A 113025-nucleotide genomic window follows, 5' to 3' on the forward strand; every position below is an offset into this window, starting at 1 on the left:
GGATGTGGGCTTTTACAGCGGCGCCAAAAATCTGTGGCCGCTGCTGGAGGGATACGAGGTGGAGAGCCTCCCTGGTATCAGCTCCCTGGCCTACCTATGCACCAAGCTGAAGACATCCTGGCAGGACGCCCATGTGGCCAGCGCCCACGGACGTATACTCAATGCGGCTGGCGAGGTGCAAAGCCACGCCAAGACCTTCCTTCTCACCGGCGGAAAGACCAAGGCCCAGGATGTATGCCGGGCCATTGCCGAATGGGGCATGGACTGGGTGGAGATCTCCGTGGGGGAGAACCTCTCCTATGCGGAAGAGCGTATCGTTACCGGCACGGCCGCGGAGCTGGCGGAGCTGGAGTTCTCGGATTTGGCCGTACTGCTGTGCCGGAATCCCAGCCCTGTTTTCCGGGGCGTTTCCAACTCCGGCATTCCGGACGACGCGTTTCTCCGGGGAGATGCCCCCATGACCAAGGAGGAGGTCCGCACCATCTCCCTTTCCAAACTGAGACTATGCGCCCACCACGTCCTCTGGGATGTGGGCGCGGGCACCGGCTCGGTCTCGGTGGAGGGAGGACTTGCCCTTCCGGCCGGACGGGTGTATGCCATAGAGAAGAAAGCGGACGCGCTGGAGCTGCTCCGCAGGAACAAGGAGCAATTTGGGGTCTCCAACCTCCACGTCGTACCCGGGACAGCCCCTGAAGTCCTGGACGGACTGCCGGCACCGGACCGGGTGTTTCTGGGGGGGACCTCCGGAGATATGGAGGCGATCCTGCGCGTTGTATTCGAAAAGAACCCCGCCGCGCGGGTGGTGGTCAATGCTATCACCCTGGAGACGCTGGCCGAGGCGGTACGGTGCTTCCGGACTCTGGGCCTCTCCGGCGTCGATGTGCTCCAGGTTGCCGTCACCAAGACGCGGGAGGTGGGCCGCTACCACATGATGAACGCCCAGAATCCGGTATGGATCATCAGCGGGGAGGGGCGGCCCGGTGAGTAAGACGCCTCGGCTCCTCCTCTGTGCCCCCGCCAGCGGAGGAGGTAAGACCACGATGACCTGCGCTATTCTCCAGGCGCTGGTAGACCGCGGAATGCGGCCAGTTGCCTTTAAATGCGGACCTGACTACATCGATCCCATGTTCCATAGTGAGATCATTGGGGCAAAATCCCGGAACTTGGATCTGTTTTTCCTGGGGGCGGACACGACATGTCGACTGCTTGCGGAGAACACGGCGGGGAGCAGTCTGGCCGTGGTCGAGGGAGTCATGGGTTATTATGACGGCATCGGAATGAGCAGTGACGCAGGCACCTATGATCTGGCACGAACCACAGGGACGCCGGCGATACTGGTGGCGGACGCCAGAGGGCGGGCCCTCTCTGCGGCCGCCCTGGTAAAGGGACTGGCGGAATTCCGGCCTGACAGTGGGATTCGGGGCGTGATCCTGAATCGCTGCTCCCCCATGCTGTACCCGCGCCTCAAAGCATGTGTGGAGGAGGAGGTCGGGATCCCAGTGTTTGGGTACCTGCCCCTCATGTCGGAGTGTGCGCTGGAGAGCCGCCATCTGGGCCTGATCACGGCCGCCGAGGTGGGAGATCTGCGGGAAAAGCTGCGGAGGTTGGCGGAACAGGCGGAAAAAACGCTGGATATAGACGGCCTCCTGGCCCTTTCCGGCGCTGCGCCGGATCTCACGTATACGCCGGAAAAACCGGTGAAAATCGCGGGGACTCCTCCAGTGGTGGCTTTGGCCAGAGATAACGCGTTTTGCTTTTATTATGAGGACGGCCTGGCGGAACTGCGGCGGCAGGGCGCTGAGCTGGTGGAGTTTTCCCCCATGGAGGATACTGCGCTTCCTGCTGGGGCCTGCGGGCTTTACCTGGGGGGGGGATACCCGGAGCTGTATGCCAGACGTCTTTCAGAGAACATCGCCATGCGAAAGGCGGTGCGAAAAGCCGTGCTGGGCGGGATGCCCTGTGTGGCTGAGTGCGGCGGATTCCTCTATCTGCATCAGAGCATGGAGGGCAGCGACGGGGAGAGCTACCCTATGGCCAATGTGCTGGAGGCCCGGGCGTACCGCACCGACAGAATGGGGCGGTTTGGATATGTGACGCTGACAGCGGAGAAAGACAATCTACTCTGCCGCGCGGGAGAGACCCTGCCTGGGCATGAATTCCACTATTGGGAGAGCACAGACCCCGGGGCGGGATTTACAGCGCGAAAGCCCCAATCGGACCGCAAGTGGGACTGTGTCCACACTTCGGCCCGTCTCTACGCCGGATTCCCGCATTTCCATTTTGCATCCAGACCCGAGGCCGCCCGGCGATTTACTGCGGCCTGTGTCAGATATAGGGAGGAATTGCAATGAGATTAGAGGATATCCTCACGCAGATCGCGCCCGCAGAGCAACGAGCCATGGCGGAGGCGAAGCGCCGGTGGGATGCCGTCGCTCACCCGCTGAACAGCCTGGGCATGTTGGAGACGGATGTCATCCGGATCGCCGGAATGACAGGAAGCCCTAACATAGATATCTCCAAGCGGGCTGTGGTGGTCATGTGCGCCGACAACGGCGTGGTAGAGGAGGGCGTCACCCAGACGGGGCAGGAGGTCACGGCGATTGTCACGGAAAACATGTCCACCGGGGACACCTCCGTGTGCCGGATGTCTCACGTGGCTGGCGCCGATGTGATTCCTGTGGACATTGGTGTCGCCCGCCCGGTAAAGGGCGGGAAGATCCGCCAGAAAAATATCCGGCGGGGAACAGCCAATATGACCCAAGGTCCGGCCATGACCCGTGAAGAGGCGGAGCGGGCCATCCTGACGGGGGTGGAGTTGGTGGGCGAGCTCAAGGAACAGGGCTATCGGCTGCTGGCCACCGGAGAGATGGGCATTGGAAACACCACCACCTCCAGCGCCGTCGTCTCTGTCTTGCTGCGTCAGGAGCCGGCAGACGTGACAGGCAGGGGCGCCGGGCTCTCTACAGAGGGGCTCCGCCTGAAGATCAGGGCCATCGAGACCGCCATCGCCGTGAACCGCCCCGATCCGGCGGATGGTCTTGATGTTCTGCATAAGGTGGGCGGGTTGGATATCGCCGGGCTTGCCGGAGTATTCCTGGGGGGCGCCTATCACCATATTCCCGTGCTCGTGGACGGGTTTATTTCCTCTGCGGCTGCGCTGGTGGCGGCCAGCCTGTGTCCGGCGGTAAAGGACTACATGCTGGGCAGCCACGCATCGAATGAGCCGGCCGGAAAGCTGGTGCTGGAGGCGCTGGGGCTCACTCCGTTCCTCTACGCGGGCATGTGTCTGGGTGAGGGGACCGGGGCAGTGGCCGTTATGCCGCTGCTGGACATGGGGCTTGCGGTCTACCGGGAGATGTGTACCTTTGAGGCCACGAACATCGAGGCATATCAACCGCTGACATAAAGCGGAGACGGGGCGGAGAACGGCGATGCTTATTTTGGTCAGCGGCGGCTCGGCAAGCGGAAAATCACGGTATGCCGAGGAACTGGTGGTCCGCACCCAGGCGGGAGAGCGGATCTATGTGGCCACAATGCAGGTTTGGGATGCTGAGAGCCGGAAGCGGGTGGAGCGGCATCGGGCCATGCGGGCCGGAAAGGGATTCCGCACGGTGGAGCGGCCGGTCCGCCTCGGAGAGATGCCGGTCCCCGAAGGGGCGGTGGTGCTGCTGGAGGACCTTTCCAACCTCGCGGCCAACGAGTGGTTCGACGGCGGAGACCGGGCGGGAGTCCCTGAGAGGGTGCTCACAGGGATACGGAAGCTGCGGGACCGGTCATCCACTGCCGTGGTGGTCACCAATGAGCTTTTTTCCGACGGAGTCTGCTATGATCCGGAGACGGCGGCATACCTGGCATGTCTCGCCCAACTCAATCGGGTCATCGCGGCCCAGGCGGACAGGGTCTATGAGGTGGTCTGCGGCATACCTGTCTGCTGGAAGGGGGAGTAGGATGTGATGCGATCTCTTTGGATTGCGGTGGCGATGTACTCCAAGCTCCCAGTGCCTCAGGTGGAGTGGGATCGAAAGAGTCTCTCCTGGGCGCTGTGCTTTTTTCCAGTGGTGGGGGTGGTGATCGGTCTGCTTCTGGGGTTGTGGCTGGAGCTGTGCGCACTGTTGGATATCGGACCCTGGCTCCGGGCCGCTGGGGCGTTGCTGCTGCCCGTGGCGGTGAGCGGGGCCATCCACTTGGACGGCTTCTGTGACACGGCCGACGCGCTGGGCTCCCACCAGCCTAGAGAAAAAAAGCTGGAAATATTAAAGGACTCCCACACAGGAGCCTTTGCCATCATCTGCTGCTGCCTGTATCTCATCACCTTCTTTGCGGTATGGTGCGAAGCGGAGCCGACCGGCGGCGCGTTCTGGGTTCTGTGCCTAGGGCCGGCGCTGTCCCGCAGCCTGTCCGGCCTGGCGGCCTGCTCCTGGCCCAACGCCCGTGGGAGCGGTCTGCTGGCAACCTTTACGCAGCCCATGGACGCCAAGCGGGCGCGGGTGGTGCTGGTACTGTGGGTAATCGGCTGCTGCGCCGGAATGCTGTGGCTGGACCTGTGGGCCGGAGCATTCACGGTGGCTGGGGCGCTGCTGTCCTTTCTCTACTATAGGGTCATGTCTACACGACAGTTTGGAGGTGTCACCGGGGACCTGGCGGGATTTTTTCTCCAGATCTGTGAATGCGCTATGGTGCTCCAGGTAGTACTGGCCCAGCGGATCGAGGTGCTGTTATGATTTTGCTCATCGGCGGTACAGGCCAGGGCAAGCTGGCTTATGCCATAGAAAAGACAGGGTGCGGCCCGGAGGATGTGGCCTGTGACCCTGAGGCGGCAAGAAGGAAACCGATTTTTGTCGGCCTGGAGTCTTGGATACGGGAACATCCGGACGAAAACCTGGAGGAAAAGCTGGACACAGTCCTCGAGGATAACCCGGACGTGGTCATCCTTTGTGACGAGGTGGGCTGTGGGGTGGTGCCCATCGATCCTGGAGAGCGGAGCTGGCGAGAGGCAGTGGGACGCCTGTGCTGTGTGCTGGCCCGGCGGGCGGACCGGGTGGAGCGCATCTTCTGCGGACTGAGTATGGTGTTGAAGGGGGAAGGGGCATGGAAGTGATCCTGGTACGGCACAGTGTGACCCAGGGAAACAAGGAAAAGCGCTTTGTGGGACGGCTGGATGTACCCTTGGCGCCCGAGGGGGAGACGCTGGCCCGCGAGACCGCACCGCTGCTGCCCACGGTGGAGCATCTCTATATCAGTCCCATGCTCCGCTGCCGCAGGACGGCGGAACTGCTGTGGCCGGGGGTGGAACACACGGTTGTGGACGATCTGCGGGAGACCGACTTCGGCCCTTTTGAGGGGAAGAATCATGAGGAGCTCAAGAGCGATCCTCTCTACCAGCGATGGCTGGCGGGGGAGATGGCGGTGGGTGAGCCCGCCGAAGACTGTGCCCGCCGGGGTTCCAGGGCGCTGGGGCAGCTTGCCGACGATGCTGCCGCGCGGGGCTATGAGCGCATTGGCGTGGTGTCCCACGGAGGTCTTCTGATGGGGATGCTCACGCTCCATGGCCGGCCGAGCCGGGAGCGCTTTTACGATTGGTATCCCCAGAACTGCGGCGGCTACCGGGCCGAACTGTGCAGAGACCCTCTTCGGCTGGACATTCTGGGGACCGTCGGGAGGGTCAGGGCATGAGCCTTACCCTGCGGCTATATGCTCTTCTGTTGGGGGTCTGCCTGGACCTTCTGCTGGGAGACCCCCACTGGATGCCCCATCCGGTACGGGCCATCGGCGCGTTGATCGCCGGACTGGAAAAGCTCCTGCGGACGGTTTTTCCCAGGGGAGAGCGGGGCGAACTGGCGGCAGGCGGCGTTCTGGTGGTACTGGTGGGCGGAATATCCACCGGCGTCACCGTGCTGATCTTATGGCTGTGCGGACGGATCCATCCCTGGCTGGCGTTTGCCGCACAGACGGTACTGTGTTATCAGCTTCTGGCTGCCCGCTCCCTGCGGGACGAGAGCGTAAAGGTCTACCGGGCCCTGCGGGACGGGACCCTGGAAGAGGCCAGGCGTGCTGTCTCCATGATCGTGGGACGGGATACAGACCGGCTGGACAGGACCGGCGTTGCCAAGGCGGCGGTGGAGACCGTGGCCGAGAACGCCTCCGACGGCGTGATTGCGCCTCTTCTGTGTCTGGCCCTGGGGGGAGCGCCTCTGGGAATGCTCTACAAGTCCGTCAATACCATGGATTCTATGGTAGGGTACAAGAATGACCGGTATCTCTACTTTGGCCGGGCGGCGGCCAAGCTGGATGATGTGGTGAATTGGATCCCGGCCCGTTTGGCGGGCGTACTCATGTGTCTGGCGGCCCGTCCCGCAGGATTTGATGGAAAAAACGCGTGGCGTATCTTTAAGCGGGACCGAAAAAATCACAAGAGCCCCAACTCCGCCCATACGGAGGCGGCCTGCGCCGGGGCGCTGGATGTGGAGCTGGCCGGGAGCAATTATTATTTTGGCACGTTAGTGGAAAAGCCCTCTATCGGAGACGCCATGCGCCCGGTGGAGGCTGCGGATATTCTCCGCGCCAACCGGCTCATGTATGCCACAGCTTTCCTGGCCATGGTGCTTTTTTGCGGGATACCCCTGCTGCTGAGCCTGGCCTGAGGGCAGGAGAAAGAAAAGAACGAAAGGAGGGGGGATCGGATGAAAGCGTATACCCACGGCGGCGACATTCTCACTGCCAAGATGGGGTTTCAGGGGGAAATCGTGGACTTCTCCGCCAATCTGAATCCGCTGGGCATGCCGGAGTCCGTGCGCCGGGCGGCGGCCGCCGCAGTAAAGGGAGCCGTTCATTACCCAGACCCCCTGTGCCGCGTGCTTACCGAGGGGATCGCACGGCGGGACGGCGTGGAGCGGGAATGGGTCCTCTGCGGCAATGGAGCGGCGGATCTCATCTTCCGGCTGGCCTTTGCACTCAGGCCCAAGCGGGCCCTGGTCACGGCGCCTACCTTTTCGGAGTATCAGGAGGCCATGGAAGCTGCGGGAAGCGAAGTGGTCTACCACCGTCTGACACCTGACAACGATTTTAACTTGACAGATGCTGTGCTGGAGGATCTGGACGGACGCTTGGAGATGGCTTTCTTTTGCACGCCCAATAATCCCACCGGGCAGCCTATTGCGCGCGGACTCATGGAGCGCATTCTGGAGCGATGCGCGGGCAGGGGGATACGGCTGGTGGTAGACGAGTGCTTCCTGGCCCTATCCGACAGCGGGGAGTCGGGGGGCCTCGCCGGATACGTGAAGTCCTATCCCAATCTGCTCCTGCTGCGGGCTTTTACCAAGTGCTATGCCATGCCGGGACTGCGGCTGGGCTACTGTATCACATCGGATACGGGTCTGCTGGACCGACTCTCCCGGTGCGCTCAGCCCTGGAGCGTATCTGCTCCGGCCCAGGCAGCCGGAGTGGCGGCCTTGCAGGAGCCCCTCCATCCGCTGTTGGCCCGGCAGTTGATTGAGGTGGAGAGACGCTGGCTGACCGGCGAGTTGACCGGCTTGGGTCTGCGGGTGTTTCCCAGCGCGGCAAATTATCTCCTTTTTCAGAGGGCGGGCGTGACGGATCTGAGAGAACGGCTTCTGAAGCGGGGAATCCTCATCCGCTCCTGTGCCAACTATGTGGGGCTGACAGAGGACTACTATCGGATCGCGATCCGCCTGAGGGGAGAAAATGAACGGCTTGTCCGGGCATTGAAAGAGGTGCTGTAAATGGCAAAAGCGATCATGATCCAGGGGACTGCCTCCAATGCGGGAAAAAGTCTGCTGGCGGCGGGGCTGTGCCGTATTTTTCATCAGGACGGCTATCGAGTGGCCCCTTTTAAATCCCAAAATATGGCGCTCAATTCCTTTATCACCGCAGACGGTCTGGAGATGGGAAGGGCTCAGGTGGTCCAGGCGGAGGCTGCGGGAGTAGCCCCCGACGTGAGGATGAATCCGGTGCTCCTCAAGCCCACCAACGATACGGGAAGCCAAGTCATTGTAAACGGCGTGCCCCGGGGGACCATGGGGGCTGTGGCGTATTTCAAGTACAAAAAGGCGCTGATTCCTGAGATCATGGCGGCCTTTGAGAGCCTCTCCGCTGAGAACGACATCATCGTGATCGAGGGGGCGGGAAGCCCGGCGGAGATCAACCTCCGCCAGGATGATTTTGTCAACATGGGTATGGCTAGACTGGCAGGCGCTCCGGTGCTGTTGGCGGGAGACATCGACCGCGGCGGCGTATTTGCCTCTCTCTACGGGACGGTGAAGCTTTTGGAACCGGAGGAGCAGGCGCGGATCAAGGGCCTTCTCATCAATAAGTTTCGTGGCGATGTGGAGATTTTGCGGCCTGGACTGGTCACATTGGAGGAGCTCACCGGCAAGCCGGTATTGGGCGTAGTGCCCATGCTGGATGTGGATGTGGACGATGAGGATTCTCTCTCCTCCAAAATGAGGGGGGAGGGGCAGGTGGGACTGCTGGATATCGCGGTGATTCAACTGCCCCGCATCTCCAACTTTACGGATTTCAACCCTTTGGAGCGTCTCTCCGGAGTAACGGTGCGCTATGTGCGCACTCCGGGGAAGTTCGGAAATCCTGATTTGGTGATCCTTCCGGGCACCAAAAGCACGATGGATGACCTCAAATGGATGCGTCAAAATGGGCTGGAGGCCAAAGTGCTCCAGCATGCCAGCCGGGGCGGAGCCGTGTTGGGCGTCTGCGGCGGCTATCAGATGCTGGGGCGCACCCTTTCTGATCCCGATGGGGTGGAGAGCGGCGGAGAGCTGGCCGGTATGGGACTGCTGCCCGTTTCCACGGTGTTCCGGGGGGAAAAGACCCGGACACGGGTGAAAGGGACCTATTTCGGTGCCCAGGGAGTCTTTGCCGGCCTCAACGGTGTTCCTTTCGACGGGTATGAGATTCATATGGGAGACACGACTCTTCTGGATGAAGGAAAGCCTCTGACAGAGATTACCACGCTGGATGGGCAGACCAAGCGGGATGGCGCATCCTGTGGTAACATCTGGGGCAGCTATGTGCACGGTATTTTTGAGCGGGCAGAGAGCGCCCAGGGGCTGGTCAATGCGCTCTTTGCCACGAAGGGACTCTCCTCCACCGCCGCTGCGATAGACTATCGGAGCTATCAGGAGGAGCAGTACGACAAGCTGGCCGCCGGGGTGCGGGAAAGTTTGGATATGGAGCGGGTATACCGTATTTTGAACGGCGAGGAATAGAGATATGAAGGTAGAATTGCAGAGAGTAGCGCCTGCGGACATCGAGGCGCGGAGCATGGAGATCATTCAATCGGAACTGGGAGAGCGGAGCTTCCCGGCAGAGGTGCTGCCCGTGGTGAAGCGGGTCATCCATACCACTGCCGATTTTGATTATGCCGATCATCTGGTATTTTCCGAAGGCGCGGTACAGAGAGGCGTGGAAGCCATCCGGCAGGGCTGCACGATCGTCACCGATACCCAGATGGCACGTTCTGGGATCAATAAACGGGTATTGGAGCGGTTTGGCGGCGAGGTGCTCTGCTTTATGTCCGACGTCGACGTGGCCAATGAGGCCAAAGAGCGGGGGGTTACCCGGGCAACGGTCTCCATGGAGCGGGCCGCGCGGCTGAAGGGGCCTTTAATCCTGGCTCTGGGAAATGCGCCCACAGCGTTGGTCCGGGCCTGCGAGCTCATGGAGGCTGGAGAGCTGAGACCTGCGCTGGTCATTGGCGTGCCGGTGGGCTTTGTCAATGTGGTGGAGAGCAAGGAGCTCCTGCTCACCGAGCAGGTCCCCTATATCGTGGCTCGCGGTCGGAAGGGCGGGTCCAATGTGGCCGCCTGTATCTGCAATGCCATGCTGTACCTGGCGTCGGGAAACGCCAGAGAATAATATCGGAGGGGGTGGATACGATGGCCGGACAAGCTGTGTTGGTGGTATCCTTCGGGACCAGCCACCTGGATACGCTGGAAAAGACCATTCAGCCCATCGAGTGGGACATCGCCGGGCGTATGACGGGCAGAGTCCAGCGCCGGGCATTTACCAGCGGCATGATCCTCCGGAAGCTGGAGCGCCGGGACGGGCTGCATATCGACGATGTGCCGCAGGCCCTCTCACGCTTGGCGGCGGAGGGATTCGACGATGTGGTGCTCCAGCCCACACACATCATGAACGGAGACGAATACGATAAACTCGCGGCGCAGACAGAGCCGTTCCGGGAGAAATTTGTGCGCCTGGCCATAGGCCGCCCCTTGCTGACCACGGTACAGGATTACAAGGTCACGGCGCAGGCGCTCCTGCAGGTCCTGCCGACACGGGAGAAGGATACGGCGCTTGTCTTTATGGGGCACGGAACGGAACACTTCGCAAATCCCGCCTACTGTCAATTGGAGTATGTCTTTCACGATCTGGGGCGGACCGATGTACTTATCGGCACGGTAGAGGGATATCCCGGGGTGGAAGAGGTACTGCATCGGCTGGACGAGCGTCCGGGGGTGAAAAAGGTCGTGCTCTATCCGCTGATGGTGGTGGCGGGCGATCACGCCAAAAATGACTTGGCGGGGGATGAGCCGTACTCCTGGAAAAGCCGGATTGCGGCGCGGGGCTATGACGTGAAGTGCGTGCTTTCCGGATTGGGAGAGTATCCTGGGATTCGGGAAGTCTTTGTCCGACACGCCGAGGAGGCCGAATAAAAACGAAAAACAGGAGTGCGGCGGTGCCGCGAATTTCTGCAAGAGGAAATAAAGGAGAGCATTCTGATGAAGTATCGTGTTCCACGCAGGTTCAGGCTCTTGGCGGCGTCCATTGCCCTACTGGGCCTTATGCCGTCTGGCGCATCAGCTATGCACATCGCCGAGGGGATGCTGCCCAAGGCTTGGGCATTCGGTTGGATGGCGGTATGCGTCCCATTTGTAGTTTCCGGTTTTTTCTCTATTAAAAAGAAGGTGGACCTCAATCCCAAAGCAAAAGTGCTCCTGGCCATGTGCGGCGCCTTCGCTTTTGTCCTCTCCGCACTGAAGATTCCATCGGTCACAGGGTCCTGCTCTCATCCCACCGGAGTGGGGCTGGGCGCTATCCTGTTCGGGCCCACCGCCACCACGATCCTGGGGCTCATCGTCCTGCTTTTTCAGGCGCTGTTGTTGGCCCACGGCGGCCTGACCACTTTGGGCGCTAATGTTTTCTCTATGGCCATCGTAGGACCTTTTGTGTCCTGGGGTGTTTATACGTTACTGAAAAAAGCGAAGACCAAGCCCTCTGTGGCCGTATTCTTTGCCGCAGCCCTGGGGGACCTGCTCACCTATGTGACCACATCCGTTCAATTGGGCGTGGTCCACGGCAACTTTGGAGAGTATCTGGCTATCTTTGCCGTGACCCAGATTCCTCTGGCCATTGCCGAGGGGCTGCTGACCGTGGTGGTGTTCAACGTGCTGGAAAAATACTCTGCCGTGGAGCTCCAAGAGCTCTCTGTACTATAAAGAGGGGGGAAGAAGCATGAAAGTCTGGCAGAAAAACGTGATTCTGATTGCCTTGGTCGTCCTGTTGGCCGCCTTCCCTCTCTGGTATTGTAAGGATGCGGAGTTTGGCGGAGCCGATGGGATCGCCGGAGCGCTCATCGAGGAGACCAATCCCGACTATGAGCCTTGGTTCGAGCCCTTGTCGGAGCCTGCCAGCGGGGAGATCGAGTCCCTGCTTTTCGCGCTCCAGGCGGCGCTTGGTTCCGGTGTCGTGTGCTTTGTGCTGGGGCGCATCACGGCGAGAAAACCGGAGGAATCCAAGAGGGTGTGACCATGGGGACGGATCGGTACGCATATTCCTCACGGCTCAAGGAGGTGGACCCGATCCCCAAGCTCTGGTTCTCTCTGACTGTGCTGCTGGTGTGCCTGTTCAGCGAGAGCATTTCCGTGGGTCTTGTGACGGCGCTTGTGATGGGAGTGCTCACGGTGAGGCTTGGGGGGCAGAGACTGGAGACGGTGCTCCATTTTCTGAAGATCCCGCTGGCTTTTCTGGTCATTGGCTGCGCTACCATCGTATTGCGGCCGATTTCTGAGGAAACGGAGGCGCTGTGTGCCTTTCACCTGTTGGGACAGTTCCGGTGGGGGATCACTGTTGGTTATCTCCAGATGGGCCTGATGGTTTTTTGCAAAGCGGTGGGCGCCATCTCCGCCATGTATTTTTTGTCGCTCAATACGCCTGTGACCGATCTCACCATGGCGCTGGAGCGGCTCCATGTGCCCAGGCTGCTGGTGGAGCTTATGGAACTCATCTATCGGTTTATCTTTGTCCTGATGGACACGGCAGGGCGTATCCGCGTGGCCCAGGAGTCCAGGCTCGGCTATCAGGGGTTCCGGCAGAGTTTGGACTGTGTGGGAACAATGCTTTCGCTGGTGTTTCTCCGGGCTTGGAGGCAGGGAGACCGGGTGTACGCTGCACTGGAGGCCAGAGGATATACCGGGAGTCTTGTTACGCTGCCCATGGAGTACCAGGATGGGAAAAAACTCTATTTCTGGGGCATTGGCGTAGTAGCGCTGCAACTTCTGGTATTTTTCGCGGAAAGCGGGGTGCTGAAATGACCTATGCCATTGAGGCGAGGGACCTTTATTATACCTATGAGGACGGCACGGTGGCGCTGGACCACATCTCGTTCCGGGCGGAGCGGGGGAAAATAACTGGGATTTTGGGCGCAAACGGGGCCGGAAAGTCCACCCTGTTTTTAAATCTGAACGGAGTCCTCACCCCGGCCGGCGGGGAAGTGAGGGTGGACGGCATCCCTGTCACGTACGATCGGAAGGGGCTCATATCCGTCCGCAAGCAGGTGGGTATCGTCTTTCAGGACCCGGATGACCAGCTTTTTTCCGCCGACGTATATCGTGACATCTCATTTGGAGGCGTAAATCTGGGACTTCCTGAGGAGGAGGTGCGCCGCCGGGTGGATGAGGCGATGGAGTGGACCGGTGTGACCCATCTGAAGGGAAAACCCACCCATGCGTTGTCCTTTGGGCAAAAAAAGCGTGTGGCCATCGCCGGGGTGCTGGTGATGGAGCCCAGCGTGGTGATTCTGGATGAACCTACGGCTGGCTTGGACCCCCAGGGGGTCAGCGATATTATGCGTCTCCTCGCCGAGCTGCGCGGCAGGCTGGGGATGACGATTATCATTGCCACCCACGATATGGATATCGTACCCCTTTACTGTGACTATGCCTACCTCCTCAACGGAGGGAAGATAGTGGCGGAGGGGACCACAGAAGCGCTTTTTTCCCAGCCGGAGCTGCTGCGGGAGAATCATTTGCGCCTGCCGCGCATCGCCCATCTGATGGAGATCCTGCGGGACAGGGACGGGCTGGACGCTGACCGGTCCGCCGCCACTATCGGTGCGGCGCGGAGAGAGATCAATAGACTGCTACAGGAGACGTGACATTTATATGGATCAGGGAAAACTGTATGGGGTTGGCGTAGGGCCCGGAGATCCGGAGCTGGTGACCAGAAAGGCCGAGCGCATCCTGCGCGGGGCTGACGTGGTGGCGGTTCCGGACAAGGGGGCGGGAGAGAAAACCGCACTCCATATCGTCAGAGAGTTTGTGGAGGGGAAAGAGCTCCTTTACTGTCCCACCCCCATGGTACGGGATCGAAGCCTGTTGGACGGGTGTTATGAGAGAATCGCGGAGGATATCTGCGCACTGCTGGATCAGGGGCGGAGCGTGGCCTTTATTACACTGGGAGACCCCACAGTGTACTCTACCTATATTTACGTCCACAGGAAGGTGCTCGCCCGCGGCTATGAGGCTGAGCTGATCCCGGGCGTTCCTTCCTTCTGTGCCGTGGCCGCCCGGCTCAATATATCCCTGTGTGAAGGGGCGGAACGGCTTCTCATCGTTCCGGCTTCTCATGAGGCGGCCGACTGCCTGGACATTCCGGCCAATAAAGTGTTCATGAAGGCGGGAAAAAACATCGGAGAACTGCAGGCGCTCCTGCGGGAGAAGGGGCTTCTGGAGAGGGCCTCCATGGTGGCCAACTGCGGCATGGAGGGAGAAGCGTTATACCCCCGCTTTGCGGATATGACGGACGACACCGGTTATTTTTCAGTGGTGCTCGTTAAGGAATAGTCTGATTACCAAACTGTCTCAAGGAAGTGTTTTTCCATGGTCATTCTGATGTCCGGTCTGGACTACAGTCAGGCGCCTATTGAGCTGCGGGAGCAGCTTTCCTTTACCAAGGCGCAGGTGGGAGCGCTGGTGGGGCGGATCCGAGCCCAGAATCTACGGATTCTGGGTTGTGCGCTCATCTCCACCTGCAATCGTACGGAGCTCTATCTCTCGTGCGCCCCAGAGAGCGATCTGAAGCCGGACGAAATCCTTTGCGGCGCGGTGGGGCTGGAATATGCTCCGTTTGCCGGCGCTTTCGTGACGCGACGTGGCAGCGCGGCGGCCAGGCACCTCATGGAGGTAGCCGGGGGGCTCAAGTCTCAGATCTGGGGAGAGGATCAGATTATCTCCCAGGTGAAGGCGGCCATCGGCATAGCCAGGGAGCAGGGGGCGGCGGACCCGGTGCTGGAGACCCTGTTTCGAAACGCTGTGGCTGCGGGCAAGGAGATCAAAACAAAAGTTCGGCTTACCGGAGTCGCTACCTCCGCCGCCGCCCGGGCGGTCGATGTATTGAGACGGGATATGGGGAAGTTGGATGGGAAGCGCGCGCTGGTCATTGGCAATGGAGAGATGGGCCGACTGTCGGCATCTCTTCTCCGCGAGGCCGGCTGCTCGGTGACCGTCACACTGCGGACCTACCGCCATGGGGAGACCGTGGTACCTGCCGGTTGCGGCGTGGTTCCCTATGATGACCGGTTTTCGGCTATGGAGGGGATGGACTTGGTCCTTTCAGCCACCACCAGTCCCCATTACACGGTAACGGCAGAGCAGATGAGCATGCTCAAGAGAAGGCCCTCCTGGGTCGTGGATCTCTCTATGCCGCGGGACGTGGACGCAGGAGTAGGAGCGATTCCCGGTATCACGCTTTATAATGTGGATACGTTGGGAGCTGAACAGCACAGGGGGGAGATCCCTGTGGAGGTACTGGATATTTTGGATGATTATATGGGCCGTTTCTACGAGTGGCACAACTATCGGAAATGTCTCCCCGCGATTGAGAACCTGAAAGAGGCCATTACGGAGCGGGTGCTCACCTACCCGGAGCTGGAGGACGGATTGGAGCAGGAGGAACTGGTGGAGCTGACGGTCAGTAAAGCTGTGGATCTGCTGACCGGCGGGCTAAAGGAGCATTTTACCCCGGAGGACCTGGAGCGGGTGGTGGGGAAAATCAAAGTCCATACCGCCGTCCGGAGCCGGGAGAGGGAGAATTGCCATGGAGAAAAACGCATCCTGTTTTCCGCTATTTGTTGACTTGTATGGCAGGCGATGTGTGATCGTGGGCGGTGGGGCCATCGCCGCCCGCAGGGCAGCGGTCCTGGGCGAATTTGGCGCGGCTGTAACGGTGATCGCACCCGAATGGAAGGGCGGCGTGAGGAACATCGATTGGGTCCCACGTGTCTATGTGCCGGGAGATCTTGCGGGCGCTTTTCTGGCTGTGGCGGCCACAGATGACCGGGAGGTGAACCGGTCGGTTGGGGAAGAGGCGAGGAAACTGGGCATCCCCGTCAGCGTGGCGGATCGCCGGGAGGAGTGCACCTTCTTTTTTCCGGCTGTCTGTGAACATAGAGGCGTGACGGTGGGCCTGGTCTCCCACAGCGGCGGCGACCACCGCAGGGCCGCAGAGGCGGCAAGCGCAGTGCGAAAAGCATTGGAGGAATTGGATTGAAGAGACTCAGAGCGGGAAGCCGGGAGAGCCTTCTGGCCGTTGTTCAGACTGAGACAGTCATGGATGCTGTTCGGACATGGGACCCGACGATTCACATCGAGCTGGTCACCATGAAGACAACCGGCGACAAGATCTTGGACCGCACCCTGGATAAAGTGGGGGGCAAGGGCCTTTTTGTCAAGGAACTGGACGCTGCGCTTCTGGACGGACAGGTGGATTTTACCGTACATAGCTGTAAGGACCTGCCCATGGAGCTGGACCCCAGATTGCCTTTGGCGGGGTTTTCACACCGGGAGGACCCCAGGGACGCGCTGGTGCTGCCCCTCGGGGTGGGGGAACTGGACCCGACCAAGCCCATCGGTTGTGCCAGCGCGCGCCGGACCCTGCAGCTCAGGAGGCTGTTCCCCGGGCAGCCTGTGGCGCCCGTGCGCGGAAACGTCCAGACCCGGCTTAGAAAGCTGGACGAGGGACAATATGCCGCGCTGGTACTGGCGGCAGCCGGCCTCAGGCGCCTTGGTCTGGAGGAGCGGATCGCACGGTATTTCACAACGGAGGAGATGATCCCCGCTGCCGGACAGGGAATTCTGGCTGTCCAGGTCCGAGCAGGGGAGGACGTCTCCTGGCTGGAGCGGTTCCGGGACCGGGATGGGACCGACTGCGCCCTTGCGGAGCGGGCCTTTGTCCGCAGACTGGACGGCGGCTGCTCCTCGCCGGTGGCGGCCTTTGCCACGGTGGAAGGAGATACGCTGATCCTGCGGGGGATGGATGTGGGCCCTGACGGAGAGGCGAGGTTCGATGCGATTTCCGGTCCCCGCACCCGGGGAGAGGCCCTTGGAATTGAGTTGGCGGAGCGCATCAGGGAGGGAGACGCATGATTGGTAAGGTAACGCTGGTAGGCGCGGGGCCGGGAGATCCGGGGCTCCTCACGGTCAAGGGCCGCGAAGCTCTGCTGGAGGCACAAGTGGTTGTGTATGACCGCCTGGTGAGTCCTGCGGTTTTGTCCCTGATGCCGGAGAATGCGGAAAAGATCAATGTGGGCAAGGAGGCGTCCCACCATCTGGTTCCACAGGAGCAGATCAACCGTCTTTTGCTGAACAAGGCTCTGGAGGGCAAACGTGTGGTACGCCTGAAGGGAGGGGACCCGTTCCTGTTCGGCCGGGGCGGCGAGGAGCTGGAACTGCTCACAGAACACGGCGTGTCCTTTGAGGAGGTGCCCGGCATTACCTCGGCCATTGCGGTTCCAGCTTATGGTGGAATCCCGGTGACACACCGGGAGTTTACATCGTCCCTCCATATCATCACCGGCCACGCCCGGGCGGGAAAGCCGCTGGAAATCGACTTTGAAGCCCTGGTGAGGACACGGGGAACACTGGTCTTTCTGATGGGCGTCACCAGTCTGCCGGATATCTGCGCCGGACTCTTGGAGGCGGGGATGAATGCCGATATGCCGGCGGCCATCGTAGAGCAGGGGACAACGCCCCGGCAGCGCCGCTTCAATGCGACGGTGGGGACTCTGGCGCAGACGGCGACAGAACAGGCGGTGACAAGCCCGGCGATCAGCATTGTCGGCCCAGTGTGCGCTCTGGCGGAAAAGTTCGACTGGTTTGATGCCCTGCCGCTCAAAGGAAAGAAAATCGTGGTCACCCGCCCGCGGGAGCGGTCTGGCACACTGGCAGGGCGGCTCAGCAAGCTGGGCGCCGACGTATATGAATATCCATGTACCCGCACCGAGCCCATCATCCCCTGCCCGGAGATGGAGGCGGCGCTGAATCGGCTGGGCGATTACACGCATCTGGTTCTGACCAGCCCCGCAGGTGTAGAGGCCCTCTGGGGCATGCTGGAGCGCGAAGGAAAAGATGCGCGGGCACTCAGTGGAGTGACGCTGGCCGCCATTGGTCCGGGTACGGATCGGGAGCTCAGAAAGCATGGACTCCGGGCGGACTATATCCCGGCGGTCTATGATGCCGCCCATCTGGGCGCAGGTCTGGCCGGAATGGTGTCCGGACGGGTCCTCATCCTCAGGGCTGAACTGGGTTCTCCGGCCTTGACGGAAGCGCTGGAGCGCGGTAAGATTCCTTATGATGACATCCACTGCTACACCACAGCCTATGAAAGTGAGCATGCCGCTGCCCTTCGGGCCCTGATTCGGGAGGATAAGGTGGATATCGTCACCTTTACCAGTGCCTCCACGGTGCGGGGCTTTGCCCACTCTGTGGGAGGAGATTTGGATTTCAGCAGGGTCCTGGGAGCATGTATCGGCGAGCAGACCGCCGCCGAAGCGAGATGGTACGGTATCCGCACCAGAGTGGCGGCACAGGCCACCATGGACGCGCTGATCGATATTATCATCAAAGAAGGTAATGAGACATGGAACTGATCAATCGTCCCCGCAGACTGCGGCAGAATGAAGCCATCCGCCGGATGTGCCGAGAGACCAGGCTCTCTGTGGACAGTCTGATCTACCCCATCTTTGTGGACGAAACACTGACGGGCAAGCGCCCCATCCCCGCGCTGGATGGGCAATATCATTACGGCGTGGATGCAGTGAATGAGGCGGTGGAAGAGTGCCTTGCAGCCGGTATCCGGCGGGGGATCCTCTTCGGGCTCCCGGCAGAGAAGGATGCGCAGGGCTCTTCCGCCTGGGACAAGAAGGGTGTGATCCAGGAGGCGATTCGTGCCATCAAGGCCAAACATCCGGAGTTCTATCTCATCACCGACGTGTGTATGTGCGAGTATACCGACCACGGCCACTGCGGTATTCTCTGCGGGCATGAGGTAGACAACGACAAAACCTTGGAGGTCCTCTCGAAAACCGCCCTCTCCCACGTGGAGGCCGGAGCTGATATGGTAGCTCCCTCGGACATGATGGACGGACGCATCGCTGCGATCCGAGCGATTCTGGATCAGCACGATCATCAGAATGTGCCCATCATGGCTTACTCTGCCAAGTATGCCTCCGCGTTCTACGGGCCCTTCCGCGAGGCCGCCGGTTCGGCCCCCTCTTTTGGGGACCGGAAAAGCTATCAGATGGACCCTCACAACCGCAAGGAGGCGGTAAAGGAGTGTGCGCTGGATGTGGATGAGGGGGCCGATATCCTTATGGTAAAGCCGGCTCTCTCTTATCTGGATGTGATCCGGGAGTGCTCAGAGGCGTTTGATCTTCCCATGTGCGCCTACTCTGTCTCCGGCGAGTACGCCATGATCAAGGCGGCTGGAAACGCAGGGATGATCGATGAGTACAAGGTGATGTGCGAGAGCGCCCTTTCGGTCTTCCGTGCGGGTGCCAATATGCTGATCACATACTTTGCCAAGGAGCTGGCCGGGGCGATTCAAAAGGGGGATATCGGCTGATGGAGCGATCACAGGAACTCTTTGACCGGGCCCAAAAGGTGCTTCCGGGCGGCGTCAATTCCCCGGTGCGGGCGTTCCGAGCTGTGGAGCTGTGTCCGCGATTCATTGAGCGGGCCGACGGCGCCTATATCTACGATGCCGACGGAAAACACTATATCGATTATGTCTGTTCCTGGGGGCCCATGCTGTTGGGACACAACCATCCTGCGGTCCGGGAGGCGGTGGAGCGGGCCGTGAAGGACGGCCTTTCCTTTGGCGCGCCCACGCAGCGGGAGGTGGAGATGGCCGAGCTCATGGTGGAGATGGTCCCCAACATTGAGATGGTCCGCATGGTGAACTCCGGTACGGAGGCTGTGATGTCTGCGCTTCGCTTAGCACGGGGGGCCACCGGCCGGGACAAACTCATCAAATTTGAGGGCTGCTACCATGGACACAGTGACTGCCTGCTGGTGAATGCGGGCTCCTCCGCTCTGGCGGGAGGGCATCCCAGCTCTGCAGGGGTGCCGGAGGATATCGTGAAGCATACCTTGACGGCGCAGTATAATGACCTCGCCTCTGTGGAGGTTCTGCTGGAGGAATACCACGGACAGGTGGCTTGTGTGATTGTGGAGCCTGTGGCGGCGAACATGGGCGTGGTAGGACCGGCACCCGGTTTTCTGGAGGGACTCCGGGCCCTGTGCGACAAACACGATGCGCTTCTGATCTTTGACGAGGTCATTACCGGATTCCGGTTGGCTTCCGGCGGGGCCCAGGAATATTTCGGGGTAAGGGCTGATCTGGTCACGTTTGGTAAAATCATCGGCGGAGGTATGCCCGTTGGAGCCTACTGCGGCAGCCGGGCCCTTATGGAACAAGTGGCCCCCTGCGGGCCGGTCTATCAGGCCGGGACGCTGTCCGGCAATCCTGTGGCTATGGCCGCAGGGCTTGCCCAGCTCCGGTATATCCAGGCCCACCCTGAGGTATATGCCGCCCTCGAAAAATATGCCAAAGAGCTGGCGGAAGGGATGCGCCGCGCGGCGGCGAAACATGGGGCCGGTGTGGCGGTCAACCAGATTGGGTCCCTGGTGGCGCCGTTCTTCACGCCCAGCGCCGTGACTACCTTCCTGGATGCCAAGGGAAGCGACGTAGGCAGATATGCCAGGTATTTTAAGGGTATGCTGGAACGCGGCGTTTACCTGGCGCCGGCGCAGTTTGAGGCCATGTTCGTCTCTACAGCCCATACCAGGGAGGATCTGGAATGTACCTTGGAGGCGGTCGATGAGGTATTTGCCGAGGGATAGAGGCGAACATCCGCTTTCACATTTCAGATCCCGCCGACAGGTAAACCATCAGAGCGCTTACCCGCCCGTTCAGCGGGGCAGCAAAGAGGAAAGAACCTTTGGCATGGGGAGGACCCACAGGCTGTGATCCACGGTTTGCGGGTCCTCTCCGCTTGTTTTCTTACCCGGGCGCTGAAAAATTCTTAATACTGTTTATAGGGGAGACGGAGGGGGGGAAATTTTTTCTGTGATCGAAGTAGTATTTAGTCAAAGTGCTTGCGGCAGTCTAAAGGTGGCCCAGCGATATGGTACGGGTAAATGTCCCGACGGCGCGATCGGTTTTATCTTTGCGAAGCGGGAAGAAGGCCCAAAGCCCTCAAAAAAGGAACTGGAAGCCGCGAAGAAAGATGCGGAAGCACGCGCTCGCCAAGAATGGGAAAGGGCGATCCCGCTTGGAGGGAACCCAGCGGATGTATATGGCATCGATGTCGCATGGAGTATAGGCGATATAGCTGAAAATGGTATTGGCAGCAGCCGTCGAAAGGTGCTGGAACAATTAAGCTCCACTTGGGCCGCGGGAGATGATGCGGGGCAGCGGATGGATCAGATGATCCTGAAAAGCCGGAATTCGTTGCGGGAAGTTCTGGAGCGCGCTTCTCGCGGCGAGGCTGTACGGATCTGGTATAGTCATAATCCTGATGAGATTTGCGGCTTTTACTGGCTGCTGACGCAGCTTCAATCCGTTTCGCCCCATGGACCTATATATAGTATCAAACTGCCGGAATGGGAATATTCTGATCAAAACACGCTTTGTGCTTATATCGGATGGGGCGAAATATCTCCGGGGAAATGGGGACGGTATCTTCCCTTGCAGCAGGAAGTGAAGCCAGCCCTGCTGTCGGCCTGTGCGATGCGCTGGCGGCAGTTGCAGGAGGAAAATGATCCGCTGCGGATATTCCTAAATGGAAAACTGCAAGGCGCGCCCGAAAACATCTATGATAGTTTCATTTTGCGGGAGTTGGAAGCGCAATCGAATGAATTTCTGGAAGCCAATGTAATAGGCAATCTTTTAGGCCGATACCAACTTGGTATTGGGGATGCCTGGATTGCGCTGCGGATTGAGAAGTTCATAAAAGAAGGGTTATTCGAGCCTATATCGGCTCCTGACCCCGATAGACCGATTTACGGCCGCATGCTTCGCAAGAGCGGATAAAAAGGAATGGGCAAACCGACATAGACGGTTTGCCCATTCCTTTTTATCCGCTTCAAACGGACGGAAACCTTTGCGCAGTCCGCCTCGCCATATAGATTCAAGGGCAGGTCGTGACAGCACCCCCGGTTAGACCTTTTTTGTATGGGGAGGCTCGTATAATATAGGACAGTCTCAAAGCAAAAGAGAAGGGGGAAGGAAATGACGGTCGTCTACATAGATTCCCTTTTTCTGCTCAATTTTATTGTGGATTACCTGCTGCTGCTTGCCACTGCCAAATTGGCGGGAGAGGTCATTTGTCGGCCCAGGCTTGCGCTTGGTGCAGCGGTGGGGGCGCTGTATGCATCGGCAGTGTTTTTTCCCGGAATGGGTTTTTTGACCCATCCACTCTGCAAATTGAGCGCGGCAATCGTCATGCTGCTGGCCGGGCTGGGGGGAAGCCGCAGGCTCCTGCGGGTAACACTGGTGTTTTTGGGGCTCTCCTGTGCCTTTGGCGGTGGAATTTTTGCCATTGGACTGCTGGGGGGACGGGGACTCACTCTGCGGAACGGCATCCTTTACTCGGCTATGGATCTGAAGATCATATTGCTCTCGGCGGCTGTCTGCTATGTGGCACTTACATTGGTGTTCAGCAGGACTGCGAAACACTCCAGACGTGAACTCATACCGGCGGTCCTGAGTCTGGGGGAAAAAAGGGTGGCACTCACGGCACTGGTCGACACGGGAAACACGCTGGCCGATCCGGTCACAGGACGTCCGGTTATGGTGGCTGAGGGGGCAAAACTGGGCCCCCTTCTTCCGGAAGAGGTGGGCGAACTGGCATTAAAAGATCCCGTGGGGACAATGGAGCGGCTTTCAAAAAGCGAGACGGGAAAACGCTTCCGCCTCCTTCCGTACCAAGCGGTGGGAGTGGAGTGCGGAATGCTTCTGGCCCTGAGACTGGATCGGGCACAGGTGGGAACGGTGGACTATGGGGGGATTCTGGTGGCGCTCTCCCCCAACCAACTCTCCGATGGAGGGGGCTACAGCGCTCTCATCGGGACGCGGGAATAAAAGAGAACGAAGACAAGGGGGATCTTTTGCATGCGTGGAATCACATTGCGGCTGTATGTCCGCATCCAGCAGGTGCTCGCCAGGCTGGGCCTGAAACTGCCGGGAAAGATCATGTACATAGGAGGGAGCGACACGCTGCCTCCGCCCTTGGCCAGGGATGAGGAGGCCGAGCTGATCGCCAGAATGGACGGGGGCGACGAGTCCGTCAAATCTCAGCTCATTGAACGGAACCTACGGCTGGTGGTTTACATCGCACGGCGTTTTGAGAATACGGGTATTAACATTGAGGATCTCATCTCCATCGGCACCATTGGGCTGATCAAGGCGGTGAGCACCTATAAGCCGGCCAAAAATATCAAACTGGCCACCTATGCCTCCCGTTGCATCGAAAATGAGATCCTGATGTATCTGCGCAAGACGGCCAACCTCAAAAGTGAGGTATCCTTTGACGAGCCGCTCAATACGGATTGGGATGGCAACGAGCTCCTTCTGTCCGATATCCTCGGAACCGAAAATGACCTGGTGATGAAACCCATCGAGGATGATGTGGACCGCCAGCTCCTTACCAATGCGCTGGAGAAGCTTTCGGAACGGGAGCGGTTGATCATTACGCTCCGCTTCGGACTGGACGGCAGGCAGGAGCGGACTCAGAAGGAGGTGGCCGACCAGCTTGGTATTTCGCAGTCCTACATTTCCCGGCTGGAAAAACGCATCATCTCCCGGCTCAAGAAAGAGATCCTGAGAATGCTGTAGCCGCCCACTAAAAAAATTATCGGCAGACTGGACGTTGGGCAGCGCGCAGGTCGGGCACTAAAGAGTCTCACGAACCTTTTTTGGAAGCTTGGCCACGACCAGAGAGTAGGACATGTCACACATGTCCTGGAGGAGCGTTTCCGGCACCGTTCCGTCGAGATAAACGCTGTTCCAATTGCGCTTGTCGGAATAAAAGCCGGGGACCACGTCCGGGTATTCGGCGCGGAAGGCCTCGGCCAGGCGGGGGTCGCATTTGAGGATCACCATAGTCTGTCCGGCGTGCGGCTTGTGTTCCGGACCGGGCGTACAGACCGCAGCGAACATTTTGCCGCGTACCAGATAGCGTTCCCACTGCCATTCCACTTTGAAATCCCGCTCCGCACCAGGCTTCGACAGCAGATAGCCGTCCAGCCAGGGATAGTTTGTCATAAAAAATCCTCCCTTCGAAGTCCATCGAAAACCGTCCAACGATAAAAAATATAGCATGTCCTCCACGCGTATGGACCGCACCGCCGGGGAAATACTGATACCAGTAAACGGCGGGGAGGCATATGGGTTGCAAGGAAAAGTAGAAATCTGCGGCGTAAACACCGCCAAACTGAAAGTGCTGAAAAACGAGGAGACCACCGAACTGCTGAAGCGGACCAAACAGGGGGATATGGCGGCGAGAGAGGCACTGATTGCTGGCAATCTGCGCCTGGTGCTCTCTGTGATTCAGAAGTTTACCAATCGTGGAGAGAATGTGGACGATCTCTTTCAAGTGGGGTGTATTGGTCTCATCAAAGCCATTGATAATTTCAACGTGGACCTGGATGTTCGATTTTCCACCTACGGGGTACCGATGATCATCGGGGAGATCCGCCGCTATCTGCGGGACAACAGCGCCATGAGAGTTTCGCGCTCCATGCGGGACACCGCCTATAAGGTGCTTCAGGCCAAGGAACATTTCATGGCGGAGCATCAGCGAGAGCCGACCGTGGAGGAGATCGCGGGGATGCTGGAGATCAAGCGGGAAGATGTGGTCTTTGCCTTGGATGCCATCGTGGACCCGGTAAGCCTCTATGAGCCTGTATATTCCGACGGTGGAGATACCATTTGTGTGATGGACCAGGTGAAGGACTCTAAAAACACGGACGAAAGCTGGCTGGAACAGATCGCATTGAAGGAAGCCATCGCCCGGCTGTCCGAACGGGAGCGGCACATTTTGAATCTGCGCTTTTTTGAAGGAAAGACCCAAATGGAGGTTTCGGCTGAAGTCGGCATCTCCCAGGCGCAGGTATCCCGTCTGGAGAAAAATGCCATCAGCCAGATCAAAAAAAATTTGTGAGACACAGCCGCCTTCGGGCGGCTTTACATATATTTGGGGATATCCTTCTCCAACTCAGCCAGCATGATTGACCACTCCGGCGGCAGATCCGAAGAAAAACCAGAGTACCGCTTGAGTTCCTCGATGGCGCGGTCTCGCGAGACGGAACCGGCAGCGGAGGCCAGAGAGAGCTCTATGGCGGAAAAGGGCAACATACAGGTCTCCATATTCCGGAACCGGAAGAGCTGAGACCACTCCTTGCACCGCTCGATTTTGCAGCTGGTATGGAGTCCTTTCCCGGAATCCGGTGCGTCCACCCACCCGATTTCACGGGAGAGAAGCTCTTTTACACCGGTCCAGTCGTAGACACCACCCTCGGAAATGTCGTCAAAGTCGATATGGATCAATGCGGGGAGCCGAGCGGAACGAGCGGCTTCTCTCACGGCCTGCCGGAAAGGAGCCAAGAAGTCCGGGGCCTGGGCCAGCGCGGAAGCGGTGTTCTCCACCAGCTCGTTATGGTAAATGCGCTTTTTCCCAGAAGATTCCCCGCCAAAGGCCAGTTGGCGCACCGTCATGTAGAGCTCCATCTGACCAGGGGCGAAGGGACGGCGAAGGGTGAACACTCTGCATGTGTTCACGGCGAGCCGGGCTGCGGATTGTGCCAATGGATGATAATAAAAGGCGGGGGCCATTTGATTATAGATCAGATTTCTGCACTGGGAGGGTTCGTTTCCCAGCACCAGATAAGGAACATCCCACTGGCACAGGCGCTGGAAAAAAAGAACATAGGCCACGGAGGGGCAGATGCAGACATTTTTCTGGAGGGCATAGGCCTTCCGATAAATAGCGTTCAGCGATGGGGTGGGCGCACGCTCCACCAGAAAGTCTACTTCAGGAAGCGCCTCCCGGGCATGTGCGATGCTCTCCCTGGCCCAGTCGGATATAAAAGGGGTCTCCCATGTGAGCGAGAGGACCCGCAGCTTTTGGACCCGCGCCAGCTGGTAGAGCAGATAGGAAGAGTCCTTTCCGCCTGTATAAAAGACTGCGGCGTCGTAGCGTCGATCCGGAGAACGGGGAATGGTGCGCAGGACCGGCATGACATTTTTGGCATAGCGGTATTTTTCCTCTGTTCTGCACATCGGGCAGAGCCCATGGCTGTCCAGCTCAAGGCCGGGAATGGCATAGTCATTTGCGGCGCAGCGTACACAGTAGGCGGCATCCTCCAGGGAGGAGGGAGAGGTGCGCAGAAGGGAGCGGTCGGTCACGATTCCCTCACGGAGCAGCTTTTGAAAGCCGGGCGTACGGATATATTGGGAGATATCCCGTTTTCCGTCCAAAGAGGCCACCAGTGCGGCGGTACGCCGGTCCAGCCAGATGCGGCGATGAAACAGATGCGGAGGCTGCCGAAGCCCGTAATATACAAGAGTCTGCCCTTCCAGACGCCAGCGGGATTGCAAGACAGGGATCATAGGAATCAGCTCCATTCTCTCGGGTCCAACCCATAGATCTGCACGACCTCCAGAAGCGGTGAGTGGGCCAGATCGTTGACTGTCACCAATCGACCGCCGTCGCTGTCCAGGTCATAGCCGAAGTGCTGAAAGGCATACCAGACCAAATAGGAGCATTGGACGCCAAATGCGTCGTCTTCAGGCTCCTTCAGACCCCAAAAGCCGCTGGTCAGGCGATAGGGAACCCCATTCAGATATTCCACCGCATAGGCGGTCAATGCCTCCTGGAGCACAGGGGTCATATCCCTGAGGCGCAGGACAAGGTAGTTGGAGTAATCCAACCAGTGCTGTGTGTCCATAATGGCGGAATCTGTGCCGATCAGCACGGCCTCCAGTGTGGAGCCGCCTTCCTCTGAGACATCCAGCACTAGGCCGGCGTGACCGTGCCGCCACCCCAGTGAGTGGGTGGAGTAGGTGAGGAGGATATCCCCCGGCCGGAGATCGGCCAGCGGAGGCGCCATGATCTGGGTCCCATCCGGGATTTTAAGGTGATCCTCCTTAACAAAAGGCCCGAACAGGGGATCACAGCTTACAGTAACAGGGGCAAAAAAAGCGGATTGGGCTTCCAGAATATGGTCAATACCGGACGGACCGCTGTCCCGAAGGCGGTCGACGGCCGAAGGGCCCAGGCCGGTCTGGAGAAACAGCGTATCATAGTCTTCGGCATCAAGCCGAGGCTGTTCCCAAATAGGGGAGAGGTCTATGATAGGGTAGTCTGGAAGAAAGGGGGGCTTACGGTGCGCCACGGCGCTCTGTAAAAAAAAGATCCCGACAAAAAGGAACAGGATGGCGGCGAGGGCACAGAGGAGAAGGCGGCGCCTCCTGGACGTGGGAAACTTCAAGAAATCACCTCATAGTACAAGCGGGTTGTGGCATAGACTGATTATACACGGAAACGACCACTTTGGAAACGGGGGATTTTGAATGGAGAGCCGGATTGCAGAGCTGAGGGATAAGGAAATCATCAATATCAGCGACGGATGCCGTTTCGGATATGTGGGAGACGTAGAGGTAGACCTGGAAACTGGGAGGGTCAAGGCGCTGATTGTACCGGGGAGGCTCCGCTTTTTCGGACTTTTCGGGCGGGAGGAGGATCAGGTCTTCCCCTGGGAGTCCGTCCGGCGTTTTGGAGAGGATATCATTCTGGTGGAGGCGGAGGAGGCTCGCCGCAGCCGGAGGGAATGAAAAGGGTATGGCAAGGGCCATAAAGCACAGATTTTTAAACAAGATCCTGTAAACAGGAAAAAAGTGTTGCAATTCGGGACATACTGTGCTAAAATACCATAGCTGTGCAGAAACGCACAGTATTACACACACCATCGGGAGGGAGCGCCTTGTGCCTGAACAGGTCGGCGGGCTCCGAATGAACGGGGTGGAGGTAATAACAATAAAGGAGGAATTTTTCAATGGCAGTCGTATCAATGAAACAGCTTCTGGAGGCTGGCGTCCACTTTGGTCACCAGACCCGTCGGTGGAACCCCAAAATGTCCGCGTATATTTACACGGAGCGCAACGGCATCTATATCATCGACCTGCAGAAGACTGTAAAGAAGCTGGAAGAAGCCTACAACTTTGTCCGCGATCTGTCCGCCGGGGGCCAGACTCTGCTGTTTGTCGGCACTAAGAAGCAGGCGCAGGAGGCCATCAAGGAAGAGGCCACCCGTTGCGGCGGATATTATGTAAATGCCCGGTGGCTGGGCGGCATGCTCACCAACTTTAAGACAATGCGGGGGCGTGTGGACCGTCTGAACCAGCTCAAAAAGATGCAGGAGGACGGCACATTCGACATGTTGCCCAAGAAGGAAGTCATGAAGCATCTGGGCGAGATCGCCAAGCTGGAGAAGTACCTCGGCGGCGTCACCGAGATGAAGCGCCTCCCTGGTGCTCTCTTTGTGGTGGATCCCCGTAAGGAGCGCAATGCCATCAACGAGGCCCGCAAGCTGCACATTCCCATCGTGGCCATTGTCGATACTAACTGCGATCCGGATGAGATCGACTATGTGATTCCCGGCAATGATGACGCTATCCGCGCCATTCGCCTGATTTCCTCTGTCATGGCCAACGCCATCATGGAGGGCAAGCAGGGCGAGGACAATGTGGAGGCTGAGGCCGCCAAGGCCGGCGAGGCCACCGGCGCCTGATTTCCGACCGATACAGGGCTCTTAGCGCCCGCCGGCGCGCGGCGGGCGCTTTTTTAAAGCTTGACAAATGAGACGATAATGGAGGTTTTAATTATGGCTTTTACCGCTAAGGACGTGCAGGCCCTGCGCGAAATGACCGGCGTGGGCATGATGGACTGCAAGAAGGCCCTCACCGAGGCCGACGGCAATATGGATAAGGCTGTTGAGATCCTGCGTGAAAAGGGGCTGGCCGCCTCTCAGAAGAAGGCTGGCCGCATCGCGGCTGAGGGCATGGCCTATGCCGCTGTGGTTGACGGCGTGGGCGTGGTGGTCGAAGTGAACGCTGAGACCGACTTTGTGGGCAAGAACGAGAAGTTTGTGGACTTCGTCAAGGGCGTGGCCGCCGTGGTGGCGAAGGAGAAGCCCGCCGACCTGGACGACCTAATGGCAAAGCCCTATGGCAATGGCCGTACCGTGCAGGAGGAGCAGCAGGAGATGGTGCTCGTGATCGGCGAGAACATCAAGGTCCGCCGTTTTGCGTTCTTCACGGAGGGCGTGTCCGTACCCTACAATCATGCCGGTGGCAAGATCGGCGTGCTGGTGAACCTGGAAGTCTCTGCGGGCCTTGAGGATAAGGTGACTGAGGTCGGCAAGGATATGGCCATGCAGATTGCTGCCCTGAATCCCCGTTTCCTGGACAAGAGCCAGGTCGATCAGGCCACGCTGGATGAAGAGAAGAAGATTCTCTTGGTCCAGATGGAGAATGATCCCAAGATGGCCTCCAAGCCTGAGAAGGTGAGAGAGGGCATCGTGACCGGCAAGCTGGGCAAATTCTATAAGGAGAACTGCCTGTTGCAGCAGGAGTTCGTGAAGGACAGCTCTGTGAGCGTGGAGCAGTATATGGCCAATGCGGCGAAGGCTCTGGGCGGCACGATCACTCTGAAGAATGCGGTTCGCTTTGAGAAGGGCGAGGGCATTGAGAAGAAACAGGAGAATTTTGCCGAAGAGATCGCCAAGCAGCTGGGCAAGTAAGAATGTAGTTAAAAAGAGCCGGGAGCAGAGCTCCCGGCTCTTTTCACAGGCACCGATACTCTTCAAATGTTTCCATTTTACGCGGCTGTAGGCTGTGCCGCTCCAGGGCACCATGAGAACAAATTGTAAAAAAAGCCGTCAGACCTCTATGCAAACGGAGAAACTTATATTAAAATAGGATAGACAAATTATAAAAACAGGGAAGGGGATATTTCACTATGCCTGAACCGCAGTATAAACGAATCCTGCTGAAAATCAGCGGAGAGGCACTGGCCGGCGATGCCAGCCGCGGCCTGGACTTCGATGTGATCGGCAGAGTCTGCGATGTGATCAAGAAATGCAGTGAGGCTGGCGTCCAGGTGGGGATTGTAGTGGGCGGCGGCAACTTCTGGCGCGGCGTCAAGGATGGGGGGGACCGGATGGAGCGCACCCGGGCCGATCATATGGGGATGCTGGCCACCGCCATCAACTGCCTGGCCATTGCCGATATGCTGGAGCAAAAGGGCGTGGACGTGCGGGTCCAGACCGCTATTGAGATGCGCTCCATCGCAGAGCCCTATATCCGTTCCAAGGCCATCCGGCATATGGAGAAGGGCAGAGTCGTGGTGTTTGGCTGCGGCACCGGAAATCCCTTCTTTTCCACTGATACTGCGGCGGTGCTGCGGGCGGCGGAAATTGATGCCGACGTGATTCTTCTGGCCAAAAATATCGATGGTGTCTACAGCGCGGATCCCAACAAGGACCCAACTGCGGTCAAATATGACAGTATCACCTATGATGATGTGCTGGCGCAGCATCTCCAGGTCATGGACAGCACCGCCACATCCCTCTCCATGGATAATAAGATTCCCGTGATTCTCTTTGCCCTTAAGGACCCGGAAAACATCTATCGGGTAATTATGGGCGAAAAAATTGGAACCATCGTCAAGGAGGAGAAGTGAGATGAAAGAGATCCTGAAGGATTATGACGTGAAAATGCAGAAGACCGTAGATGTGGTCGTGTCGGACTTCGCCAGTGTCCGCGCCGGGCGGGCCAATGCGGCGGTTTTGGACAAGATCGCAGTGGACTACTATGGGAGCGCCACTCCCATCAACCAGGTGGCCGCGATCTCTTCTCCCGATCCGCGCAGCCTGCTCATCAAACCTTGGGACGGCTCACTGCTCAAAGCCATTGAAAAGGCTATCCAGACCTCAGATCTGGGGATTAACCCTCAAAATGACGGCAGCTCCATCCGGCTTTCTTTCCCACAGCTCACAGAGGAGCGCCGCAAGGAGCTCACCAAGCAGGTAAAGAAGTATGCTGAGAACGGTAAAGTGGCCATCCGCAACATCCGCCGGGATGCCATGGATAAGTTCAAGGCCATGCAGAAAAAATCGGAGATCACGGAGGACGAGTGCAAAGAGTACGAAAAGGACCTCCAGGATATGACCGATAAGCGCTGCAAGCAATTGGACGAGCTGGCGGCCAAGAAAGAGACGGAGCTGATGGCGGTGTAAGGCGGAACCGCTATACACACAATGCGGTGCGGGGCGCCTCAGCGCCCCGCACGCTTTCTGTCTTTGTATCACATCATTCAGGAGGCGTTCATGGCCTTTTTTAAACAGAAGCAGACGGTGCAGGTAGATTTTGCCCACCTACCCCGCCATGTGGCGATCATTATGGATGGAAATGGACGGTGGGCCAAAAAGCGCGGCCTTCCGCGCACCGCCGGTCACGCCGCGGGCGCAGAGAATTTCCGTACCATTGCCACGTATTGTAAGGAAATTGGGTTAGAATATCTTACAGTCTATGCCTTTTCTACAGAGAATTGGAAGCGCCCTGAGGAGGAGGTCTCCGCCATCATGGGCCTCCTTCGGAAATATTTGCTGGAGGCCATCGGCCGCATGGAGCGTGATCGGGTTAAGATGCACTTTTTCGGCGACCTCTCGCCGCTCTCGGAAGAGCTGAGGGTCCTCTGCATGGAGACGGAGGAGATTTCCAAGCGGTATGAGGGCTGTCAGGTAAACATCTGCCTGAACTATGGAGGGCGGGACGAGATTCTGCGGGCGGCGCGCGCGTTTTCCCAGGACTGCGCAGAGGGAAAGTCGGATCCGAACCATCTCACGGAGGAGCAATTTTCCCGTTATCTCTTCTCTGCTGGTGTGCCCGACCCTGATCTGGTGATCCGGCCCAGTGGAGAGGTCCGCATCTCCAATTTCCTGCTGTGGCAATCGGCCTATGCCGAGTTCTATTTTACAGACGTATTGTGGCCTGACTTTTCAAAGGAAGAGTTGCACAAGGCGCTTGCGGCCTATCAGAGCCGTTCGCGCCGCTTTGGAGGAGTGTAACCATGGGTAAACGTGTGATAGTGGCAGTGGTCCTGGTGCCGGTGCTGCTGGCAGTGCTTTTTCTGGCCCCCGACTGGGGCCTGCCCATTGCGATTTCCGTGCTGGCGATGGTTGCCCTTCACGAGGTGCTCTGGTCCACCGGATTTGTCAAGAATCCGAAGGTCTCCGGGCTCGCCATCGTTCTGGCGGGGCTTATTCCGTTCTGGGTTTTTGTGGGGGAGCGTATGCTCCCGGCGTTGGTGACACTTTTTATCTATGTATTTCTCCTCTTTGCGGTGGCCATGACCAGCCATTGCACGGTGACAATGGAGAAAATGGGGGGCTCTTTCTTCCTGTCTATTATGATCCCCTATTTCCTGTCGACCTTCATCCGGCTGCGGGAAATGCCCGACTGGAACTACTATATCCTCCTGCCTTTTGTAGTGGCCTGGCTCAGCGATGCGTTTGCCCTTTTTGCAGGGATGCTTTTCGGCAAACACAAGCTGGCGCCGGAGCTCTCCCCTAAAAAGACGGTAGAGGGGGCTGTTGGCGGTGTCGCAGGGGCTGTGCTGTCCACACTCCTGTACGGTTTTATCGTCGGGAAATGGTTCGGAGCACCCGCGGTCCGCTATGGACTGCTGGTCGTTTATGCCCTGTTGGGCGCGCTGGCGGCCCAGTTCGGCGACTTGGCATTTTCCTATATCAAACGGGAATATAAGATCAAGGATTATGGCAGTATTTTCCCGGGCCATGGCGGAGTGCTGGATCGATTTGACAGTGTGATTTTTGCTGCACCTCTGCTGGAGATCCTGATTGTCTCTTTCCCGGCTTTTGTGGGGGTGATGGGGTGAGCAGGCGTATTGCACTGTTGGGCTCTACCGGCTCCATCGGTCGACAGGCGCTGGAGGTAATTGAGGCATGCGGCATGTCGGTGGCTGCTCTGACGGCGAACCGGAGCGTGGAATTGTTGGAGCGTCAGGCCAGGCGGTTCCGGCCGGAGCTGACTGTGGCGGCAGATGAAAAAGCAGCCTCTGATTTGCGGGTACGTCTTGCAGATACGGATATCCGCGTGGCCTCGGGCCAGGAGGGACTGCTGGAGGCTGCGGCCCTGGAATCCGCCGATACCGTACTCACCGCCGTGGTGGGCGTGGCCGGGCTGGAGCCCACTCTGTGCGCCGTCAGGCGGGGAAAGCGAATCGCATTGGCCAATAAAGAAACTATGGTGTGCGCCGGGCAGCTCGTTATGGACGAGGCGGATCGCTGCGGGGCGGAGATCGTGCCGGTGGATTCGGAACATTCGGCTATTTTCCAGTGCCTTCAGGGCAGCGGAGACAGAAGGGAAGTGCGCCGTCTCATCCTCACCGCTTCCGGAGGACCCTTCTATGGATGGAGCAGGGAGCAGCTCCGGGAGGTGACGCTGTCCCAGGCGTTGAAGCATCCCAACTGGGCCATGGGAGCCAAGATCACCGTGGACTCCGCCACCTTGATGAATAAAGGGCTTGAGTTCATCGAAGCTATGCGACTCTACCGGATGCCGCCCGAGAAAATTTCCATTGTGGTCCACCGGGAGAGTATAGTTCACTCCTTGGTGGAATACTGTGATAATGCGGTGCTGGCACAGTTGGGCGCGGCGGATATGCGCCTTCCCATCCAGTATGCCCTCACCTGGCCGGAACGCACGATCGGACCGGCCAGACCGCTGGACCTGCTGCACTGTCCTCCGCTTACCTTTGGAATGCCCGACTGTGAGGCGTTCCCCTGCCTGGCGATTGCAATGGAGGCGGCGCGTACCGGCGGCACTGCCACCGCGATCCTGAATGGAGCAAACGAGGCGGCGGTGGGGCTTTTCCTGGAGGAGCGAATCGGTTTTATGGACATTCCGGCCCTGGTAGAGCGGGCTATGAGCGTGGTCCCTGTTGTCCAGGCCCCCCAACTGGAACAAATCATGGCGGCAGACCGCGCCGCCCGCGATGCCGTGCGCAGCACGGCCAAGTAAGAGGAGAAACACAGTTCTATGGCATTTTATATCATCATTGCAATCTTGATGTTCGGCGTTCTCATTGCCCTCCATGAGTTTGGTCATTTTATTACGGCCAAACTGTTGGGCGTGCGGATCAATGAGTTTTCCATCGGCATGGGTCCCCTGTTGTGGTCTCAAAAACGGGGCGAGACCCAGTATTCTCTGCGTGCCATCCCTATGGGCGGTTTCTGCGCCATGGAGGGAGAAGACGATGATTCGGATGACCCGCGGGCGTTTTCCAATAAGCCTGCCTGGAAGAAATTCATCATCCTGGTGGCTGGGTCCTTTATGAATTTTCTCACAGGTCTGGTGCTCCTCATCCTCATTTTTGGCCAGGCGACGGCCTTTGTTACCCCGGTGATCGAGGACTTCATGGAGGGCTTTCCATACGAGAGCGAGGCGGGGCTCTTACCAGGAGACCGGATCGTATCGGTGAATGGAGAGCATATTTTCAGTAAATCCGACCTGGATTTCTTCTTTTCCCGTGCCGGAGGAGAAAATATGGACCTGGTGATAGAGAGAAATGGACAGAAGCTGGTGAGGGAGGATTTCCCGCTGGTCCCCCGGGAGTATCCGGGCTATGACCGGCTGATGTATGGTCTCACCTTTACCGTCCAGGAGGCGACCCCGTTCACAAGGCTCCAGCAGAGCTGGTACAGCGCTGTCGATATGGTGCGGCTGGTCAAGATTAGCCTTGTGGACCTCTTCAGCGGGAGGGCCGGCATCAAAGACATGTCCGGTCCCATTGGGATCGTCAATGCCATCGGCGAGGTGGGCGCGGAGTCGGAAAGCAGAATGGATGCCCTGATGAATATCCTTAATTTTGTCGCCTTCATCGCCATCAACTTGGCCGTGATGAACCTCCTACCCATACCAGCCTTGGATGGCGGCCGCATTTTCTTCTTAGTGGTCAATGGGATATTTACGCTGTTCACGCGCAGAAGGCTGGACCCCAAATATGAGAGCTATGTCAATGCCGCCGGCTTTGTCTGTCTCATTCTTCTTATGGTGGTAGTGGCCGTCAATGATGTTTTGAAATTGATTCAATAGGGTGATCGCTATGACAAAACAGATCCTTGTTGGGGGCGTTCCCGTGGGGGGGAACGCTCCCATTCCCATCCAGTCTATGTGCAATACCCGGACCGACGATGTCGCGGCCACCGTGGCGCAGATCAAACGCTTGGAGGCGGCGGGGTGTGAGATCATTCGGGTGGCGGTCCCCGACATGGCCGCAGCAAGGGCCGTCGGGGCGATCCGGGAGCAGATATCCATTCCGCTGGTGGTGGACATCCATTTCGACTATCGGTTGGCACTGGAGGCAGTAGCCGCCGGAGCGGATAAGGTGCGCATCAACCCCGGCAACATCGGGGCCCCGGAGCGGGTGAAGGCGGTGGCGCAGGCGTGCAGGGTACGGGGGGTCCCCATCCGTATCGGAGTCAACGGTGGTTCCCTGGAAAAACCTCTGCTGGCCAAATATGGAGGCGTTACGCCCGAGGCCTTGGTGGAGTCGGCTTTTGGGCATATCGAGCTGCTACATAGATATGACTTTGATGATATCTGCGTATCGTTGAAATCTTCCGACGTGCGGACCACCATGGCGGCCTATCGTCTGATGAGTGAGAAAAGTGACTATCCTTTACACCTCGGCGTCACAGAGACGGGCACGCTCCGTATGGGGACCATCAAATCCGCCATCGGGATTGGAGGTCTGCTCAGCTTTGGAATTGGGGACACGATCCGGGTTTCCCTTTCTGCCGACCCTGTGGAGGAGGTGTCCGCCGCGCGGGATATCCTGAAGGCGCTGGGAATCCGGCGGGATGGGCCGAATCTGATTTCATGCCCTACCTGCGGACGTACCCGCATCGACCTGATCCGGTTGGCCCAGGAAGTGGAACAGCGGCTGGAGCATGTGCAGAAACCGCTGACCGTCGCTGTTATGGGATGCGTGGTCAATGGGCCAGGTGAGGCGGCATCGGCGGACGTAGGTATCGCAGGAGGAGATGGCGTAGGACTGCTGTTCCGCAAAGGGGAGATCGTGAAGAAAGTGCCTCAGGACCAGCTGGTGGACGAGCTGTTTTCACTGATCGATGAGATCTGACGTGAGAACAGAGAGAGTACGAAGGAGCCTTTACATATGCCTGAGCAAGAGAAAATTCCACTGTTGAGCCTATTTTCCGCCTGGGTCCCGCCGGCTGATCTGCGGCCCATGCTGGTAGAAATGCTGGTGACTGGGGCGGTGATCGACAAGCGGGTGCGGAGTATCCAGGCCGACCTCCAATGCCCGGTCTGCCCAAGCGATGCGCTCCGGACCAGAATGGAGCAGGAACTGGCATCGGCCTACGGCGTACGCAGCGTGGCGTTTCGATTCTTCACACCAGCTCCCGCACAAGCGGCAGCAGAGGTGGAGGAGGCGCCTCCTATGCCGACGGAGGCAGATATGCCGCCGGAACCGGAGGAGACATGCCCTCAGCACTTGGACATGGCGCCGGAAGACCCTATGGAGGTATTCCGGCGCACCGAACGCATCCGGCAAGAGGCGCTGAGGAACATCAAGCCGGCGGTGCCATCTGAAAAACGGGAAAAGGCCAGCGGGAACAAGCTCCTCTTTGGAAAGATCATCAAAAGATTTCCCTGTATTGAAATGAAAGACATCGCCTTGGACTCTGAAATGGTCACCATCGAGGGGGACGTTTTTGCGACCGACCATGTGGAGATGAAGAAGCGGGGCGCCTGGATTGTTCGTTTTGATATCACAGACCGCACCAATTCTATTCGGGTGGCGAAGTTCATGGTGGGAGACGAGGGGAAGGCCCTGGCCGGGGCGTTGAAGGAGGGGCAGCACCTGATCGTGCAGGGGAGGGTAAGCCCCTATCAGGGGGAGCTCCAGATCGAGCCCACCGGCATTGCCGAAGGACAAAGGCCGCCGGCCCGGCAGGACATGGCGGAGGAGGGGAAGCGGGTGGAACTCCATCTTCACACCCGTATGTCCTCCATGGACGCCACAACGGATATCAAGGAGGTCATCAAGCGGGCGGCAGCTTGGGGACATCCGGCCATCGCCATCACGGACCACGGTGTCTGCCACGATTTTCCCACGGCCTATTCCACGGCCAAAAAGGCCGGCATTAAGATGCTCTTTGGGGTGGAGGCCTATTTTATCAATGACGTAGATGATATGCCCACTGTGCGCGGGACGATGGATGCTTCCTTCTGCGAGGAATATGTCTGCTTTGATTTGGAGACGACGGGGCTGGATGCTAGAAAGGATAGGATCACCGAGATCGGTGCTGTGGTCCTGAAAAACGGTGTGGTCACCGATGAGGTCTTCTCCACTTTTGTGGACCCGGAGCGGCCCATTCCCTATGAGGTGTCCCAGCTCACCGGAATCACCGACGATATGGTGCGGGGGGCGCCGTCACAGTCTGAAGCCGTACGGCAGTTTCTGAAATTCGTCAACGGACGGCCTTTGGCGGCCCACAATGCCGGCTTTGATGTGGGATTCATCGCCGAGGCATGCCGCCGGATGGGGGTCTCTCTGGATGTGACGGCGGTGGATACCCTGCCTCTGGCCCAGGCGTTGCTGCCACAGCTCTCCAAGCATAAGCTGGATGTAGTTGCCGACCATCTTGGGCTTCCGTCCTTCAACCACCATCGGGCCACCGATGACGCTTCCACGGTGGCATACATGCTGGTGCCCTTCTTTAAACGTCTGGAGGAGGAGCACGGTATTCATTCACTGGATCCCATCAACCGTTGGGCGGCAGAGCGGAATCAGAAACGAAAGGGAAAGCGCCGGGCCCGGCATCTCATTGTCCTGGCCCGAAATCAGACCGGTTTGCGCAATCTCTATAAGCTGGTATCCAAAGCCCATCTGGAACACTTTCAACGCAAACAGTACCCAGTGATGCCCAAAAGCCTCATCGACGAGAACCGAGAGGGACTTCTTATGGGCTCTGCCTGCGAGGCAGGGGAGCTCTTCCAGGCGGTGGCCCGCCGTTCCTCCTGGGCGGAGCTCAAACGGATTGCCTCCTGGTATGATTACCTGGAGATCCAACCCATCAGCAACAACGCCTTTATGCTGCGCCCGGACAAGAACGGACGGACCATGTCGCGGGACGAGGAGGAGTTGAGAGACTTTAACCGAACCATCGTAGAGCTTGCCCATGAGATGGGCAAGCCGGTGGTGGCCACTGGAGATGTCCACTTCCTGGACCCAGAGGATGAGATTTACCGCCATATCCTCTTGAACACGAAGGGATTCGAGGATGCGGATGCGCCCAATCCCCTTTATTTCCGTACCACGGATGAAATGCTGCGGGAATTCTCTTATCTGGGGGAGGAGACCGCCCGGGAGGTGGTCATCGACAACACACATCTGATCGCAGCCTGGTGCGGGGACCTGAACCCGCTGCCAAATGGGCTCTTTGCCCCTAAACTGGAGGACTCCGAGGGAGAACTTAAGCGTCTGGTATGGGGGAAAGCAAAGCGCCTTTACGGAGAGAGCCCTCCTCAGATTGTGGTGGACCGTATTGAGACGGAGCTCCATGATATTCTCATGCGGCACTATGATGTGATTTATATGTCTGCCCAGAAGCTGGTGCAGGATTCTCTGGACCACGGCTACTTGGTGGGTTCCCGTGGGTCCGTGGGCTCGTCCATCGTGGCTTTTATGTCCGGGATCACGGAGGTCAACGCCCTGCCGCCGCACTATCGCTGCCCCAACTGTAAACATGCTGATTTCGAGGCGGCCAAGGAGGGGGGCTGGGGCTGCGGGGCGGATATGCCCGATGCGGTGTGTCCGGTCTGCGGAGCCAAATATGAGAAGGATGGGTTCAACATCCCCTTCGAAACCTTTTTGGGCTTTGGCGGTGATAAGGTACCCGATATCGACCTGAACTTCTCCGGCGAATATCAGTCCAGCGCCCATCGCCATACCTTTGAACTGTTTGGCGAGTCCCACGTATTTCGGGCGGGGACCATCGGCACCGTTGCGGAAAAGACGGCTTTCGGCTACGTAAAGAAGTATATGGAGGAGCGAGGAAAGACCGCTACCAAAGCGGAGATGCTGCGGCTGGCCAAGGGCTGTACCGGCGTCAAGCGGACCACCGGACAGCACCCAGGCGGTATGGTGGTCATTCCTCAGGACAAGGAGATTTACGACTTCTGTCCCGTCCAGCATCCCGCGGACGACACCGACACCGATATCATCACGACCCATTTCGAATATCACTCTATGGAGTCCAACCTTTTGAAACTGGACATGCTGGGACACGATGACCCGTCCATGATTCGTATGATGGAGGACCTGACGGGGGTGGACGCCAAGACGATTCCCCTGGACGACCCGGGTACACGGTCTATTTTCATCACCTCAGAGGTGCTGGGCTACCAGGATGACCCTGTTTTGGGACCCACCGGGGCCACCGCTATCCCGGAATTCGGCACCTCGTTTGTCCGGGGTATGCTGGAGGAGACCAAGCCGGAGGAGTTCGATATCCTGGTGCGTCTGTCCGGGTTCTCCCATGGAACCGACGTCTGGCTTGGCAATGCAAGGGACCTCATTCTCTCCGGTACCGCTACCGTTGGACAGGCAATCGGCTGCCGCGATGATATTATGATCTATCTGATCTCCTGCGGAATGCCGGAGAAACGGGCCTTTAAGATCATGGAGGCTGTGCGAAAGGGCAGGGGGCTTCCGGAAGGGGCGGAGGAGGAGATGAAGGCGGCCGGCGTGCCGGACTGGTACATTGGCTCCTGCAAGAAAATCGCCTATCTGTTCCCCAAGGCCCATGCAGTGGCCTACGTTATGATGGCCTTTCGTATCGCCTGGTTCAAAGTCCACGAGCCTTTGGCCTTTTATGCGGCGTATTTTTCCATCCGTGCCAAAGCATTCGATGCGACTGTCATGTGCATGGGGCTCGATCGCGCCAAGGCCAAAATGGCTGAGATCCGTGCCAAAGACAAAGAGGCCACCGCTGTAGAGCAGGATATGCTCACCACTTTGGAGGTGGTATACGAATTTTATATCCGGGGCTTTACGTTCGACCAGATGGACCTCTACCGTTCTGATGCGGTGCGCTTTGGGGTGGATAAGGAGCATGGGGCGCTGATCCCGCCCTTTATGGCGATCCCAGGCTTGGGAGAGACCGCCGCCCTCTCGATTGTAGAACAGCGGAAAGGGAAACAGTATCTCTCCATCGAGGAGTTTTCTGCTGACTGTCCCAAGGTGACCAAGTCCCACATTGAGCTTTTAAAAAACTGTGGGGCACTGGCCGGGATGCCGGATACCAGTCAAATGACCCTGTTTTAAATAGACAGGCCGTCAGTCTGGAAAAATGAAGAGTTTCTTCTTGACTTTAGCGCAGTAGCGTGGTAATATACAAAAGCCATTATGAGAGAAAGGGGGGCCTCCCCTTGGCCTATGCCATCAATACCCCGGAGGGGACCCGAGACCGGCTTTTTGCGGAGTGCCGGGAGCGGCGCCAGGTCCAGACGGCGCTTACCACGCTGTTCCAGCGCAGAAGCTATGCCGAGGTGAGCACACCGGAAGTGGAGTTCTATGATCTTTTCCTGCAGTCCGGCAATCCCATGCCGCAGGAGAGCATGCTCAAGATCATTGACCGCTCTGGAAAGATCATGGTAATGCGGCCTGACTGTACCACGCCCATCGCCAGGGTAGCAGCGACCAAACTCAAGGCCGTGCCGCTGCCGCAGCGGCTTTATTACGATCAGACTGTGTTTCGCTCCGGGCAGGAGCATAAAGGAGGCAGTAGTGAGATCGCTCAGTGCGGTGTGGAACTCATCGGGGCCGCGGGACGGAAGGCCGACCTGGAAATGGTGGCCATGGCAGTGGACGCGCTTTGCGCCTGCGGGCTCAAGCAGTTTCATATCGAGTTGGGCCATGTAGGCTTTTTTAGAGACTTAGCTGGGCGGATGGACATGCCCGCAGAGGCGATGGAACAGATGCGCGTGCTTATCGAAGGCAAAAATTTTGCAGCGCTGGGCGATATGCTGGAGCCCTATGCGGGGCAGTCTGCCAGTACGGCCCTCAGGCGTCTTTCCAGACTTTTTGGCGGGGCAGAGGTGTTGGACGAGGCGGAGCGCCTCACGGGAGGCAGCAGTGCGCTGACCTATCTGCGCAAACTTTACACGGAGCTCGCGCAGGCTGGATACGGAGCGTATATCCGCTTTGATATGGGCTTGGTGCATCAGATCGACTACTACACAGGGGTCGTTTTCCGGGGCTATGTGGAGGGAGCAGGCGATGCCGTTCTCTCCGGTGGGAGATACGACCGATTGGTGGAGGCATTTGGAAGGAGGGCGCCGGCCACAGGCTTTGCCGTGGATGTGGACGCAGTCGCGGGCTGCCTCCCCAGCCGGGAGCCCCCACGGGTCAAGTTCCTGGTCCATTTCGGGGGAGGGGAGCTCTCCAGGGCCTTGAAGGCGGTTGACGAACATGCTGTGGGTACTTGCGAGCTCTCACCTTGTGAGAACCTGGATGAGACGGAGCGGCTGGCACGCGAAAAGGGAGCCGGGGCGGTCCTGGTGCTGGAAAAGGGAACCGAGAGGGTGGTGCAGCTGTGAGCGAGAGATTGAGGATCGCCCTTACCAAGGGCAGGCTACAGGATCAGTCTGTAGAGCTCTTTGAGGCGATGGGGCTGGACTGCACACCTGTTCGCCACCCGGGACGGCGGCTGGTGCATGCCATACCCAATTATCCGCTGGACGCGGTGCTGGCCAAGGCCCCCGACGTCATCACCTATGTGGAGCACGGGGTCTGTGATCTGGGGATTGCCGGCAAGGATACTATTCTGGAGCAGGGGAAGTCCTTTTATGAGGTGTTGGACCTAGGCTTTGGAAAGTGTCGATTTGCTTTGGCGGTAAAACAGGGAACAGACTTTTACGGTACTTATAAGACCAGAAGAATCGCGACCAAATATCCCAATGTGGCGCGGAAGTTTTTTGAGGAAAAAGGGATGGATGTGTCCATCATCAAAATCGAGGGATCTGTGGAGCTGGCTCCGATTCTGGATTTGGCAGATGCCATTGTGGATATTGTGGAGACTGGAGTAACGCTGCGGGAAAATGGCCTGATCCCGATTGAAGATGTGGCGCAGGTGAGTGCCAGACTGATTGTCAACACAGCCAGCATGAAGCTGCATAAAGCTGTAATCGACGACTTTATCAGCCGCTGTGAGCAGGAATTGGAGAGACGCAGATGATCAGAATCATTAAGGCCGATGGAACGGCAGAACGGGAACAGATCGCTTCCATGCGCTCGAGGGCGGCGGAGGTTGGCGCAGATATTGAACGGGCTGTTGGCGCGGTGATGCAGGATGTAAGGGAGAAAGGCTTTTCAGCTGTAGAAAAATATTCGCTTCAGTTTGACCGAAAAGCCCCCTATGAGATCGGTATGGAAACGCTGGAGGAGGCCTATGCCCGTTGCACCGGCGGGCTCATCTCGGCGATGGAACATGCGGCTGCTAACATTCGAGACTATAATGAGGCGCTGCTGGCGACGTCGCGGGAGTGGATCTCACCGGATGGAGGCATTGTGGGGCGAGTGGTCCGGGGACTTACCAGGGTGGGGCTATATGTGCCCGGCGGAACGGCGGCCTATCCCTCCTCCGTATTGATGAATGCCATTCCCGCCAAGGTGGCTGGAGTAAAGGAGCTCATCATGGTGACCCCGCCTACGGAAAACCTCAATGATGCAGTGCTGGCGGCGGCAAAAATTGCCGGTGTGGACCGGGTCATAGCCGTGGGAGGTGCCCAGGCGGTGGCGGCGCTGGCCTATGGAGCAGGCTTCATCCCCAAAGTCGATAAGCTGGTGGGGCCGGGCAATGCCTATGTGGCCGCCGCGAAGCGCATGGCGTATGGTACATTGGACATCGATATGGTAGCTGGCCCCTCTGAGGTGCTGGTCATCGCCGATGAAAGCGCCGATCCCAAATACGTGGCTGCCGACCTGCTGAGCCAGGCGGAACATGACCGGCTGGCTTCCTCTGTGCTCCTTACAACATCACAGGGGCTGGCCACACGGGTGGATGCCGAAATCATCCGTCAGACCAGCTATCTGGGCCGTTCAGAGATCATTGCGGCGTCTCTGCGTGATTTCGGGTGCGCGATTGTATGCCGGGACTTGAAACAGGCGGCAGAACTGGCCAATGAGGTCGCACCGGAGCATCTGGAAATCGTAACGGAAGATCCCAGGTCCCTGCTGCCGGACATCCAAAATGCCGGTGCGGTATTCCTGGGAGCATGGTCTCCGGAGCCTCTGGGCGACTATTTGGCTGGCCCTGATCATGTGCTCCCCACCTCCGGGACCGCGCGATTCTTTTCGCCCCTTTCGGTGGACAGCTTCCTCAAGACCATGAGTGTGGTGGAGTTCAGCAGGGAGACATTGGCCCCCATCCGGGAGGAAATCGTGACAATGGCGGAAGCGGAACACCTCACTGCCCATGCAAACTCCATTCGGGTGCGTTTTGAATAGGGGGAATACGATGGCACGAATTTCCAATATTTCCCGGGAAACAAAGGAGACCTCCATCCAGGCTAGGCTGAATTTGGGAGGAGGAGAGGTCCGAGTGGATACCGGGATCGGCTTTTTGGACCATATGCTCCACGCGATGGCCTTTTATGCGGGATTTGGGCTGGATCTGACGGCGCGTGGAGATCTGAACGTGGACGGCCATCATACGGTGGAGGATACGGGGATCGTTTTAGGCCAGGCCATTCGGGAGGCGCTGGGAGATAAGCGGGGAATCCGTCGTTTCGGGAGCGCTTATGTACCGATGGATGAGGCGCTGGCCTTTACATCGCTGGATTTCTCCGGCAGGGCGTTTTTGGTTTTTGATGCCGACATGCCGCAGGAGCGGATTGGAGACTATGATTCCTGTTTGACCGAAGAATTTATGCGGGCCCTGGCCTTCAATGGAGGAATCACGCTCCACCAAAGGGGAGTTTATGGGAAGAATGCCCATCATATCACAGAGGCGCTTTTTAAGTCGCTGGGTCTGGCGATGAAGGATGCGGTACGTGTGGAGGGGCAGGAGGTCACCTCGACTAAGGGAGTTTTGTAATGTCAAATAGCTTTACGGCAATTGTGGATTATGGAGTCGGGAATTTAAAAAGTGTGACCAATGCCATGACATACCTGGGGATGAAGACATGTATCACCAGTGACGCAAAGGAGTTGGAACGGGCGGATGCCATCATTCTGCCGGGGGTCGGCGCCTTCCCGGACGCAATGGAGCGGCTGCGGGCTCCGGGGTTGGACCGGGTCTTGGCCGTGCAGGCAGAGAAAAAGCCGATTTTGGGGATATGCCTGGGGATGCAGCTCCTGTTTGACGAGGGGGAAGAGGTTAGAGCATGTAAAGGGTTAGGACTTGTCCATGGCCGTGTAAAGCGGCTTGAGACCGACTGCAAGCTGCCCCATATCGGTTGGAACAGCCTTCGATTTCAGAACGGGTCCCCGCTCTTCCGGGGGCTGGAGGATGGGAAATACGTCTATTTTGTACATTCCTACTGTGGCGTAGCCGCTGACGAGGGCGACGTGATCGCCCGTACCGAGTATGGACCTTCGGTGGTGGCCGCGGTATCCCATGGGACTGTGTTTGGCTGCCAGTTCCATCCGGAGAAAAGTGGAGAAACCGGGCTGAAGATTCTGAAAAATTTTGGGGAGTTGAACCAATGATACTTTTACCGGCCATAGATATGAAGGATGGTCGCTGCGTCCGCCTTCATAAAGGCGTGTTTCGTACCGCACATCAAGTGGCAGACAGCGCATTGGAGACCGCAAAGCGGTTTGCAGATGCCGGAGCCAAATGGGTTCATATGGTGGATTTGGATGGTGCGAGGGACGGAGTGAGAAAGAACTTCCCCTATATTTACGAAGTGATTCAGCAGTCCGGCCTGCGGGTGGAACTGGGGGGGGGCATCAAATCCATACCGGATGTCATTACGGTGGTGGAGTCCGGTGCAGCAAGAGCTGTGATCGGCTCCGCCGCAGTCTCACATCCCGAAGTGGTGGACTATGCCCTCTCGCAGTGGGGCTCCGAGAGAGTAGCCGTTGGGATTGATTGCCTGAATGGCAGGGTGCGAACCGCCGGCTGGGAGGAAGACTCGGGCTTGGACTGTGTGGAATTTGCGCGGCAGATGGAGGGAAAAGGCGTAAGGACAATTATCTTTACAGATATTGCGACAGACGGTATGCTCTCCGGCCCCTCCTTTGTGCAGCTCTCTGATCTTCAGCGTGCGGTCAATTGTGATATTGTGGCGTCCGGTGGGGTGACTACGCTGGATGACGTCAGGCGCCTGCGGGATATGGGGCTCTATGGGGCCATCATTGGAAAGGCATATTACGCCGGAACCATTGACTTGGCGGAGGCCATAAAGGAGGCGGGGGCACAATGTTAGCCAAGCGGATCATTCCCTGCTTGGATGTGCGGGATGGCCGAGTCGTCAAGGGAGTCAATTTCGTCCAGATTCGGGATGCGGGGGATCCGGTGGAGTTGGCGCGCTATTATTCCGATCAGGGCGCAGATGAAATTGTGTTTTTGGATATTACAGCCACCAGTGATGGCCGGACCACGGTGGCCGATGTAGTGGAGCGGACGGCGGAGCAGGTTTTTGTCCCTTTGACGGTGGGAGGAGGAATCCGCACACTGGAGGATTTTCAACTTTTGTTGCGGGCAGGGGCGGACAAGATTTCTGTAAATTCCGCCGCAGTAAAGGACCCCACCCTTATTTCGCGGGCGGCGGAACGGTTTGGCTCGCAGTGTGTGGTCCTGGCCATCGACGCCAGAAGCAGAGGCGACGGCACCTATGAGGTGGTGGTGGCGGGAGGCCGCACCCCCACGGGGCTGGATGCAGTGGAGTGGGCCAAGAAAGGGGAAGCACTGGGGGCAGGTGAGATCCTTCTCACCTCTATGGATGCCGACGGGACCAAGACTGGATTTGATTTGGACATGACGCGGGAGGTCACTGCGGCGGTGGGGATCCCCGTGATCGCTTCGGGTGGCTGCGGCTCACTGGAGCACTTTGCCCAGGTCTTTGAGACCACCGGCTGCGACGCCGCGCTGGCAGCTTCTCTTTTTCACTTTGGAGAGCTGACGGTTCCGGTGGTCAAGGAGTTCCTCAGAGCGCGGAATATCCCTGTGAGGTGACGGTATGCTGGATGATATCATCGAGCTGGCTTTGGATGTTGTCGGCGAACTTACGGAGGCCGCATTTTCTTCGGGGACGGGGAGGATCAGGCGAGAGAAGACAATGAAAGCCACCCCAAAGAGGTCGGTAAAGCGGGAGAAAGGCAGAAAAGAGGACCCATGGGATTGGAAAGAGGAGACGCCGCCCTGGGAGAAATGAGAGGAAGGCCATGTTTGAGCTGGATCAACTGTTTCAGAAATCAGATTTGATTCCTGTTATCATCCAGGATGCAGATACAAAAGATGTTTTGATGCTGGGGTTCACCAACCGCGAGGCGGTGGACTTGACGCTAAAGACACGGACTGCATGGTTTTGGAGTCGCAGCCGGAAACAGTTGTGGAATAAGGGGGAGACATCGGGCAACTTCCTCCATGTCGTCAAAATTCTGACGGACTGCGACACCGATACGCTGCTGTATTTCTGCCGGCCGGACGGCCCTGCCTGCCATACAGGGGCCAGAAGCTGCTTTTTTAATCTCATTCAGGAGGACGGAAGATGAACGACACATGGAAAAAGCTTTATACCGTGGTTCAGGACCGCCGTGTCAACCCACAGGAGGGCTCATATACCTGCTATCTCTTTGAGAAGGGACTGGACAAGATACTCAAAAAGGTGGGGGAAGAGTGCAGCGAGACCTTGATCGCGGCCAAAAACGGCATACAGGAGGAGACCGTGGGAGAGATTTCCGATCTGCTCTACCATCTCACTGTGCTGATGGTGGAACAGGACATCCCCCTTGAGGCAGTTATGGACGAGTTGGACCGCCGAAGTCAAAAAATCGGCAATCTGAAAACCTTCCATCAGAGCGACCATGAGAGTTGAGCAATAAAAACCGGGTGTGCGCCAAAAACAAGGGCGCACACCCGGTTTTTATTGTAAAAGCTTTTGGAGCTGCTCACGGCTCAAAAGACCGGCGGTCAGAGCCTCAGTGGCTGCCGATTCTTCTCAAGTCTCCTGCCAGCCTTTGCATACATCGATCCATCCCGCGCTCCCGGCGCACTGTTCCAGCTCAGACAGGGAGAGCTCTACGGCGGAGTTGGCGCTTCCTGCCGCAGGAAAGACAGTGGTGAAGCGCTGCAGTGAGATATCCAGATAGGTGATCACATTGGAGTGCTCAATCGCGAAGGGACATACGCCGCCAATGATATCTCCGGTAAATTCCAGGACCTGATCCGGCGTAAGCATGGTGGCTTTATGGTGGAACTGCCCTTTGAACTTGCTGTTGTCGATTTTGGCGTCCCCGGCGCAGACAATGAGAAGCGCCCCGTCCTCATGGAGAAAGGAGAGGGTCTTGCCAATGCGGGCCGGTTCACAACCCACAGCCTGCGCCGCCAGCTCCACAGTGGCGCTGGAGACGTCAAACTCCCGAATCCGATCTTCCAGCCCCTTCGCCCGGAAAAAGGCGCGCACCTTTTCAATCGCCATGTTACCGGACCTCTCTCTTCTTTTCAGCCTTGGCCAGGAAGCGGTCTACGGCGATGATAAAGCGCCCGTGGACCCCTTTTCCGATCAGGCCGCTCTCGTCATAGGCCGCCACGGAGAAGGTGAGAGCCTTGCCATTGATTTCTGTGAGTTCCGCCTCTGCCCAGACCTTCATGCCGATGGGAGTGGCGGCGTCGTGAGTGATGTCCAGGCGGGTCCCCACGGTGCTCTCACCCTCAGAGAGGCAGCCGGCCGTGGCGCCGACCGCGGCGTGCTCCATCAGGGCCACCATCCAGGGGGTGGCAAATACGGGGACAAGACCGGAGCCTGCGGCGGCGGCAGTATTCTGGTCAGTGACCACGGTCTCGGCACGGCCCTTCAGGCCGATGACAAGCGACATAAGAAACAACTCCTTTGTAAAAGTAGAATTGGTAATAGTGTAGCCCAAATTTCGCCTGTTTGCAAGAGAAAAACCCGTCCGCCGGAAGCACGGCGGACGGGTCATGTGTCAGGAGGCGTTCATCAGACGGACCCACTGATCATTGTAGAGCGTGCGGATCTCAGCTGGCAGGCAGGAGAAGGTTTCGCACTGCTCGGACATAAAGGCCGTGTCGGGATAGGCGAAGGAGTCTTCGACTACCTCGGCCCCCAACTCCTCGCGGACGGAGAGCAGGGGTGTGGAATACCAAGTCTCCTCACAGTTTTTAAGCCCTGCGGCAGTGGAGCACATAAAGTTGATGAACTTTTCGGCGTTCTCCTTGTTTTCAGCGCCTTTGGGAATGCACATGGCGTCCACATAGCGGTTAGTACCCTCACGGGGTAGGGCAAAGGCCAGGACGTCGTTATTTTCTTTCATGGTCAGATAGTCCCCGTAATAATAGACGCCGATGGCCGCGTTCTCGCCCTCCAGCTTTTCAAAAATATCATCCATAACATAGGCCTGCAAAAGGGGCTTCTGCGCAATCAACTGATCCACAGCCTCTTCGATTTGTGCGGAGTCTGTGGTGTTATAAGAGTAGCCCAGGCGTTTGAGTGAGATACCAATGGTGTCCCGAGAATTGTCGAACATAAGGATGTCCCCGGCATATTTTTCATTCCAGAGAACATCCCAAGTCTCCATATCCTCGCCCTCGTCCACCATGGTAGGATTATAGATAATGCCCAAAATACCAAACATATAGGGCACGGAGTAAAGATTTTCGGGATCATATTCGGGGTTCAGCAGGGAAGGGTCGATATCCTGAAAATTAGGGATATGATCAAAATTCAAGGGCTCCAGCATATCCTCCTCGATCATCTGCCCAATCATATAATCGGAAGGAATGATCACGTCATAGCCGCCGGACCCGCCGGCCAACTTGCCATACATCGCTTCATTGGAGTCATAGGTCTGGTAATTGACCTTGATCCCGGTTTCGGCCGTAAAGTCGTCTAGCACCGACATATCGATGTATTCGCCCCAGTTGTAGACGTTGACCACGCCGCCGGAGGCGGCGTTGCCGGACGAAGTTCCGTTCCCACCGCAGGCGGTGAGAGCCAGGGTGAGCACACTGGCTGAGGCCAGCAGCAATGCCAGAGTCTTTTTCAATTGCTTTCTTTTTCCCCTTTCAAAATAATAAGGATAGAGATATACCAAGGGTCATCCGGCCCCAGATACCAAATCAGGAATGGGCGGTGAGGGCTGCCTGCTGCATCTTACGACGGCGCTCTTGGCTGGCTTGACGCAGATTGACGATGACCATCAGAATCACCACAGCTGCAAAGAGCAGGGTGGAGAGGGCGTTGATTTCAGGGCTGACCCGTTTTTTCGCCATGGAGTAGATGACCATGGAGAGAGTCTGGGTCTGTGCACCGGCGGTAAAATAACTGATGACGAAATCATCGATGGACAAGGTGAAGGCGATGATGAGACCGTTCACCACGCCCGGCATGATTTCCGGAAGAATGACGCTGCGGAAAGCGTGAAAACCGTGGTCGCCAAGGTCCTGTGCCGCCTCATAGATATTGGGATCGAGTTGACGCAGCTTGGGCATGACGGAGAGGATCACATTGGGCACGTCAAAGGTGATATGTGCGATGAGCAGGGTTACAAACCCCATATTCCATTTCACGCCCAGAAGCTGACCAAGAGAGCCGTTAAACGCGGCCACTCCAAACAAAAAAAGGAGCATCATGGATACGCCGGTAATGATGTCCGCGTTGGTCAGAGGAATGTTATTGATGGTCATGAAGACGTTGCGGGACCTGCGCTTCAGATTTCGGAATCCAATGGCTGCGGCGGTGCCCATAATGGTGGAAAGGAATGCGGCCAGGGCGGAGACGGCCAGCGTGACCCAGAGGGCGTTCAAAATCATATCATTATGGAACAGCTCTACATACCAGTCCAGCGTAAAACCGGCCCAAACCGCCTTGGACTTGGATGCGTTAAAGGAAAAGACCACCAGCACCAGAATGGGCGCATACAGAAAGAGAAAGCAGAGAAGAAGAAAAAAACGCCCCAGAATACCGTTTTTTTTCACAGCGTCACCCCCTCCTCTCCGTCACCGAAGTGATTCATAACAGCCATGCAGACCATAACGATCACCATCATGACTAGGGAAATGGCGCTGCCGAGATGGGGGTTATAGGCACTGCCCAAGAACTGCATATCGATCAGGTTGCCCAGCAGCAGCGTCTTGCTGCCGCCCAAAAGGCGGGAGATGGCAAAGGTGGAAACAGAGGGGATGAACACCATGGTGATTCCGGAAAGGACGCCGGGGAGAGAGAGCGGCAGGATCACACGACGGAATACAGTGATGCTGTCCGCGCCTAAGTCCTGCGCGGCCTCGATGACTTTGGGGTCGATTTTTTCAATGACGGAAAAGATGGGCAGAACCATGTAGGGCAGGAAGTTGTAGACCATGCCCAGCACGATCGCACCTTGGGTGTCAATCATCTGAAAGGGGCCCAGTCCCAAAAGACCCAGCAGGGTGTTGATAAGGCCATGGCGCTCCAAAAGAAATTTCCAGGAGTAAGTCCGGAGCAGAAAGTTCATCCACATAGGCAGCATAATGAGCATGTTGGCCATGCGGTGGAGCCAGCCGGATTCCCGCGCCAGCAGATAGGCAAGGGGATAGCCGATCAAAAGGCAGACGACTGTTGCGATGGCTGCGAGAAGAAAAGAACGGCCGAAAGCCGAGGTGTATTGTGCCATATCCTGAAAATTGGACAGGGTAAAGCCGCCGTCGTCGGTGGTAAAGGCATATAGGGTAATGATGAGTATAGGGGCTACCACAAAAAGACCCATCCACCCCACATATGGATAGGAGATCGCCTTATTCTTCATCGGCGTCCTCCGCGTCTTCACTGAGCTCGTCATACTCGTCGCTGTAGGAGCTGTAGTCGCCGAACTTGCCGGAGTAGGCGCTCTTTTTCATAATATGGAAGCCGTCAGGATCGATCTTTACGCCGATTTTTGCCCCGACAGGAGAGAAGTCGGTGGTCTGAATGAGCCACTTAAAACCACGAAAATCTACGATGATGTCATAGTGGACCCCCTTGAAGGTGACCTCCGTAACCGTGCCCGTGAGTTGTCCCTCTTCTTCCGGCACGATATCGATATCCTCGGGGCGAATGACCACATCCACCGGCTCATCTTTTTGAAAGCCGCTGTCCACGCAGGAAAATTTCTTTCCATACATGCCTACCACACCGTCGGCATGCATGATGCCGTCAATGATGTTGGACTCCCCGATGAAATCGGCCACGAATGCGTTCTTGGGCTCATTGTAGATATCGGTGGGAGAGCCAATCTGCTGGATGTTCCCCTTGTCCATGACCACGATGGTGTCGGACATGGTGAGGGCCTCCTCTTGGTCGTGGGTCACGTAGATAAAGGTGATCCCCACCTGCTGCTGGATCTTCTTCAGCTCGATCTGCATATCCTTGCGCAGCTTCAGGTCTAACGCACCCAAAGGTTCATCGAGAAGGAGGACTTGGGGACGGTTGACAATCGCGCGGGCGATGGCGATCCGCTGCTGCTGACCGCCGGAGAGAGAATCCACGCTGCGCTTGCCATAGCCGGGGAGATTGACCAGTTCCAGGGCCTCGTTAACCCGCTGTTCGATCTCTTTTTCGGGCACCTTGGCGATCCGCAGGCCGAAAGCGATGTTTTCAAAAAGGTTCATATGGGTAAACAGAGCGTACTTCTGGAATACGGTGTTGACCTTCCGCTTATGGGGAGGAACATCATTAATCCTCACGCCGTCGAAAAACACGTCTCCAGAGGTGGGCGACTGAAAACCACCGATGATCCGCAGAGTGGTTGTCTTGCCACAGCCACTGGGGCCGAGCAGCGTGAGGAATTCCTTATCGTTGATATAGAGGTTGATGGAGTTCAGCACGACCTCATCATCAAACACCATTCTGAGATCCGACAAGCGGATGAGCTCTTTGGACATTTATCCTCCCCCGTTCTGTCAGGAGGCCTGCCTTCACAGGCCCCGAAATCGCACGAAATATAGCAAGCTTCAATATATATGGTATCGCCGGAAAAGTCAATGCAATTCCAAGTAAATTTTTGAAGGATTTTGGGCCAGGGTTTATTACATCTCATCTCGCCTGTACAGGGGCTGAGAAACAAGAGGGAAAAGGTACGTTTTTCTTTGGCTTTCGATCCGGAGCGGCTCCGCCGCTCACAGGTAGATAAACAGCAACCGCCCACAAAGAGAAGAAGGCTTTGTGAGAACCTGGAGGAATTAGTGGCCCTGAAGTACCCGGCGTGATTGGCTGTCGAATTCCGGAACAAAAGGGCAGCGCAGCAACGCCCCCTGACGCAGTGCTTCTTCTGCGTCAGGGGGCGCTTTATCACGGCTCATTTGTTTGGAAGTGTGCGAGTTTTGCCGTTGAATGACGCACCGGGAAGCGCCTTGCCGAAATACTCATCCACAAAATCCACATGATCGACCTGCCAGCTCCGGCCGTTCAAGGGCTCCAGAATACCGGCATCTGTCGTGAAGGAAAAGACCAGACGGTAGGACCACAGCGCCTGGAATTTGCGGTCGTAGCGCCGGTTGTCCCGATTCCGGCCGTATTTTCCGTCCCCCAACAGCGGGTGGCCTGCTGCGGCGAATTGGGCGCGGATTTGGTGAGTGCGTCCGGTCACCAGCTCACACTCTACCAGGGACAGTCCGTTTTTCATCTGAAGGGTCCGATAAAGGGTCACGGCGGTGCGTCCGCCGGTGACTGGATGAGAGTGGACCGTCACCTGGTTCCTGGCCTCATCTTTGACGATGTAGCCCTCCAGCTTTCCGGACAGAGGAGCCATCTTTCCGTGGATGGCGCAGAGGTAATATTTCTCGATCTCCCGATCCTTTACCTTTTGGTTCATGATGCGCAGGGCCTCTGCGGTCTTTGCAGCGATAACGATGCCGCCGGTATTGCGGTCAATCCGGTTGCAGAGAGCTGGTGTAAAGGCGTTTTCCTGTTTCGGATTCCACTCATTTTTCTGGTATAGATAGGCCTGTATATGGGTGATGAGCGTGTTGACATATTCATGCTCGTCAGGGTGGACCACAAGGCCCGGGCGCTTATTGACCAAGAGAAGGTTCTCGTCCTCATAGACAATATCCAGTTGGGGCTGAAAGACGGACAGAAAGGCGTTTTCCGGCGCAGGGGCGTCAAAAAACTCATCATTGATATAGAGTGCAAGCAGGTCTCCCGAATTCAGGCGTGTATCCCGCTTGGCTCCCTTTCCATTGAGCTTCACTCTTTTGAGACGAATGTATTTCTGAGCGAGTGGAGCGGGGAGAAGAGGAACAGCCTTGCCCAGCCAGCGGTCCAGCCTCTGTCCGGCGTCATTTTTTCCAATGGTGAATTCTTTCATAAAACAGGGGGACCTCCGCAGTCATAATTTTGAACATCTGAATGGTACGGCAGCGCAAGGCAGACGAGGCGGCCGGACCGGCGCCCGGCAACGAGGATAACGAGGCTGGATGTGATTTCTGCCCCGAAAAACCCTGCTGGCCCTTATCCACTGAGGATATTGTATCATAAAAAGAAAAAAAGTGAAGAAAGTATTTGACATTGACAAAACTCTTGACTATAATATTTGACGTGCCATTATGCGAGGTGTGCCATGCGACTGAACCTGAAAGACATCATCCACGTACCCGGGGCGGTCCGTCCGTTCGTTTTCCAGTTGGACTTGTCCGACTTGGAGTTCAGCGGCATCCGGCCTATCGACCGTCCCATATCTGTAACGGGACAGGTCCGGAATATGGCGGGTGCGCTGGTGCTGGAGGGGGCAGCCTCCACCACGCTCCACCTGGTTTGTGACCGGTGTGCAAAGCCGTTTACAAGAGAGAAGGTGGTTCCCATCTCTACACTCCTCGCCACCGAACTGGCCGATGAGGCCAACGATGGTGAGATTGTCCTGCTGGACGGTGATGAGGTGGACCTGGGCGAGGTGGCGACCACGGCATTTGTCCTCGCGATGGATACCAAGAACCTCTGCTCAGAGGACTGCAAGGGTATCTGTGCCGGCTGCGGCGTCGACCTGAATGTCGGCGTGTGCCAGTGCAGGCCCGAGGTAGACCCCCGGCTGGCAGTGCTTGCCAAGCTATTGGAGGACAAAGAGAGCGAGTAAACTAGCAGTGCCCGTGAATGGGCAGCCAAGGAGGTGTCACAAATGGCAGTCCCTAAGTCTAAAGTATCCAAGCAGCGCCGCAATAAGCGCCGCAGCTCCGTGTGGAAGCTGGAGACCCCCGGTCTCACCAAGTGCCCCAAGTGCGGCGCTTACCGCCTGCCCCACCGGCTCTGCAAGTCCTGCATGACTTACAATGGCCGCGAGTTCGGCAAGGTCGAGACGACCGAGTCAAAGGCCAACTAAACAGGCAGCAAAAAGAAGAGGGGGAGACCCCTCTTTCTTTTTGTATGCAATTTGGGTAGAATATCAGAGATGAGGAGCAAAGGATGTGAGCCTGTGAGCACAAAGATACAGTCGGTTGATGCGGGAAGCCCGGCGGAACGGGCCGGAGTACACGCCGGTGAGACCCTTCTGGAGATCAATGGTCACCGTGTGGTGGATGTGCTGGACTACAAATTCCACGGGTATGATCCCAGGCTCACGTTGACCCTGCGGGCGGAGAACGGAACCACACGGACGGTGAGGCTGCGCAAGCGGGAAGGGGAGGATATGGGGCTCAATTTTGAGACCTATCTCATGGACTGTGCCCGCTCCTGTGCCAACAAGTGTATTTTTTGCTTCGTGGATCAGCTCCCGAAGGGAATGAGAGACACCCTCTATTTTAAAGATGACGACGCCCGCCTCTCTTTTCTTATGGGCAACTATATTACCTTGACCAATCTCTCGGACCGGGAGGCCCAACGGATCATTGATCTGCACATCTCGCCTATCAACGTCTCTGTCCACGCTACGGACCCGGCGCTACGCTCTATGCTTCTGGGCTTTCCCAACGGCGGGCGGGGCCTGGAGCTGATGAGGCGGTTTGCAGAAAACGGCATCACGATGAACTGCCAGATTGTCTCTTGTCCCGGGATCAATGACGGACCCGCCCTCCGTAAGAGCATGGAGGACTTGGCGGGCATGTATCCGGGGGTAAACAGTGTTTCCATCGTCCCGGTGGGGCTGACACGCCACCGCGGAGGGCTTTATCCACTGGAGCCCTATCAGGCTGATACGGCCGCTGCTGTGGTGGATATGGTGGAGGCATACGGCGCAGACTGCAAAGAGCGATTTGGGACCACTGTATTCTGGTGCTCTGATGAATTTTATCTGAAGGCGGGCCGTGATATCCCGGCGGACGAGTATTATGAGGACTATACGCAGCTGGAAAACGGCGTCGGTATGCTGCGGCTTCTGCGAACGGAATTTGACGCGGCGTTGGGACTGATGGACCCGACGGAGAAGCCGGTATCGCCCTTCTCCACAGCCTGCGGGACCTCCGCAGCACCGTGGATACGGGAAATCGTTGACAGAGCGGCGGAGAAATGCCATACTAAGGGGACGGTGTACCCCATTTTAAATGACTTTTTCGGCCATAGCGTCAATGTCTCCGGGTTGGTTACCGGCGGCGACCTGATCCGTCAGTTGAGAGGTCGGGAGCTGGGGGAACGGCTGCTGCTTCCTGTCAACATGCTCCGCCACGGGGAGGACGTGTTTTTGGACGACGTCACGCTGGCAGATGTGGAGCGGGAACTGGGCGTCAAGGTGACCCCTGTCAATCAGGACGGGTTCGATCTGTGCGACGCGATTTTTGAATATCATGAGGGAGGACGTTCCCATGGCTAAGCCTCTTGTTGCCATTGTAGGCCGGCCCAACGTGGGCAAATCCATGCTCTTTAATAAGCTGGTGGGACAGCGCCTGTCCATTGTGGAGGACACCCCGGGGGTCACCCGGGACCGACTTTACGCTGAGGCGGAGTGGTGCGGGCACACTTTTGATATTGTGGATACCGGCGGTATTGAGCCGGGGACGGACAGCGAGATTCTCACTTTTATGCGCAGACAAGCTGAGATCGCCATCCAAAACGCCACGGTCATTGTGTTCCTCTGCGACATTAAGACCGGCCTCACCGCCTCCGACCAGGAAGTGGCCAACATGCTTCTCCGTTCCCGGAAACCGGTGGTGCTGGCGGTGAATAAGGCCGATCAGGTGGGGCCCACCAACCCGGATATCTACGAGTTTTATAATCTGGGACTTGGAGACCCCATTCCCGTCTCGGCCGTCCATGGTCACGGCACAGGGGACCTTCTGGACGCCTGTGTGCAGCACTTCCCGGAGAACGGGGAGGAGGACGAGCCGGATGATGTGGTCAAGGTGGCCGTCATCGGAAAGCCCAACGTGGGCAAGTCCTCTTTGATTAACCGCATTCTGGGGGAGGAACGGGTCATTGTCTCCAATGTGGCGGGGACCACCCGGGATGCGGTGGACAGCTATTTCGAAAACGAGACCGGCAAATACCTGTTCATCGATACCGCGGGAATGCGAAAAAAGTCCAAGGTCGATGACAGGATCGAGAAATTTTCCGTACTTCGGGCCACTATGGCTATCGAGAGGGCCGATGTGTGCCTCATCCTCATCGATGCCAACGAGGGTGTCACGGAGCAGGATACCAAGGTAGCGGGCCTTGCCCATGAGGCGGGGAAGGCGTCCATCCTCGTGGTCAACAAGTGGGATGCCATTGAAAAAGACGATAAGACCATGGACCGGATGCGGGAAGATATCCGCCGGGACCTCTCTTATATGACCTATGCCCCGATTGTATTCATCTCCGCCATGACGGGACAGCGGGTGCCTCGTCTCTTTGAGCTCATCAATTATGTCAATGATCAGGCCGCCATGCGGATCACCACGGGCATGCTCAATTCTGTCCTAGCTGACGCCACTGCTCGGGTACAGCCTCCTTCGGACAAGGGGCGGCGGCTCAAGATTTTTTATATGACACAGGTGGGGATCAAGCCCCCTCATTTCGTCTGCTTCTGCAACGACGCCCAGCTTTTCCATTTTTCCTATCAGCGCTATATCGAAAATCAGATCCGGAATACCTTCGGGCTGGAGGGGACGCCGATACGGCTGACCATCCGGCAAAAGGGCGATAAGGAGGGATAAGGCTTGGAGTATTTGCCGACGGGGATGAACGACTTTGTTGCTATGTATCTGGGATCGCCGGTCCCAATTTATATCATGGTAGCGATCGCAGCCTATTTCCTGGGCTGTTTTAACGGTGCGGTCATTGTTTCCAAGTATATCCTTCGCAATGATATCCGCAATCATGGCAGCGGAAATGCGGGCCTTACCAACTTTCACCGTGTCTTCGGCGGGGGCCTGACATTTGTGGTCATCCTCTGCGACGTCCTGAAGGCCGTTCTTGCCGTCCTGATTGGCTCCGGACTGTTTGGGCTGTGCCTGGAAAACGCTGTTCTGGGCAAGTACTGGGCGGGACTTTTCTGCCTGCTGGGGCATATGTTCCCCTGCATGTTCGGCTTTAAGGGCGGCAAGGGTATCCTGTCGGGGGGCACCATTGCCATTATGATCGATTGGCGCGTCGCCCTGGTGGTGTGGGGAGGGTTTCTGGTCCTCGCTGCGCTGACCCGTTGGGTCTCACTGGGGTCCTGCTGGGCGGGAGCCTCCTTCCCCTTTGCCACCTGGTTTGTCTACCATGACACCGTATTGTTGGCGCTATCCATTCTCATCGGAGGACTGATCCTGTGGAAACACCGGGCCAACATGGGGCGTATGCTCAAAGGCGAGGAGTCTAAACTATCCTTTCATAAGAAAAAAGAGGGGGTATAGCAAATGAAGATATCTGTGGTCGGCTCCGGCGGCTGGGGGACCGCACTGGCGTTGCTGCTGTTGGAAAACGGCCATGAGGTGACACTGTGGTCTTATGCCGAGGAGGAATCCCGCATTCTGTGCGAGACGAGGGAAAACCCCATGCTCAAGGGGGTGGCGTTGCCCGCAGGGCTGGGACTCACCACTGATTTGAGCTGTGTAAGGGGCTGTAAGATCGTTGTGCTGGCCACGCCCTCTTTCGCTGTGAGGAGCACTGCGCACCGGGTGGCGCCGCTCCTGGACGCGGAGACGGTTTTAGTTTCGGTATCCAAGGGCATCGAGAAGGAGACCTCCGGGACACTGACGCAGGCCATTCAGGCTGAAGTCGGGGCGGAGCATCCTGTGGTGGCCCTCTCCGGCCCCTCGCACGCCGAGGAGGTCGGGCGTGGTGTGCCTACAGCGGTGGTCTCTGCCTCAGAGGATCAGGGGGCGGCCGAGCTGGTGCAGGATGTGTTCATGAGCCCCAGGTTCCGCGTCTATGCCTCCGACGACACCGTGGGAGTGGAGCTGGCCGCCGCCCTGAAGAATGTGATCGCGCTCTGTGCCGGTTGCTGCGACGGCATGGGTTGTGGCGACAACACAAAAGCCGCCCTTATGACCCGGGGACTTACCGAGATCGCCCGGCTGGGCGTGGCCATGGGCGGAAGGAAAGAGACCTTTGCCGGACTGGCGGGCGTGGGGGACCTGATCGTCACCTGTACCTCCATGCACTCCAGAAATCGCCGCTGCGGTATTCTGATTGGGAAGGGAACTCCTCCTGAGCAGGCGGTAAAGGAGATCGGTGCCGTGGTGGAGGGCTACTATGCCGCCGCCAACGCGAAGGCGCTTGCCGACAAGATGGGGGTCGAAATGCCCATCGCAGCGGCGGCCTACGAGGTTCTGTATCACGGGAAGGATCCGCATGCGGTGCTGACAGAGCTGATGACACGGGAGAAGAAACACGAAATTGAGGACAGTTGGGTATAGCACGCTCCCCAATACCGCCGTTACCACTTGGCGCCGGGCGGTCCCACCGATTTGAAATCGGCGGGACCGCCCGTTCTATTTCAGTTTCAATTTGAGCGCGCATATCGGCAGGCCCGTCCGAATATACTTGAGTACCTGAGGTAACAAGACGGAGAGGGGCCTGCATCATGGAAAGCGTGTATACAAGAGAGACGGTCCGGCGGCGGTCGGCCGCCCGGGCGTCAGTACACGGGAAAAAACGGCGCAGCGGCGTGGCCTTGGCCCCGCGTGAACGCCGCAGGCTACTTCAGCTCTGTATTTGCACGGTCCTGTTCCTGGTCGTATTTCTCGGGCGAGGCGTTTTTCCTGAGCGGCTGGAGGTGGTTCGCGGTGAGCTTCTGGAGGTGATCCGCTCAGACGCCGACTTTGAGGCGGCTTTTGCAAATCTGGGGAGAGCCATAGAACGGCGTGAACCAGTTGCAGAGGCGCTGGGCACACTGTGGACGGATATATTCTCGGCGGGCGGAGGCCGGGAGCCCTATGTGGCGACAATGGAGAATACTCCCTTTTATCAGCAGGAGCGGGAGTTTCTGCGTTCAAATCCAGACGCACTGCAGAGCATGGCCCGGAGGTTGGGGCTGTCGTTTCAGGCTTCGGAGACGCCTACCTCTACAAAAGAGCCGGAATTAGAGACTTCCCAACCGGAGAGCAGTGCCCAAGCGACGCTGCCTCCTGAACCGGCCCCGGTCTACACCGGCCCCGCACTTCCGGACAACGCCACGATGGAACAGCTCCCACTGGGCCTGGAGGAGACCGCCGCTCCTGTTATGGCGGCAGTCTCCTCTGCTTATGGTTGGCGGGAACATCCTATCGAGGGGGGAGAGAAGTTCCATGCGGGAGTGGATTTGGCAGCGCCCTACGGAGATCCCATTGGAGCATTTGCGGACGGAGTGGTGGATTATATCGGAGAGAGCCCGGCCTACGGACTCTATCTTCAGCTCCGCCACGACGGGGGTGTGACCTCCTTTTATGCGCATTGCAGTAAACTCTGCGTCCAGCAGGGGCAGACGGTGACGCTGGGAGAAAAAATTGCCGAGGTAGGGGACACGGGGGAGACCACCGGTGCACATCTCCATTTTGAACTGCGGCTGGACGGAGAGCTGCTCAATCCGCTTTACTATATTGAGACGGAGTGAGATAAGGTATGCTGCGGCTGGGGAAACTGGAGTGCAGCGGAGGGTTTCTGCTGGCCGCCGCGCTGCTTTTTTATATGGACCCGGGGGATCTCATCCCACTGGCGGCGCTGGCTGCGGGGTTCCATGAGCTGGGCCACTGGACGGCGGTCCGTTTGATGGGGGGGGAGGTCCGCGTGCTGCGCCTCACCGTTACAGGGGGCAATATGGAGCTTGACCATCGGCGCCCTCTGACTTATGGCGGCGAGCTTGCCGCCATTCTGGCTGGACCGGGCGTCAACCTGCTCCTGGCGCTGCTCTGCGCCCGGCTGGGAGGGGAGCGGGAGGCGCTTTATGCACTCTCCGGCCTCAGTTTGGCGCTGGGGTGGTTCAATCTGCTGCCAATCTATCCGCTGGACGGTGGCAGGGCACTGCTGCTGATCCTTTCCGCCTTTACCACACCTGGCCGGGCGCGGCAGGCAGTATGGGGCTGTTCGGTGATCCTGGTCGCACTGTTGCTGGCGGCCGGCATGAGCCTTCTCTGGCGCGGGGGACGCAATCTGACGCTACCAGGCATGGCGCTCTGGCTTTTGTGCGGACTGACACGGCGGGAAGAGGGGCGCACTCCGGTCAAAAAATAGACTTGCTTTTCCATTTTTTTTGTGGTATCATATCTTGGTCTCAATAAAGGGCGGTCCTCTGCGGTTCCGTTTTCAGTGAAAAGCGGTGCAGTGCCGGCACGAACGCCTATAAACAGGAGGAAACAGAAAAATGGATCTGATGCAGAGCTTCAATGAGAAGTACCTGAAAGCCGAACCGCCCAAGGTTGAGGTGGGTTCCACCGTCCGGGTACACATCAAGGTCAAGGAAGGCAACCGTGAGCGTATCCAGGTCTTTGAGGGCACCGTCATTGCCAAGAAGCATGGCGGCGTTGCCGAGACCTTTACCGTGCGCCGCGTCTCCTACGGCGTCGGGGTGGAGAAGGTGTTCCCCCTCCACTCTCCCATCATTGAGAAGATCGAGACCGTCCGTGCCGGTAAGGTGCGCCGGGCCAAGCTCTATTACCTGCGTGACCGCGTGGGCAAGAGCGCCAAGATCAAGGAGAAGCTGTAAGAAGGCGAATACAAAAAAGGAGCGGAAAGCCGCTCCTTTTTTGTATTTGTTTCAAAAAATGTGCCGCAACCCTTTTCTTTGCGCTACATCTTGTGTATAATGAACTTTATGCAATAGTGCGATAAGAAAAAGGCGGTGGACAAGCTGAACATTCAGTGGTATCCGGGCCACATGACAAAGACCCGGCGAATGATCGAGTCTGACCTGAAACAGGTGGACTTGGTGGCTGAAGTGATCGATGCCCGCATCCCTATGTCCAGCCGGAACCCCGATATTGACGAGCTGGCAGGCATCAAACCGAGGCTCATCATTCTGAATCGCGCCGATCAGGCCGATCCGGCGTTGAATAGGGCCTGGGGCAGATATTTTCGTGAGCGTGGCTATTCGGTTCTGGAGACCGACAGCAAGTCGGGAGTCGGGGTGAACCAGTTTTCCGCCGTAATTAAAACGGCGCTCAAAGACCAGATCGCCCGTTGGAGAGAAAGAGGCCAGGTGGGGCGTCCGGTGCGGGTGATGGTAGTGGGCGTTCCCAATGTGGGCAAGTCCACTTTTATCAATAAGGTGGCAAAGAAGAAGTCAGCCAAGGCTCAGGACAGGCCTGGCGTGACCAGGGGAAAGCAGTGGGTGTCCGTGGATACGGGGCTGGATCTGTTGGATACGCCCGGCATCCTCTGGCCGAAGTTCGAGGACCAAGAGGTGGGGAGGAAGCTGGCCTTCACCGGAGCCATCAAAGATGAGATCATGGATACGGAGGCGCTGGCCTGTGCGCTGATGGAGACATTGGCAGAGCGGTATCCTCAGGCCCTGGCGGAGCGGTATCATTTGCAGCCGGAGCCTGACACGCGGGGATGGGAACTGCTGGAGGCCGCGGGCAGAAAGCGCGGCTTTTTGATTTCAGGCGGCGAAGTGGACACTGAGCGTATGGCCAGGGTATTGCTGGACGAGTTCCGAGGTGGCAAGCTGGGACGTTTTACGCTTGAGATACCGGGAGGGACAGAGCAAAATGACAGGGGTTGACCTCTGGCGTGTGGAGCGGGAATGCCGTGCAGATGGATTTCGCCTGATCTGCGGAGCGGATGAGGCGGGGGCGGGGCCCCTGGCGGGAGACGTATATGCTGCGGCGGTGATTCTGCCGGACGGTTTTATGCCGGATGGGCTCAACGACTCCAAACAGGTCAGCCCCAAAAACCGAGAGCGGCTGTTCCAGGTGATTCAGGAAAAGTCTGTGGCGTGGGCGGTGGCGTCGGTGGACCCCGCTGTCATCGATGAGATCAATATCTTGGCGGCCCGATTGTTGGCAATGGACCGGGCGATCCGCGCGCTGATTCCGGCGCCGGACTTTGCCCTGATTGACGGAAACTGCGGCAAGGGCATCTCATGCCGTCACAGGACGATCGTCAAAGGAGATAGTATCAGCGCCAACATAGCGGCGGCCTCTATCCTTGCGAAGGTGAGCCGGGATCGATATATGGAGGAGATGGCCCGGCGGTACCCGCAATATGAATTTGAACGACACAAGGGCTATCCGACCAAGCGGCATTATGAGTTGCTTCGGCAGTACGGGCCCTCACCCATCCACCGGAAGAGCTTTCTCAAAAAATTTTATGCGGAGGAAAGCGGATGAACGGGGGCGGGGCTAGGCTGCTGGGCAGATGGGGCGAAGCCGTGGCGGCGGAGGATCTGAGGAGGAAAGGGTGGCGGCTGGTGGCCGCCGGATGGCAGTGCCGTTTTGGGGAAATCGACCTGATTGCAGAAAATAGCAAGTATATTACCTTTATAGAAGTCAAGCTCAGGAAAAATGCCGATTTTGCCCCGGCACGGGCGGCAGTAGACCGGCGGAAACAGGAGCGGCTGCGTACGTCGGCGGAACTGTATCTCTCTCAGCACCCCACGGACCTTCAGCCCAGGTTTGATGTGGCGGAGGTTTACGCGCCGGACGGGATTGCGACGAGAGCGCCGGAAATTATCTACATAGAGGATGCGTTTTGATGTGATTGATCTGTTTGACGGGCACTGCGACACCATATTGAAGTGTTATCTGGAAGGGATGTCTATGTGCCGCAGCCCCGGTCATCTGGATCTGGAGCGGACCCGGAAATTTGGACGGTACGCTCAATTTTTTGCGGCGTTTGGATCTCCGGAGGACATGCCGGGGCGTGCCCTGTGGGAGGTATTTCTGGAGGAGGCCGCGCTGCTTCAGCGGGAGCTGGAGGCCAACTCGGACCGTGTGGCGCTCTGCCGCACCGGTGCGGAAGCGGAAGCGGCGTTTCAAGCGGGAAAGGCGGCCGCCTTTTTTTCCGCCGAGGGGGCGGAGCTTTTGGACTGTGACCTGGAAAAGCTTCGCATTGCCCATAAGATGGGTGTCCGTGCCGTGAATCTCACCTGGAACCATCCCAATGCTCTCTCCGGCACCAACGCCAAGGAGCAGGACCGGGGACTCTCGGAGCAGGGAAGGGCCTTTGTCCGGGAGATGGACGCCCTTGGGATGCTGGTGGACGTATCCCACCTCTCCGATCCGGGATTTTGGGATGTGATAGAGGTCTCCACACGCCCCATTATCGCCACACATTCCAATTCCAGGTCCGTATTTTTCGACACTAGAAACTTGACCGATGCTCAATTTACTGCGATAATAAAAAAGAATGGCGTAGCCGGACTCAATATGTATGCGGGCTTTCTCGGGGAAGCCCCGGGCATAGACACGGTGATTGCCCATTTGGAGCGTTTCCTGTCTCTGGGCGGTGAGCGGAACGTGGCCCTGGGCGGGGACTGGGACGGCTGTACCCGGCTCCCGGAGGGCATCGGCGGCATTCAGGATATGGACAAGCTCTATGAGGCCCTGCTTCGGCGCAACTACAGTGAAGAGCTGGTGCGCGGCCTCTTTTATACCAATCTGATGAGGGTAGTGAACGAAGTATGCAATATGTAAGCACGCGAAACAAGAATCAGAAGTGCAGCGCGGCCCAGGCCATTGCTCAGGGGCTTGCTGCGGATGGCGGGCTGCTGACACCGGAGGTGTTGCCGAAGCTATCCTCTAACGGGCTGGCGACCATGACGGACATGTCCTATCAGCAGCGGGCGGTCTATGTTATGAACGCATATCTGGACGATTTTACGGCCTCTGAACTCTCCTCCTTTGCCTCCCGGGCATATGGACAGGATAAGTTTGATGAGAAGGACGTGGCGCCGGTCCGGCGTGTGGATGAGAACACCTATTGTCTGGAGCTCTGGCACGGGCCCACCTGCGCGTTTAAAGATATGGCCTTACAGATGCTGCCGCATCTCCTTTCCGCTTCTCTGGTGAAAAATGAGGAGCAAAAGACAGTGTGCATCCTGGTGGCCACCTCCGGCGACACCGGCAAAGCCGCGCTGGAGGGCTTCAAGGACGTGAATAAGACCCGTATCCTGGTGTTCTATCCCAAGGACGGCGTCTCCGATATCCAGCAGCTTCAGATGCAGACCCAGGAGGGAGACAACGTGGGCGTCTGTGCCGTGGTAGGCAATTTTGACGACGCCCAAACAGGGGTGAAACGGCTCTTTTCCGATGCGGCCCTGCGGGATACCTTGGCGGGGCAAGGGTTCTTTTTCTCCTCCGCCAACTCCATCAACTGGGGCCGTATCCTGCCGCAAATCGTCTACTACATCTCCGCCTACTGCGATTTGCTGAAGGAGGGCAGGATCCAGAAAGGGGATCCCATCAATGTGTGTGTGCCCACAGGCAACTTCGGCAATATTCTCTCGGCCTATTACGCAAAGGAGATGGGGGTGCCCATCCGCAAGCTGATCTGCGCCTCCAACCGCAACAACGTCCTTACGGATTTTATCCAAACCGGCGTATACGACCGGAACCGGAGTTTTTACAACACCATGTCGCCCTCCATGGATATCCTCATCTCCTCGAACCTGGAGCGGATGCTCTTTGAGTTTACAGAGCGGGATGATGAGGCGGTCAAGACCTATATGGAAGAGCTGTCTGCCAATGGCCGCTACGAGGTGAGCGAAAAGGTCAAAAAGCAGCTCGGCCGCCATTTTGCAGCCGGCTGCTGTGATGATGCCCAGACACAGGCCAGGATCGCACAGATGTGGAAGGATCACCACTATCTCATCGATACCCACACGGCCGTGGCGTTCCATGTCCTGGATCAATACCGGGCTGAGACGGGGGACGAAACGCCCACCGTGGTGGTCTCTACGGCAAGCCCCTTCAAGTTTTGCGACAGCGTGCTGGGCGCACTGGGGGCAACCGAGCTGGTGCAGGGCACAGGCATCCTAGACCAACTGACCGCGCTTACGGGCGAACCGGTTCCGGCTCCTCTTGCCGCCCTCAAGGATAAGGCGGTACGGTTTGACCAGGTGACGGAAAAGGAGCACATGGCCGACCGGGTGCTGGAGATGCTGAAATAAAGAGACTGAGGTGATGGTTTGGCCCTGTTTGCAATTGGCGACCCCCATTTGTCCCTGGGGTCGAACAAACCGATGGATGTGTTCGGCGGAGCGTGGAGCGGGTATGTGGACAAGCTCTCCGCCGGATTTCAGGCGGTGGGGAACGACGACACGGTGGTACTCTGCGGCGATATTTCCTGGGGGATGAGCCTGGAGGAGGCACGGAGGGATTTTGCGTTTCTGGATGCCCTGCCCGGGAAGAGAAAGCTCCTCTTAAAGGGAAATCATGACTATTGGTGGACCACAGCGGCGAAAATGAACCGTTTTTTTGCAGAGAACGGCTTTCAGACGCTGGCGCTTCTCCACAATAACTGCCACTTCTATGGCGAGACAGCCCTGTGCGGCACACGGGGGTGGTTTTATGAGGAGGATCAGGCGGGCCATAATGAAAAGGTGTTCCGGCGGGAACTGATCCGATTGGAAGCCTCTCTGAAGGCGGCGGGGGAGCATCCCAAGCTCTGTTTTCTGCACTATCCGCCCTGTTATGAGGGCTATACCTGCCCGGAGATCATCGCACTTTTGGAACAGTATGGGGTAAAAATCTGCTACTACGGACACCTGCATGGAGGCAGCCATCGCCTTGCGGTGGAAGGAGTCCGGGGGAAGGTGGAGTACCATCTGGTGGCAGCAGACTATCTCCGTTTTGCGCCCAAGCGCATCCTGCCTTAAAATTTTTTCGTTTTTGAAAAAAAGAGTAGAAATGTTCATAATTATCTGGTAATATAGGTAGGATTCTGGCAATGTCGTATTACACATTCAGGAGGAAGTAAGTAGATGAACGTCAAGAGTAAAGAAAAACAGGAGAATAGCGCCATCGAGCTGGTCATCGAGGTCGGCGCCGAGGAGTTTGAGGCCGCGGTGGATAAGGTCTACCGGAAGAACCGGAAGAATATCGCCGTTCCCGGGTTCCGGAAGGGTCACGCTCCCCGCAAGATCATCGAGGGTATGTATGGCTCCGGCGTGTTCTATGAGGACGCCATCGACGAGCTCTATCCTAACGCTTATGCCCAGGCTGTGGAGCAGGAGGGCCTGGACCCCGTGGCCTATCCGAAGGTGGAAGTCCTGGAGGTCGGCAAGGACGGCTTTACATTTAAAGCCTTGGTTACCGTAAAGCCTGAGTACAAGATCGGCGAGTATAAAGGACTCGCTGCGTCGAAAGAGGAAGTCAACATCACCGACGAGGACGTGGAAAATGAGCTCAAGCCTTTCATTCAGCGTGCCACCCGCCTGGTGAACGTGGAGCGCGAGGCCAAAGAGGGCGACACTGTTCTCATTGATTTCGAGGGCTTTGACAACGGAGTGCCCTTTGAAGGCGGCAAGGGGGAGAACTATGCTCTGGAGCTGGGATCTCACTCCTTTATTCCCGGCTTTGAAGAGGGCGTGGTCGGACTCAAGCCCGGTGATGAGAAGGATCTGGACGTGACCTTCCCCGAGGACTACAGCCCTGAGCTTGCCGGCAAGGCCGTCGTGTTCAAGATTAAGGTCCACGAGGTCAAGGAACCCCAGGCTCCGGTGGTGGACGATGAGTTTGCCAAGGATGTCTCCGAGTTCGATACTCTGGAGGAGTTCCGGAAGGATCTGGCGGAAAAACTCAGAGACCGCCGTGAGCATGCGGCTGAGCACGCTTTCGAGGACGCGGTGACGGATGCCCTGATCGGCGTGCTGGAGGTGGAGCTCCCGGAGGCCATGGTGGATTTCCGGGCTGACCAGGTGCTTCAGGAATACGCAGATCGCTTCGAGCGTCAGGGCCTGCCTTTCCAGCAGTATTTGCAGATGACGGGACAGACGCTGGATGCCATGAAGGAACAGGCGAAGGCTGCCGCTGAGCACCAGATCAAATCTGAAATGGCTCTGGACGCTGTGGCCGAAGCGGAGAAGCTGGAGATCAGCGAGGAGGAACTGGCGGACGAGTACAAGTCCCTCGCCGAACAATATGGTATGGAGGCGGAGCAGGTGAAGGCAGCCGCCCCCGCTGAGGACGTAAAGACCACGCTTCTCCGGCGGAAGGCCATGGGTGTGGTAAAGGAAAACGTCAAGGCCGTGAAGCCTAAGAAGGCGGCAAAAAAGAGCGCCAAGAAAGACGTGGAGGAGGAAGGTGCGTCTGCGGAAGAGGCACCCAAGAAGAAGACCGCTTCCCGGGCCAAAAAGGGCACTTCCAAGGTCGGCGAAGCCGAGTAACAATCTGTAGGAATAACCTTCCTCCCGACGGGCATACTTTCTAAGCATGACTGTCTGTCAATGGAAAAGGAGTTTGCGCATCATGATTCAATCCAGCCTAGTACCCTATGTTGTTGAACAGACCAACCGCGGAGAGCGGTCCTACGACATCTTCTCCCGTCTGCTTAACGACCGTATTGTCTTTTTGGGGGAAGAAGTGAACGCCACTACGGCCAGTTTGGTGGTGGCACAGCTTCTCTATCTGGAGGCACAGGACCCGGACAAGGACATCCAGTTTTACATCAACAGTCCCGGCGGGTCTGTCACCGACGGCATGGCTATTTATGACACCATGCAGTATGTAAAGTGTGATGTTTCCACCATCTGCATCGGCATGGCAGCCAGTATGGGGGCCTTTTTGCTCTCCTCCGGAGCGAAGGGAAAGCGATTCGCGCTTCCCAACGCAGAGATCATGATCCATCAGCCCTCCGCCGGCACACAGGGTCAGATCACTGACATGGCCATCCACCTGAAGCGTCTGGAGATCATCAAAAAGCGAATGAACAAGATCCTGGCCGAGAACACGGGAAAGCCGCTGGAGGTCGTGACTGCCGACTGTGAGCGCGATAATTTTATGTCTGCCGATGAAGCCATGGAATACGGCCTCATCGATAAGGTCATTACCAAGCAGTAAAAACGGATTTGACAGGGGAGCGGGGCCGTCGCGTTCCGCTCCCCTGCGCCGCTTAGTATTTGTGGACGGTATTCCGTCCGATTCGAGGTGAAGCCCTATGCCCAAAAACGACGACAAACGTCCGGTCCGCTGCTCTTTCTGCGGCAAACATCAGGAGCAGGTCTCCCGCATCATTGCGGGCCCGGGCGCATATATCTGCAACGAATGCGTCCAGCTCTGCATGAGTATCCTGGAGGATGCCGGAGACGACGTGGAGGAGGAGCGCCCGGATATTCCCGATGTGATCCCTACTCCCAAAGAGATCCGGGATGTGCTGGACGAGTATATCATCGGCCAGGAAGACGCCAAAGTGGCCCTCTCTGTGGCGGTATACAATCACTATAAGCGTATCTACTTCGGCGGTGGAGATGATGTGGAGCTTCAAAAGAGCAACATTCTGCTCATAGGACCCACCGGCTGCGGCAAGACCCTCTTCGCACAGACGCTGGCCCGTATCCTGAAGGTGCCCTTTGCCATTGCTGACGCCACCACGCTGACAGAGGCGGGCTATGTGGGCGACGACGTGGAGAATATCCTTCTGCGCCTGGTGCAGGCTGCCGACTATGATATTGAGCTGGCCCAACGCGGCATCATCTATGTGGATGAGATCGATAAGATCGCCCGGAAGAGTGAGAATACCTCGATTACCCGGGATGTGTCCGGCGAGGGCGTGCAGCAGGCGCTGCTGAAGATCTTGGAGGGAACCGTGGCCAATGTCCCGCCTCAGGGCGGTCGGAAGCATCCTCACCAGGAGTTCATTCAGATCGACACCAAAAACATTCTGTTTATCTGCGGCGGAGCCTTTGACGGCATTGAAAAGATCATTGAGCAGCGCCTGGACAAAAAGACCATCGGGTTCGGCGCAGAGATCGAGAGCAAAAAGAAGAAGGATATGTCGGCCCTTCTGCGGGAGATCCAGCCCCATGATCTTCTGAAGTTCGGCATCATTCCCGAGCTGGTAGGCCGTCTGCCTGTCATTACAGCGCTTCAGTCCCTGAATCAGGAGCAGTTGGTCCGCATTCTGACGGAGCCCAAAAATGCGCTGGTCAAGCAATATAAGAAGCTGCTGGAATATGACAATGTGGATCTGGAATTCCAGCCGGAAGCGCTGACAGCGGCCGCGGAGAAGGCCATTGCGCGCGGAATCGGTGCCCGGGGCCTTCGGGCTGTGCTGGAGGAGGTCATGACACAGGTCATGTATGACGTGCCCTCCGACGCTTCTATTGCCCGAGTGGTGATTACGCCCGAGTGCGTCACCGAACGGGCCCATCCGGAGATCACCCGCGACTCCGACCGTCCCGCCCGTCCCCGCCTGGGCGGCGCGTCTCTGCGGGCCGAACACGGTGGACTTCGGACCCAGAGCAACGTCTCTTAAAACAGATTCTGTCAAGGAAAGCAGGACGGGGGCCGGTCTCCCGCCCTGCTTTTTGTAAAGGAAGTGATTCCATGGCTGTTGAGCCGAATACAGTTGTAACCATGCCCGTCCTGGCGCTGCGGGGACTTACCATTTTCCCCAATATGCTCCTCCACTTTGATGTGGGCCGGGACACTTCAATCAAGGCCCTGGACCAGGCGATGAGCGAGGGGCTGCCCATTTTCCTGGTAGCTCAGCGCGACCTCTCTGTGGAAGAGCCCGGCCAGGAGGACCTCTATCATATCGGTACCATCTCCAATGTAAAACAGATCCTTCGCCTGCCCGGTGGTAATGTGAGGGTCATGGTGGAGGGGAGCAGCCGCGGCCGTCTGCTGGGGCTGAGCCAGAGCGCGCCCTTCCTTCAGGGAGCGGTGGAATACCTGCCCGTCCCTGAACACACTCGCAATACCCCTAAGACGGAGGCGCTGATCCGCAGCACCTATGAGCTCTTTGAGAGCTATGCAGGGCTCTCACCACGCATGACGGGGGATGTCCTCATCAGCGTTCTGGCCAGCGATGATCCGGGTTATATCGCGGACTACATTGCCCAGAACATCGCCATGCGCGCCTCGGACAAGCAGGGAATCTTGGAGGAACTGCGCCCGGTACGCAGATTGGAAAAGCTCTCACAGGCACTGGGTCGAGAGGTGTCTGTGCTGGAATTGGAGCAGGAGATGCAGTCCAAGGTCCGCGACCAGCTTACCAGCAATCAGCGGGATTACTATCTCAGGGAGCAGCTCAAGGTGATCCAGAACGAGCTGGGGGAGGGAGAGACCGGCGATGGCGAGCTTGGAGAGTACCGGGAGAAGATCTCCAAGGCAAAGCTCCCGAAAGAGGTGGAGAAAAAGCTGAACAAAGAGCTGGACCGCCTTTCCAAACAGCCCTTTGGCTCCGCTGAGGCCACCGTGATCCGCAATTATTTGGATGTATGTCTGGATCTCCCGTGGAGCAAAAGGACCCGGGAAAGGACAGATGTGAAGGCGGCCCGTAAAGTGTTGGATGCAGATCACTATGGGCTGGATAAGGTCAAGGAACGTGTCCTGGAGTTCCTGGCGGTCAAACAGCTCGCACCCGAACTGAAAGGACAGGTGCTCTGCCTGGTGGGCCCTCCCGGAGTGGGCAAAACTTCAATCGCTATGTCTGTGGCCAGGGCCACAGGGCGCAGGCTGGCCCGGATCTCGCTGGGCGGGATCCATGACGAGGCGGAGATCCGCGGACATAGAAAAACATATGTGGGAGCCATGCCGGGGCGTATCATTGACGGCGTTCGGCATGCGGGAAGCGCCAACCCTCTCCTGCTTCTGGACGAGATCGACAAATTGGCCTCGGATATCCACGGAGATCCGGCCTCCGCACTGTTGGAGGTCCTGGACGGAGAGCAAAATGCCACCTTCCGTGATCATTTCCTGGAAGTGCCCTTCGATCTCTCCGACGTGCTGTTTATCACAACCGCCAATACGACCGATACCATTCCCAGGCCGCTGCTGGACCGGATGGAGGTCATTGAGCTCTCCAGCTATACGGACGAGGAAAAACTCCAGATCGTCAAAAACCATCTTTTGCCCAAGGAGCTCAAACGCCATGGACTGAAGAAGTCTCAGCTCAAGCTCACGGATGACGCCATTCGGGAGGTCATTACGGGCTATACCCGGGAATCCGGGGTGCGCGTCTTAGAGCGGGAGCTGGCAAGCTTGTGCCGAAAAGCGGCTATGCGCATTGTGACAGGGAATGAAAAGCGTATCTCCTTAACAGGAGATACCGTCTCCCAATATCTGGGGGTACGGAAATATCACCCTGAAAAGCGGGAGACGGGGCGGCAGATCGGCGTGGTCAACGGTCTGGCCTGGACCTCTGTGGGAGGAGAAATCCTCCAGGTCGAGGTAAATGTAGTCCCGGGCTCCGGCAAGGTGGAACTTACCGGCAACCTGGGGGATGTCATGAAGGAATCCGCCCACGCTGCTTTGAGCTATATTCGCAGCCGTGCCGCTCAGTTGGGGATTGAGGCCGACTTCTACAAGACAAAAGATCTGCATGTCCACTTTCCGGAAGGAGCAGTTCCCAAGGACGGGCCTTCCGCCGGCGTCACGATCGCTACCGCCATGGTATCCGCGCTTACCGGATCAGCTGTAAAGCAGGATGTGGCCATGACGGGGGAGATTACGCTCCGAGGCCGGGTGCTGCCGATTGGCGGTTTGCGAGAAAAGACCATGGCCGCGCTCCGCAATGGTATGCGGACGGTGATTTTGCCCGCCGACAATCTGAGTGATCTGGAGGATATCGACCAGACGGTTCGGAGCGCCCTCCATTTCATTCCGGTGGAGCATGTGGACGAGGTGCTCTCCAGCGCGCTGGAGTTCGAGGCCGTGCAGACGCTGCCGGATCTGGACGGGCTGGCAGGCAGGCATCAAGGGGTGGAGCCCACCCTCAATTTGAAACAGTAACGGGAGTGCGGAAATGATTCATTTACAAAACGCGGAATTTGTCCGTTCCGCGGCGAAAAAGGAGGACTTTCCCCGGGACGGGCTGCCTCAAATTGTCTTTTCCGGCCGCTCTAATGTGGGAAAGTCCTCCGTCATCAACCGCATTCTGAACCGGAAAAATTTCGCTCGGGTGGGTAACGCGCCGGGAAAAACCTCTCACATCAATTATTTCAGGATCGACGGCAAGTTTTATCTGGTGGACCTTCCCGGGTATGGATACGCCAAGGTGTCACAGGCGGAGAAGGCCCGTTGGGCCAGGCTGATCCAATCCTGGTTTGACGATCCGGGCCTGATGACCCTGGGATGTATGTTGGTAGATGCCCGGCACAAGCCCACGGCGGATGACTGTACCATGGGCGAGTGGTTCAAGCAGGCGGGAAAGCCTTTTGTGGTGGTGGCCAATAAGCTGGATAAGCTTAAAAAAAGTGAAATTGAGCCCAACCTCCAGCGTATCCGGGATACGCTGGAAATTGACGCCGATATAGAGGTGATTCCCTTCTCCGCCGAAAAGGGAACCGGCCGTCCGGACCTGCTGGGCCAGATTTCAGCACATTTGGGGGAGGGGCTCTTATGAAGTACGTACGTGTGGAGAGGATGGGAAAGATCAGTTGGGGCGTTTTGAACGGGGATACCGTACACACATTGAAATATCCGCCCTATGCTGGGGATACCGAGTACTATGACGGCAAGCGGTGGCCGCTCTCAGACTGCCGCCTGCTGGCACCCTGTACGCCGGGTAAAATCGTCTGCTTGGGTAAAAATTACGCCGATCACGCCCTGGAGATGGGCGGGGCCGCTCCAGAGACCCCGATTGTCTTCATGAAAACGCCCAATTGTGTCAACGACCCGGAAGGAGATATCTGTATCCCAGCCTTTGTTGGGCGCCTGGATTATGAGGGCGAGCTGGCATTTGTCATCAAGAGGCGGGCCAAAGAAGTGAAAGCTGCTGACGCTTGGGGGTATATTCTGGGTTTTACCTGCCTCAATGATGTGACTGCCCGGGACATCCAGGCGGCGGATGGCCAGTGGACCAGAGGCAAGTGTATGGACGGCTTTGCGCCAATGGGACCTGTGATCACGGATGAAGTGGACCCCACGGCGCTGAAAATCCAGACCCGCCTGAATGGGAATACGGTCCAGAGCGCCAATACCGCGCTTTTTCTAACGAAGATCCCTGATATGTTGGCTTTCATCACTGCCGGGATCACCCTGGAGCCAGGGGATGTGGTGTCCACCGGTACGCCGGCCGGGATCGGTCCCATGTGCTCCGGCGATACCGTTGAAGTGGAGATCGAGGGCATCGGCGTACTGAGAAACCATATTGTGTCGCAATAAGGCGATATGCCGGAATGCGTTAATTGGGGGGAAAGAACCGCGATGGAGGACGAACTGAAAATCAAAATGTATTCCTTCACGATGGACTGCAAAGACCCTTATGAACTGGCGAAATTCTATGCGCAGCTGCTCGGATGGGAAATACCATTTCACAGTGAGGAATATGCATGTATCGGCGCGCCGGGAACGGCGCAGGGGGGATACCCCGGTATTACATTCCAACAAAACTCAGAGTATGAACCGCCCGTATGGCCGGAAAGGTCGGGAATGCAGCAGCAAATGGCGCATTTGGACTTTGCCGTGAATGATCTGGAAAAGGCTGTTCAACATGCCGTCCGCTGTGGAGCGGCGGTGGCGGAGGAACAATTTTCCGACGCCTGGAGAGTGATGCTTGATCCTGCCGGTCATCCATTTTGCTTATGCCAAATGAAATCCATGATGGAGAGCGCTTGTTTTGCTCTGCGTTAGGAAAAAAGACCTGCATTTTTGCATACTCTGCTTTGTGCTTGCCCCGAGCATACAGTCCGATCCCTAACCATCTTTTCCTGAAAAAGAGGCTGCGTTTATTGTGTTCCTCATAGGAATAGCAATATTTCATGCCTATTTGCTGCATTACCGCTCCGCAAAATTTAAAATTTTTATATGCTTCGCAGCATCTCTGGTGCTACACCTCGACACCCCATCCTGAAACGCATTCCCTCAGCAGAAATATCCCGTGTTTTTGACAATGCGACCTGTGTTTTGGCCATATCATAACGCCCTGGCCATATTCTATTGACAAATGGGATGAATATAGAGGCATTCAATTCCCGGTCATCAGTCCTGTCGTCCTTGTTGGCTGCCTGCGAATCCTTTCCGATGGCTATTGTCTTTGGCGAGATGGAGAAGTTTACTCCCTATTCCTTGTCTCCGGTATTCCGGCAGTACCAGCAATTCTGTAATTGTTCCAAAATAATACCCCAACTATATTGTATTTTGGCGCACAGCCGGGGCTGGAAGCCTTTTATGAAAAAAGGGTGCAGGAAGAAACAGTGGCAGCCCAAAGACTTTTGGGCCACATTTAGGATGTACCAGTTGAGTCTTGACGGTCAGAAGGACAGAGTCTATAAAAAATATTGGGATCTTTATGATACGTATTCCATAGAAAAAATATAATGGATTCATTTGAAGGGTGGTTACCAGTTTTTATGGTGACTGCCCTTTTTGGGCCTTTTCAACGAATGATTTGGGAGAGGGGACTGCCTCTGCTCCTCCTTGTGCTTTTCGGGAAAATCTGCTATACTAAAATCCAAAATGTCTGGGAGGCGGTCCATTTGCTGCGCCATATTCCCTTGGGAAACATGAATAATCTGCGGGACCTGGGTGGATATCCGGCTGCAGGAGGCCGCGTCACCGCTTGGGAGCGACTGCTGCGCGGGGACAATCCAACTGGTCTGACGGAAAAGGACATCGAATGGCTGGTGGACCGAGATATCACCACCGTCATTGATCTCCGCAGCGAGGAGGAGACAAAACGCAAGCCGGATCAGTTGGCGGGAGAAACGGACTTTCGTTACTTTCATGCCCCCATGCTGGGTGGAGAGAGAATGCCGAATCTGGAGAGAGATGTGGGACGTGGCTACTTCCAGGTCCTGGATCGAAAGGAGAGTGCCTGCCGGATCTTGCGCCTCATTGTGGAGGCGCCCGGAGGCGTGCTTTTTCACTGTACGGCGGGAAAAGACCGCACCGGAATGGTGGCCGCGCTGCTGCTCTCTCTGGCCGGAGTGAGCCGGGAGGATATCCTGGCAGATTATCAGGTATCTGAGATCTATCTGGCGGAGATCATTCGCCGGATCAGGATGTCTGTTCCAGATCTTGTCCCCTTTGCCGGGATGTCAAAAAGCAAGTATATGGCCGAATGCCTGGCGCTGCTGGACGAGGCGTATGGCTCTGTGTCCGGCTATCTCCGTGCGGTCGGACTCTCTGAGCGGGAAATGGCCGCACTTCGTGCCAAGGTTCTGGCCTGACAATATTAGAGAATAGGGAGGACCTTCTTTTGGGTTCTTTTTCAGATTTTGCACAGAATATGGACTGGGCCGGTCTCGCTGATCTGCTGCTCCAAGTGGCGGCGGTGCTGCTGTGCCTGACGGTTCACGAGACCTGCCACGGTCTCGCCGCTTATTCCCTGGGGGATCCCACAGCCAAAGCACAGCACCGGCTGTCGCTGAATCCTCTGCGGCATATCGATCCCTTCGGTGCGCTGATGATGATTGTGGCGGGGTTCGGTTGGGCAAAGCCGGTCCCGGTGGATATGCGCTATTTCAAGCACCCCAAGACAGGAATGGCGGTCACGGCGCTTGCAGGTCCTGTCTCCAATCTCCTGTTGGCCTATGCGGCGCTCACTTTGAGGGCCGCACTGATCGGCGCTTACTACACAGGTGGCCCTGAAGGGCTGGGCACAGCCATTGACTTTTTGGCCATGACTGCTGTTCTCAGCGTGGGGCTGGGGCTATTCAACCTCATTCCGTTCCCACCGCTGGATGGCTCCAAGGTAGTGGAGGGCTTTTTGCCGGACCGGATCTACTACGGTATCCTCCGCTACGAGCGGTGGGGGATGCTTCTTCTTATGGCGATCCTGTGGACCGGCGTTCTCAGCACGCCGTTGGCCATTGCCAGAGATTGGGTACTGGATCTGCTGGTGAAGGGGTCCTCCTGGCCATTGACGCTGATGCTTGGATAGGAGAGGGGGAGCGCACTGTGGACAGTCCCATCTATCACCTGGAAAAAGTGGTAAAGGCCCGTGCGGAGGCTTTGGAGGACTTTACCGGCCCCCTTGATCTTATCCTCCATCTTCTGAGCAAAAATAAAATGGAGATCAAGGATATCCAGATCTCGGTGATCCTGGAGCAGTATCTGACCTGGATGGAGCGGCGCAAGAAACTCGATCTGGAAGTGGCCAGCGAGTTCGTGACCATGGCGGCCCAGCTTATTTTCATTAAATCCCGGATGCTCCTGTCCATCCATGACGAGGAGGCCCTCTCTGAGATGGAACAGCTCATTGCCTCCCTGGAGGCCCACCAGCGCCATGAAAACTATATGAAGATCAAGTCGGTGATCCCAGAGTTCACCGGTCGTTATGCGCTGGGCCGCGACTATATCACAAAGGGACCGGAACAACTTCCGGTGAATCGGGCCTATCGCTATGTCCATGACAAGGATGACCTGCGCCGGGCCATGATGACAGTCCGGGAACGTATGGGCAGTCAGATGCCGCCTCCCATGAGCGCCTTTGAGGGGATTGTGGGTAGGGAGCCCTATCCGGTAGCGGACAAGGCGGGGGAGCTGTTGAGCCGCCTTATGCGCTTGGGGGTGACTCGGTTCCGCTCCCTCTTTCAGGGAAATCGGAGCCGGTCCGAAGTAGTGGCCACCTTCATCGCCGTGCTGGAATTGTGCAAGGCCAAGCGAATTCGCTTGGCGGGGACCGATGAGGACTGTACCGTAACATGCACCGGAGAGGGCGAAGCAGAGCTGGAGTTTTCCACGGACGCATACTGAGGCCGGGAGAAGGGGAGCGCATATGGACCTGAAAGAAATTGAGTCCGCTATGGAGGGCATCCTGTTCGCAGCAGGAGAGCCCGTGGGAGTGGAGCGGATTTGTCTGGCGCTGGAAATCGACCGGGCCACGGCGGATGCGGTGGCCCAGAAACTGATGGATGCGTACAGCTATGAGCGCCGGGGCATCCGCCTCATCAAGCTGGACAGCAGCTATCAGCTCTGCTCTGCGCCGGAGTATGCCGAACTGATTCGAAAAACCTTTGAGAGCCGCAGGCCGGCCAAACTCTCTCCGCCTGCTCTGGAGGTGCTGTCTGTTATCGCCTACTATCAGCCCACGACGCGAGCTTACGTGGACCAGATCCGCGGCGTGGACAGCTCGTATACCGTGAGCTTGCTGCTGGACCGAGAGCTCATTGAGGAGTGCGGACGCCTGGCTGTGCCGGGAAGGCCGATCCTATACCGCACGACCACTACCTTTTTACGCTCTTTTGGGCTCTCCAGCCTGGAGGAGCTGCCGGAACTCCCCAGCGCCGGCCCTGAGGATGGACAGATCACACTGGAAATGCAGGCGGCGCTGGAAAAGCTACGGGGTGAGCAGACGGAAAATCTAACCGATGAGGAGCTGCTGGAAGCCGCGCGGGAACTCTCCGCCACCGAAGCAGATATCCCGGCAGCGGAGGAGTGAAGCGGGGTGAAGGCGTTGCTGATTCTAGGCGCGGTCTTCTTTGGGCTGCTGCTTTTTTCCCAGGTCCGCGTGGGCGGAACCGTGGCGTATGCAGAGCAGGGGCTTCAGATCCTGATACGGGTAGGGCCTCTGCGCATACGGGTATTCCCTGTAAAAAAGAAGAAAGAGAGACCATCTGGCCCAGGCACAGGGGCAAAACCAGAGCGGAAGCGCAAAGCGGATGCAGATGCGGTGCCGGAGCCGAAGGACACCCTGGAGTTGGTGCGGCAATTTTTGCCTCTGGCGGCTGATGCCGCTGGGAGCCTCCAAAAGAGGATAAGAGTGGATGATCTGGATCTGACACTCACGATGGCGGCGTCCGATCCAGCCATGGCTGCGGCTGCCTTTGGCGGCGCCAACGCAATACTTGGTATGGTAATCCCACTTTTGGAGAACAATTTTAATATCAGAGAGCGGAAAATCCGCACTGCGGTGGATTTCGACAGGTACAGCCCGGTCATTGCCATTCGGGCGGCGCTTTCGCTCTCCATTGGGCAAGGGATCGCCTTTGCCGTCCATTTTGGACTGCGGGCACTGGGCCTTCTGATAAAAAGAAACCGGGAAGCAAAAGCAAAGACAGCCGCTTGAAAGCCGAGCTGACTGTACACAAGTTAAGAAAGGGCGATATTTTATGGAAAAGAATCATCCCATCGGCGACCTGATGTCCACAACGATGCAGAAGATCCGGGAGATGGTGGACGTCAACACGATCATTGGGACTCCCATCCGCACCGACGATGGGATCACGCTCATTCCGGTCTCCAAGCTGTCGTTTGGTTTTGCCTCCGGCGGCAGCGACTTTATGACCAAAAATCAGAAGCCGGAGGCCGACAATGCCTTCGGCGGCGGCAGCGGGGCCGGAGTCAATATCTCCCCGGTGGCCTTTCTCATTGTCAAAGGAGATACTGTAAAGCTGCTGCCCGTGGCACCACCGGCGGGAAACACCGTGGATCGTGTGGTGGAGCTGGTGCCGGAAATGTTCGATAAGGTCACTGGTTATATGGAGAAGAATAAGAAAGAGGATAAAGACACCTTTTAAGTTTCATACTAGTGTCATCTCTGTGGTTTGAGGTGATGCCTGAATGAAACGTGTCTGCGCGGCTGGGCTGGCCGCCTGCCTGCTGCTTTTCCCCCATGCTGCTGCCGTCTCCGGTCCGCCTTCTGTCTCCGCCGCTTCCGCGATCCTTGTGGATGCGGAGAGCGGTCGGGTCCTCTATGAAAAGGATGCCCACACCCGGCGGCTCATCGCCAGCACCACCAAGCTCATGACTGCCCTGGTGGCGGCAGAGTCGTGCATCGACTTGGGTGAGAACGTTACGGTGGAGTACGCCGATACGCGTACAGAGGGCTCCTCCCTGTACTTGCAGGTAGGGGAGCAGATCACCGTGGAGGCGCTTCTTTATGGCCTGCTGCTCCACTCCGGAAACGACGCGGCCCTTGCCCTTGCCCGATACTGCGGCGGAGATGTGGAGACCTTTGTGGAACAGATGAATCAAAAGGCCCGGGAGCTGGGCATGGCAGACAGCCATTTTGAAAATCCCAACGGGCTTAACGCCGACGGGCACTACTCCACTGCGGCGGATATGGCCCGTCTGGGGATCGCCTGTATGGAGAATGAGACTGTGGCCAAAATCGTCGCCACCCGCTCGATCACGCTGGGAAACCGGACGTTTGTCAACCACAACAAGCTTCTCAGTCAGTATGAGGGCTGTGTCGGAATGAAAACTGGCTACACACAACTGGCGGGGCGGACCTTGGTCTCCGCCGCGCGGCGAGACGGCCAACTGCTGGTCTGCGTGACCCTGAGCGATCCCGATGACTGGCGGGATCACGCCGCCCTTTTTGACTACGGCTTCTCCACATACCCGCGCCAAGTGCTGGCCACCCGAAACCGAGACTTTCGGATGCTGCCTGTGGCGGGCAGCCTGGTCCGCTTTGTGGGTGTAAAAACAGCGTCAGACGTCTATTTTCCACTGACAGAAGGGGAGAAAGTCCGGGCTGAAATAGAGCTTCCGGAACAGGTCCAAGCTCCAATCGAGGCGGAGGTCCCGGCAGGGCGGCTGGTCTTTTATGTGGGGGAAGAACCTGTGGGAGAGACGCCACTGGTCTATGCTTCCTCGGTCCGGCGGGACGCTGCGGATAAAAGGCCCCCAATCCGGGAGCTCCTGAAGTTCTTCTTCCCTTGAAATACCCTGCGCGGGAATCGCCCGCGCGCTACATAACAGAAATGAGGTGCCCTCATGGAGGAACGCCTGCAAAAACTGCTATCTGCCGCCGGGCTGTGTTCCAGGCGGACAGCGGAGGAATACATCGAGGCCGGGCGGGTTACCGTCAATGGTCGAGCCGCCAAACTGGGCGACAAGGCCGATTTGGGTCGGGACACCGTGGCCCTGGACGGCACGGAGATCGGGCCTGCGGCGGAGCCGGTCTATCTGATGCTCAACAAACCCAGGGGGTATGTCACCACCCTTGCCGATGAACAGGGGCGGAAGACGGTGGCGGAACTGGTCTCCGGCTGCGGAGTTCGGGTATGGCCTGTGGGACGACTGGATCTGGATTCCGAAGGACTGCTGATTCTCACCAATGACGGGGCGCTGACACACCGGCTTATTCATCCAAGCCATGAGGTGGACAAGCAGTATCTTGTCATGGTTGCGGGAGACGTGGAGGCGGCGCTGCCCATACTGTCCAGGCCCATGGAGCTGGACGGCATCGCTCTGGCGCCTGCCAAGGTGGATAGGCTGGGGCCTAATGTGCTCTCGGTCACCATTCACGAGGGGCGCAATCGTCAGGTCCGCCGGATGTGCGATCAGGCTGGGCTCACCGTCAAGGCCCTGCGCCGGGTCCGTGAGGGGGGTGTTCAGTTAGGTGGCCTGAAACTTGGGCAGTGGCGGCATCTGACGGAAGAAGAGATATCCGCTCTCTATTCCTTGTAAATTATGCAAGAAAAAAACCGTCACTTGCAAAAATATCTTGCTTTTCGTCTGGTTTCCCGTTATGATAGGGACTGGCGGTGAGACCGCCTTAAGGTTTAGCCGTCCAATCACTCCCCAAGGGTGGGGAAGGAAGCCTGGGGGTGTCATCCATGACACGCGATATTCTCTCAGTCATTCAAAATAGTATGCCTACCTTCTCCAAAGGGCAAAGGCTCATCGCGCGCTTTATCCTGGAGTCCTATGACAAAGCGGCGTTCATGACGGCCAGCAAGTTGGGAAAGACGGTCAATGTCAGCGAGTCCACCGTCGTGCGCTTTGCCGCCGAGTTGGGTTATGACGGTTATCCCAGCATGCAAAAGGCACTGCAGGAAATGATCCGCAATAAATTGACCTCTATTCAGCGCATTGAGGTGGCGAACGACAGGATCGGGAATCAGGATATCCTGTCCATGGTCATGCAGTCGGATATTGAGAAGATCCGGATGACCTTGGAGGAGACAGACCGGGCCAGCTTTCGCCAGGCGGTGGACGCCATTCTTTCCGCCCATCGGATCTATATCTTGGGTGTGCGCTCAGCGGCAGCTTTGGCCGATTTCCTGGGCTTTTATTTCAATCTGATCTTTGATAATATCGTTTTGGTACATACCACCTCCGCCAGTGAGATCTTTGAACAGCTTCTCCGTGTGGGGCCGGAAGATGTGGTCATCGGGATCAGCTTTCCGCGCTACTCCAGCCGAACGGTAAAGGCCATGCGCTTTGCCAAGGACCGGGGGGCCAACGTCATTGCCCTGACCGATTCCGAGGCGTCGCCCCTGGCTGAAGCGGCCACCGAGACCCTGCTGGCCAAGAGCGATATGGCCTCCTTTGTGGACTCGCTGGTGGCCCCGCTGAGCTTGGTTAACGCCCTCATTGTGGCGGTAGGCCGTCGGAGGAATGAGGACGTGGAGCAGATTTTTGCCGACTTGGAGCAGATCTGGTCGGAATATGGCGTCTATGAACAGGTAGAGGAAGAGAATCATTGACGGGACAAAAAAGAACGATTGTCGTAATAGGGGGAGGCGCCGCGGGCATGCTCGCGGCGCTGACTGCTGCTCAGAAAGGGGCTTCCGTGACGCTGCTGGAGCGCAACCAGAAGGTGGGCCGGAAGCTTTATATCACAGGTAAGGGGCGGTGTAATCTGACCAATGACTGCTCCGTTCAGGAGGTCCTTGCCAACATACCCCGAAACAGCCGCTTTCTCACCAGCGCCGTCACCCGTTTTCCACCTTCCGAGGTAAAGGCGCTTTTTTCCAGCTTGGGTGTTCCGCTGAAGACGGAGCGGGGCAATCGGGTTTTTCCGCAGTCGGATAGGGCCGCGGACATCATCGACGCACTTTTCTTTGCCCTGCGGAGACAGCGGGTCTCCATTGTGCAGGACAGGGCGCAGCATATCCTAGTTCAGGAGGGCCGGGTTCGGGGCGTAAAGGCGGAGCACGGCACTTATGGCTGTGACGCCGCGATTCTCGCCACCGGAGGCTGCTCCTACCCACTGACCGGCTCCACCGGAGACGGCTATGAAATGGCCGGCGAATTGGGACACACGATCCTGCCGGCCAAGCCGTCTTTGATCCCTCTGATCATGGAGGGAGAAGAGTGTCCCAGAATGCAGGGACTGTCCCTGCGGAATGTGGGTCTCAAGGTAAAAAGCCACAAAGGGAAACTCATTTACCAGGAGCAGGGAGAATTACTCTTTACCCACTTTGGCCTTTCCGGCCCTCTTATCCTCAGCGCCAGCGCGCATATGCGGGATTTTGAGCGAGAACATTATACGGTGAGCATCGATCTGAAGCCGGCACTGGACGAGCAGACCCTAGATGCCCGATTGGTGCGAGAGTTTGCTGAACAGTCCAATCGGGCATTTCACAATGTGCTGGAACGCCTTGTTCCCAGGCTGCTCATCCCCATCCTGGTGGAGCGCGCGGAGATTCCGGAGGAAACGCCGGCCAACTCTATTACCAGGAGCCAACGCCGCCGCCTGTTGGAGCTGCTGAAGGGGCTCAATTTTACAGTCCAGGGCCCTAGAGGCGTGGAAGACGCCATTGTGACCAGCGGAGGCGTCAAGGTATCTGAAGTCGATCCGCACACCATGGAATCCAAACTGGTGAAGGGGCTTTTCCTTGCCGGGGAGCTCCTTGACGCAGACGGTTACACCGGAGGCTTTAACCTGCAAATTGCCTGGGCCACCGGCAGGGCGGCAGGGGAGGCGGCTGCGGACATGGAACGGTGACGCAGCGGGCATACTTTTGATGCGGGAGGCATAAGAATGGGTTTTATAAGTGTCGCGGTAGACGGTCCGTCCGGAGCGGGGAAGAGCACCATGGCCAAACGTCTGGCCGAGGCATTGGGCTATGTATACGTGGATACAGGGGCGATCTACCGCACGCTGGGCCTTCTCGCCCGGAGAAGCGGTACAGATCCGGAGGACGCGCAGGCAGTGAGTGAACTGCTGAAGCGGGCAGATATCCAGCTCCGCTACGAAGCAGATGGGCTGCAGCATATGTTATTGTCCGGGGAGGATGTGACGGCCGAGATCCGGCTGCCCGAGATATCCCAGTATGCCTCGGCAGTGTCGGCCCAGCCGGCGGTGCGGGCTTTCCTGTTGGACATGCAGCGGGACATGGCAAAGCATTTCAATGTGATCATGGATGGAAGAGACATCGGCACGGTGGTTCTTCCGGATGCACAGGCCAAGATATTTCTTACCGCGACCCCAGAGGACAGGGCCTCCCGCCGCTGTGCCGAGCTGGAGGATCGGGGCACGCCTCAGGATTATGAGACGGTGCTGGCGGAGATCGTGGAGCGGGACCGCAAGGACAGCACACGTGCCGCGGCTCCGCTCCGAAGGGCGGAGGATGCCGTTCTGGTGGATACCACGGGGAAATCCCTGGATGAGAGCTTTGCGATACTGCTGGACGCCATCAGGAGGAAGCTGGAAGCATGAGAATGTTCTATGCGGTGATCTACACGATCATCTGGCCTTTTTTCAACTTGGTTCATCCCCATCGCGCCATTGGGAGGGAGCGTATCCCGGAGGGTGGCGTACTGGTCTGCGGCAATCACACATCGCTGTCGGATCCCCTGTTCCTGGCGTTTGCCTTTCATAAAAAGTATCAACTCCGCCCGATGGCCAAGGCGGAGCTCCTGCGGGTACCGTTTATCGGATGGATTTTAAAGCGGGTCGGCGTGTTCGGCGTGGAACGGGGCAAATCCGACGTGGGCGCCATCAAGCAGGCCATGAAATATCTGAAAGAGGGAGAGAAGGTCCTCCTCTACCCGGAGGGGACCCGGGTCCGCGCCAGCCGCGGAGAGGAGAGCGAACCCAAAACCGGGGCGGCCATGTTGGCGGTGCGGTGCGGCGTCCCCATCCTCCCTGTGTATGTGCCGGAAAAAAAGCGCTGGTTTGGACGGACGCCCGTGGTTATCGGCGAGCCCTATCTGCCTCATGTGGAGTCCCGCAAGGGAACGCAGGAGGAGTATGAGGCCATCACGGCCGACCTGATGGCGCGGATTCGGGCGCTGGAGGTACAGACGATATGAGGCTGGAACTCGCAAGGTCCGCCGGGTTTTGTTACGGCGTCCGGCGGGCGGTGGAGCTGGCCGAGTTGGCTGCCGACCGTGAGAAGCCATGCTATATGCTTGGCCCTGTTATCCATAACGATCATGTGACGGCGCATTTGGAGGAAAAGGGTATTGTCTGCCTTCCGGACGTCAGGGATATCCCTCCGGGCGCCGCTGTGATTCTCCGTTCCCATGGAGAGGGAAGGGCGGTATACGACGCACTGGCGGCCAAGGGGTGCAAGACCATTGACGCCGCATGCCCCAATGTCACAAAGATTCACCGCCTTGTGGAGCGCGCAGAGGAAAGCGGCAGGCAGCCTGTCATCATCGGCGTCCCTACCCATCCCGAGGTGGTCGCTATTGCCGGATGGTGCCGCTCTCCCGTCGTGCTGGAGGATGCGGACGCCCTGGGGGGCTGGCTGGATGAGTGCCCGGAGCGCCGCAGCAAAGCGCTGGCATTTGTGTCCCAAACGACCTCAACACAGAAAATTTGGGATGCGTGCAGAGAAAAAGTAAAAAAAGAGTGTACAAACGCTGAAATTTTTGATACAATATGCAGTGCTACGTATGTACGGCAATCGGAGGCACAGGAACTGGCCGCCCGCTGCGATGCAATGATCGTCATCGGGGACCGAAAAAGCTCCAATACCAGACGGCTGGCCGAGCTGTGCCGCGCACTCTGCCCCAGAGTGGTCGCTATAGAGGGGGCGGAGGAGCTGGAACCTTCCTCTTTTCAGGGGATGGCTTCTATTGGAATCACTGCGGGCGCTTCCACGCCCGGGTGGATTATAAAGGAGGTCTATGACAAAATGAGCGACGAAATCATGGAGATCGAGGAGTCCTTTGCTGATCTGCTGGAGAAATCGATCAAAACTTTAAATACAGGAGAGAAGGTCACCGGTGTCGTTACTGAGATCACGCCCACAGAGATTTACGTGGACCTGGGCACGAAGCATGCCGGTTACATCCCTGTATCCGAGCTGAGCGACGATCCCACTGTGAAAGTGGAGGATATCGTGAAGATCGGCGACGAGATCGAGACCTATGTCATGCGCGTCAATGACGCCGAGGGCGTGGTCACCCTGTCCAAGAAGCGTCTGGATACTGTGAAGAGCTGGGACGACGTGGAACAGGCCCGTGAGGAGGGCACCATTGTCGAGGGCGTCGTCACTGAGGAGAATAAGGGTGGCGTAGTCGCTTCCGTCAAGGGTGTTCGTGTGTTCATTCCCGCCTCTCAGACCGGGCTGCCCCGTGACGCCGCCATGAGCGACCTGCTGAAGAAGAAGGTCCGCATGAAGATTACAGAGGTCAATCGGGCCCGCCGCCGTGTCGTGGGCTCTATCCGTGCTGTGGAGCAGGCGGAGCGTGCCGAGAAGTCTGCCAAAGTGTGGGCTGAGATTGAAAATGGGAAGCGTTATTCCGGTGTGGTAAAGTCCCTGACCTCTTACGGCGCCTTTGTGGACATCGGCGGCGTGGATGGCATGGTCCACATCTCCGAGCTCTCCTGGAGCCGCATCAAGCACCCCTCTGAGGTGGTGAGTGTGGGGGATCCCGCAGAGGTGTACGTGATTTCCTTCGATCCTGAGAAGAAGAAGATTTCTCTGGGTATGAAGGATCGGAGTCAGGACCCCTGGACCGTATTCACCTCTAAGTACGGTGTGGGTGACGTGGCGACCGTCAAGGTCGTAAAGCTGATGACTTTTGGCGCTTTTGCTGAGATCGTCCCTGGCGTGGACGGGCTGATTCATATCTCTCAGATCGCCGACCACCGTATCGATAAGCCCGGAGATGTGCTCTCTGAGGGACAGATGGTGGATGTCAAAATTACCGACATCGATATGGAGAATAAAAAGGTCTCTCTGTCCATTCGCGCCCTGCTGGAAGACGCCCGCGAGGCCAAGGCGCAGGAGGGCGATGACGCCGTGGTCGCGACCTCTGATGACGAGGGTACCGAAGTGGCTCCCGGCGCTGTTGAGGAATAAAAAAGTCAAATAGATAAAAATACCCCGTTTCCTTTAGAGAAACGGGGTATTTTTATCTATTATTTACTGGGGCTGCCCCTGCTTTTTACTTGCAAACAGATGGCAAATGCTTTATAATAAACTTGTTAAGAAGATTTGTCAAGTTATTTTTCGCACGATCAGGGAGGTGGTTATCATGTTTCAGGTAGGAGATAAGATCGTTCATCCGATGCATGGTGCCGGTGTCATTGATAGCATCGTCACCAAAAAGGTCAATGGAGTTGTGAGGGAGTATTATATTTTGAAGCTTCCGGTGGGCGGGATGCTGGTCATGATTCCCACCAGCAATAGCGAGGAAATTGGCGTCCGCCCCGTGGTGGACAAGGATGAGGCGGATCGGCTCATTGCCTCCATGCCTGACATCGAGGTGGACATGACCCAGAATTGGAATCGCCGTTATCGGGAGAATATGATGCGGATCAAAAGCGGCGATCTGCTGGAAGTTGCCAAAGTAGTCAAGGGCCTGATGCTTCGCGATGTGGACCGTGGACTCTCCACAGGGGAACGGAAGATGCTCCACTCGGCAAAACAGATCTTGATTTCCGAGCTGGTCCTCTCTCAAAATACCAGCTACGAAGATGTAGAGGCCCGCATAAATACGGCGCTGGCGTAATAGGATTTTTCTGGCGATCCCCGCATGTCTAAAAGGAGCCGAGAGGCTCCTTTTTTGCGAAAGGAGTTGCGGCTATGGCCCCGATTTTTGACCGTCTGCGGCGGAGAAGGGCGGATATGCCCTTCTGTACTGCAGTAGTGCCCGCAGCCGGATCCTCTACCCGCATGGAGGGACAGGATAAGATACTGCTCACTTTGGGAGATTATCCTGTGCTCGTCCGTACTTTGCAGGCCCTGGAGGCCTGTACGCGGATTCAGGAGATCGTGGTGGTGACCCGAGAAGATCTCATCGTTCCGGTCAGCCAGCTGTGCCGGGATTTTGCTCTGGAGAAGGTCACCCATATCGTGACCGGAGGCACTACCCGCACGCAGTCTGTACTCAACGGTATCCGCGAAGCAAGCCCTCAGGCGGGGCTGATTGCCATTCATGACGGCGCCCGTCCTTTTGTCACGCAGGAGGTGCTGGAAGAGGTCATTGACCGGGCCGCGCAGTGCGGTGCAGCGGCACCGGCCGTTCCTGTTACGGATACGGTGAAGCGTGCCATGAACGGCATAGTGGAAGAGACGGTGGACCGGGATACGCTGTTTGCGGTGCAGACCCCTCAGGTATTCGAGGCATCTCTGATCAAGGCTGCCCTGCAACGTGCGGTGGAGGAGGGGGTCACCTTGACCGACGACTGTGCCGCAGTGGAGCGGCTGGGCATGAAGGTAGCCCTCACCCGCGGGGACCGGGCCAATATAAAGCTTACCACCCCTACTGATCTGGATTTGGGGCTGGGTATTCTCAATGGAAGAGGGGAGTTCGTGTGAATGCATTTCGGATTGGGCACGGCTATGACGTACACCGCCTGACAGCGGGGAGGAAGCTCATTCTGGGCGGGGCGGAAGTCCCGTTCGACCGGGGACTCCTGGGGCATTCCGATGCTGATGTGCTCACCCACGCCGTCATGGACGCGTTGCTGGGCGCTGCCGGGCTGGGGGATATCGGTAAGCTTTTTCCGGATCATGATCCCGCCTATGCGGGGATCTCCAGTCTGCTGCTGCTGGACCGGGTCGTGGAGCGGCTTGGAGAGGCCGGATACCGTGTGGGAAACGTGGATGCTACTCTGGTGGCCCAGCAGCCCAAACTGGCCGCCTTTATCCCACAGATGCGCCAAAATCTGGCCAAGCATTTGGGTGTTCCTCAGGACCAGGTGAATGTGAAAGCCACCACTGAGGAGGGGCTTGGCTTTACGGGTACGGGCCAGGGAATGGCGGCCCACGCCGTGGCTCTTTTGGAGTGCAACTGATACGACGATGAACGGCGGGGCTGAAATGCCCCGCCGCTTTTCTGTCCCATCTGGCGGCAGCACGGCATACAATGCTCCAGAGAGGAGCGTAATGCCAATGGTCTATTATCTCATTATATGCCGCTCGCTGACCTACGCCCAGCGTACGGCCGCCGTTTTGGAGCGTGCTGGAATTACAGCTCGGATCCTACGTTCTCCCAAAAGCATCGCCGGCGAGGGGTGCAGCCATGCAGTAAAGGTGTCTGAGCGCCGTCTTGCCGAGGCACTGGTGCTCCTCAACCGGGCAGAGCTGAAGCCGAAACGGGTCTATATTACAGAAGAGGACGGAAGCTACCGCGAGGTGGGGCTATGATTTATCTGGACGCAGCAGCGACAACGCTGCAAAAGCCTTCCGCCGTCGCCCGTGCCTCCGGCTACGCTATGGGGCATATGGCAAGCCCGGGCCGTGGAGGCCATCCGCCCGCCATGCTGGCCGCAGACACGGTTTTTGCCTGTCGGGAGCGGGCGGCCGAGCTCTTCCATGTGAGGGAACCCGACGATGTAGTTTTTACTATGAATGCCACCCACGGGCTCAACATTGCCATCAAGTCCATTGTAAAGCCCGGGGACACCGTACTCATCTCCGGTTATGAGCATAATGCGGTCACGCGTCCGCTGGCCGCGATTCCCAATGTGCGCGTGAAGGTGGCCACCTCGCGGCTTTTCGACCCTCAGGAGATTCTGCGCCAGTTCCGTGAGCAGCTCACATCGGAGGTCGACTGCGTCATCTGCAACCATGTCTCCAATGTTTTCGGTTATGTGTTGCCGGTGGTTGAAATTGCCGATCTCTGCGCCGGGAGAGGAGTCCCCTTCGTCCTAGACGCCTCCCAATCCGCAGGGAGCATGCCGATCTACATGGACCAGCTTCGAGCCTCCTTTATCGCCATGCCGGGCCACAAGGGGCTCTACGGTCCCCAGGGGACCGGCATCCTGCTCTGCGATCACGAGGTCATCCCCCTGCTGGAAGGTGGGACTGGGTCGCTGTCTGCCCGCCAGGAGATGCCGGACTTTCTGCCGGATCGGCTGGAGGCCGGAACGCAAAATGTGACCGGGATTGCCGGATTGCTGGAGGGGCTCCGTTTTATCCAGCGCAAAGGCCCCGAGGTGATCCTGAATCATGAAAGATTCCTGGCTGCCCGGTGTGCGGATGCCCTGTCAGCTCTGCCGGGTGTGCGCGTCTTTGCGGCGCCCCGCCTCTTCTGCCAAGCGGGGGTGCTCTCCTTTCAGGTGGACGGCATGGACTGTGAAGATGTGGGGCAGGCACTGGGAGAACAGGGGATTGCCGTCCGTTCCGGGCTCCACTGCGCGCCGCTGGCGCACCGCTCCGCAGGGACGCTGGATGTCGGGACCGTACGGGTCAGTTTTTCCGCCTTTAACTCCAGCGGAGATGTGGACGCGCTGGCCGGAGCTGTGGCGCGGCTGCCCAGACGCCAATAAAAGCATTCCAAAGCGTATTGTCTGTGCGAGTGCACGCGGTTCTTCGCCGCGCGCCCTCGTACTCTTTTTTTCAGGCTTTTTCTATGAAATTAAGGGAAAATTAATGGGCGGAGTTCTTGCCATTTGCAAGAGGATACAGTATAATATTTGAAATGGGCGGGTAGCGTTTTGGCACCGCCCATCGTGCACACTCTGAGATGTGGGAGACATTGGAAATGACTGAATTGCTGTGGGGGATGTGGCAGTACATCCTGACTTTTAACATTTCCATTTTTGACGTACTCGATGTGGCGATCATCGCCTACATCGTTTATCGCGTATTGATGTTGGTCCAGCGCAGCCGGGCCGCCCAGGTGGCGAAAGCCATTTTGCTGCTGCTGGTGGCGCTGGGTCTCTCCTACCTGTTGCAGCTCAGAGTGATCAACTTCGTGCTGAGCCGTATGGTAGAGATGGGAACGCTGGCGCTGGTTGTGGTCTTTCAGCCGGAGATCCGCCGTTTCCTGGAGCAGTTGGGCAGCAGCAGGCTGGGGGATATGTTCAGCCGCGAGGAGGCGCCGCCCGACGTGGAGAACGCCATCACACAGACGGTACAGGCCTATACGTCCCTCTCCAAGGATAAGGTGGGCGCGCTGATGGTCTTTGAGCGAAAGGTCCCGCTGGACGATATCATCAAAACCGGCACCATGCTGGATTCCACCGTGGCGGCGGAGCTGCTGAAGAATCTTTTCTGGAACAAGGCCCCGCTGCATGACGGCGCGGTGATCGTTCGGAACGGACATATCGTGGGCGCGGGCTGTGTACTGCCGCTGTCCGGGAACGTCAATCTCTCCCGGGACCTGGGGATGCGGCACAGGGCCGGAATCGGCATGAGCGAAAATTCCGACGCGGTAGTCGCCATTGTATCTGAGGAGACGGGATCTATTTCCGTGGCGGTCAACGGTATGCTCAAGCGGCACTTGGCCCCTGAAACTCTGGAGCGGCTTCTGCGCAACGAGCTCCTCCCGCAGGAGGAGTCGTCCTCCAAGTCCTCCATACTGACCTCGCTATTCAAGTCGAAAAAAGGTGACAAAGACGATGGGGAAGAAGTTCACGGAAAGTAAAGCCTTCAATATCATCCTAGCCGTCCTCATCGCCCTTGCGCTATGGGTTTATGTGACCGCCATTATCGGTCAGGTGGGCAGCATGACCATACGGAACGTGCCCATCACCCTGGTGGGTGAAGATGTGCTCAACTCCAAGGGGCTTATGATCGACGCAAGCACCAAGCTGACGGTCAATGTGGGCATCACGGGAGGGCGTTCGGCGCTGGTCGCCATTGCCTCCAACTCCTCGGAGTTCATCACTGCTCGGCTGGATGTGTCCGAGATCAGCGAGGCAGGGGAGTATGAGCTTCCCTGCAAACTGGGACTGGAAAATACGCTTACCAGCGGCGTCCGTCTGGATGGAGACTCGACCCAGACCATTCGGGTAGTCGTTACGAAAATGCTGTCCAAGACCATCGAGGTGCGTGGCAATTTCACCGGTACAGTGAAAGACGGCTATCGGACCAATACGGTGGAGATCACGCCCAGCACGGTGCGGATCCAGGGGCCTGAGGCATTGGTCAATCAAATCGACTACGCGCAGGTCACCATAACGGGTGAGGAGCTTACAAAGACAGTCAGCGGTGAAATGAGCTTTGACATGATTTCCTCCGATGGGGAAGTACTGAAGAGCGATGAGATCAGTTCCAATGTAAATACCGTCAGCGTAGTGCTGCCTGTAGTCAAAACGCTGGAGATCCCTCTCACGGTGGATTTTATCTATGGCGGAGGCATCACGGAAGAGAACTTTGCGCGATATGTAGAGCCCTACGTTGATATTCAACCCAACACCATTCAGATTTCCGGCGAGGAATCCGACATTACGCCCCTGGAGGGGAAATCCATCACTTTGGGTAAAATCGATCTGGCGGATGTGGTCCAGGAGAATCAGACCTATACCTTCCCCATTGTTCTTGCATCCGAACTCTCCAACGACAGCGGTATCAGTGAGGCCACTGTGACCATCAGTGTCAAGGGCCTGGAGACCAAGACCGTGGAGACTTCGAATATCGAGGTCATCAACGTGCCCGAGGGATTCACCGCGTCGGCCGTGACTCAGTCTCTGCAGGTGCAGGTCCGCGGCCCCGCCGACGCTTTGGAAACTGTGGATGGTTATCAGCTCCGGGTGGTGGTGGACCTCGAGGGTGAGACGCTCCGGCAGGCGCAGTTCCCATTCCAGCCAAAGATCTATTTGGATGGGGAGAGCACCTGTGGGGTGGTCAACGGTGCAAACGGATATATCGTAGTGGTCAATATTCAATCGCAATAGGAGAAATTGCTATGACACAGACTGCACAAGTAAAGCAGACCTTCCCAAATGGAACCGCAGTTGTGGCGGTGGTACGTCAGGGGGCCTGTGCCCATAATTGTTCAGAGTGCGGCGGCTGCATGACCGCTCAGCAGCCCACGGTTACCGCTCTGGCCCAAAATACCGTAGGCGCCAGGGAAGGAGAGCTGGTCGTGGTGGAGACGGAAAACGCCAATCTTATGGGAGTTATCGCCTTTGTCTATCTGGTCCCCATGGTTCTTCTGGTGGCCGGATATTTGGCCGCCCAGGCGTTCGGCCTGACGCAGGGCTGGTGTATTTTGGCCTCTGTGGCGGCCTTTGCCGTCAGCATTTTGATGGTGGTAGCCTTGGACCGTTCTGTCAAGCGCCGGAGGGCGCTTCAATTCCGGATCGTCCGGTTAAAGAGCGCCTGATGTTCGGGTATGTAGTCCCGCTCAGAGGAGAGCTCAAGGTGTGGGAGCTGGATGCCTATCAGGCGGCCTATTGCGGACTCTGCCATACGTTGGGACGCCGTTACGGCTTTTTGCCCCGGCTGCTGCTCAGCTATGATTTTGCATTTCTGGCGATGCTCCTTTCGACAGAGAGCGCCCGCCCTATAACGCAGCGGCGGCGCTGTATCGCTTGCCCCATCAAGGGCAAGCAGGTCTGCCGGGAAAGCCTCAGCTTGGATATCGCTGCCGATGAGAGCGTGATTCTCACCTATTGGAAGCTGATGGACGGGGTGGCGGACGCCTCTTTCTGGAAGGGACTGCCCTCGCGTCTCCTGGTGCTTCTGCTCCGTCCGTCTTATCACCGCGCCGCCAAGCGGCGCCCCGATTTTGACAGCCGGACGGCGGCATGTCTTGAAGAACTGAGATTTTTGGAGAAAGAGCGCTCCGGCTCCTTGGACCGTACGGCGGATACCTTTGCCCGCATTCTGCGGGCGGCAGCGCCAAGCACTGGAACAAGTGACCGTGACCGGGCGGTGGGGCAGCTTCTCTACCACGTCGGCCGCTGGATCTATTTGACAGATGCTTGGGACGACCTGGCGGAGGACCGAAGTCGGGGAACCTACAATCCCGTGGCCGCCCGCTGGCCGGACGGCCCGGAGGGACACAGAGAGGAATTGCGGACCACGTTGCGCCACTCCTTGAACCTGGCGGTGTCTGCCTGCCACTTAACGGATTTTGGCCCCTGGAGTGGAATCGTCCTCAATATTCTCTGCCTGGGACTTCCCATGGTGGAGGAATCCGTATTTCGGGGCGAATGGCGCAAGCGCAAGAAAGAAACAAATGGGAGAATGAGCTATGAACGATCCGTATAGCGTACTGGGCGTCGATTCCAACGCCAGTGATGAAGAGATCAAGCGGGCCTATCGAGAACTGGCCCGAAAATACCATCCGGATAACTACCAGAACAATCCGCTGGCGGACCTCGCTGAGGAAAAAATGAAGGAGATCAACGAGGCTTACGATGCCATCAACAAAATGCGCTCGGGCGGAACTTCATCCGCTTATCAGTCCTCTTACCAACAGCAGACGACCTATCAGCAGCAGAGCCGTTCCTACTCCGCCGGAAGTACCATCTACGCCCGCGTGCGGCAATCCATCAATCTGGGAAACTTGAGTCAGGCGGAACAGCTCCTTCAGTCTGCTCCCACACAGGATGCCGAATGGCACTTTCTCATGGGGAGTATCGCCTACCGCAAGGGCTGGCTGGATGAAGCCATGCAGCAGTATCAGATTGCCGTCAATATGGAGCCGGGGAACCCGGAATACCGGCAGGCCTACAACATGATGCAGCGGGGAGGACAGGCCTATCGGCCCTATGGGTATGCCGGGGGGGCGGACTCCTGTGACTGCTGCACCACCATGTTGTGTCTGAACTGCCTGTGCGGCGGCTGCGGCAACTGATATGAGAAGACAACGACAGGCCGCTTTCAGCGTGGCCTATACGGCCCTTCTGGCCGCGCTGTCTCTGGTGATCCTCTATGGTTCCTGCCTCGTCCCCACGGGGCGCGCGGGCGTGGTGGGATTAGCGGGGCTGTTGCCTGCAGCAGCGGTGATTTCCGGCGGCCCAAGCTCCGGCGTCCTCTGTTACGCCGGGACCGGTATCTTGGCGTTTCTGCTGCTGCCCGACAAGGGAAACGCACTCCTGTACCTGCTGTTTTTTGGACTTTATCCTCTGGTGAAATACAGCATAGAGCGAATTCGGCGCTTAACGTTGGAGCTGGTCTTGAAGCTCGCCTTTTTTAACGGTATGCTGTCTGTCTTTTGGTTTGTACTTCGTACCATTTTTTTGTCCGCGATCCCACTGAGCACACAGTCACTTCCCCTGCTCTACCTGGGGGGGAGCGCCGTATTTCTGATGTATGACTTCGGCTTTTCCAAGTTAATTGCCTTTTATATCGCCCGGGTGGACAAACCGCTGCGCAATGGGCGATCTGCAAATTAGTACGAAAGAAGAAAGGGGAGACCGCCGGTGGTCCGCAGTATGACCGGCTATGGCAGGGGAGAGGCGGTTTTGAACGACCGAACCATTACAGTGGAGGTCCGTTCCGTCAACAACCGTTACCTGGATTGTACCGTCAAGATGCCTCGTGCCTATATGTTTGCGGAGGATGCGATTAAAAGCACCGTCCAGCGCAGTATTTCCAGGGGGAAGGTAGATATTTTCGTCACCATCAACAGCACCAAGGCGGACGGAGTGATCGTCAGCCTGAACCGGCCGGTGGCCGACGGCTATTATGCCGCGCTTACAGAGCTTCGAGACACCTATGGGCTCCGGGACGACATTTCCCTGTCCCTGCTGTCTCGGTTTCAGGACGTGTTTTTTGTGGAGAAGGCCCCCGAGGACGTGGAGGCCGTCGCGGCGGATATCTGTGCCGTACTGGATATGGCTCTGCAGGACTTCAACGGCATGCGGGAGCGGGAGGGCGCCAAGCTCTCTGCCGATATTCTCTCCCGCGCCGGAACTATTGAGGCGCTGACGGCCCAGGTGGAGGCACAGTCCCCTAAAACCGTAGCGGAGTATCGCGGCAGGCTCGAGAACAAAATGAAGGAAGTCCTCCAGAACACCCAAATCGATGAGAGCCGCATCCTTACGGAGGCCGCCATTTTTGCTGATAAAGTTGCCGTTGATGAGGAGACCGTGCGTCTGCACAGTCATCTCTCTCAACTGCGCACGTTGTTGGAGCAGGACGGACCGATGGGGCGGAAGTTGGATTTTCTCATTCAGGAGTTCAATCGTGAGGCAAACACTATCGGCTCCAAATGCAATGACTTGGAGACTGCTCGACATGTCATCGACATCAAGGCAGAAATCGAGAAGATCCGGGAGCAGGTCCAGAATATCGAGTGAGGGAGGCGGAAAGCATGAAGCTCATCAACATTGGATTTGGCAACATGGTCTCCGCCAGCCGGCTGATTGCCATCGTAAGTCCGGAGTCGGCGCCCATCAAGCGGATGATACAGGAGGCCCGGGAGCGCGGTGTGCTCATCGACGCGACCTATGGCCGACGTACTCGGGCCGTACTGGTTATGGACAGCGACCACATCGTTCTTTCGGCGATCCAGCCGGAGACGGTGGCCGGCCGCTTGAGCGGCGGCAGGGATGCCGCGGATCCCATACCGGAGGAGGACGAGGACTGATGGCTCTGAAAAAGAAAGCCAAGGGACAGCTCATCGTCCTGTCCGGTCCCTCCGGTGTGGGGAAGAGCACGGTGATCGCCGAACTCCTCGGACAGAGGCAGGACATCCACTTTTCCGTCTCCTTCACCACCCGAAAGCCGCGGGTGGGGGAGGCAAACGGCGTCAACTACAACTTTGTGGAACGGGACGAGTTTGAACGCATGATTGCTGACGGCGAACTGCTGGAGCATGCAGAGTATGTCAACAACTATTACGGCACCTCTCTGAAAGTCATCCAGGAAAAGCTGGACGCCGGCGTCGACGTGCTTTTGGATATCGAAGTCCAGGGTGCGGCCAAGGTGAGGAGCAAATGTCCCGACGCCGTTTTGATTTTCATTATTCCGCCCTCTTTTGAGGAGCTCTCCCGGCGCCTCCGCGGTCGAAATACGGACAGCGAAGAGGTCATAGCCGGCCGGCTCCAAAAGGCGAGGGAAGAATATAAGCAGATACCCAAATACGATTATCTGGTGGTCAACGACAAGGTATCCGCCGCTGCGGAGGAGATCATCTCCATCCTGATCGCGGAGGATTGCCGGACCAAGAACCGCATCCATCTCATAGAAGGAGTGTGACTTTTGTATGATGCTCTATCCCGCAATGAAAGATCTGCTCAAGCAGGTGCCCAGCCGCTATCAATTGGTGAACGTGGTGGCCCACAGGGCCCGTGAGATCGCCGCCGATGCCGACGAGCAGGGCTATCCCCTCAACGATAAGCCGGTGTCCATCGCCATCCGTGAGATTGCCGAGGGCAAGGTGGATTTGAGCGTACCGGAACAGCATTGACGGATGCAAGGCAAGTGCCGAGGGGCCGCTATCCCCGGTACTTGCCTTTTGTGGACGAAGGAGGTCGCGGAATGGAGCATGTCAGTATCGCCCGGGTGGCCCTTGCCGCGGCGACCTATGCGATCGACAGGCCCTATGACTATCAGATTCCCCAGGAGCTGGAAGGACGCGCCGCCCCTGGAGTACGGGTCATTGTCCCTTTTGGAGCGGGAAACCGCCGCACAGAGGGACTGATCTTGGCCCTGACAGACGAAACCCGTCTGGAAAAGAAGATAAAGGCTGTCCTTACCGTTTTGGATGATGCGCCGGTGCTGGGTGCCGCTGGCATCAAGCTGGCGCTCTGGGTCCGCGACCGTTTTTTCTGCACGGTCTATGACGCGGCACGCGCCATGCTTCCTGCCGGACTGTGGTTTTCCATTCAGGACAGTTACCGTGTGGCGGAAGGTGTAGACCGGGAGCGATCCTATGATGCGGCCGGCCGCTCCGACCATGCACGGCGGATTCTGGATCTGATTTGGGCCGCCGGCGGCTCCGCCGAATTGGGACAGATCAGAGCGGCTTTGGGGACCAAAGATCCAAATCCAGCGCTCCGCCAACTCACCGAGCAGGGGATACTGGTCCTGGAGACCAGCGCCTCCCGCGGCGTGGGGGACAAGACCGAACAGGTAGCCGCGCTGGCCCTTCCAGCGGAGGAGGCGTTGGCTTTGGTGACGCCCAAGCGAAAGACCGCTCCGCTGCGTTACGCTGTGGTAGAACTTCTCTGTGGGCTCGGGAGCGCGGCATCCAAGGAGATCTGCTATTTTACCGGAGCATCCCCCGCCACCCTGCGCGCCCTGGCGAAAAGCGGGATCTTGACGCTGGAAAAGCGCGAGGTATTCCGACGTGTGTCTGCGGACGGAGTCGAGCCGGCGGCGCCGCCGGTCCTCAATCAGGAGCAGCAGACAGCCTTTCTGCACCTGGACGCACTTGCCCGGGCGGAAAAGCCGGCGGTGGCGCTTTTATACGGCGTCACCGGGAGTGGTAAGACCCAGGTCTATATCAGCCTCATCCGTGCGGCGCTGGACCGTGGCGAATCTGCTATGGTGCTGGTGCCCGAGATCGCCCTGACGCCCCAGCTCCTGCATATCTTCTCCGCCCACTTCGGGGAAAATATTGCCGTTCTTCACAGCTCACTGAGAGCAGGGGAGCGGTATGACGAGTGGAAACGGGTCCGCTCCGGCCGGGCCCGTGTCGTGCTGGGCACCCGCTCCGCTGTGTTCGCGCCGCTGAAAGATCTGGGCCTCATTATCCTGGATGAAGAGCAGGAGGCCTCTTATAAATCAGAAAATACGCCCCGGTACCATGCCAGGGACGTGGCCAAATATCGTTGCGCCAGGAATGGAGGGCTGCTGGTGCTCGGGTCCGCCACGCCGTCTATAGAGACCATGTATCTGGCAAAGAGCGGAGTCTACCATATGGTTACCCTCTCCCGCCGCTATAATGAGCATGCCCTTCCCCATGTCTTTGTCACTGATATGAAGGAGGCGCTTCGCAGCGGAAACGGTACCTCCATCAGTGCGCGCCTGCACAGGGAACTGGCATCCAATCTGGAACGCGGAGAGCAGAGCATTCTGTTCTTGAACCGGAGAGGGGCCAGCCGTATGGTCTCCTGTGGGGAGTGTGGCGCCGTTCCCACATGCCCAAGGTGCTCTGTCCATCTGACATATCATTCAGCCAATGGGCGGCTGATGTGCCACTATTGCGGCCATTCTGAACGGCTGCCGGACCACTGTCCGGAGTGTGGTGGTGCCCTCAATTTTATCGGAGTCGGAACACAGAAGGTCCAGGAGGAGCTGGAGTCGTTGTTTCCAGGGGTGGAAGTTCTGAGAATGGATACCGATACCATTTCCGCCTCTCAGTCCCATGAGGCGTTGCTCTCCAGGTTTGAAAAGGAGAAGATTCCCATCCTGGTTGGGACACAGATGGTGGCGAAAGGCTTGGATTTCGAAAATGTAACTCTGGTGGGTGTCATCGCGGCTGACCTTGCCCTGTATGTCGATTCCTTTCGCGCCGCGGAGCGGACCTTTTCTCTGCTTACACAGGTGGTCGGCCGGGCGGGGCGAGGCGGAAAGACGGGGCGGGCGGTCATTCAGACCTATACGCCCGACAACGACGTGATCCGATATGCGGCGTCTCAGGATTACGACAGCTTTTTTGAACAGGAGATCGACCTGAGAAAATTGATGGAGTACCCACCTTTCCGGGACCTCTTCGTGCTCACGGCATCGGGGCTGAACGAGGCTTCGGTGCTCAGAGCCTGCCAGCAGCTTCGGCGCAGCCTGGAGCGATGGATCGCCGTCTGGCCTTCCCCGGAAAACCGCCCCAGACTTTTGGGGCCCGCTCCTGCAGCGGTGGCCAAGGTCAACCACCGCTATCGCTACCGCCTGACCTTGATGTGCCAAAATACCAAGGAGGTGCGGGGGCTCTTGGCGCAGATGCTGCGCGCAGCGAACAGTGATAAAGAAAACAGGGGCGTATCCATATTCGCGGATGTGAACCCCTATGATTAGTTGGATACGGAGGAATGCAACCATGGCATTGAGAAAAATTTTGACCGACCGGGACCCGGTGCTGCACAAGACATCCCGTCCCGTTACTAATTTTGACGACAGGCTCCATGATTTGCTGGACGACCTCAAAGAGACCCTCGCCAACGCGGGCGGCGCCGGCCTTGCAGCTCCCCAGGTGGGAATTCTGCGCCGCTGCGTCATTGTGGTGGACGAGAATGATGAGATGCTGGAACTGGTCAATCCCGAGGTCATTGAACGCTCGGAGGAGATCCAGGACGGCTTTGAGGGTTGTCTCAGCGTACCCGGGATGTGGGGGATGGTGGAGCGCCCTATGCGTGTAAAGGTCCGGGCCCAGGACCGTACCGGCGCATTCTTTGAGGCGGAGGGGGCTGGTATCGTGGCCCGATGCTTCTGCCATGAGATCGACCACCTGGACGGGCATCTCTTTACGGAACTCACCGACCACCTCTACACCCAAAAGGAGCTGGACGAGATGATGGAGGCGGAGGAGGGAAAAAAGCGTTGAGGATTCTCTTTATGGGCACGCCGGAATTTGCCGTCCCCTCGCTGGAGGCTCTGCTCACCGCCGGCCATCAGGTCTGCGGGGTGTTTACGCAGCCGGATAAGCCCAAAAACAGAGGGATGAAGCTCCAGACAAGCCCTGTAAAGGAATGTGCCCTGTCACATAATGTTCCAGTGTTTCAGCCAGGCAAAATGCGGGATGGGGAGGCCTTGGGGTATCTGCACGCAGCGGACCCTGAGCTGATCGTGGTGGCGGCCTATGGGCGTATTCTGCCGGATAATATTTTGGCATATCCACAATACGGCTGTATCAACGTCCACTCGTCCCTGCTGCCCAAATATCGTGGCGCGGCCCCCATCAACTGGGCCATCTTGAATGGCGAAGCGGAGACTGGCGTTACGATTATGCATATGGCCTCCGAGTTGGATGCCGGGGATATCATCTGTCAGTCCGCCACGCCGATTGGAGAGAATGAAACCGCGCCGGAACTCTTTCAGCGGCTTGCGCAGCTGGGGGCGGGGCTGTTGCTGGAGGCGGTGGGACAAATCGCGGATGGCAGGCCCGCCAGGGTGCCTCAGGATGCCGCCCTGGCCACCTATGCGCCTATGCTGAGCCGTGCGCTCTCGCCCATCGATTGGAACCGGGACGCCCGCAGCCTCCACAATCAGGTTCGCGGGCTTCTGCCATGGCCGGCAGCCGTGGCGGAGTTTGGAGGCAACCGGTGTAAAGTGCTTTCAACTGTCGTGATTGACGACAAAATGGAGAAGGCGCCTGGGACTGTGATAGAAGCGGGGAAAAACGGCATCGTAATGGTCTGCGGCGGAGGGACGCTCCTTCGCATTTGTGAGTTGCAGCCGGATGGCGGCAAGCGGATGAAGGCCGCCGACTATCTGCGCGGGCACCCCCTGAGTTTGGGGTAGATGGGACGAGTGGGTGAGGATATTATGGCTGGAAATGCCCGGGAAGTAGCGCTGTTGACGCTCTCCGCCTGTGAAAAACAAGGTGCGTGGTCCGACCTCGCCCTCAAGAAAAATATCCATTCCGTCGGACTGGACGGCAGGGACGCCGCCCTGGCCACCCGTCTGTGCTTTGGCGTGCTTCAGAACAGGATGCTTCTGGATTTTTATATTGGAAAGTTCTCCTCCGTGCGGGTAGAGCGCATGGAAAATCGGGTGCTCAACGCACTTCGGCTGGGCGTCTATCAGATGGCGTTTCTCACCAGGATTCCGGTCAGCGCGGCTGTCAACGAGTCGGTAACCCTTTCCCGCAAATACAGCAAGAACCCCAGAAGTCCTGGCCTGGTCAACGGGATTCTCAGGGCGGTGTCCCGAAATATGGACCACCTTCCGCTCATTGAGGAAAAAGATCCAGCCAGATACCTCTCCATTCGATACAGCCATCCGCTGTGGCTGGTACGCGAGTTCCTTGACGCGCTGGGGGAAAAGGAGGCGGAGCGGCTGCTGGCGGCGGATAACAGCGAACCCGCTACGGTGGCCCAGATCAATATCCTCCGGGCCTCCACGCTGGAGGTCTTAAACGCCTTGGCTGCAGAGGCGGCCGACGCTGCACCCCATCCCTGGCTGCCGGACTGTGTTACGCTGACAGGAGGGGGCGACCTGGAACAGCTTTCGGTATTCCGGGACGGACGATTTTACATCCAGGACGCGGCGGCCCGCCTCGCTGTAATGGCTGCGGCTCCCAGGCCTGGGATGCGGGTTCTGGACGCCTGCGCCGCGCCGGGGGGCAAGTCCTTTGGCACCGCCATTGCGATGGGGGACCGGGGTGAAGTTTTGTCCTGTGATATCCACCCGCACAAGAAAAAGCTCATAGACGCCGGTGCGCAGCGGCTGGGCCTGGCCTGTATCCGCTCGGCTGTGCAGGACGCCAAGTCCCCCTGTGCGCAATGGGTGGATGCCTTTGATCTAGTGATCGCGGATGTACCGTGCTCCGGCCTGGGCATCATCCGAAAAAAGCCGGACATCCGTTACAAGGAGCCGGGGCCTCTGGCTGGGCTGCCTGCCGTACAGCGTTCCATTTTGGAGAATGTATCGGCCTATGTAAAGCCGGGAGGTGTACTGTTATACTGTACCTGTACACTGCTGGAGCGGGAGAATGGGGATGTGGTGTCTTGGTTTTTGGACGCGCATCCGGAGTATCACACAGAGCCCTTTGAACTGCCTGCCCCCATCGGGCGGGCGGCGGAGGGCAGGCTGACGCTTTGGCCCCATATTCATGGTACGGACGGATTTTACATTGCAAAGCTGCGGAGGGACCTATGACCGATATCAAATCCATGACCCAGGAGGAGATGGCCGCATGGCTCAAAGAGCTGGGGGAACCGGCCTTTCGTGCTAAACAGGTGTTTACCTGGCTCCACCGCGGGGCCATATCCTTTGAGGAGATGACCGATCTCTCCAAGTCATTGAGGGAGAGGCTGGCCCGCGAATGTGTGATCACGAAGCCGGAGGTGGAGCGGAAACAGGTCTCCGCACAGGATGGCACGATCAAATATCTCTGGCGTCTGGGAGATAAAAATTGCATTGAGACGGTTTTGATGCGCTACCGCCATGGGAATACTGTATGCATCTCTTCCCAGGTAGGGTGCCGAATGGGCTGCGCCTTCTGTGCGTCCACCCTGGGGGGCAAGGTGCGGAACTTGACCCCATCTGAGATGTTGGATCAGGTGCTATTCACCCAACTGGACGCAGGGGTGCCCATATCCAATATCGTGCTGATGGGGATAGGGGAACCGCTGGATAATTTTGACACCGTACTCCGCTTTTTAGAGCTGGTCAATCATCCGGACGGCCTTCATATCGGGATGCGGCATATCTCTCTGTCCACCTGCGGGCTCACAGACAAAATTGACAAATTGGCGGAACATGGGTTACAATTGACATTGTCTGTTTCACTCCATGCCCCGGACGACGAGACCCGCAGCCGTATTATGCCGGTGAACCGCTCGGTAGGTGTGGAAAAATTGTTTGCCGCCTGCCGCCGCTATTTTGAAGTTACGGGACGGCGTATTTCCTATGAGTACGCCATGATCGACGGGGTGAATGACAGCGACTGGCAGGCCGATTTGCTCGCCGCGCATCTGAAGGGGACGCCGGGCCATGTGAATCTCATCCCCCTCAATGAGGTCAAGGAGAGCCCGCTGAAACCCAGCCGCAGGGTCGCCGCATTCCAAAGACGATTGGAGCAGCAGGGTATCAACGTTACGGTCCGGCGGAAGCTGGGAGGGGATATCGACGCCTCCTGTGGTCAGCTCCGTCGGAAAGCCATGCAGGAATCGTGAGACATAAGTCAGCCTGTGCCTGTTAGGGCGAAAGGACTGGTTCAATATGAACATATGGGGTATCACCGACACAGGTGTGGTCCGGGAACAAAATCAGGATTACTATCATATCGAGCTACTCGAGGAGAATGTGGGGCTCGCCGTCGTCTGTGACGGTATGGGTGGCGCCAAGGCCGGCAATGTGGCCAGCCATATGGCGGTGGAGACCTTTCTCGAAACGGCCGGGGCACAGCCGCCAGAACAGTGGAAAAATGAACCGGAGGCTGTGCTTCACTTCGCTGCGGAGCAGGCCAACCAGGCGGTCTACTTCCGCGCCGGCATCGACCCCGATTGCCGCGGTATGGGCACCACGATGGTGGCTGCGCTTGTGGTGGAGCAGACGGCCTATCTGCTGAACATCGGGGACAGCCGGGCATATCTGATTCGACCTGACGGCATCAGCCGCCTTACCCGGGATCACTCCGTGGTGGAGGCCCTGGTGGCCAGGGGAGAGATCACCCCAGAAGAGGCCCGGCAGCACCCTCAAAAAAATCTCATCACCAGAGTCTTGGGGGCGGAAGCCAAACTCCGCGCCGACCTGTACCGCCAACAGCTCAGTCCCGGAGACGTACTGCTCCTCTGTTCGGACGGGCTCATCAACGTGGTCACCGACCAGGAGGTCCTCTATGAGGTCCTGCACGGCGGCCCGGCTGAGGACTGCTGCCAGCGCCTGCTGGATATCGCACTGTCCCGGGGCGCTCCGGACAATGTGACCGTGGTCCTGCTTCAGATGTAACCTAAGGAGGATACCGCTTCATGGATCAGTACATAGGGAAAATGCTGGATAACCGGTATGAGATACTGGAGGTCATCGGCACCGGCGGCATGGCGGTGGTCTACAAAGCCCGCTGTCACCGGCTCAACCGCTTGGTGGCCATCAAGATCCTCCGGGACGATCTGGCAAAGGACGCTGAGTTCCGCCGCCGGTTCCACGATGAGTCCCAAGCTGTGGCGATGCTGTCCCATCCCAATATCATGGCCGTTTATGACGTGAGCCGTTCCTCCGACGTGGAATATATCGTGATGGAACTTATCGACGGCATTACTCTCAAGCAGTATATGCAGAAGAAGGGTGCGCCCCTCAATTGGCGGGAGGCACTCCATTTCATTACCCAGATCATGAAGGCCCTGTCCCATGCCCACAGCAGAGGCATCATACACCGGGATATCAAGCCCCAGAACATCATGGTCCTCCGGGACGGCAGCGTCAAGGTGGCTGACTTCGGGATCGCCCGGCTGGCTTCCGCTGCTCAGAATACGCTGACGCAGGAGGCGCTGGGCTCCGTCCACTATATCTCGCCGGAGCAGGCGAGGGGCAGCCGGATCGACGCGCGCAGCGATATCTATTCCGTCGGCGTCGTTCTCTATGAGATGCTTACCGGACGGCTCCCTTTTGAGGGGGATACCCCTGTCTCCGTGGCCATTCAGCATATCAACTCAATTCCGTTGCCTCCCAGAGAGCTGAATCCCGATATCCCCGAGGCCCTCGAGAGCATCACGATGAAGGCTATGGCACCCAATGTGGAAAATCGCTATGCCAGCGCCGATGCCATGCTCTCTGATTTGGAGGAATTCCGCAAAAATCCCAGCATCAATTTTGAGTATACGCCTTCCGACCTCTTTCCTACACCAGGCGTTACTGACGAGCCGACTCAGATCATTGATACGCACCGGCGGAAAGCTTACGCCCCAGCGTCCCAGGAATCCCCTCGTAAGGCGGCGCGCGGAGAACAGCGCAAGGCGGAGGATGACGACGACCCGGAGGAATACCGCAGCTCTGCCAGAAAACACAAGGACCAAGGCGGTGGCATGTCCGTCCCGCTGGCAGTGGCGTCTATCCTGGTGTTTGTGGTCGGGATCGGCGTTCTGCTGTGGGTCATCTTCTTCAGCAATATTTTTGCCAGCACGACTACCTATACCGTCCCCAAAGTGACAGGGATGACGCTGGAAGAGGCCCGGGAGGACCCGGATGTGGTCGGGCGATTTACCATTGTAGAGGGAGAAAAAGTGACCAGCGATACGGTGCCGGTCGGACAGATTGTCTCCCAGGAACCAGCGGCCCACCGCCAGGTAGGAGAGGACGGCCTTACCATTACGGTCAACATCAGTGCCGGTACCGAGACCATCACCATGCCGCCCGTAGTGGGTAAGGAGTATCGCGAGGCCCTGGTAGAACTGCAAAAATATGGACTGCGCCCCACAGAAACGCAGTATGAGGCCTCTGAGACCATTACAGAGAACTATGTGATCCGTACCACGCCCGCTGAGGGAACGGTCGTGGTGCCGGGCGACGATATCCTTGTGGTGATCAGCTCCGGTCCTGCGGTCAAGCCGGTGACGATGCTACCCGTTGTGGGCCAAATGGTGGACGACGCCAAAAAGACACTGGAGGAGGACCTGCACCTGTCGGTAAAGGTGGTCACGATGGACAGCGACAAGCCCGAGGGTCTGGTCCTGTACCAGAGCATCGCATCCGGCACAGAGGTGGACGAGGGGACTACTGTGACCCTTCAGGTCAGCAACGGCTCCGGCACATCCTCTGGAGAGACGCCCAGCCCCAGCGAGAGCACAAATCCTGGCAGCAGCTCCCAGCCGGAAGATCCCTCTGTCAACGGGAATCTCAAGTCAAAAGATGTGGAGGTTTCTCTGCCCAGTGACGGTGAGCCAGGGGATATCGTCCAGGTCCGCATTTCCGGGAAGGATATCGACCAGTCTAAGAGCGCCGAACGCCGGGTTGGAAATGTTCACTTTACTGTGTGGGGAACCGGAACACAGGAGATAAAAGTCTACATTGACGGCGATTTTATCGGTACTGTGACCGTCAACTTTGACACCTGACGAATCATATGGATGAGGGAATCATTTTAAAAGCGCTCAGTGGCTTCTACTATGTCTACGACGGCACAGGGGACTTGGTGACCTGCCGCGCGAGGGGAAAATTCCGTCACCAGAAGATCACGCCCCTGGTGGGAGACCGGGTGAGATTCACCCGGCTCTCCGGGGGCGAGGGTGCTCTGGATGAGATATTTCCCAGGAAAAACCAGTTCCAACGTCCAGCAGTTGCCAACATCGACCAGCTGGTGATTGTGGTCTCCGGTGCCATACCGATCACCGATCCCTTTCTAATTGACCGTGTGGCGGCGATCGCAGACAGCAAAGAGGGCTGTGAAAGTCTCATCTGTATCAATAAGTGTGATTTGGATGCGGCCGACATGCTCTATCAGATCTATACCGCGGCTGGGTTCCACACTCTGCGGGTCAGTGCTGAGACAGGAGAGGGCATCCAGGAGCTTTCTGCTGCAATTGCAGGAAAGGTTTCTGCCTTTACAGGGAATTCGGGTGTTGGGAAGTCCAGCATTCTGAACGCGCTGGACTCAGATTTTCACCTCCAAGTGGGAGAAGTCAGCGAGAAGCTGGGGCGTGGGAGGCATACTACGCGGCATGTCGAGCTCTATCGCCTAAGGAATGGGGCGATTGTAGCCGACACGCCCGGCTTTTCCTCCTTTGACACGGAACGTATGGAGTCCCTGAGAAAAGAATCGCTGGCCCATGCTTTCCGGGAATTTCGGCCCTATCTGGGAATGTGCAGATATGCCGGCTGTGCACATGTAAAGGAAAAAGACTGTGCAATATTGCAGGCCCTTTCCGAAGGGAAGATCCCACCCAGCCGCCATGAGAGTTATGTCCGCCTCTATGAGCAGGCAAGGGAGATCAAGGACTGGGAGCGAGTTACGAAACCATAAACATACTGCCATATACTTTTGCACACGCAGCGCCTTCTTCCGCGTATACTGGTATAGCGATACCAGACCACGTCGGAAGGAGGCGTTTTTGTTGAAGATCGTCGTAGTACGTTCCCCGAAGTGCCTGTGCGGCATTTTGAAAGCGCTGTTTGGACTGCGCTGAAAAAATGAAAAGATGTCATAGCGGCGAGACCTTGTACATATGCTCCCTGTAGAATCAGTACAAGGAGAGGAACGCTATGGAGCTGGAATGTAAGACCACCCATCTCAACTGTTACGATACCGTTCTGGACACCACCCTGTATCAGGAGGAGACCCTGGAGAGCATTGTCCCCGACGCCTGCCCGGATATCCTGCGCATCGTGGATACCGAAGCGGTGGTATGTCTCAAGAGCAAAGAAGCCCAGGAGGGGCGGATCGAGGTGGCCGGAACCGCCCGGTGCGCCGTCCTCTACGTCCCCGATGGCGCCGAAGGGCTCCGGCGGATGACCATCAGTATCCCTTTTACCTGCTCCGCAGAACACGCCGGCCTGGGGAGCAGCTGTCGGCTGATGGCCGTCCCCCGGGTCCAGGCGGCGGATGCCCGCAGTCTGAACCCCAGAAAAGTCCTCACCAGAGTGAGTCTGGCCGTAGAGGTCCAGGTATTCGCCCCCAGGACCGCCAGCTTCTGCGACGGGGTGGAGTGTGAAAGCGCCGCCGGCATTCAGCAGCTTGGCGAGACCCAATCCGCTTGTCTGGTCATAGCTGTGGAGGAAAAACCCTTTACATTTTCTGACGACCTGAACCTCTCGGGGTCCAAACCCGCGATGGAAGAGCTCTTGAAGAGCAGGGTGGACCTCCGCTGCAGCGAGTCCAAGATCATTGGAAACAAGCTGATTTTCAAAGGGGAGGCGGAGCTGCAGCTCTTGTACCGAGAGCCCTCCGGCGCGATCTGTCCGGCAAGCTTTGAGCTGCCCTTTTCTCAGATTATGGAGGTCTCTGGTGTAGAGGAGGATGCCGACTGTACGCTCCAGGTGCTCCTCACGGGCTGTGACTGCAGCCTGGATGGAGGAGAGGGGCATACGGTCGCGGTCTCTCTTGCCATGCTGGCCCAGGCGGTGGTACGCGAGGAGCGGCAGATCGCACTGCTATCCGATGTCTACAGCACGGTCTACGAGCTGAACGCCGAGCGCCGCCCCTATACCTTCTATCGCCTTATGGAGCACACAGAGCGCAGGGTCATGGTAAGAGAGATTCTGGAGACGGTCACACCGGCCCGGGAGGTCTGCGATGTCTATGTGACCGTGGGCGCTGTGAGCCAGAGCCGGGAGGGGAGCCAGGTCAATCTGTCAGCAGAGACCACTGTCAACGTGGTTTATCGCGGCGAAGACGGAAGCCTCTGTACGGTCGCACGGACGCTGCCCTGTTCCTGTTCGGTGGAATTGGCGGAGGGGGCTTCCTGCACCTGCCGCTGTACGTGTCCCGGAGAACGATTTGCCACCCCAGCGGGCGGAGGCATAGAGGTCCGTTATCCTTTGGATTTCCGCTATCTGGCATTGATGCCGCATAACACGACCGGAGTATCCGATATCCGTCTGGATGAGAGCGCACTGCGCAATACCGCCGGTCAGCCCTCCATTGTCCTGCGGATGGTGGGCGAGGGGGAACGGCTCTGGGATATCGCCAAGGCCTACGGCACGACGATGGACGATATCGTTCAGGCCAACGCCTTGGGTGAGGACGTATTGCCCATGGGTCAGTTGCTGCTCATCCCCAAGAAGCGGTAAAAAGGAGGAATTTCCAGTGGAAGATCGGAACATTTACGAGGATATCGCCCTGCGCACGGAGGGTGATATCTACATCGGGGTGGTGGGCCCGGTGCGGACGGGCAAATCCACATTCATCAAGCGGTTTATGGAGACCCTGGTGATTCCCCACATCGACAACGTTTACCGCAAAGAGCGGGCGCGGGATGAACTTCCCCAGAGTGGCTCAGGGCGCACCATCATGACTGCTGAGCCGAAATTTGTCCCGGAGGAAGCGGTGGAAATCGCCATGGACGGAGGCGCCAATCTATCGGTCCGTCTCATCGACTGCGTGGGCTACATGGTCCCGGGTGCGGCGGGACAATTCGAGGACGATATGCCCCGGATGGTCACCACGCCTTGGTTCGACCATGAGATTCCTATGACGGAGGCGGCGGAGATCGGCACCCGAAAGGTCATTGCGGAGCACTCCACCATCGGCATTGTCATCACCACCGACGGAACCATCACGGATATTCCCCGAGAGGACTATCTGGAAGCGGAAGACCGGGTCATTTCTGAATTGCAGGAGCTGGGTAAGCCCTTCTTGGTGCTGCTCAACTCGTCCAGCCCCAAGTCGGAGCGGGCACGGGCCATCCGAAACGATATCGCCGCCCGGTACGACGTGACATGTATGGCGGTCAACTGCCTGGAGCTGGACCAGGGCGATGTGGCGGATATCATCAAAGCGGTCCTCTATGAGTTCCCCCTCAAGGAACTGGACCTGTCCCTTCCTCCCTGGGTGGATGCCCTTCCGTACGATCACCCCATCAAGAGCGGTCTGTACGCCGCGATCCGTGAAAACTCCGCTGGGATGCGTCGTATCCGGGATGTGGAGCAGGCGGTGAGCGCCATTGGCGCCTGCGAGGGCGTCAGCAGCGCACGGATTAGCGGTATCCAGCTCGGTACCGGCTTGGCGGCGGCAGATCTGGACCTGCCCAGGGGCCTTTTCTATGAGACATTGTCCAACCAGTCCGGCTTTACCATCCAGGATGACGGGGACCTGATGGAACTTCTGACCGAGTTGGCTGGTGTCAAAAGCGAGTATGACAAGGTAGCCGCCGCCCTCCAAGAGGTGAGAGAGACCGGCTATGGTATCGTGGTCCCCACCACCGATGAGCTCCATCTGGAGGAGCCCGAGATCGTCCGTCAGGGCGGACGCTATGGCGTACGCCTGAAGGCCAGCGCCCCGAGCATCCATATGATTCGGGCCGATATCGAAACCGAGGTCTCTCCCATCGTCGGGAATGAGAAACAATCCGAAGAGATGATCAATTATCTCCTTCAGGAATTTGAAGGGGATACCAAGGCCATCTGGCAGTCCAACATTTTCGGAAAGTCCTTCCATGAGCTGGTCAGTGAGGACCTGAACACCAAGCTCAAACGGATGCCGGAGGATGCCAGAAGCAAGCTTCAGGAAACTCTGCAGCGCATCATCAACGAGGGGTCCGGCGGTTTGATTTGCATCATCTTATAAAGTTATCGGATTTTAAATTCATCCGGCCCAGAGGCGCGCCCCTGGGCCGGATCTTTATGCCCTCCTCTATCGTTCGGCCAAGAGATGAATCATTTGTTTGATTGAGGCAACGCTTATAGAAACGGCCTCTCGGAGCATTGCCTTCGGCGAATCCCCCAGTGACGTCTGGAGGGAGGCGTAGGACAGGATCTTTTCCAATCCCTCCAGCAACAGTCTGCGGTCTTCCGTCGCGCCGCCCAACCGCTCCCATGCCCGCTGCGCCTGTTCCTTGGAAAAGGTAAGACTGTACAACTCCCCACCGCCTAATCCGCAGGCCAGCGCACAGGCAAGGACCGGTTCGCACAGATTGCAGACCATGCTTTTCACCGTCTCTCCATAATCAATGGCGTGCAGGGAGAGAACACGGGAGACCGCTCTCGTTTCAAATGCTTGACACAGGAGGTCCTCACTGTGGATGCGGCCCAGATAGAGACGGATAAAGTCGAGTCCCTGATATCCCTGCGGGTAGAGAAGGGGAGGATAGTCCGCCGTGATGGAAATGCGGTGGGAGGTGAATGCAGGACGGTATCGTTCGAAAAAAGCGGGGATTCCGTCCCGCAATGTGGAATTGTAGAGCTCGTTTTCTGTCGGAATCCTGTGCTTCATCACTTGGCGATAAAATTGCTGGGTGGACCGAAGCTGAATGATAAGCTTCAGGCTGCCTCTGCGGTAACCTTCGGCGAGGCTGGTCTCCAAAAGTGCATGCAGCGCATCCTCTGGATCGGGAAACTCTTTCAGCCATATGCCAAGCGTAAAGAGGAGGGAACGGCTCAATTCTTCCGCTGTCTCGACAGGTACTGAACTGCCGGATCCGCCGGTATAGGTCTCACAGGTCTGAGACAGAAGCGCGAGAAACTCTCCCTGCATCCTGAGAAGATCATTTTGCGTGAGGAGCCCGTGATCCAGCGAAACGGAGAGCAGCGCGTCAAAATATCGCCTCTCATCCAGACATTCCCGCCGCAGGACACGATGCGGCTTCAGATCAGACATCCTGGTCCTCCTCGCATGCGCCTGAACGCAGCCTGTGGGCCAAGCGGTAAAGCGCGCGGCCGCCCAGAAGTTCCAGTGAACCGCCGCAGGGACCGTCAAATGCAGCGCGCATATAGCGGATCAGACCGTCGTCTGTGACACGCTCCCCGGTCTCGCTCTTATAGAGATAAAAAAGCTCCACCAACTCGTTCAAAGTTTCCGCATAGGTCTCTCTGCTGAGATAGGGAGAGGAGCAAAATGCCTCTGCGAGCTTTCCTATCATGCCCGCACCGAACTCCACCCTGCCGCAGGCATGAAGTGCTCTGGAGCGGGTCTCCGCCAATTCCAGAGCCTGCTGTTTGGTGAGTTGCAGGCCAAACGGAAGAGAATGCCTGTTTGAGTGCAGGATTTCTTCCGCAGCCTGTTCCTGAAGGAGAAAGGATGACATTTCGTACCACATCAGCGCCATAAAACCACCCCGTTTGAAAAGAGTAAATATAGATATACACCTGTGCCGGACTTGGGACAAGACTTGAATTTTAGTCGGATTTGTGGTATGATACAAACATAGAAGGGCGGGAATTTGAAAAATTCCCGCCCTTCATCCTTCTATTTCCCGTATCTCATTTTTATTACTGTCCTCAGTCAAAGAGGAAAAGCCGGGATTGCAATCTCCTGTCGATTCAGGTATGCTTATTGGGAATTCCTTCTGGAGGTGCGTCGTGAATCTGTTTACACCTGCTGAAACCGTTGAAAACTATGCTGCCGCTGGAGTCGCCAAGACACAGGCCCCCGCTTGGAGACTCCTGCTGCTGGGCATACTGGCGGGGTTTCTCATCGCTATGGGCGGGGCCGTCACCAATACCGCCGGACACAGTATCGCCAATGTGGGGCTGTGCCGGCTGGTCTCAGGATTGCTCTTCCCCTTTGGTCTTGCTATGGTGATCCTCACCGGCGCCGAGCTTTTTACCGGAAACACGCTCCTTTTTCTCTCTGTACTGAATCAGAGGACCAGCGCGGCGAGAATGCTCCGCAACTGGGGGCTGGTGTACCTCGGAAATTTTGCCGGTGCGCTGGCCGTGGCCGCCGGTTGTGCCTTTTCCGGTCAAATGGACTACTCCGCCGGTGGACTGGCGGTCTTTACCATGAAGGCGGCCGCCGGAAAGTGTGCTCTGACCTTTGGAAACGCCGTTCTCCTCGGCCTGTTTTGCAATGTACTGGTCACCCTCGGGGTTCTCCTCTCTCTGACCGGGCAGGACCTCACCGGTCGGGCGCTGGGCGCCTATCTGCCGGTCGCCTTTTTTGTAATCTGTGGTTTTGAGCACAGCATCGCAAATATGTTTTATATCCCGGCGGGCCTTTTTGCGCGGAGCATCCCGCGATATGCCGAGCTGGCTGCCGGGGCGGGGCTGGACCTGACCGCGCTTACCTGGGAGAATTTCCTGCTTCGGAACCTGCTTCCCGTCACGCTGGGAAATATTCTGGGCGGTATGGCGGTTGCCCTTGTCTTTTGGCTGTGTCACTTGAGAGGGAAGAGCGGGTGACCTCCTAATCCTCCCTTTGGCTTGCAAAGTCGATGAGCGCCCCGCGGTCTAGAATTCTCATAGAGCGGTAACCGGTCTCCAGAAAGCCGCGGCGGGCAAACTCGCTCAAAACCCGGCTCACCGTCACCCGGCTTACGCCCACGGCGGCGCCCAGCTCCTCATGGGTGCAGTGCAGGGCGCCGTCCGTCTCTTCCTGGAATGTGAGGAGACAGCGGGCCACCCGGCGGTCCGCCTGGAGGAAGGACATATTATCCACGTGGCTGGAGAGCATCCGCACCGTGCGGGCCAGGTACTGGAGCATCGGGAGAGCCAGACTCGGGTGAGCACGGAAGATGCGGTCCAGGCGGTCGCGGTCCACCGAGACCACACGGCATTCCGTGACCGCCACAGCGGAGGACACCCGGGGACAAGCGTCAAAAAAAGATGCCTCGCCCATCAGGTCTCCGGAGCGGTGGGTGGCAAGTACCCGCTCCCCGCCGGATGCGGAGCTGATATAGCTGCGTGCCTTACCGGAGAGCAGATAATAGAACACATCCGCTTCCGTGCCCTGAAGGTAGATGAGCTGCCCTGGC

Annotated in this window: 123 protein-coding genes (2 of these 123 only partly in view); 109 read left to right on the plus strand and 14 right to left on the minus strand. The window is 57.6% G+C overall.

Annotated features, from left to right (window positions below; genetic code table 11):
• The 26 genes from cbiE to sigE form a co-directional block, all read left to right on the plus strand.
• Positions 1-988 carry the 3' portion of a precorrin-6y C5,15-methyltransferase (decarboxylating) subunit CbiE gene (cbiE, locus tag ABUA09_RS00265; protein ID WP_082636029.1) on the plus strand. Its footprint begins 224 nt before the window's first position, so 988 of the gene's 1212 nt are visible here — the last part of the coding sequence; its start codon lies beyond the left edge, outside the window; it ends in the stop codon at positions 986-988.
• A complete protein-coding gene (locus ABUA09_RS00270) occupies positions 981-2351 on the plus strand; it encodes a cobyrinic acid a,c-diamide synthase CobB (protein ID WP_195607582.1) in 1371 nt (456 codons plus the stop codon). The genes cbiE and ABUA09_RS00270 overlap by 8 nt, the downstream gene beginning before the upstream one ends.
• Positions 2348-3406, plus strand: coding sequence for a nicotinate-nucleotide--dimethylbenzimidazole phosphoribosyltransferase (cobT, locus tag ABUA09_RS00275; RefSeq protein WP_033117181.1), 1059 nt, complete (start codon positions 2348-2350; stop codon positions 3404-3406). The genes ABUA09_RS00270 and cobT overlap by 4 nt, the downstream gene beginning before the upstream one ends.
• 25 nt (positions 3407-3431) lie before the next feature.
• On the plus strand, positions 3432-3947 hold the full coding sequence (locus ABUA09_RS00280) for a bifunctional adenosylcobinamide kinase/adenosylcobinamide-phosphate guanylyltransferase (protein ID WP_208319081.1): 516 nt from the start codon (positions 3432-3434) through the stop codon (positions 3945-3947).
• Between the two features lie 6 nt (positions 3948-3953).
• A complete protein-coding gene (locus ABUA09_RS00285; RefSeq protein WP_195607650.1) occupies positions 3954-4721 on the plus strand; it encodes an adenosylcobinamide-GDP ribazoletransferase in 768 nt (255 codons plus the stop codon).
• Positions 4718-5098, plus strand: a complete 381-nt coding sequence (locus ABUA09_RS00290; protein WP_227151557.1) for a bifunctional adenosylcobinamide kinase/adenosylcobinamide-phosphate guanylyltransferase — start codon at positions 4718-4720, stop codon at positions 5096-5098. Before ABUA09_RS00285 ends, ABUA09_RS00290 begins: the two co-directional genes overlap by 4 nt.
• Positions 5089-5673 (plus strand): histidine phosphatase family protein, encoded by a 585-nt coding sequence (locus ABUA09_RS00295; protein WP_349948987.1) that lies wholly within the window; start codon positions 5089-5091, stop codon positions 5671-5673. The genes ABUA09_RS00290 and ABUA09_RS00295 overlap by 10 nt, the downstream gene beginning before the upstream one ends.
• Positions 5670-6641 (plus strand): adenosylcobinamide-phosphate synthase CbiB, encoded by a 972-nt coding sequence (cbiB, locus tag ABUA09_RS00300; protein WP_195614237.1) that lies wholly within the window; start codon positions 5670-5672, stop codon positions 6639-6641. Before ABUA09_RS00295 ends, cbiB begins: the two co-directional genes overlap by 4 nt.
• Positions 6642-6680: 39 nt before the next feature.
• A complete protein-coding gene (locus ABUA09_RS00305; RefSeq protein ID WP_058117636.1) occupies positions 6681-7739 on the plus strand; it encodes a pyridoxal phosphate-dependent aminotransferase in 1059 nt (352 codons plus the stop codon).
• On the plus strand, positions 7740-9242 hold the full coding sequence (locus ABUA09_RS00310; RefSeq protein ID WP_058117637.1) for a cobyric acid synthase: 1503 nt from the start codon (positions 7740-7742) through the stop codon (positions 9240-9242).
• A gap of 4 nt (positions 9243-9246) precedes the next feature.
• On the plus strand, positions 9247-9891 hold the full coding sequence (locus tag ABUA09_RS00315) for a precorrin-8X methylmutase (RefSeq protein ID WP_033117189.1): 645 nt from the start codon (positions 9247-9249) through the stop codon (positions 9889-9891).
• Between the two features lie 20 nt (positions 9892-9911).
• Positions 9912-10691: a sirohydrochlorin cobaltochelatase gene (locus ABUA09_RS00320; protein WP_058117638.1), complete on the plus strand. Its 780-nt coding sequence runs from the start codon at positions 9912-9914 to the stop codon at positions 10689-10691.
• 66 nt (positions 10692-10757) lie between these two features.
• Complete coding sequence (locus ABUA09_RS00325; protein WP_058118743.1) at positions 10758-11474, plus strand: energy-coupling factor ABC transporter permease; 717 nt, start codon at positions 10758-10760, stop codon at positions 11472-11474.
• Between the two features lie 16 nt (positions 11475-11490).
• On the plus strand, positions 11491-11784 hold the full coding sequence (locus ABUA09_RS00330; protein ID WP_058117639.1) for a cobalt ECF transporter S component CbiN: 294 nt from the start codon (positions 11491-11493) through the stop codon (positions 11782-11784).
• A gap of 2 nt (positions 11785-11786) precedes the next feature.
• Positions 11787-12569, plus strand: a complete 783-nt coding sequence (gene cbiQ / locus ABUA09_RS00335) for a cobalt ECF transporter T component CbiQ (protein ID WP_058117640.1) — start codon at positions 11787-11789, stop codon at positions 12567-12569.
• Positions 12566-13411, plus strand: coding sequence for an energy-coupling factor ABC transporter ATP-binding protein, CbiO family (locus tag ABUA09_RS00340; RefSeq protein WP_058117641.1), 846 nt, complete (start codon positions 12566-12568; stop codon positions 13409-13411). The genes cbiQ and ABUA09_RS00340 overlap by 4 nt, the downstream gene beginning before the upstream one ends.
• Positions 13412-13418: 7 nt before the next feature.
• The gene (gene cobI, locus ABUA09_RS00345; RefSeq protein ID WP_058117642.1) at positions 13419-14099 is read left to right on the plus strand and encodes a precorrin-2 C(20)-methyltransferase; all 681 of its coding nucleotides are present in this window, start codon (positions 13419-13421) and stop codon (positions 14097-14099) included.
• 36 nt (positions 14100-14135) lie between these two features.
• Positions 14136-15389, plus strand: coding sequence for a glutamyl-tRNA reductase (gene hemA / locus ABUA09_RS00350; protein ID WP_058117643.1), 1254 nt, complete (start codon positions 14136-14138; stop codon positions 15387-15389).
• The gene (locus ABUA09_RS00355; protein ID WP_058117644.1) at positions 15352-15804 is read left to right on the plus strand and encodes a precorrin-2 dehydrogenase/sirohydrochlorin ferrochelatase family protein; all 453 of its coding nucleotides are present in this window, start codon (positions 15352-15354) and stop codon (positions 15802-15804) included. The genes hemA and ABUA09_RS00355 overlap by 38 nt, the downstream gene beginning before the upstream one ends.
• Positions 15801-16679 carry a hydroxymethylbilane synthase gene (gene hemC / locus ABUA09_RS00360; protein WP_033117196.1) on the plus strand — a complete coding sequence of 293 codons (879 nt, stop codon included), beginning with the start codon at positions 15801-15803 and terminating at the stop codon, positions 16677-16679. Before ABUA09_RS00355 ends, hemC begins: the two co-directional genes overlap by 4 nt.
• Entirely contained in the window at positions 16676-18181 is a 1506-nt protein-coding gene (gene cobA, locus ABUA09_RS00365) for a uroporphyrinogen-III C-methyltransferase (RefSeq protein ID WP_349948988.1), read from the plus strand. Before hemC ends, cobA begins: the two co-directional genes overlap by 4 nt.
• Positions 18172-19155, plus strand: a complete 984-nt coding sequence (hemB, locus tag ABUA09_RS00370; protein WP_033117198.1) for a porphobilinogen synthase — start codon at positions 18172-18174, stop codon at positions 19153-19155. The genes cobA and hemB overlap by 10 nt, the downstream gene beginning before the upstream one ends.
• The gene (gene hemL / locus ABUA09_RS00375; RefSeq protein WP_195614233.1) at positions 19155-20435 is read left to right on the plus strand and encodes a glutamate-1-semialdehyde 2,1-aminomutase; all 1281 of its coding nucleotides are present in this window, start codon (positions 19155-19157) and stop codon (positions 20433-20435) included. Before hemB ends, hemL begins: the two co-directional genes overlap by 1 nt.
• 226 nt (positions 20436-20661) lie before the next feature.
• Positions 20662-21627, plus strand: coding sequence for a DUF3658 domain-containing protein (locus ABUA09_RS00380; protein ID WP_279201933.1), 966 nt, complete (start codon positions 20662-20664; stop codon positions 21625-21627).
• A gap of 198 nt (positions 21628-21825) precedes the next feature.
• The gene (locus ABUA09_RS00385; RefSeq protein ID WP_058117648.1) at positions 21826-22677 is read left to right on the plus strand and encodes a sigma-E processing peptidase SpoIIGA; all 852 of its coding nucleotides are present in this window, start codon (positions 21826-21828) and stop codon (positions 22675-22677) included.
• A gap of 30 nt (positions 22678-22707) precedes the next feature.
• Positions 22708-23430, plus strand: a complete 723-nt coding sequence (gene sigE / locus ABUA09_RS00390) for an RNA polymerase sporulation sigma factor SigE (RefSeq protein WP_033117202.1) — start codon at positions 22708-22710, stop codon at positions 23428-23430.
• A 57-nt stretch (positions 23431-23487) separates the two neighbouring features.
• On the opposite strand, the gene ABUA09_RS00395 is transcribed toward sigE, so the two are convergent.
• Positions 23488-23859 (minus strand): MmcQ/YjbR family DNA-binding protein, encoded by a 372-nt coding sequence (locus tag ABUA09_RS00395; RefSeq protein ID WP_279201938.1) that lies wholly within the window; start codon positions 23857-23859, stop codon positions 23488-23490.
• Between the two features lie 127 nt (positions 23860-23986).
• On the opposite strand from ABUA09_RS00395, the gene sigG reads away from it, so the two are divergent.
• Positions 23987-24757 carry an RNA polymerase sporulation sigma factor SigG gene (sigG, locus tag ABUA09_RS00400; protein WP_033117204.1) on the plus strand — a complete coding sequence of 257 codons (771 nt, stop codon included), beginning with the start codon at positions 23987-23989 and terminating at the stop codon, positions 24755-24757.
• Positions 24758-24780: 23 nt separating this feature from the next.
• Here sigG and ABUA09_RS00405 read toward each other — a convergent pair whose 3' ends face one another.
• Entirely contained in the window at positions 24781-26205 is a 1425-nt protein-coding gene (locus tag ABUA09_RS00405; protein ID WP_147586111.1) for an adenine nucleotide alpha hydrolase family protein, read from the minus strand.
• A 5-nt stretch (positions 26206-26210) separates the two neighbouring features.
• Positions 26211-27086: a C40 family peptidase gene (locus ABUA09_RS00410; RefSeq protein ID WP_208319092.1), complete on the minus strand. Its 876-nt coding sequence runs from the start codon at positions 27084-27086 to the stop codon at positions 26211-26213.
• A gap of 82 nt (positions 27087-27168) precedes the next feature.
• Here ABUA09_RS00410 and ABUA09_RS00415 point away from each other — a divergent pair, with 82 nt between their 5' ends.
• The 21 genes from ABUA09_RS00415 (at position 27169) to hisE (ending at position 46752) form a co-directional block, all read left to right on the plus strand.
• Positions 27169-27429, plus strand: a complete 261-nt coding sequence (locus ABUA09_RS00415) for a YlmC/YmxH family sporulation protein (protein WP_033117207.1) — start codon at positions 27169-27171, stop codon at positions 27427-27429.
• A 221-nt stretch (positions 27430-27650) separates the two neighbouring features.
• On the plus strand, positions 27651-28385 hold the full coding sequence (rpsB, locus tag ABUA09_RS00420) for a 30S ribosomal protein S2 (protein ID WP_033117208.1): 735 nt from the start codon (positions 27651-27653) through the stop codon (positions 28383-28385).
• Between the two features lie 93 nt (positions 28386-28478).
• Positions 28479-29396, plus strand: coding sequence for a translation elongation factor Ts (tsf, locus tag ABUA09_RS00425; RefSeq protein ID WP_033117209.1), 918 nt, complete (start codon positions 28479-28481; stop codon positions 29394-29396).
• A gap of 218 nt (positions 29397-29614) precedes the next feature.
• On the plus strand, positions 29615-30337 hold the full coding sequence (gene pyrH / locus ABUA09_RS00430; protein ID WP_033117210.1) for a UMP kinase: 723 nt from the start codon (positions 29615-29617) through the stop codon (positions 30335-30337).
• Between the two features lies 1 nt (position 30338).
• Entirely contained in the window at positions 30339-30893 is a 555-nt protein-coding gene (gene frr, locus ABUA09_RS00435) for a ribosome recycling factor (RefSeq protein ID WP_033117211.1), read from the plus strand.
• A gap of 90 nt (positions 30894-30983) precedes the next feature.
• Positions 30984-31724, plus strand: coding sequence for an undecaprenyl pyrophosphate synthase (gene uppS, locus ABUA09_RS00440; protein ID WP_195973448.1), 741 nt, complete (start codon positions 30984-30986; stop codon positions 31722-31724).
• 2 nt (positions 31725-31726) lie between these two features.
• Complete coding sequence (locus tag ABUA09_RS00445; protein WP_033117213.1) at positions 31727-32554, plus strand: phosphatidate cytidylyltransferase; 828 nt, start codon at positions 31727-31729, stop codon at positions 32552-32554.
• Positions 32551-33699 (plus strand): 1-deoxy-D-xylulose-5-phosphate reductoisomerase, encoded by a 1149-nt coding sequence (locus tag ABUA09_RS00450; protein ID WP_349948989.1) that lies wholly within the window; start codon positions 32551-32553, stop codon positions 33697-33699. The genes ABUA09_RS00445 and ABUA09_RS00450 overlap by 4 nt, the downstream gene beginning before the upstream one ends.
• 18 nt (positions 33700-33717) lie before the next feature.
• Positions 33718-34773, plus strand: coding sequence for a M50 family metallopeptidase (locus ABUA09_RS00455; protein WP_349948990.1), 1056 nt, complete (start codon positions 33718-33720; stop codon positions 34771-34773).
• Between the two features lie 10 nt (positions 34774-34783).
• Complete coding sequence (gene ispG, locus ABUA09_RS00460) at positions 34784-35821, plus strand: flavodoxin-dependent (E)-4-hydroxy-3-methylbut-2-enyl-diphosphate synthase (RefSeq protein WP_033117216.1); 1038 nt, start codon at positions 34784-34786, stop codon at positions 35819-35821.
• Between the two features lie 36 nt (positions 35822-35857).
• Positions 35858-40033 (plus strand): PolC-type DNA polymerase III, encoded by a 4176-nt coding sequence (locus ABUA09_RS00465; RefSeq protein ID WP_208319095.1) that lies wholly within the window; start codon positions 35858-35860, stop codon positions 40031-40033.
• A 104-nt stretch (positions 40034-40137) separates the two neighbouring features.
• Positions 40138-41307 carry an ATP phosphoribosyltransferase regulatory subunit gene (gene hisZ, locus ABUA09_RS00470; RefSeq protein ID WP_279202706.1) on the plus strand — a complete coding sequence of 390 codons (1170 nt, stop codon included), beginning with the start codon at positions 40138-40140 and terminating at the stop codon, positions 41305-41307.
• Positions 41304-41945 (plus strand): ATP phosphoribosyltransferase, encoded by a 642-nt coding sequence (gene hisG / locus ABUA09_RS00475; protein WP_033117219.1) that lies wholly within the window; start codon positions 41304-41306, stop codon positions 41943-41945. The genes hisZ and hisG overlap by 4 nt, the downstream gene beginning before the upstream one ends.
• Entirely contained in the window at positions 41942-43216 is a 1275-nt protein-coding gene (gene hisD, locus ABUA09_RS00480; protein WP_075703810.1) for a histidinol dehydrogenase, read from the plus strand. The genes hisG and hisD overlap by 4 nt, the downstream gene beginning before the upstream one ends.
• Positions 43217-43226: 10 nt before the next feature.
• Complete coding sequence (gene hisB, locus ABUA09_RS00485) at positions 43227-43805, plus strand: imidazoleglycerol-phosphate dehydratase HisB (RefSeq protein ID WP_075703811.1); 579 nt, start codon at positions 43227-43229, stop codon at positions 43803-43805.
• On the plus strand, positions 43805-44419 hold the full coding sequence (hisH, locus tag ABUA09_RS00490) for an imidazole glycerol phosphate synthase subunit HisH (RefSeq protein ID WP_195416597.1): 615 nt from the start codon (positions 43805-43807) through the stop codon (positions 44417-44419). Before hisB ends, hisH begins: the two co-directional genes overlap by 1 nt.
• On the plus strand, positions 44416-45141 hold the full coding sequence (gene hisA / locus ABUA09_RS00495; RefSeq protein WP_058117659.1) for a 1-(5-phosphoribosyl)-5-[(5-phosphoribosylamino)methylideneamino]imidazole-4-carboxamide isomerase: 726 nt from the start codon (positions 44416-44418) through the stop codon (positions 45139-45141). The genes hisH and hisA overlap by 4 nt, the downstream gene beginning before the upstream one ends.
• Entirely contained in the window at positions 45135-45890 is a 756-nt protein-coding gene (gene hisF / locus ABUA09_RS00500; protein ID WP_033117223.1) for an imidazole glycerol phosphate synthase subunit HisF, read from the plus strand. Before hisA ends, hisF begins: the two co-directional genes overlap by 7 nt.
• Positions 45891-45894: 4 nt before the next feature.
• The gene (locus tag ABUA09_RS00505; RefSeq protein WP_033117224.1) at positions 45895-46089 is read left to right on the plus strand and encodes a hypothetical protein; all 195 of its coding nucleotides are present in this window, start codon (positions 45895-45897) and stop codon (positions 46087-46089) included.
• 10 nt (positions 46090-46099) lie between these two features.
• Positions 46100-46429, plus strand: a complete 330-nt coding sequence (gene hisI, locus ABUA09_RS00510) for a phosphoribosyl-AMP cyclohydrolase (protein WP_033117225.1) — start codon at positions 46100-46102, stop codon at positions 46427-46429.
• Positions 46426-46752, plus strand: a complete 327-nt coding sequence (gene hisE / locus ABUA09_RS00515) for a phosphoribosyl-ATP diphosphatase (protein WP_033117226.1) — start codon at positions 46426-46428, stop codon at positions 46750-46752. The genes hisI and hisE overlap by 4 nt, the downstream gene beginning before the upstream one ends.
• Positions 46753-46875: 123 nt before the next feature.
• Here the strand turns inward: hisE and ABUA09_RS00520 are convergent, their stop codons facing one another.
• The 7 genes from ABUA09_RS00520 to ABUA09_RS00550 form a co-directional block, all read right to left on the minus strand.
• Positions 46876-47355 carry a YbaK/EbsC family protein gene (locus ABUA09_RS00520; protein WP_058117660.1) on the minus strand — a complete coding sequence of 160 codons (480 nt, stop codon included), beginning with the start codon at positions 47353-47355 and terminating at the stop codon, positions 46876-46878.
• A gap of 1 nt (position 47356) precedes the next feature.
• Positions 47357-47752, minus strand: a complete 396-nt coding sequence (locus tag ABUA09_RS00525) for a thioesterase family protein (protein ID WP_227151549.1) — start codon at positions 47750-47752, stop codon at positions 47357-47359.
• 108 nt (positions 47753-47860) lie between these two features.
• Entirely contained in the window at positions 47861-48940 is a 1080-nt protein-coding gene (locus tag ABUA09_RS00530) for an ABC transporter substrate-binding protein (RefSeq protein WP_208319098.1), read from the minus strand.
• Positions 48941-49013: 73 nt separating this feature from the next.
• Positions 49014-49871 carry an ABC transporter permease gene (locus tag ABUA09_RS00535; RefSeq protein ID WP_033117229.1) on the minus strand — a complete coding sequence of 286 codons (858 nt, stop codon included), beginning with the start codon at positions 49869-49871 and terminating at the stop codon, positions 49014-49016.
• Positions 49868-50677: an ABC transporter permease gene (locus ABUA09_RS00540; protein ID WP_033117230.1), complete on the minus strand. Its 810-nt coding sequence runs from the start codon at positions 50675-50677 to the stop codon at positions 49868-49870. Before ABUA09_RS00540 ends, ABUA09_RS00535 begins: the two co-directional genes overlap by 4 nt.
• On the minus strand, positions 50667-51791 hold the full coding sequence (locus ABUA09_RS00545) for an ABC transporter ATP-binding protein (protein ID WP_279202698.1): 1125 nt from the start codon (positions 51789-51791) through the stop codon (positions 50667-50669). The genes ABUA09_RS00540 and ABUA09_RS00545 overlap by 11 nt, the downstream gene beginning before the upstream one ends.
• A 413-nt stretch (positions 51792-52204) precedes the next feature.
• Positions 52205-53215 (minus strand): RluA family pseudouridine synthase, encoded by a 1011-nt coding sequence (locus tag ABUA09_RS00550; RefSeq protein WP_195614225.1) that lies wholly within the window; start codon positions 53213-53215, stop codon positions 52205-52207.
• A 252-nt stretch (positions 53216-53467) separates the two neighbouring features.
• On the opposite strand from ABUA09_RS00550, the gene ABUA09_RS00555 reads away from it, so the two are divergent.
• From ABUA09_RS00555 to ABUA09_RS00660, 22 genes are all read left to right on the plus strand, one after another.
• Positions 53468-53977: a YceD family protein gene (locus ABUA09_RS00555; protein ID WP_058117662.1), complete on the plus strand. Its 510-nt coding sequence runs from the start codon at positions 53468-53470 to the stop codon at positions 53975-53977.
• A 42-nt stretch (positions 53978-54019) separates the two neighbouring features.
• Positions 54020-54220 (plus strand): 50S ribosomal protein L32, encoded by a 201-nt coding sequence (rpmF, locus tag ABUA09_RS00560; RefSeq protein WP_033117234.1) that lies wholly within the window; start codon positions 54020-54022, stop codon positions 54218-54220.
• 93 nt (positions 54221-54313) lie between these two features.
• A complete protein-coding gene (locus ABUA09_RS00565; protein ID WP_242848472.1) occupies positions 54314-55642 on the plus strand; it encodes a DUF512 domain-containing protein in 1329 nt (442 codons plus the stop codon).
• On the plus strand, positions 55635-56963 hold the full coding sequence (der, locus tag ABUA09_RS00570; RefSeq protein ID WP_195969565.1) for a ribosome biogenesis GTPase Der: 1329 nt from the start codon (positions 55635-55637) through the stop codon (positions 56961-56963). Before ABUA09_RS00565 ends, der begins: the two co-directional genes overlap by 8 nt.
• Before the next feature lie 3 nt (positions 56964-56966).
• Positions 56967-57647, plus strand: coding sequence for a glycerol-3-phosphate acyltransferase (locus ABUA09_RS00575; protein ID WP_033117236.1), 681 nt, complete (start codon positions 56967-56969; stop codon positions 57645-57647).
• 3 nt (positions 57648-57650) lie between these two features.
• Complete coding sequence (locus ABUA09_RS00580; RefSeq protein ID WP_033117237.1) at positions 57651-58652, plus strand: NAD(P)H-dependent glycerol-3-phosphate dehydrogenase; 1002 nt, start codon at positions 57651-57653, stop codon at positions 58650-58652.
• Positions 58653-58819: 167 nt separating this feature from the next.
• Entirely contained in the window at positions 58820-59827 is a 1008-nt protein-coding gene (locus ABUA09_RS00585; RefSeq protein ID WP_195969566.1) for a M23 family metallopeptidase, read from the plus strand.
• 8 nt (positions 59828-59835) lie between these two features.
• Entirely contained in the window at positions 59836-60444 is a 609-nt protein-coding gene (locus tag ABUA09_RS00590; RefSeq protein ID WP_195969567.1) for a site-2 protease family protein, read from the plus strand.
• A 130-nt stretch (positions 60445-60574) separates the two neighbouring features.
• Entirely contained in the window at positions 60575-60916 is a 342-nt protein-coding gene (rplS, locus tag ABUA09_RS00595; RefSeq protein WP_033117239.1) for a 50S ribosomal protein L19, read from the plus strand.
• 144 nt (positions 60917-61060) lie between these two features.
• The gene (ylqF, locus tag ABUA09_RS00600; protein ID WP_349949051.1) at positions 61061-61933 is read left to right on the plus strand and encodes a ribosome biogenesis GTPase YlqF; all 873 of its coding nucleotides are present in this window, start codon (positions 61061-61063) and stop codon (positions 61931-61933) included.
• Positions 61920-62540 (plus strand): ribonuclease HII, encoded by a 621-nt coding sequence (gene rnhB / locus ABUA09_RS00605; protein ID WP_033117240.1) that lies wholly within the window; start codon positions 61920-61922, stop codon positions 62538-62540. The genes ylqF and rnhB overlap by 14 nt, the downstream gene beginning before the upstream one ends.
• A complete protein-coding gene (locus tag ABUA09_RS00610; protein ID WP_279202690.1) occupies positions 62537-62905 on the plus strand; it encodes a YraN family protein in 369 nt (122 codons plus the stop codon). Before rnhB ends, ABUA09_RS00610 begins: the two co-directional genes overlap by 4 nt.
• 1 nt (position 62906) lies before the next feature.
• Positions 62907-63845 (plus strand): dipeptidase, encoded by a 939-nt coding sequence (locus tag ABUA09_RS00615; protein ID WP_227151546.1) that lies wholly within the window; start codon positions 62907-62909, stop codon positions 63843-63845.
• On the plus strand, positions 63833-65320 hold the full coding sequence (gene thrC, locus ABUA09_RS00620; protein ID WP_349948991.1) for a threonine synthase: 1488 nt from the start codon (positions 63833-63835) through the stop codon (positions 65318-65320). Before ABUA09_RS00615 ends, thrC begins: the two co-directional genes overlap by 13 nt.
• Positions 65321-65338: 18 nt before the next feature.
• The gene (locus ABUA09_RS00625; RefSeq protein ID WP_033117244.1) at positions 65339-66028 is read left to right on the plus strand and encodes a metallophosphoesterase; all 690 of its coding nucleotides are present in this window, start codon (positions 65339-65341) and stop codon (positions 66026-66028) included.
• A gap of 105 nt (positions 66029-66133) precedes the next feature.
• On the plus strand, positions 66134-67537 hold the full coding sequence (gene tig, locus ABUA09_RS00630) for a trigger factor (protein ID WP_033117245.1): 1404 nt from the start codon (positions 66134-66136) through the stop codon (positions 67535-67537).
• A gap of 82 nt (positions 67538-67619) precedes the next feature.
• A complete protein-coding gene (gene clpP / locus ABUA09_RS00635) occupies positions 67620-68210 on the plus strand; it encodes an ATP-dependent Clp endopeptidase proteolytic subunit ClpP (RefSeq protein ID WP_033117246.1) in 591 nt (196 codons plus the stop codon).
• Between the two features lie 97 nt (positions 68211-68307).
• Positions 68308-69624, plus strand: coding sequence for an ATP-dependent Clp protease ATP-binding subunit ClpX (clpX, locus tag ABUA09_RS00640; RefSeq protein WP_195607568.1), 1317 nt, complete (start codon positions 68308-68310; stop codon positions 69622-69624).
• A gap of 71 nt (positions 69625-69695) precedes the next feature.
• Positions 69696-72104 carry an endopeptidase La gene (gene lon, locus ABUA09_RS00645; RefSeq protein WP_208319102.1) on the plus strand — a complete coding sequence of 803 codons (2409 nt, stop codon included), beginning with the start codon at positions 69696-69698 and terminating at the stop codon, positions 72102-72104.
• Positions 72105-72117: 13 nt separating this feature from the next.
• Complete coding sequence (gene yihA, locus ABUA09_RS00650; RefSeq protein ID WP_058117676.1) at positions 72118-72717, plus strand: ribosome biogenesis GTP-binding protein YihA/YsxC; 600 nt, start codon at positions 72118-72120, stop codon at positions 72715-72717.
• On the plus strand, positions 72714-73478 hold the full coding sequence (locus ABUA09_RS00655; RefSeq protein WP_195973457.1) for a fumarylacetoacetate hydrolase family protein: 765 nt from the start codon (positions 72714-72716) through the stop codon (positions 73476-73478). Before yihA ends, ABUA09_RS00655 begins: the two co-directional genes overlap by 4 nt.
• 42 nt (positions 73479-73520) lie before the next feature.
• Positions 73521-73946 carry a VOC family protein gene (locus ABUA09_RS00660; protein ID WP_058117678.1) on the plus strand — a complete coding sequence of 142 codons (426 nt, stop codon included), beginning with the start codon at positions 73521-73523 and terminating at the stop codon, positions 73944-73946.
• Positions 73947-74294: 348 nt separating this feature from the next.
• On the opposite strand, the gene ABUA09_RS00665 is transcribed toward ABUA09_RS00660, so the two are convergent.
• Positions 74295-74441 (minus strand): GNAT family N-acetyltransferase, encoded by a 147-nt coding sequence (locus ABUA09_RS00665; RefSeq protein WP_081959827.1) that lies wholly within the window; start codon positions 74439-74441, stop codon positions 74295-74297.
• A 350-nt stretch (positions 74442-74791) separates the two neighbouring features.
• On the opposite strand from ABUA09_RS00665, the gene ABUA09_RS00670 reads away from it, so the two are divergent.
• The 38 genes from ABUA09_RS00670 to spoIVA all read left to right on the plus strand — a co-directional run bounded on the left by ABUA09_RS00670 (position 74792) and on the right by spoIVA (position 109901).
• On the plus strand, positions 74792-75484 hold the full coding sequence (locus tag ABUA09_RS00670) for a tyrosine-protein phosphatase (RefSeq protein WP_279202684.1): 693 nt from the start codon (positions 74792-74794) through the stop codon (positions 75482-75484).
• Between the two features lie 29 nt (positions 75485-75513).
• A complete protein-coding gene (locus ABUA09_RS00675; RefSeq protein ID WP_227151543.1) occupies positions 75514-76197 on the plus strand; it encodes a site-2 protease family protein in 684 nt (227 codons plus the stop codon).
• A gap of 17 nt (positions 76198-76214) precedes the next feature.
• Positions 76215-77012, plus strand: a complete 798-nt coding sequence (locus ABUA09_RS00680; RefSeq protein ID WP_033117253.1) for a segregation and condensation protein A — start codon at positions 76215-76217, stop codon at positions 77010-77012.
• A gap of 22 nt (positions 77013-77034) precedes the next feature.
• Positions 77035-77697 carry an SMC-Scp complex subunit ScpB gene (scpB, locus tag ABUA09_RS00685; protein ID WP_195614222.1) on the plus strand — a complete coding sequence of 221 codons (663 nt, stop codon included), beginning with the start codon at positions 77035-77037 and terminating at the stop codon, positions 77695-77697.
• Between the two features lie 6 nt (positions 77698-77703).
• Complete coding sequence (locus tag ABUA09_RS00690; RefSeq protein ID WP_195614221.1) at positions 77704-78324, plus strand: DUF2953 domain-containing protein; 621 nt, start codon at positions 77704-77706, stop codon at positions 78322-78324.
• A 43-nt stretch (positions 78325-78367) separates the two neighbouring features.
• Positions 78368-78775, plus strand: coding sequence for a GerW family sporulation protein (ytfJ, locus tag ABUA09_RS00695; RefSeq protein WP_058117684.1), 408 nt, complete (start codon positions 78368-78370; stop codon positions 78773-78775).
• A 43-nt stretch (positions 78776-78818) separates the two neighbouring features.
• Positions 78819-79922, plus strand: a complete 1104-nt coding sequence (locus ABUA09_RS00700; RefSeq protein ID WP_081959789.1) for a D-alanyl-D-alanine carboxypeptidase family protein — start codon at positions 78819-78821, stop codon at positions 79920-79922.
• 54 nt (positions 79923-79976) lie between these two features.
• The gene (locus ABUA09_RS00705) at positions 79977-80672 is read left to right on the plus strand and encodes a pseudouridine synthase (protein WP_033116741.1); all 696 of its coding nucleotides are present in this window, start codon (positions 79977-79979) and stop codon (positions 80670-80672) included.
• 149 nt (positions 80673-80821) lie between these two features.
• Positions 80822-81694 (plus strand): MurR/RpiR family transcriptional regulator, encoded by an 873-nt coding sequence (locus ABUA09_RS00710; protein ID WP_033116740.1) that lies wholly within the window; start codon positions 80822-80824, stop codon positions 81692-81694.
• On the plus strand, positions 81691-82938 hold the full coding sequence (locus tag ABUA09_RS00715; protein ID WP_227151538.1) for a BaiN/RdsA family NAD(P)/FAD-dependent oxidoreductase: 1248 nt from the start codon (positions 81691-81693) through the stop codon (positions 82936-82938). Before ABUA09_RS00710 ends, ABUA09_RS00715 begins: the two co-directional genes overlap by 4 nt.
• Before the next feature lie 36 nt (positions 82939-82974).
• The gene (gene cmk, locus ABUA09_RS00720) at positions 82975-83652 is read left to right on the plus strand and encodes a (d)CMP kinase (protein ID WP_033116738.1); all 678 of its coding nucleotides are present in this window, start codon (positions 82975-82977) and stop codon (positions 83650-83652) included.
• The gene (locus tag ABUA09_RS00725) at positions 83649-84248 is read left to right on the plus strand and encodes a lysophospholipid acyltransferase family protein (RefSeq protein ID WP_033116737.1); all 600 of its coding nucleotides are present in this window, start codon (positions 83649-83651) and stop codon (positions 84246-84248) included. Before cmk ends, ABUA09_RS00725 begins: the two co-directional genes overlap by 4 nt.
• On the plus strand, positions 84245-86251 hold the full coding sequence (locus ABUA09_RS00730; RefSeq protein ID WP_058117687.1) for a bifunctional 4-hydroxy-3-methylbut-2-enyl diphosphate reductase/30S ribosomal protein S1: 2007 nt from the start codon (positions 84245-84247) through the stop codon (positions 86249-86251). The genes ABUA09_RS00725 and ABUA09_RS00730 overlap by 4 nt, the downstream gene beginning before the upstream one ends.
• Positions 86252-86426: 175 nt before the next feature.
• On the plus strand, positions 86427-86903 hold the full coding sequence (locus ABUA09_RS00735) for a CarD family transcriptional regulator (RefSeq protein ID WP_033116736.1): 477 nt from the start codon (positions 86427-86429) through the stop codon (positions 86901-86903).
• A gap of 74 nt (positions 86904-86977) precedes the next feature.
• Positions 86978-87712, plus strand: a complete 735-nt coding sequence (gene ispD, locus ABUA09_RS00740; RefSeq protein ID WP_033116735.1) for a 2-C-methyl-D-erythritol 4-phosphate cytidylyltransferase — start codon at positions 86978-86980, stop codon at positions 87710-87712.
• Positions 87709-88191 carry a 2-C-methyl-D-erythritol 2,4-cyclodiphosphate synthase gene (gene ispF / locus ABUA09_RS00745; protein ID WP_033116734.1) on the plus strand — a complete coding sequence of 161 codons (483 nt, stop codon included), beginning with the start codon at positions 87709-87711 and terminating at the stop codon, positions 88189-88191. Before ispD ends, ispF begins: the two co-directional genes overlap by 4 nt.
• 97 nt (positions 88192-88288) lie before the next feature.
• A complete protein-coding gene (locus ABUA09_RS00750; RefSeq protein ID WP_033116733.1) occupies positions 88289-88543 on the plus strand; it encodes a putative Se/S carrier protein in 255 nt (84 codons plus the stop codon).
• Positions 88540-89667, plus strand: coding sequence for an aminotransferase class V-fold PLP-dependent enzyme (locus ABUA09_RS00755; RefSeq protein ID WP_033116732.1), 1128 nt, complete (start codon positions 88540-88542; stop codon positions 89665-89667). The genes ABUA09_RS00750 and ABUA09_RS00755 overlap by 4 nt, the downstream gene beginning before the upstream one ends.
• 215 nt (positions 89668-89882) lie before the next feature.
• Entirely contained in the window at positions 89883-90767 is an 885-nt protein-coding gene (gene cdaA, locus ABUA09_RS00760; RefSeq protein ID WP_195973462.1) for a diadenylate cyclase CdaA, read from the plus strand.
• The gene (locus tag ABUA09_RS00765; RefSeq protein ID WP_058117691.1) at positions 90742-92019 is read left to right on the plus strand and encodes a CdaR family protein; all 1278 of its coding nucleotides are present in this window, start codon (positions 90742-90744) and stop codon (positions 92017-92019) included. The genes cdaA and ABUA09_RS00765 overlap by 26 nt, the downstream gene beginning before the upstream one ends.
• Before the next feature lie 11 nt (positions 92020-92030).
• The gene (locus ABUA09_RS00770) at positions 92031-92450 is read left to right on the plus strand and encodes a SoxR reducing system RseC family protein (RefSeq protein ID WP_033116729.1); all 420 of its coding nucleotides are present in this window, start codon (positions 92031-92033) and stop codon (positions 92448-92450) included.
• Positions 92450-93340, plus strand: coding sequence for a DUF5685 family protein (locus tag ABUA09_RS00775; RefSeq protein WP_195614217.1), 891 nt, complete (start codon positions 92450-92452; stop codon positions 93338-93340). The genes ABUA09_RS00770 and ABUA09_RS00775 overlap by 1 nt, the downstream gene beginning before the upstream one ends.
• On the plus strand, positions 93324-93929 hold the full coding sequence (locus ABUA09_RS00780) for a J domain-containing protein (RefSeq protein WP_033116727.1): 606 nt from the start codon (positions 93324-93326) through the stop codon (positions 93927-93929). The genes ABUA09_RS00775 and ABUA09_RS00780 overlap by 17 nt, the downstream gene beginning before the upstream one ends.
• Position 93930: 1 nt before the next feature.
• Entirely contained in the window at positions 93931-94470 is a 540-nt protein-coding gene (locus ABUA09_RS00785) for a hypothetical protein (RefSeq protein ID WP_033116726.1), read from the plus strand.
• A 27-nt stretch (positions 94471-94497) separates the two neighbouring features.
• Positions 94498-95376: a YicC/YloC family endoribonuclease gene (locus ABUA09_RS00790; RefSeq protein WP_033116725.1), complete on the plus strand. Its 879-nt coding sequence runs from the start codon at positions 94498-94500 to the stop codon at positions 95374-95376.
• Positions 95377-95390: 14 nt separating this feature from the next.
• Positions 95391-95666, plus strand: a complete 276-nt coding sequence (gene remA, locus ABUA09_RS00795; protein WP_033116724.1) for an extracellular matrix/biofilm regulator RemA — start codon at positions 95391-95393, stop codon at positions 95664-95666.
• On the plus strand, positions 95666-96277 hold the full coding sequence (gmk, locus tag ABUA09_RS00800; RefSeq protein WP_033116723.1) for a guanylate kinase: 612 nt from the start codon (positions 95666-95668) through the stop codon (positions 96275-96277). The genes remA and gmk overlap by 1 nt, the downstream gene beginning before the upstream one ends.
• 7 nt (positions 96278-96284) lie before the next feature.
• Positions 96285-96488: a DNA-directed RNA polymerase subunit omega gene (gene rpoZ, locus ABUA09_RS00805; RefSeq protein ID WP_052082501.1), complete on the plus strand. Its 204-nt coding sequence runs from the start codon at positions 96285-96287 to the stop codon at positions 96486-96488.
• A 71-nt stretch (positions 96489-96559) separates the two neighbouring features.
• Positions 96560-99037 carry a replication restart helicase PriA gene (gene priA / locus ABUA09_RS00810; protein WP_349948997.1) on the plus strand — a complete coding sequence of 826 codons (2478 nt, stop codon included), beginning with the start codon at positions 96560-96562 and terminating at the stop codon, positions 99035-99037.
• A gap of 22 nt (positions 99038-99059) precedes the next feature.
• Positions 99060-99563 carry a peptide deformylase gene (def, locus tag ABUA09_RS00815; protein ID WP_033116721.1) on the plus strand — a complete coding sequence of 168 codons (504 nt, stop codon included), beginning with the start codon at positions 99060-99062 and terminating at the stop codon, positions 99561-99563.
• Positions 99560-100480: a methionyl-tRNA formyltransferase gene (fmt, locus tag ABUA09_RS00820; protein ID WP_033116720.1), complete on the plus strand. Its 921-nt coding sequence runs from the start codon at positions 99560-99562 to the stop codon at positions 100478-100480. Before def ends, fmt begins: the two co-directional genes overlap by 4 nt.
• Before the next feature lie 24 nt (positions 100481-100504).
• Entirely contained in the window at positions 100505-101839 is a 1335-nt protein-coding gene (gene rsmB, locus ABUA09_RS00825) for a 16S rRNA (cytosine(967)-C(5))-methyltransferase RsmB (protein WP_033116764.1), read from the plus strand.
• Positions 101836-102858, plus strand: a complete 1023-nt coding sequence (gene rlmN, locus ABUA09_RS00830) for a dual-specificity RNA methyltransferase RlmN (RefSeq protein WP_349948999.1) — start codon at positions 101836-101838, stop codon at positions 102856-102858. Before rsmB ends, rlmN begins: the two co-directional genes overlap by 4 nt.
• 46 nt (positions 102859-102904) lie before the next feature.
• The gene (locus ABUA09_RS00835; RefSeq protein ID WP_033116718.1) at positions 102905-103633 is read left to right on the plus strand and encodes a Stp1/IreP family PP2C-type Ser/Thr phosphatase; all 729 of its coding nucleotides are present in this window, start codon (positions 102905-102907) and stop codon (positions 103631-103633) included.
• A gap of 20 nt (positions 103634-103653) precedes the next feature.
• Positions 103654-105735 carry a Stk1 family PASTA domain-containing Ser/Thr kinase gene (gene pknB / locus ABUA09_RS00840; protein WP_349949000.1) on the plus strand — a complete coding sequence of 694 codons (2082 nt, stop codon included), beginning with the start codon at positions 103654-103656 and terminating at the stop codon, positions 105733-105735.
• An 8-nt stretch (positions 105736-105743) separates the two neighbouring features.
• Positions 105744-106640 carry a ribosome small subunit-dependent GTPase A gene (gene rsgA / locus ABUA09_RS00845; protein WP_033116716.1) on the plus strand — a complete coding sequence of 299 codons (897 nt, stop codon included), beginning with the start codon at positions 105744-105746 and terminating at the stop codon, positions 106638-106640.
• Positions 106641-106879: 239 nt separating this feature from the next.
• On the plus strand, positions 106880-108406 hold the full coding sequence (locus tag ABUA09_RS00850; RefSeq protein WP_058117701.1) for a DUF3794 and LysM peptidoglycan-binding domain-containing protein: 1527 nt from the start codon (positions 106880-106882) through the stop codon (positions 108404-108406).
• Positions 108407-108422: 16 nt separating this feature from the next.
• Entirely contained in the window at positions 108423-109901 is a 1479-nt protein-coding gene (spoIVA, locus tag ABUA09_RS00855) for a stage IV sporulation protein A (RefSeq protein ID WP_033116714.1), read from the plus strand.
• Positions 109902-109967: 66 nt separating this feature from the next.
• On the opposite strand, the gene ABUA09_RS00860 is transcribed toward spoIVA, so the two are convergent.
• Together ABUA09_RS00860 and ABUA09_RS00865 are read right to left on the minus strand one after the other, a co-directional pair.
• Complete coding sequence (locus tag ABUA09_RS00860; RefSeq protein ID WP_279204428.1) at positions 109968-110930, minus strand: DUF6179 domain-containing protein; 963 nt, start codon at positions 110928-110930, stop codon at positions 109968-109970.
• Positions 110923-111378, minus strand: a complete 456-nt coding sequence (locus tag ABUA09_RS00865; RefSeq protein ID WP_033116712.1) for a DUF6323 family protein — start codon at positions 111376-111378, stop codon at positions 110923-110925. Before ABUA09_RS00865 ends, ABUA09_RS00860 begins: the two co-directional genes overlap by 8 nt.
• A 253-nt stretch (positions 111379-111631) precedes the next feature.
• On the opposite strand from ABUA09_RS00865, the gene ABUA09_RS00870 reads away from it, so the two are divergent.
• Complete coding sequence (locus ABUA09_RS00870; protein WP_033116711.1) at positions 111632-112453, plus strand: formate/nitrite transporter family protein; 822 nt, start codon at positions 111632-111634, stop codon at positions 112451-112453.
• A gap of 4 nt (positions 112454-112457) precedes the next feature.
• Here the strand turns inward: ABUA09_RS00870 and ABUA09_RS00875 are convergent, their stop codons facing one another.
• A protein-coding gene (locus tag ABUA09_RS00875; RefSeq protein ID WP_033116710.1) for a Crp/Fnr family transcriptional regulator crosses the window boundary here: on the minus strand, positions 112458-113025 show its 3' portion. It continues 53 nt past the right edge of the window; only the last 568 of its 621 coding nucleotides appear in the window; its start codon lies beyond the right edge, outside the window; the stop codon is at positions 112458-112460.

It is taken from the genome of Intestinimonas sp. RTP31139st1_F5_RTP31139_211217, from assembly GCF_040226735.1.
GTDB classification, from domain to species: domain Bacteria; phylum Bacillota; class Clostridia; order Oscillospirales; family Oscillospiraceae; genus Intestinimonas; species Intestinimonas butyriciproducens.

Excerpts from the sequence above, each read along its gene's own strand:
- cobT (WP_033117181.1), top strand. The coding sequence starts at position 2,348 with ATGAGATTAGAGGATATCCTCACGCAGATCGCGCCCGCAGAGCAACGA.
- ABUA09_RS00280 (WP_208319081.1), top strand. The coding sequence starts at position 3,432 with ATGCTTATTTTGGTCAGCGGCGGCTCGGCAAGCGGAAAATCACGGTAT.
- ABUA09_RS00285 (WP_195607650.1), top strand. The coding sequence starts at position 3,954 with ATGCGATCTCTTTGGATTGCGGTGGCGATGTACTCCAAGCTCCCAGTG.
- ABUA09_RS00290 (WP_227151557.1), top strand. The coding sequence starts at position 4,718 with ATGATTTTGCTCATCGGCGGTACAGGCCAGGGCAAGCTGGCTTATGCC.
- ABUA09_RS00295 (WP_349948987.1), top strand. The coding sequence starts at position 5,089 with ATGGAAGTGATCCTGGTACGGCACAGTGTGACCCAGGGAAACAAGGAA.
- cbiB (WP_195614237.1), top strand. The coding sequence starts at position 5,670 with ATGAGCCTTACCCTGCGGCTATATGCTCTTCTGTTGGGGGTCTGCCTG.
- ABUA09_RS00305 (WP_058117636.1), top strand. The coding sequence starts at position 6,681 with ATGAAAGCGTATACCCACGGCGGCGACATTCTCACTGCCAAGATGGGG.
- ABUA09_RS00310 (WP_058117637.1), top strand. The coding sequence starts at position 7,740 with ATGGCAAAAGCGATCATGATCCAGGGGACTGCCTCCAATGCGGGAAAA.
- ABUA09_RS00315 (WP_033117189.1), top strand. The coding sequence starts at position 9,247 with ATGAAGGTAGAATTGCAGAGAGTAGCGCCTGCGGACATCGAGGCGCGG.
- ABUA09_RS00320 (WP_058117638.1), top strand. The coding sequence starts at position 9,912 with ATGGCCGGACAAGCTGTGTTGGTGGTATCCTTCGGGACCAGCCACCTG.
- ABUA09_RS00325 (WP_058118743.1), top strand. The coding sequence starts at position 10,758 with ATGAAGTATCGTGTTCCACGCAGGTTCAGGCTCTTGGCGGCGTCCATT.
- ABUA09_RS00330 (WP_058117639.1), top strand. The coding sequence starts at position 11,491 with ATGAAAGTCTGGCAGAAAAACGTGATTCTGATTGCCTTGGTCGTCCTG.
- cbiQ (WP_058117640.1), top strand. The coding sequence starts at position 11,787 with ATGGGGACGGATCGGTACGCATATTCCTCACGGCTCAAGGAGGTGGAC.
- ABUA09_RS00340 (WP_058117641.1), top strand. The coding sequence starts at position 12,566 with ATGACCTATGCCATTGAGGCGAGGGACCTTTATTATACCTATGAGGAC.
- cobI (WP_058117642.1), top strand. The coding sequence starts at position 13,419 with ATGGATCAGGGAAAACTGTATGGGGTTGGCGTAGGGCCCGGAGATCCG.
- hemA (WP_058117643.1), top strand. The coding sequence starts at position 14,136 with ATGGTCATTCTGATGTCCGGTCTGGACTACAGTCAGGCGCCTATTGAG.
- ABUA09_RS00355 (WP_058117644.1), top strand. The coding sequence starts at position 15,352 with ATGGAGAAAAACGCATCCTGTTTTCCGCTATTTGTTGACTTGTATGGC.
- cobA (WP_349948988.1), top strand. The coding sequence starts at position 16,676 with ATGATTGGTAAGGTAACGCTGGTAGGCGCGGGGCCGGGAGATCCGGGG.
- hemB (WP_033117198.1), top strand. The coding sequence starts at position 18,172 with ATGGAACTGATCAATCGTCCCCGCAGACTGCGGCAGAATGAAGCCATC.
- hemL (WP_195614233.1), top strand. The coding sequence starts at position 19,155 with ATGGAGCGATCACAGGAACTCTTTGACCGGGCCCAAAAGGTGCTTCCG.
- ABUA09_RS00385 (WP_058117648.1), top strand. The coding sequence starts at position 21,826 with ATGACGGTCGTCTACATAGATTCCCTTTTTCTGCTCAATTTTATTGTG.
- sigE (WP_033117202.1), top strand. The coding sequence starts at position 22,708 with ATGCGTGGAATCACATTGCGGCTGTATGTCCGCATCCAGCAGGTGCTC.
- ABUA09_RS00395 (WP_279201938.1), bottom strand. The coding sequence starts at position 23,859 with ATGACAAACTATCCCTGGCTGGACGGCTATCTGCTGTCGAAGCCTGGT.
- ABUA09_RS00405 (WP_147586111.1), bottom strand. The coding sequence starts at position 26,205 with ATGATCCCTGTCTTGCAATCCCGCTGGCGTCTGGAAGGGCAGACTCTT.
- ABUA09_RS00415 (WP_033117207.1), top strand. The coding sequence starts at position 27,169 with ATGGAGAGCCGGATTGCAGAGCTGAGGGATAAGGAAATCATCAATATC.
- rpsB (WP_033117208.1), top strand. The coding sequence starts at position 27,651 with ATGGCAGTCGTATCAATGAAACAGCTTCTGGAGGCTGGCGTCCACTTT.
- tsf (WP_033117209.1), top strand. The coding sequence starts at position 28,479 with ATGGCTTTTACCGCTAAGGACGTGCAGGCCCTGCGCGAAATGACCGGC.
- pyrH (WP_033117210.1), top strand. The coding sequence starts at position 29,615 with ATGCCTGAACCGCAGTATAAACGAATCCTGCTGAAAATCAGCGGAGAG.
- frr (WP_033117211.1), top strand. The coding sequence starts at position 30,339 with ATGAAAGAGATCCTGAAGGATTATGACGTGAAAATGCAGAAGACCGTA.
- uppS (WP_195973448.1), top strand. The coding sequence starts at position 30,984 with ATGGCCTTTTTTAAACAGAAGCAGACGGTGCAGGTAGATTTTGCCCAC.
- ABUA09_RS00445 (WP_033117213.1), top strand. The coding sequence starts at position 31,727 with ATGGGTAAACGTGTGATAGTGGCAGTGGTCCTGGTGCCGGTGCTGCTG.
- ABUA09_RS00455 (WP_349948990.1), top strand. The coding sequence starts at position 33,718 with ATGGCATTTTATATCATCATTGCAATCTTGATGTTCGGCGTTCTCATT.
- ispG (WP_033117216.1), top strand. The coding sequence starts at position 34,784 with ATGACAAAACAGATCCTTGTTGGGGGCGTTCCCGTGGGGGGGAACGCT.
- ABUA09_RS00465 (WP_208319095.1), top strand. The coding sequence starts at position 35,858 with ATGCCTGAGCAAGAGAAAATTCCACTGTTGAGCCTATTTTCCGCCTGG.
- hisD (WP_075703810.1), top strand. The coding sequence starts at position 41,942 with ATGATCAGAATCATTAAGGCCGATGGAACGGCAGAACGGGAACAGATC.
- hisB (WP_075703811.1), top strand. The coding sequence starts at position 43,227 with ATGGCACGAATTTCCAATATTTCCCGGGAAACAAAGGAGACCTCCATC.
- hisH (WP_195416597.1), top strand. The coding sequence starts at position 43,805 with ATGTCAAATAGCTTTACGGCAATTGTGGATTATGGAGTCGGGAATTTA.
- hisA (WP_058117659.1), top strand. The coding sequence starts at position 44,416 with ATGATACTTTTACCGGCCATAGATATGAAGGATGGTCGCTGCGTCCGC.
- hisF (WP_033117223.1), top strand. The coding sequence starts at position 45,135 with ATGTTAGCCAAGCGGATCATTCCCTGCTTGGATGTGCGGGATGGCCGA.
- ABUA09_RS00505 (WP_033117224.1), top strand. The coding sequence starts at position 45,895 with ATGCTGGATGATATCATCGAGCTGGCTTTGGATGTTGTCGGCGAACTT.
- hisI (WP_033117225.1), top strand. The coding sequence starts at position 46,100 with ATGTTTGAGCTGGATCAACTGTTTCAGAAATCAGATTTGATTCCTGTT.
- hisE (WP_033117226.1), top strand. The coding sequence starts at position 46,426 with ATGAACGACACATGGAAAAAGCTTTATACCGTGGTTCAGGACCGCCGT.
- ABUA09_RS00520 (WP_058117660.1), bottom strand. The coding sequence starts at position 47,355 with ATGGCGATTGAAAAGGTGCGCGCCTTTTTCCGGGCGAAGGGGCTGGAA.
- ABUA09_RS00525 (WP_227151549.1), bottom strand. The coding sequence starts at position 47,752 with ATGTCGCTTGTCATCGGCCTGAAGGGCCGTGCCGAGACCGTGGTCACT.
- ABUA09_RS00540 (WP_033117230.1), bottom strand. The coding sequence starts at position 50,677 with ATGAAGAATAAGGCGATCTCCTATCCATATGTGGGGTGGATGGGTCTT.
- ABUA09_RS00545 (WP_279202698.1), bottom strand. The coding sequence starts at position 51,791 with ATGTCCAAAGAGCTCATCCGCTTGTCGGATCTCAGAATGGTGTTTGAT.
- ABUA09_RS00550 (WP_195614225.1), bottom strand. The coding sequence starts at position 53,215 with ATGAAAGAATTCACCATTGGAAAAAATGACGCCGGACAGAGGCTGGAC.
- ABUA09_RS00555 (WP_058117662.1), top strand. The coding sequence starts at position 53,468 with ATGCGACTGAACCTGAAAGACATCATCCACGTACCCGGGGCGGTCCGT.
- rpmF (WP_033117234.1), top strand. The coding sequence starts at position 54,020 with ATGGCAGTCCCTAAGTCTAAAGTATCCAAGCAGCGCCGCAATAAGCGC.
- der (WP_195969565.1), top strand. The coding sequence starts at position 55,635 with ATGGCTAAGCCTCTTGTTGCCATTGTAGGCCGGCCCAACGTGGGCAAA.
- ABUA09_RS00580 (WP_033117237.1), top strand. The coding sequence starts at position 57,651 with ATGAAGATATCTGTGGTCGGCTCCGGCGGCTGGGGGACCGCACTGGCG.
- ABUA09_RS00585 (WP_195969566.1), top strand. The coding sequence starts at position 58,820 with ATGGAAAGCGTGTATACAAGAGAGACGGTCCGGCGGCGGTCGGCCGCC.
- ABUA09_RS00590 (WP_195969567.1), top strand. The coding sequence starts at position 59,836 with ATGCTGCGGCTGGGGAAACTGGAGTGCAGCGGAGGGTTTCTGCTGGCC.
- rplS (WP_033117239.1), top strand. The coding sequence starts at position 60,575 with ATGGATCTGATGCAGAGCTTCAATGAGAAGTACCTGAAAGCCGAACCG.
- rnhB (WP_033117240.1), top strand. The coding sequence starts at position 61,920 with ATGACAGGGGTTGACCTCTGGCGTGTGGAGCGGGAATGCCGTGCAGAT.
- ABUA09_RS00610 (WP_279202690.1), top strand. The coding sequence starts at position 62,537 with ATGAACGGGGGCGGGGCTAGGCTGCTGGGCAGATGGGGCGAAGCCGTG.
- thrC (WP_349948991.1), top strand. The coding sequence starts at position 63,833 with ATGCAATATGTAAGCACGCGAAACAAGAATCAGAAGTGCAGCGCGGCC.
- tig (WP_033117245.1), top strand. The coding sequence starts at position 66,134 with ATGAACGTCAAGAGTAAAGAAAAACAGGAGAATAGCGCCATCGAGCTG.
- clpP (WP_033117246.1), top strand. The coding sequence starts at position 67,620 with ATGATTCAATCCAGCCTAGTACCCTATGTTGTTGAACAGACCAACCGC.
- clpX (WP_195607568.1), top strand. The coding sequence starts at position 68,308 with ATGCCCAAAAACGACGACAAACGTCCGGTCCGCTGCTCTTTCTGCGGC.
- lon (WP_208319102.1), top strand. The coding sequence starts at position 69,696 with ATGGCTGTTGAGCCGAATACAGTTGTAACCATGCCCGTCCTGGCGCTG.
- yihA (WP_058117676.1), top strand. The coding sequence starts at position 72,118 with ATGATTCATTTACAAAACGCGGAATTTGTCCGTTCCGCGGCGAAAAAG.
- ABUA09_RS00655 (WP_195973457.1), top strand. The coding sequence starts at position 72,714 with ATGAAGTACGTACGTGTGGAGAGGATGGGAAAGATCAGTTGGGGCGTT.
- ABUA09_RS00660 (WP_058117678.1), top strand. The coding sequence starts at position 73,521 with ATGGAGGACGAACTGAAAATCAAAATGTATTCCTTCACGATGGACTGC.
- scpB (WP_195614222.1), top strand. The coding sequence starts at position 77,035 with ATGGACCTGAAAGAAATTGAGTCCGCTATGGAGGGCATCCTGTTCGCA.
- ytfJ (WP_058117684.1), top strand. The coding sequence starts at position 78,368 with ATGGAAAAGAATCATCCCATCGGCGACCTGATGTCCACAACGATGCAG.
- ABUA09_RS00700 (WP_081959789.1), top strand. The coding sequence starts at position 78,819 with ATGAAACGTGTCTGCGCGGCTGGGCTGGCCGCCTGCCTGCTGCTTTTC.
- ABUA09_RS00705 (WP_033116741.1), top strand. The coding sequence starts at position 79,977 with ATGGAGGAACGCCTGCAAAAACTGCTATCTGCCGCCGGGCTGTGTTCC.
- ABUA09_RS00710 (WP_033116740.1), top strand. The coding sequence starts at position 80,822 with ATGACACGCGATATTCTCTCAGTCATTCAAAATAGTATGCCTACCTTC.
- cmk (WP_033116738.1), top strand. The coding sequence starts at position 82,975 with ATGGGTTTTATAAGTGTCGCGGTAGACGGTCCGTCCGGAGCGGGGAAG.
- ABUA09_RS00725 (WP_033116737.1), top strand. The coding sequence starts at position 83,649 with ATGAGAATGTTCTATGCGGTGATCTACACGATCATCTGGCCTTTTTTC.
- ABUA09_RS00730 (WP_058117687.1), top strand. The coding sequence starts at position 84,245 with ATGAGGCTGGAACTCGCAAGGTCCGCCGGGTTTTGTTACGGCGTCCGG.
- ABUA09_RS00735 (WP_033116736.1), top strand. The coding sequence starts at position 86,427 with ATGTTTCAGGTAGGAGATAAGATCGTTCATCCGATGCATGGTGCCGGT.
- ispD (WP_033116735.1), top strand. The coding sequence starts at position 86,978 with ATGGCCCCGATTTTTGACCGTCTGCGGCGGAGAAGGGCGGATATGCCC.
- ABUA09_RS00750 (WP_033116733.1), top strand. The coding sequence starts at position 88,289 with ATGGTCTATTATCTCATTATATGCCGCTCGCTGACCTACGCCCAGCGT.
- ABUA09_RS00755 (WP_033116732.1), top strand. The coding sequence starts at position 88,540 with ATGATTTATCTGGACGCAGCAGCGACAACGCTGCAAAAGCCTTCCGCC.
- cdaA (WP_195973462.1), top strand. The coding sequence starts at position 89,883 with ATGACTGAATTGCTGTGGGGGATGTGGCAGTACATCCTGACTTTTAAC.
- ABUA09_RS00765 (WP_058117691.1), top strand. The coding sequence starts at position 90,742 with ATGGGGAAGAAGTTCACGGAAAGTAAAGCCTTCAATATCATCCTAGCC.
- ABUA09_RS00770 (WP_033116729.1), top strand. The coding sequence starts at position 92,031 with ATGACACAGACTGCACAAGTAAAGCAGACCTTCCCAAATGGAACCGCA.
- ABUA09_RS00775 (WP_195614217.1), top strand. The coding sequence starts at position 92,450 with ATGTTCGGGTATGTAGTCCCGCTCAGAGGAGAGCTCAAGGTGTGGGAG.
- ABUA09_RS00780 (WP_033116727.1), top strand. The coding sequence starts at position 93,324 with ATGAACGATCCGTATAGCGTACTGGGCGTCGATTCCAACGCCAGTGAT.
- ABUA09_RS00785 (WP_033116726.1), top strand. The coding sequence starts at position 93,931 with ATGAGAAGACAACGACAGGCCGCTTTCAGCGTGGCCTATACGGCCCTT.
- remA (WP_033116724.1), top strand. The coding sequence starts at position 95,391 with ATGAAGCTCATCAACATTGGATTTGGCAACATGGTCTCCGCCAGCCGG.
- gmk (WP_033116723.1), top strand. The coding sequence starts at position 95,666 with ATGGCTCTGAAAAAGAAAGCCAAGGGACAGCTCATCGTCCTGTCCGGT.
- rpoZ (WP_052082501.1), top strand. The coding sequence starts at position 96,285 with ATGATGCTCTATCCCGCAATGAAAGATCTGCTCAAGCAGGTGCCCAGC.
- priA (WP_349948997.1), top strand. The coding sequence starts at position 96,560 with ATGGAGCATGTCAGTATCGCCCGGGTGGCCCTTGCCGCGGCGACCTAT.
- def (WP_033116721.1), top strand. The coding sequence starts at position 99,060 with ATGGCATTGAGAAAAATTTTGACCGACCGGGACCCGGTGCTGCACAAG.
- rsmB (WP_033116764.1), top strand. The coding sequence starts at position 100,505 with ATGGCTGGAAATGCCCGGGAAGTAGCGCTGTTGACGCTCTCCGCCTGT.
- rlmN (WP_349948999.1), top strand. The coding sequence starts at position 101,836 with ATGACCGATATCAAATCCATGACCCAGGAGGAGATGGCCGCATGGCTC.
- ABUA09_RS00835 (WP_033116718.1), top strand. The coding sequence starts at position 102,905 with ATGAACATATGGGGTATCACCGACACAGGTGTGGTCCGGGAACAAAAT.
- pknB (WP_349949000.1), top strand. The coding sequence starts at position 103,654 with ATGGATCAGTACATAGGGAAAATGCTGGATAACCGGTATGAGATACTG.
- rsgA (WP_033116716.1), top strand. The coding sequence starts at position 105,744 with ATGGATGAGGGAATCATTTTAAAAGCGCTCAGTGGCTTCTACTATGTC.
- ABUA09_RS00850 (WP_058117701.1), top strand. The coding sequence starts at position 106,880 with ATGGAGCTGGAATGTAAGACCACCCATCTCAACTGTTACGATACCGTT.
- ABUA09_RS00860 (WP_279204428.1), bottom strand. The coding sequence starts at position 110,930 with ATGTCTGATCTGAAGCCGCATCGTGTCCTGCGGCGGGAATGTCTGGAT.
- ABUA09_RS00865 (WP_033116712.1), bottom strand. The coding sequence starts at position 111,378 with ATGGCGCTGATGTGGTACGAAATGTCATCCTTTCTCCTTCAGGAACAG.